This window comes from Pseudomonas sp. UC 17F4 (genome assembly GCF_900101695.1).
Classification (GTDB): domain Bacteria; phylum Pseudomonadota; class Gammaproteobacteria; order Pseudomonadales; family Pseudomonadaceae; genus Aquipseudomonas.
The window spans coordinates 2,473,823-2,588,137 of sequence record NZ_FNKV01000001.1 but is presented as its reverse complement, the minus strand read 5'-3'; the positions used below and the strand labels follow the sequence as shown (position 1 = coordinate 2,588,137).

99 protein-coding genes, 1 tRNA gene and 1 pseudogene (1 of these 101 running past the window's edge) are annotated in these 114,315 nt (G+C 62.9%); 48 read left to right on the top strand and 53 right to left on the bottom strand.

Translation table 11 applies throughout. The annotated features are described in order from the left end of the window. A protein-coding gene (gene rssB, locus BLR26_RS12015; protein WP_045194857.1) for a two-component system response regulator RssB crosses the window boundary here: on the bottom strand, positions 1-189 show its start. It extends 996 nt beyond the left edge of the window; only the first 189 of its 1,185 coding nucleotides appear in the window; it begins with the start codon at positions 187-189; the stop codon falls past the left edge of the window. Positions 190-451: 262 nt separating this feature from the next. Here rssB and BLR26_RS12010 point away from each other — a divergent pair, with 262 nt between their 5' ends. Beyond that, positions 452-751 (top strand): PilZ domain-containing protein, encoded by a 300-nt coding sequence (locus tag BLR26_RS12010; protein ID WP_093380792.1) that lies wholly within the window; start codon positions 452-454, stop codon positions 749-751. A gap of 53 nt (positions 752-804) precedes the next feature. Here the strand turns inward: BLR26_RS12010 and BLR26_RS12005 are convergent, their stop codons facing one another. Continuing rightward, complete coding sequence (locus BLR26_RS12005) at positions 805-1,506, bottom strand: MlaA family lipoprotein (RefSeq protein ID WP_045194864.1); 702 nt, start codon at positions 1,504-1,506, stop codon at positions 805-807. A 190-nt stretch (positions 1,507-1,696) separates the two neighbouring features. Here BLR26_RS12005 and BLR26_RS12000 point away from each other — a divergent pair, with 190 nt between their 5' ends. Together BLR26_RS12000 and BLR26_RS11995 are read left to right on the top strand one after the other, a co-directional pair. Beyond that, entirely contained in the window at positions 1,697-2,257 is a 561-nt protein-coding gene (locus BLR26_RS12000; protein ID WP_093380790.1) for an HAD superfamily inactivated hydrolase PcrP, read from the top strand. Positions 2,258-2,381: 124 nt separating this feature from the next. Continuing rightward, entirely contained in the window at positions 2,382-2,645 is a 264-nt protein-coding gene (locus tag BLR26_RS11995) for a DUF4404 family protein (RefSeq protein ID WP_093380787.1), read from the top strand. 44 nt (positions 2,646-2,689) lie between these two features. Here the strand turns inward: BLR26_RS11995 and queF are convergent, their stop codons facing one another. Continuing rightward, the gene (queF, locus tag BLR26_RS11990) at positions 2,690-3,520 is read right to left on the bottom strand and encodes an NADPH-dependent 7-cyano-7-deazaguanine reductase QueF (RefSeq protein WP_093380784.1); all 831 of its coding nucleotides are present in this window, start codon (positions 3,518-3,520) and stop codon (positions 2,690-2,692) included. A 68-nt stretch (positions 3,521-3,588) separates the two neighbouring features. Then, complete coding sequence (locus BLR26_RS11985) at positions 3,589-4,080, bottom strand: cupredoxin domain-containing protein (protein ID WP_093380782.1); 492 nt, start codon at positions 4,078-4,080, stop codon at positions 3,589-3,591. Positions 4,081-4,236: 156 nt separating this feature from the next. Between BLR26_RS11985 and BLR26_RS11980 the strand changes: the two genes are divergently transcribed. Both BLR26_RS11980 and BLR26_RS11975 read left to right on the top strand, forming a co-directional pair. Continuing rightward, complete coding sequence (locus BLR26_RS11980) at positions 4,237-4,917, top strand: heavy metal response regulator transcription factor (protein ID WP_045194874.1); 681 nt, start codon at positions 4,237-4,239, stop codon at positions 4,915-4,917. Beyond that, complete coding sequence (locus BLR26_RS11975; protein WP_093380780.1) at positions 4,914-6,263, top strand: heavy metal sensor histidine kinase; 1,350 nt, start codon at positions 4,914-4,916, stop codon at positions 6,261-6,263. The genes BLR26_RS11980 and BLR26_RS11975 overlap by 4 nt, the downstream gene beginning before the upstream one ends. Positions 6,264-6,329: 66 nt before the next feature. Here BLR26_RS11975 and BLR26_RS11970 read toward each other — a convergent pair whose 3' ends face one another. The 3 genes from BLR26_RS11970 to BLR26_RS11960 form a co-directional block, all read right to left on the bottom strand. Then, positions 6,330-7,574, bottom strand: a complete 1,245-nt coding sequence (locus tag BLR26_RS11970) for a lipoprotein-releasing ABC transporter permease subunit (RefSeq protein ID WP_093387417.1) — start codon at positions 7,572-7,574, stop codon at positions 6,330-6,332. A 72-nt stretch (positions 7,575-7,646) separates the two neighbouring features. Continuing rightward, positions 7,647-8,330 carry a lipoprotein-releasing ABC transporter ATP-binding protein LolD gene (gene lolD, locus BLR26_RS11965; protein WP_176794235.1) on the bottom strand — a complete coding sequence of 228 codons (684 nt, stop codon included), beginning with the start codon at positions 8,328-8,330 and terminating at the stop codon, positions 7,647-7,649. Positions 8,331-8,337: 7 nt separating this feature from the next. Continuing rightward, on the bottom strand, positions 8,338-9,588 hold the full coding sequence (locus BLR26_RS11960) for a lipoprotein-releasing ABC transporter permease subunit (protein WP_045194878.1): 1,251 nt from the start codon (positions 9,586-9,588) through the stop codon (positions 8,338-8,340). A gap of 94 nt (positions 9,589-9,682) precedes the next feature. Here BLR26_RS11960 and BLR26_RS11955 point away from each other — a divergent pair, with 94 nt between their 5' ends. Together BLR26_RS11955 and BLR26_RS11950 are read left to right on the top strand one after the other, a co-directional pair. Next, positions 9,683-10,270, top strand: coding sequence for a PilZ domain-containing protein (locus tag BLR26_RS11955; RefSeq protein WP_093380777.1), 588 nt, complete (start codon positions 9,683-9,685; stop codon positions 10,268-10,270). Positions 10,271-10,298: 28 nt separating this feature from the next. Continuing rightward, positions 10,299-11,021, top strand: coding sequence for a glycerophosphodiester phosphodiesterase (locus BLR26_RS11950; RefSeq protein ID WP_045194882.1), 723 nt, complete (start codon positions 10,299-10,301; stop codon positions 11,019-11,021). A 42-nt stretch (positions 11,022-11,063) separates the two neighbouring features. On the opposite strand, the gene sthA is transcribed toward BLR26_RS11950, so the two are convergent. From sthA to BLR26_RS11935, 3 genes are all read right to left on the bottom strand, one after another. After that, positions 11,064-12,458 (bottom strand): Si-specific NAD(P)(+) transhydrogenase, encoded by a 1,395-nt coding sequence (sthA, locus tag BLR26_RS11945; protein ID WP_038994353.1) that lies wholly within the window; start codon positions 12,456-12,458, stop codon positions 11,064-11,066. A 171-nt stretch (positions 12,459-12,629) separates the two neighbouring features. Next, positions 12,630-13,628 carry an FAD:protein FMN transferase gene (locus BLR26_RS11940; protein WP_045194886.1) on the bottom strand — a complete coding sequence of 333 codons (999 nt, stop codon included), beginning with the start codon at positions 13,626-13,628 and terminating at the stop codon, positions 12,630-12,632. Between the two features lie 73 nt (positions 13,629-13,701). After that, positions 13,702-15,165 carry a glyceraldehyde-3-phosphate dehydrogenase gene (locus BLR26_RS11935; protein ID WP_045194887.1) on the bottom strand — a complete coding sequence of 488 codons (1,464 nt, stop codon included), beginning with the start codon at positions 15,163-15,165 and terminating at the stop codon, positions 13,702-13,704. A gap of 169 nt (positions 15,166-15,334) precedes the next feature. On the opposite strand from BLR26_RS11935, the gene mfd reads away from it, so the two are divergent. The 3 genes from mfd to BLR26_RS11920 are packed head-to-tail and all read left to right on the top strand — an operon-like array spanning position 15,335 to position 21,675. After that, complete coding sequence (gene mfd, locus BLR26_RS11930; RefSeq protein WP_045194889.1) at positions 15,335-18,784, top strand: transcription-repair coupling factor; 3,450 nt, start codon at positions 15,335-15,337, stop codon at positions 18,782-18,784. Positions 18,785-18,794: 10 nt separating this feature from the next. Further along, complete coding sequence (locus tag BLR26_RS11925) at positions 18,795-19,355, top strand: CsiV family protein (RefSeq protein WP_045194890.1); 561 nt, start codon at positions 18,795-18,797, stop codon at positions 19,353-19,355. A 4-nt stretch (positions 19,356-19,359) separates the two neighbouring features. Further along, complete coding sequence (locus tag BLR26_RS11920; protein WP_093380774.1) at positions 19,360-21,675, top strand: DEAD/DEAH box helicase; 2,316 nt, start codon at positions 19,360-19,362, stop codon at positions 21,673-21,675. Between the two features lie 75 nt (positions 21,676-21,750). Here BLR26_RS11920 and nagZ read toward each other — a convergent pair whose 3' ends face one another. From nagZ to BLR26_RS11905, 3 genes are read right to left on the bottom strand one after another with little or no spacing between them, the layout of a single operon-like run. Further along, entirely contained in the window at positions 21,751-22,749 is a 999-nt protein-coding gene (nagZ, locus tag BLR26_RS11915; RefSeq protein ID WP_176794328.1) for a beta-N-acetylhexosaminidase, read from the bottom strand. A 22-nt stretch (positions 22,750-22,771) separates the two neighbouring features. Continuing rightward, on the bottom strand, positions 22,772-23,296 hold the full coding sequence (locus BLR26_RS11910; protein WP_045194898.1) for a L,D-transpeptidase: 525 nt from the start codon (positions 23,294-23,296) through the stop codon (positions 22,772-22,774). A gap of 46 nt (positions 23,297-23,342) precedes the next feature. Then, a complete protein-coding gene (locus tag BLR26_RS11905) occupies positions 23,343-24,056 on the bottom strand; it encodes a TetR/AcrR family transcriptional regulator (protein WP_093380768.1) in 714 nt (237 codons plus the stop codon). 230 nt (positions 24,057-24,286) lie between these two features. Here BLR26_RS11905 and lexA point away from each other — a divergent pair, with 230 nt between their 5' ends. Both lexA and sulA read left to right on the top strand, forming a co-directional pair. Continuing rightward, a complete protein-coding gene (gene lexA / locus BLR26_RS11900) occupies positions 24,287-24,895 on the top strand; it encodes a transcriptional repressor LexA (RefSeq protein WP_045194902.1) in 609 nt (202 codons plus the stop codon). A gap of 10 nt (positions 24,896-24,905) precedes the next feature. Beyond that, complete coding sequence (sulA, locus tag BLR26_RS11895) at positions 24,906-25,400, top strand: SOS-induced cell division inhibitor SulA (RefSeq protein ID WP_093380765.1); 495 nt, start codon at positions 24,906-24,908, stop codon at positions 25,398-25,400. Between the two features lie 66 nt (positions 25,401-25,466). On the opposite strand, the gene BLR26_RS11890 is transcribed toward sulA, so the two are convergent. From BLR26_RS11890 to BLR26_RS11855, 7 genes are all read right to left on the bottom strand, one after another. Beyond that, on the bottom strand, positions 25,467-25,700 hold the full coding sequence (locus BLR26_RS11890; protein WP_045194907.1) for a hypothetical protein: 234 nt from the start codon (positions 25,698-25,700) through the stop codon (positions 25,467-25,469). A 50-nt stretch (positions 25,701-25,750) separates the two neighbouring features. After that, positions 25,751-26,272 (bottom strand): DUF6586 family protein, encoded by a 522-nt coding sequence (locus BLR26_RS11885; RefSeq protein ID WP_093380759.1) that lies wholly within the window; start codon positions 26,270-26,272, stop codon positions 25,751-25,753. Positions 26,273-26,407: 135 nt separating this feature from the next. Then, on the bottom strand, positions 26,408-29,020 hold the full coding sequence (topA, locus tag BLR26_RS11880; protein ID WP_010226976.1) for a type I DNA topoisomerase: 2,613 nt from the start codon (positions 29,018-29,020) through the stop codon (positions 26,408-26,410). 100 nt (positions 29,021-29,120) lie between these two features. Continuing rightward, the gene (locus BLR26_RS11875; protein ID WP_045194911.1) at positions 29,121-29,372 is read right to left on the bottom strand and encodes a DUF1653 domain-containing protein; all 252 of its coding nucleotides are present in this window, start codon (positions 29,370-29,372) and stop codon (positions 29,121-29,123) included. Positions 29,373-29,451: 79 nt separating this feature from the next. Then, positions 29,452-30,627: an acetyl-CoA C-acyltransferase FadA gene (gene fadA / locus BLR26_RS11870; RefSeq protein WP_045194913.1), complete on the bottom strand. Its 1,176-nt coding sequence runs from the start codon at positions 30,625-30,627 to the stop codon at positions 29,452-29,454. A 31-nt stretch (positions 30,628-30,658) separates the two neighbouring features. After that, on the bottom strand, positions 30,659-32,806 hold the full coding sequence (gene fadB, locus BLR26_RS11865; protein ID WP_045194915.1) for a fatty acid oxidation complex subunit alpha FadB: 2,148 nt from the start codon (positions 32,804-32,806) through the stop codon (positions 30,659-30,661). Between the two features lie 480 nt (positions 32,807-33,286). Then, the gene (locus BLR26_RS11855; protein ID WP_045194916.1) at positions 33,287-33,724 is read right to left on the bottom strand and encodes a hypothetical protein; all 438 of its coding nucleotides are present in this window, start codon (positions 33,722-33,724) and stop codon (positions 33,287-33,289) included. Positions 33,725-33,833: 109 nt separating this feature from the next. Here BLR26_RS11855 and BLR26_RS11850 point away from each other — a divergent pair, with 109 nt between their 5' ends. Further along, positions 33,834-34,277 carry a universal stress protein gene (locus BLR26_RS11850; RefSeq protein ID WP_045194918.1) on the top strand — a complete coding sequence of 148 codons (444 nt, stop codon included), beginning with the start codon at positions 33,834-33,836 and terminating at the stop codon, positions 34,275-34,277. A gap of 42 nt (positions 34,278-34,319) precedes the next feature. Here the strand turns inward: BLR26_RS11850 and BLR26_RS11845 are convergent, their stop codons facing one another. Beyond that, positions 34,320-36,242 carry an ATP-binding cassette domain-containing protein gene (locus BLR26_RS11845; RefSeq protein ID WP_045194920.1) on the bottom strand — a complete coding sequence of 641 codons (1,923 nt, stop codon included), beginning with the start codon at positions 36,240-36,242 and terminating at the stop codon, positions 34,320-34,322. 221 nt (positions 36,243-36,463) lie between these two features. Here BLR26_RS11845 and BLR26_RS11840 point away from each other — a divergent pair, with 221 nt between their 5' ends. Continuing rightward, a complete protein-coding gene (locus tag BLR26_RS11840) occupies positions 36,464-38,392 on the top strand; it encodes a transglycosylase SLT domain-containing protein (RefSeq protein ID WP_093380758.1) in 1,929 nt (642 codons plus the stop codon). 58 nt (positions 38,393-38,450) lie between these two features. Here the strand turns inward: BLR26_RS11840 and BLR26_RS11835 are convergent, their stop codons facing one another. Both BLR26_RS11835 and BLR26_RS11830 read right to left on the bottom strand, forming a co-directional pair. After that, the gene (locus BLR26_RS11835; RefSeq protein ID WP_093380756.1) at positions 38,451-39,257 is read right to left on the bottom strand and encodes an MOSC domain-containing protein; all 807 of its coding nucleotides are present in this window, start codon (positions 39,255-39,257) and stop codon (positions 38,451-38,453) included. A 40-nt stretch (positions 39,258-39,297) separates the two neighbouring features. Further along, complete coding sequence (locus BLR26_RS11830; RefSeq protein WP_038994319.1) at positions 39,298-40,233, bottom strand: chemotaxis protein CheV; 936 nt, start codon at positions 40,231-40,233, stop codon at positions 39,298-39,300. Between the two features lie 347 nt (positions 40,234-40,580). On the opposite strand from BLR26_RS11830, the gene BLR26_RS11825 reads away from it, so the two are divergent. The 3 genes from BLR26_RS11825 to BLR26_RS11815 all read left to right on the top strand — a co-directional run bounded on the left by BLR26_RS11825 (position 40,581) and on the right by BLR26_RS11815 (position 43,089). Further along, on the top strand, positions 40,581-41,105 hold the full coding sequence (locus BLR26_RS11825; RefSeq protein ID WP_093380753.1) for a histidine kinase: 525 nt from the start codon (positions 40,581-40,583) through the stop codon (positions 41,103-41,105). A 488-nt stretch (positions 41,106-41,593) separates the two neighbouring features. Continuing rightward, on the top strand, positions 41,594-42,433 hold the full coding sequence (locus BLR26_RS11820; RefSeq protein WP_371128641.1) for a sensor histidine kinase: 840 nt from the start codon (positions 41,594-41,596) through the stop codon (positions 42,431-42,433). Beyond that, entirely contained in the window at positions 42,430-43,089 is a 660-nt protein-coding gene (locus BLR26_RS11815) for a response regulator (RefSeq protein ID WP_045194934.1), read from the top strand. The genes BLR26_RS11820 and BLR26_RS11815 overlap by 4 nt, the downstream gene beginning before the upstream one ends. Here the strand turns inward: BLR26_RS11815 and yegS are convergent. Beyond that, on the bottom strand, positions 43,073-43,972 hold the full coding sequence (yegS, locus tag BLR26_RS11810; protein WP_093380750.1) for a lipid kinase YegS: 900 nt from the start codon (positions 43,970-43,972) through the stop codon (positions 43,073-43,075). The genes BLR26_RS11815 and yegS overlap by 17 nt on opposite strands. Positions 43,973-44,252: 280 nt before the next feature. Between yegS and BLR26_RS11805 the strand changes: the two genes are divergently transcribed. Together BLR26_RS11805 and BLR26_RS11800 are read left to right on the top strand one after the other, a co-directional pair. Next, positions 44,253-45,707, top strand: a complete 1,455-nt coding sequence (locus tag BLR26_RS11805; RefSeq protein WP_093380747.1) for a mannose-1-phosphate guanylyltransferase/mannose-6-phosphate isomerase — start codon at positions 44,253-44,255, stop codon at positions 45,705-45,707. 64 nt (positions 45,708-45,771) lie between these two features. Beyond that, positions 45,772-47,019 (top strand): glycosyltransferase family 4 protein, encoded by a 1,248-nt coding sequence (locus tag BLR26_RS11800; RefSeq protein ID WP_045194940.1) that lies wholly within the window; start codon positions 45,772-45,774, stop codon positions 47,017-47,019. On the opposite strand, the gene glp is transcribed toward BLR26_RS11800, so the two are convergent. After that, the gene (gene glp / locus BLR26_RS11795; protein ID WP_093380744.1) at positions 47,008-48,210 is read right to left on the bottom strand and encodes a molybdopterin molybdotransferase MoeA; all 1,203 of its coding nucleotides are present in this window, start codon (positions 48,208-48,210) and stop codon (positions 47,008-47,010) included. The genes BLR26_RS11800 and glp overlap by 12 nt on opposite strands. A 7-nt stretch (positions 48,211-48,217) precedes the next feature. Further along, positions 48,218-48,757 (bottom strand): molybdenum cofactor biosynthesis protein B, encoded by a 540-nt coding sequence (gene moaB, locus BLR26_RS11790; protein ID WP_045194944.1) that lies wholly within the window; start codon positions 48,755-48,757, stop codon positions 48,218-48,220. Positions 48,758-48,954: 197 nt separating this feature from the next. On the opposite strand from moaB, the gene BLR26_RS11785 reads away from it, so the two are divergent. The 3 genes from BLR26_RS11785 to BLR26_RS11775 all read left to right on the top strand — a co-directional run bounded on the left by BLR26_RS11785 (position 48,955) and on the right by BLR26_RS11775 (position 49,823). Next, on the top strand, positions 48,955-49,176 hold the full coding sequence (locus BLR26_RS11785) for a YgdI/YgdR family lipoprotein (protein ID WP_010223359.1): 222 nt from the start codon (positions 48,955-48,957) through the stop codon (positions 49,174-49,176). Positions 49,177-49,239: 63 nt separating this feature from the next. After that, positions 49,240-49,316, top strand: a tRNA-Pro gene (locus BLR26_RS11780). Positions 49,317-49,448: 132 nt separating this feature from the next. Beyond that, positions 49,449-49,823, top strand: coding sequence for a bacteriocin (locus BLR26_RS11775; RefSeq protein ID WP_038994310.1), 375 nt, complete (start codon positions 49,449-49,451; stop codon positions 49,821-49,823). A gap of 91 nt (positions 49,824-49,914) precedes the next feature. Here the strand turns inward: BLR26_RS11775 and mqo are convergent, their stop codons facing one another. The 4 genes and pseudogenes from mqo to BLR26_RS11760 all read right to left on the bottom strand — a co-directional run bounded on the left by mqo (position 49,915) and on the right by BLR26_RS11760 (position 55,484). After that, positions 49,915-51,513 (bottom strand): malate dehydrogenase (quinone), encoded by a 1,599-nt coding sequence (gene mqo / locus BLR26_RS11770; RefSeq protein WP_045194946.1) that lies wholly within the window; start codon positions 51,511-51,513, stop codon positions 49,915-49,917. A gap of 374 nt (positions 51,514-51,887) precedes the next feature. Continuing rightward, the gene (locus tag BLR26_RS27695; protein ID WP_371128672.1) at positions 51,888-52,592 is read right to left on the bottom strand and encodes a methyl-accepting chemotaxis protein; all 705 of its coding nucleotides are present in this window, start codon (positions 52,590-52,592) and stop codon (positions 51,888-51,890) included. Positions 52,593-52,820: 228 nt separating this feature from the next. Continuing rightward, positions 52,821-52,931 (bottom strand): annotated as a pseudogene (locus tag BLR26_RS27690) (hypothetical protein); the annotation flags it as partial. A 783-nt stretch (positions 52,932-53,714) separates the two neighbouring features. Beyond that, entirely contained in the window at positions 53,715-55,484 is a 1,770-nt protein-coding gene (locus BLR26_RS11760) for an ABC transporter transmembrane domain-containing protein (protein ID WP_093380741.1), read from the bottom strand. 277 nt (positions 55,485-55,761) lie between these two features. Here BLR26_RS11760 and BLR26_RS27310 point away from each other — a divergent pair, with 277 nt between their 5' ends. Further along, complete coding sequence (locus tag BLR26_RS27310; protein ID WP_176794234.1) at positions 55,762-55,938, top strand: PA1571 family protein; 177 nt, start codon at positions 55,762-55,764, stop codon at positions 55,936-55,938. 53 nt (positions 55,939-55,991) lie between these two features. On the opposite strand, the gene pdxB is transcribed toward BLR26_RS27310, so the two are convergent. After that, positions 55,992-57,134: a 4-phosphoerythronate dehydrogenase PdxB gene (gene pdxB, locus BLR26_RS11755; protein WP_093380738.1), complete on the bottom strand. Its 1,143-nt coding sequence runs from the start codon at positions 57,132-57,134 to the stop codon at positions 55,992-55,994. 142 nt (positions 57,135-57,276) lie between these two features. Between pdxB and BLR26_RS11750 the strand changes: the two genes are divergently transcribed. After that, positions 57,277-58,674, top strand: coding sequence for an MATE family efflux transporter (locus BLR26_RS11750; RefSeq protein WP_045194955.1), 1,398 nt, complete (start codon positions 57,277-57,279; stop codon positions 58,672-58,674). Here the strand turns inward: BLR26_RS11750 and tusA are convergent. Both tusA and rlmM read right to left on the bottom strand, forming a co-directional pair. Next, the gene (gene tusA / locus BLR26_RS11745) at positions 58,671-58,913 is read right to left on the bottom strand and encodes a sulfurtransferase TusA (RefSeq protein WP_093380735.1); all 243 of its coding nucleotides are present in this window, start codon (positions 58,911-58,913) and stop codon (positions 58,671-58,673) included. The genes BLR26_RS11750 and tusA overlap by 4 nt on opposite strands. 51 nt (positions 58,914-58,964) lie before the next feature. Continuing rightward, positions 58,965-60,029, bottom strand: a complete 1,065-nt coding sequence (rlmM, locus tag BLR26_RS11740; RefSeq protein ID WP_093380732.1) for a 23S rRNA (cytidine(2498)-2'-O)-methyltransferase RlmM — start codon at positions 60,027-60,029, stop codon at positions 58,965-58,967. A gap of 253 nt (positions 60,030-60,282) precedes the next feature. Here rlmM and acnA point away from each other — a divergent pair, with 253 nt between their 5' ends. From acnA to BLR26_RS11725, 3 genes are all read left to right on the top strand, one after another. After that, entirely contained in the window at positions 60,283-63,024 is a 2,742-nt protein-coding gene (gene acnA / locus BLR26_RS11735; protein ID WP_093380729.1) for an aconitate hydratase AcnA, read from the top strand. A 151-nt stretch (positions 63,025-63,175) separates the two neighbouring features. Further along, positions 63,176-63,952 carry a CPBP family intramembrane glutamic endopeptidase gene (locus BLR26_RS11730; protein WP_045194963.1) on the top strand — a complete coding sequence of 259 codons (777 nt, stop codon included), beginning with the start codon at positions 63,176-63,178 and terminating at the stop codon, positions 63,950-63,952. Positions 63,953-64,142: 190 nt separating this feature from the next. Beyond that, positions 64,143-65,708: a methyl-accepting chemotaxis protein gene (locus BLR26_RS11725; RefSeq protein ID WP_093380726.1), complete on the top strand. Its 1,566-nt coding sequence runs from the start codon at positions 64,143-64,145 to the stop codon at positions 65,706-65,708. 42 nt (positions 65,709-65,750) lie between these two features. Here BLR26_RS11725 and BLR26_RS11720 read toward each other — a convergent pair whose 3' ends face one another. The 4 genes from BLR26_RS11720 to BLR26_RS11705 form a co-directional block, all read right to left on the bottom strand. Next, on the bottom strand, positions 65,751-66,638 hold the full coding sequence (locus tag BLR26_RS11720; RefSeq protein WP_093380723.1) for a pseudouridine synthase: 888 nt from the start codon (positions 66,636-66,638) through the stop codon (positions 65,751-65,753). A 50-nt stretch (positions 66,639-66,688) separates the two neighbouring features. Next, positions 66,689-67,000 (bottom strand): hypothetical protein, encoded by a 312-nt coding sequence (locus BLR26_RS11715; RefSeq protein ID WP_045194969.1) that lies wholly within the window; start codon positions 66,998-67,000, stop codon positions 66,689-66,691. Between the two features lie 92 nt (positions 67,001-67,092). Beyond that, complete coding sequence (locus tag BLR26_RS11710; protein ID WP_093380720.1) at positions 67,093-67,524, bottom strand: D-Ala-D-Ala carboxypeptidase family metallohydrolase; 432 nt, start codon at positions 67,522-67,524, stop codon at positions 67,093-67,095. A 93-nt stretch (positions 67,525-67,617) separates the two neighbouring features. Continuing rightward, a complete protein-coding gene (locus BLR26_RS11705; protein ID WP_093380717.1) occupies positions 67,618-67,854 on the bottom strand; it encodes a glutaredoxin family protein in 237 nt (78 codons plus the stop codon). A 178-nt stretch (positions 67,855-68,032) separates the two neighbouring features. On the opposite strand from BLR26_RS11705, the gene BLR26_RS11700 reads away from it, so the two are divergent. Continuing rightward, complete coding sequence (locus BLR26_RS11700) at positions 68,033-69,991, top strand: monovalent cation:proton antiporter family protein (protein ID WP_093380714.1); 1,959 nt, start codon at positions 68,033-68,035, stop codon at positions 69,989-69,991. A gap of 5 nt (positions 69,992-69,996) precedes the next feature. On the opposite strand, the gene BLR26_RS11695 is transcribed toward BLR26_RS11700, so the two are convergent. Beyond that, a complete protein-coding gene (locus tag BLR26_RS11695) occupies positions 69,997-71,205 on the bottom strand; it encodes an ammonium transporter (protein WP_045194978.1) in 1,209 nt (402 codons plus the stop codon). A gap of 302 nt (positions 71,206-71,507) precedes the next feature. Here BLR26_RS11695 and BLR26_RS11690 point away from each other — a divergent pair, with 302 nt between their 5' ends. The 8 genes from BLR26_RS11690 (at position 71,508) to BLR26_RS11660 (ending at position 80,180) form a co-directional block, all read left to right on the top strand. Beyond that, the gene (locus BLR26_RS11690) at positions 71,508-71,822 is read left to right on the top strand and encodes an ElaB/YgaM/YqjD family protein (RefSeq protein ID WP_045194981.1); all 315 of its coding nucleotides are present in this window, start codon (positions 71,508-71,510) and stop codon (positions 71,820-71,822) included. Positions 71,823-71,831: 9 nt separating this feature from the next. Further along, positions 71,832-72,209 (top strand): phage holin family protein, encoded by a 378-nt coding sequence (locus BLR26_RS11685; protein WP_093380711.1) that lies wholly within the window; start codon positions 71,832-71,834, stop codon positions 72,207-72,209. After that, complete coding sequence (locus BLR26_RS11680) at positions 72,206-72,538, top strand: hypothetical protein (RefSeq protein WP_045194984.1); 333 nt, start codon at positions 72,206-72,208, stop codon at positions 72,536-72,538. Before BLR26_RS11685 ends, BLR26_RS11680 begins: the two co-directional genes overlap by 4 nt. A 113-nt stretch (positions 72,539-72,651) precedes the next feature. Continuing rightward, positions 72,652-72,960, top strand: coding sequence for a transposase (locus tag BLR26_RS27465; protein WP_256326695.1), 309 nt, complete (start codon positions 72,652-72,654; stop codon positions 72,958-72,960). After that, a complete protein-coding gene (locus tag BLR26_RS11675) occupies positions 72,957-73,799 on the top strand; it encodes an IS3 family transposase (protein WP_371128671.1) in 843 nt (280 codons plus the stop codon). The genes BLR26_RS27465 and BLR26_RS11675 overlap by 4 nt, the downstream gene beginning before the upstream one ends. Before the next feature lie 466 nt (positions 73,800-74,265). Beyond that, positions 74,266-75,597, top strand: coding sequence for a deoxyguanosinetriphosphate triphosphohydrolase (locus tag BLR26_RS11670; protein ID WP_093387412.1), 1,332 nt, complete (start codon positions 74,266-74,268; stop codon positions 75,595-75,597). 291 nt (positions 75,598-75,888) lie between these two features. Continuing rightward, positions 75,889-76,515 carry a response regulator transcription factor gene (locus tag BLR26_RS11665; protein ID WP_045194987.1) on the top strand — a complete coding sequence of 209 codons (627 nt, stop codon included), beginning with the start codon at positions 75,889-75,891 and terminating at the stop codon, positions 76,513-76,515. An 8-nt stretch (positions 76,516-76,523) separates the two neighbouring features. Then, positions 76,524-80,180: a transporter substrate-binding domain-containing protein gene (locus BLR26_RS11660; RefSeq protein WP_093380708.1), complete on the top strand. Its 3,657-nt coding sequence runs from the start codon at positions 76,524-76,526 to the stop codon at positions 80,178-80,180. 60 nt (positions 80,181-80,240) lie between these two features. Here BLR26_RS11660 and BLR26_RS11655 read toward each other — a convergent pair whose 3' ends face one another. Next, positions 80,241-80,585 (bottom strand): YggL family protein, encoded by a 345-nt coding sequence (locus BLR26_RS11655; protein WP_093380705.1) that lies wholly within the window; start codon positions 80,583-80,585, stop codon positions 80,241-80,243. 214 nt (positions 80,586-80,799) lie between these two features. On the opposite strand from BLR26_RS11655, the gene dacB reads away from it, so the two are divergent. Next, positions 80,800-82,263 carry a D-alanyl-D-alanine carboxypeptidase/D-alanyl-D-alanine endopeptidase gene (gene dacB, locus BLR26_RS11650; protein WP_093380702.1) on the top strand — a complete coding sequence of 488 codons (1,464 nt, stop codon included), beginning with the start codon at positions 80,800-80,802 and terminating at the stop codon, positions 82,261-82,263. Positions 82,264-82,270: 7 nt separating this feature from the next. On the opposite strand, the gene BLR26_RS11645 is transcribed toward dacB, so the two are convergent. Both BLR26_RS11645 and rlmKL read right to left on the bottom strand, forming a co-directional pair. Beyond that, positions 82,271-84,664 (bottom strand): sensor domain-containing diguanylate cyclase, encoded by a 2,394-nt coding sequence (locus BLR26_RS11645; RefSeq protein WP_093380699.1) that lies wholly within the window; start codon positions 84,662-84,664, stop codon positions 82,271-82,273. Between the two features lie 102 nt (positions 84,665-84,766). Further along, positions 84,767-86,965, bottom strand: coding sequence for a bifunctional 23S rRNA (guanine(2069)-N(7))-methyltransferase RlmK/23S rRNA (guanine(2445)-N(2))-methyltransferase RlmL (gene rlmKL / locus BLR26_RS11640; protein WP_093380696.1), 2,199 nt, complete (start codon positions 86,963-86,965; stop codon positions 84,767-84,769). 540 nt (positions 86,966-87,505) lie between these two features. Between rlmKL and rmf the strand changes: the two genes are divergently transcribed. Beyond that, positions 87,506-87,721, top strand: coding sequence for a ribosome modulation factor (gene rmf, locus BLR26_RS11635; RefSeq protein ID WP_010223328.1), 216 nt, complete (start codon positions 87,506-87,508; stop codon positions 87,719-87,721). Between the two features lie 96 nt (positions 87,722-87,817). Here the strand turns inward: rmf and BLR26_RS11630 are convergent, their stop codons facing one another. After that, the gene (locus BLR26_RS11630; RefSeq protein ID WP_045195001.1) at positions 87,818-88,840 is read right to left on the bottom strand and encodes a quinone-dependent dihydroorotate dehydrogenase; all 1,023 of its coding nucleotides are present in this window, start codon (positions 88,838-88,840) and stop codon (positions 87,818-87,820) included. 152 nt (positions 88,841-88,992) lie between these two features. Here BLR26_RS11630 and BLR26_RS11625 point away from each other — a divergent pair, with 152 nt between their 5' ends. From BLR26_RS11625 to cobA, 5 genes are all read left to right on the top strand, one after another. After that, positions 88,993-90,207, top strand: a complete 1,215-nt coding sequence (locus BLR26_RS11625) for a CmpA/NrtA family ABC transporter substrate-binding protein (RefSeq protein WP_093380693.1) — start codon at positions 88,993-88,995, stop codon at positions 90,205-90,207. 14 nt (positions 90,208-90,221) lie between these two features. Further along, positions 90,222-90,797, top strand: coding sequence for an ANTAR domain-containing response regulator (locus BLR26_RS11620; protein ID WP_010223325.1), 576 nt, complete (start codon positions 90,222-90,224; stop codon positions 90,795-90,797). Between the two features lie 150 nt (positions 90,798-90,947). Continuing rightward, positions 90,948-92,159 carry a nitrate/nitrite transporter gene (locus BLR26_RS11615; protein WP_093380690.1) on the top strand — a complete coding sequence of 404 codons (1,212 nt, stop codon included), beginning with the start codon at positions 90,948-90,950 and terminating at the stop codon, positions 92,157-92,159. Positions 92,160-92,169: 10 nt separating this feature from the next. Then, the gene (locus tag BLR26_RS11610; protein ID WP_093380688.1) at positions 92,170-93,840 is read left to right on the top strand and encodes a bifunctional protein-serine/threonine kinase/phosphatase; all 1,671 of its coding nucleotides are present in this window, start codon (positions 92,170-92,172) and stop codon (positions 93,838-93,840) included. 28 nt (positions 93,841-93,868) lie between these two features. After that, on the top strand, positions 93,869-94,606 hold the full coding sequence (gene cobA / locus BLR26_RS11605) for a uroporphyrinogen-III C-methyltransferase (RefSeq protein ID WP_045195011.1): 738 nt from the start codon (positions 93,869-93,871) through the stop codon (positions 94,604-94,606). Positions 94,607-94,663: 57 nt separating this feature from the next. Here the strand turns inward: cobA and BLR26_RS11600 are convergent, their stop codons facing one another. The 8 genes from BLR26_RS11600 to ppsA all read right to left on the bottom strand — a co-directional run bounded on the left by BLR26_RS11600 (position 94,664) and on the right by ppsA (position 102,849). Further along, positions 94,664-95,701, bottom strand: a complete 1,038-nt coding sequence (locus BLR26_RS11600) for an OmpA family protein (protein ID WP_045195013.1) — start codon at positions 95,699-95,701, stop codon at positions 94,664-94,666. A gap of 110 nt (positions 95,702-95,811) precedes the next feature. After that, positions 95,812-96,378: an RNA polymerase sigma factor SigX gene (gene sigX, locus BLR26_RS11595; protein ID WP_036990388.1), complete on the bottom strand. Its 567-nt coding sequence runs from the start codon at positions 96,376-96,378 to the stop codon at positions 95,812-95,814. Between the two features lie 114 nt (positions 96,379-96,492). After that, the gene (locus BLR26_RS11590; RefSeq protein ID WP_038994250.1) at positions 96,493-97,317 is read right to left on the bottom strand and encodes a mechanosensitive ion channel family protein; all 825 of its coding nucleotides are present in this window, start codon (positions 97,315-97,317) and stop codon (positions 96,493-96,495) included. A 2-nt stretch (positions 97,318-97,319) separates the two neighbouring features. Further along, positions 97,320-97,574: a CrfX protein gene (locus tag BLR26_RS11585; protein WP_371128640.1), complete on the bottom strand. Its 255-nt coding sequence runs from the start codon at positions 97,572-97,574 to the stop codon at positions 97,320-97,322. Positions 97,575-97,667: 93 nt separating this feature from the next. Beyond that, positions 97,668-98,663, bottom strand: a complete 996-nt coding sequence (locus BLR26_RS11580) for a zinc transporter ZntB (protein WP_045195019.1) — start codon at positions 98,661-98,663, stop codon at positions 97,668-97,670. A gap of 28 nt (positions 98,664-98,691) precedes the next feature. Continuing rightward, entirely contained in the window at positions 98,692-99,180 is a 489-nt protein-coding gene (rraA, locus tag BLR26_RS11575) for a ribonuclease E activity regulator RraA (RefSeq protein ID WP_038994247.1), read from the bottom strand. 196 nt (positions 99,181-99,376) lie between these two features. After that, positions 99,377-100,366 (bottom strand): alpha/beta fold hydrolase, encoded by a 990-nt coding sequence (locus BLR26_RS11570; protein ID WP_093380685.1) that lies wholly within the window; start codon positions 100,364-100,366, stop codon positions 99,377-99,379. Positions 100,367-100,473: 107 nt separating this feature from the next. After that, positions 100,474-102,849 (bottom strand): phosphoenolpyruvate synthase, encoded by a 2,376-nt coding sequence (gene ppsA / locus BLR26_RS11565; protein ID WP_045195023.1) that lies wholly within the window; start codon positions 102,847-102,849, stop codon positions 100,474-100,476. 176 nt (positions 102,850-103,025) lie between these two features. Between ppsA and BLR26_RS11560 the strand changes: the two genes are divergently transcribed. Next, positions 103,026-103,844: a posphoenolpyruvate synthetase regulatory kinase/phosphorylase PpsR gene (locus BLR26_RS11560; RefSeq protein ID WP_045195025.1), complete on the top strand. Its 819-nt coding sequence runs from the start codon at positions 103,026-103,028 to the stop codon at positions 103,842-103,844. 66 nt (positions 103,845-103,910) lie between these two features. On the opposite strand, the gene BLR26_RS11555 is transcribed toward BLR26_RS11560, so the two are convergent. The 3 genes from BLR26_RS11555 to BLR26_RS11550 form a co-directional block, all read right to left on the bottom strand. Continuing rightward, on the bottom strand, positions 103,911-104,741 hold the full coding sequence (locus BLR26_RS11555) for an IS3 family transposase (protein WP_256326767.1): 831 nt from the start codon (positions 104,739-104,741) through the stop codon (positions 103,911-103,913). Between the two features lie 8 nt (positions 104,742-104,749). Continuing rightward, complete coding sequence (locus BLR26_RS27460) at positions 104,750-105,058, bottom strand: transposase (protein ID WP_256326695.1); 309 nt, start codon at positions 105,056-105,058, stop codon at positions 104,750-104,752. A 186-nt stretch (positions 105,059-105,244) separates the two neighbouring features. Continuing rightward, positions 105,245-110,110 (bottom strand): NAD-glutamate dehydrogenase, encoded by a 4,866-nt coding sequence (locus tag BLR26_RS11550; protein ID WP_093380682.1) that lies wholly within the window; start codon positions 110,108-110,110, stop codon positions 105,245-105,247. 347 nt (positions 110,111-110,457) lie between these two features. Here BLR26_RS11550 and BLR26_RS11545 point away from each other — a divergent pair, with 347 nt between their 5' ends. The 4 genes from BLR26_RS11545 to BLR26_RS11530 all read left to right on the top strand — a co-directional run bounded on the left by BLR26_RS11545 (position 110,458) and on the right by BLR26_RS11530 (position 114,274). After that, complete coding sequence (locus tag BLR26_RS11545; RefSeq protein ID WP_045195029.1) at positions 110,458-110,811, top strand: hypothetical protein; 354 nt, start codon at positions 110,458-110,460, stop codon at positions 110,809-110,811. 74 nt (positions 110,812-110,885) lie between these two features. Further along, positions 110,886-111,596 carry a FadR/GntR family transcriptional regulator gene (locus BLR26_RS11540; protein WP_045195031.1) on the top strand — a complete coding sequence of 237 codons (711 nt, stop codon included), beginning with the start codon at positions 110,886-110,888 and terminating at the stop codon, positions 111,594-111,596. A 109-nt stretch (positions 111,597-111,705) separates the two neighbouring features. Continuing rightward, positions 111,706-112,899 (top strand): L-2-hydroxyglutarate oxidase, encoded by a 1,194-nt coding sequence (lhgO, locus tag BLR26_RS11535; protein WP_093380679.1) that lies wholly within the window; start codon positions 111,706-111,708, stop codon positions 112,897-112,899. A gap of 46 nt (positions 112,900-112,945) precedes the next feature. Further along, complete coding sequence (locus BLR26_RS11530) at positions 112,946-114,274, top strand: MFS transporter (RefSeq protein WP_045195035.1); 1,329 nt, start codon at positions 112,946-112,948, stop codon at positions 114,272-114,274. Positions 114,275-114,315: the final 41 nt, after the last annotated feature.

The following is a 114,315-nucleotide window of genomic DNA, read 5'->3' as shown; positions in this document are numbered from 1 at the left end:
GCCCATTTGCGGCATGCGCAGATCGCAGATCACCAGATCAGGATGTTCCTGTTCGAAGACCTGCAGGCCCTGCTGGCCATTGGCTGCCTGCAGGACGCTGAAACCGCTGTCTTCCAGGTAGGCGGCAAGACTCGCACGTACGACGTCGTCGTCATCGATTATCAGCAGCGTTGCACTGGTTTTCTGCATGTGGGCAAACGGCGCCAGGAATAGGTTGGGCGTAGGTGAGCATCGGCCCACGTACTGGATTCACTTCGAGCTACTCTTCTATGAGTTGTAGGACATCAAAACCTGTCCGGCAAATAGCAGAGGTGCCTTGTAAGGCGCAGACGGTACTCCCATCCGCCGGGCGTTTCAAGGGCACACCGATGGTCGCCGATGCTCTTTACAGCCGAAAGCACCGGGAGTTATAAAAACCCCTCCAACCGCAACGCAATGAAAGGATGCCGAGATGAGCTCAGGGCCCATGGACTACAGCGAGAAGCGCGATTTCATTCGCATGCGGGTGGAAGCAGATATAAGCCTGATCCACCAGGGGCAGGTCATCGCCGCCGTCTGCCTCGACCTCTCCAGCAGTGGCATGCAGGTCCAGGCGCCGCGGCCGTTCACGGTTGGCGATCAACTCGAGGTGCGTATCGACTCCGACCATCCGGCACTCAAGGGCCTGGAAGCGAGCACAGAGGTGGTGTGGATTGCCGACCAGCAAGACGGCAAGCAGAAACTCGGCCTGCGCATCCTCAGCATGAAATAATTGCAGACACAAAAAAGGCGACCTGAAGGTCGCCTTTTGTTTACCCGCTCGGATCAGAAGTCGTCGACGACGGCGCCATCCTTGACCTTGAATTCGCGATTTTGCAGGTATGCATTGCGAATGAAGATGTATTTGTCGCCATTGATCAGCTTTTCAGCCGACAGCAGGCTCGCGCGGGTGTCGACCACATCGACGGCGGCGGCGGTGTTGCGGGTCGGCACGTGGTCGATGTAGCGGTAGGGTTCGGTGTAGGTGTCCGGGTACTTGCCGATGGCATCGCGCACGGTGCTCGGGCCGAGCAACGGCAGCATTACGTACGGGCCGCTGCTCACGCCCCAGTAGCCGAGGGTCTGGCCAAAGTCTTCGTCATTGCGCTGCAGGCCCATCTTGGTGCCGACATCGAAGAACCCGCCAATACCGAAGGTGGTGTTGACGATCAGCCGCGCAGTATCAACCCCGGCGGCGTGCGGCTTGAGCTGCAGCACGTTGTTGGCCAGGTTGGTGACGTCGCCCAGGTTGCGGAACATGTTGTGGATGCCGTCTTCGAGGAACTGCGGGGTGACCGCCTGGTACCCCTGTGCCAGCGGCTTGAGCGCGTAGGTGTCGAGCGTGTCGTTGAAGCGGAAGATCGGCCGGTTGATGCTTTCCCAGGGATCTTCTTCAGTGGCCGCCTGGGCCGCGACGACAGGCGCCAACAGTAGGCCGGCACAGACACAAGCCCGGGTCATCCGATCGATCAGGCCGATCCTACGCATAGTGTTACTCCTCGAACTAGGCAGACGCCGCGCGTCCTACGCCAAAAAATGAAGCAAGTATAAAGGCTCTGCTGCCGTTAAGCAGCTTGGCATAAACAACGTCGCAAAAATGTGAACAACTGTGTATCGGCAGCGTCACCAAAAAGTAACAACCCAAGCGTAGCCTGCAAAGTATTTCAGGGACGTTGCCATGCCAGACTCCCCCGCCATCACTGCCCTGCTGTTCGGCTTGCGCGGCTGCCTTGTCGAAGTGAACCCGGGCTCTGATGCCCAGGCACCCTGCCCCACTCCGGGCGCGCTGCCCACCCTTGACTGGCTGTATCAGCAAAAGGTTCCCTGTGCCTGGCTCGATGAGCTGCCGGCTGCAGACGGCAAACAAATGGCCAGCCCCTTGCCGGCCTGGCTCAATGCCTTCCCGGCCTGCAAGACCCCCTGGCCGGCACCGGATGCCTGCTGGCAGGCACTGATGAGCCTCAGGGCGGGCAAACTCGACGGTTGCGTGCTGGTCAGTGGCGAACCACGCCTGCTGCAGTCGGGCCTCAACGCCGGGTTGTGGACCATCGGCCTGGCCGCCTGCGGGCCCAGCAGCCAGTGGCAAGCCCTTGGCGCCAAAGAGCAGGAACGCCAGCGTGGCCAGGCCACCTTGCAGTTGTTTGCCCTGGGCGTGCACTCGGTGATCGACCACCTCGAAGCCCTGGCCGACTGCCTGGCAGAGATCGGCCAGCGCCGGCGCAAAGGTGAAAAACCCTGAAACAGCACCTTTGATCAGGGTCATGCAAAGCGCCAGCCGGTGGATTACTCTAGTAGACAGGGCATGGACCTTTCACCCGCTAACGGGGTCCATGACTGTGCCTATTCATAGAGGGAGAACACCCATGCCTGCCCGCGAACTGCAAGAGCAACTTGACGCCCTGCGCGAGCAACTGGAGCAAAATCCACCGCTCACCGAAGAAGAGCGAGCCGATCTGCATGTATTGATGCAACAAATTGAGGCGAAGATAGAACTGGAAGCCAAGACCCCGGACAACAACCTGGTCGATGGCGTCAACCTCGCCGTGGAGCGCTTTGAAGTCGAGCACCCGGGCCTGACCGCCACCTTGCGCAATATCGTTCAGAGCCTGCAAAGCATGGGCATCTAAGCCCGCCGGAATAAAAAAGCCCCGTCATCGAACGGGGCTTTTCGTTACTGGCGAACCAGTCGCAGGTTCTCCAGGGTCACCTGGGAAGTACTGCGGTACGGGTTGATGTCCAGGCCGCCGCGGCGCACGTAACGGGCATAAACCGTCAGGTGTTCGGGGTTGAGCAGGCGCTTGAGGTCAAGGTAGATGCGCTCGACGCACTGCTCATGGAAGTCGGCATGCTGGCGGAAGCTGATCAGGTAGGTCAGCAGGCTGGCATGCTCCAGCGCCGCGCCACGGTAGTGCACGGTGACGCTGCCCCAGTCCGGCTGGCCGGTGACCGGGCAGTTGGACTTGAGCAAATGGCTGTGCAGGGTTTCTTCAACAATGTTGGCGCTGTCGCAACGCAGCAACTCCGGCTGCGGTTGCTCATAGTTGCTGATGCTGACATCCAGCTCATCGATGCACACGCCCGGCAAGCCGACCACGCCCTGCCCTTCGACCTCGGCCAGGCTGCGGACCTGCACGCCCACCGGCTTGCCGGCGGCAGCCGAGAGGTCCTTGACCAGGCATGCCTGCAGGGCAGCGGGCGATTCGAACACGGTCTGGTTCAGCGAGTTGAGGTACAGCTTGAACGACTTCGACTCGATGATGTTCGGCGAGTCGGCCGGGATGGCGAACTCACCGATGGCCACCACCGGCTTGCCCGACGCCAGCAACCAGGACAGCTCGAAGCAGTTCCAGAAATCGACGCCCTGCCATGGCAGGGTCTGGGCGCTGACGCCCAGCTCGGCCCATTTTGCCGCCCGCGGGATCGGGAACAGCAGCGAGGGTGTGTAGGTGGAGACGTATTCGCTGGATTTACCCAGCGGAGAATGTTCGGCGGCAGGATGCATGGCTAAAACCTGTAGGAGCAAATGCGCCTAGTTTATCGGTTTTAGGCCATGCTTTGGGCAATCGGCTGTTATTGGCCGATGGTCAGCTTGCCGACCATGCCTGCTTGATAATGGCCGGGCACGTTGCAGGCGAACTCGATTGGCGCCGACTGGCTAAAGGTCCAGGTCAGTTCAGCGCTTTTGCCAGGTTCGACCATCACCGTGTTCGGATCGTCGTGCTGCATGCTGGCGTGATTCATGTTGCCGTGGCCCATGGCCGAATGGTCCATCTGGCCCTGCATGGCGAGCATTTCTTTCTGGTGCCTGGCGTGCATCACAGCATCGCCGAGGCTGAACTCATGGACTACCGCGCCCTTGTTGATTAGCACGAAGCGCACGGTCTCCCCGGCCTTGACCTCAAGGCTGCGCGGCGCGTAATACATGTCGCCCATCACCACCTCGACGCTGCGGGTGGCCTTGCTCGCAGGCGCAGGCTGGCCGAAGGTGTAGGAATGCGCGGGCGACGCCAAGGCTGGAAGGCTGAACAGCGCCAGTGCGCCAATGATAAAAAGGTGTTTCATTTCAAGCCCACTCCAGGGTTGCGACGGTTCAGGCTTCACTGTAGAAAATCGCCGCTGGCAGTCACCTGACAAAAACATTACAACTTTGTCAGCTTGGCCACCCGCCACGCCCGCCGCGGTATAACCCTGCGGCAATCCACGTAAAAGAGCCAGCCGATGAAACTGTTGATCGTCGAAGACCAGACCAAGACCGGCCAGTACTTGTGCCAGGGCCTCAGTGAAGCGGGCTTTGCCACCGAGCTTGCCAGCGACGGCAATACCGGCCAGCACCTGGCCCTGACCGGCGACTATGACTTGCTGATCCTCGACGTCATGCTGCCGGGCCGCGATGGCTGGCAGATCCTTCAGGCGGTGCGCGCCGCCGGCCTGGAAATCCCGGTGCTGTTCCTCACCGCCCGCGACGCCGTCGAAGACCGCGTGCACGGCCTGGAACTGGGCGCCGACGATTACCTGGTCAAGCCGTTCGCCTTCTCTGAACTGCTGGCACGGGTGCGCAGCCTGCTGCGCCGCGGCAGCAGCCCGGCACAGGAAACCAGCCTGGGCCTGGCCGACCTGCGCCTGGACCTGATCCGCCGCCGGGTCGAACGCACAGGCCAGCGCATCGACTTGACCGCCAAGGAGTTCGCCCTGCTCGAACTGCTGCTGCGCCGCCAGGGCGAAGTGCTGCCCAAATCGCTGATCGCCTCGCAGGTGTGGGACATGAACTTTGACAGCGACACCAACGTCATTGAAGTGGCGATCCGCCGCCTGCGCCTGAAGATCGACGATGCCCACGACAACAAGCTGATCCATACCGTGCGCGGCATGGGTTATGTGCTTGAAGAGCGCAGCGCCTGATGCGCCGCCTGTCCCTCGGTAGTCGCCTGGCACTGCTGTTTGCCGCCTGCACGGCAGTGGTGTCGCTGACTGCCGGTATCCTTTTTAGCCGCGCCAGCGCCACCCACTTCATCGAGCTCGACCAGCAACTGCTCAACAGCCGCCTGTCACTGCTGCGCCAGATGCTCGAAGGCGTGGACGACCCGGCCAGCCTCGCCCCGCGCCTGCCTGCCCTGCAAACCGAACTCAGCCACCAGGCCGACCTTGCCGTGCGCATTCGCGGCCGGGACGGGCGCATCTGGTTCGACAGCCAGGCCGGCCTGCCCGAGTCGCCGCAAGTGCTCGGCCTGAGCACCCTGCACAGCAGCGGCGTCGACTTTCGCAGCCTGTGTGTCAACCTCAACGACGGCGACGCGCAGCTGACGCTGTTTCTCGACATCACCCACCATCAGCATTTCCTCCAGCGCATGCAGCAACTGATCTGGCTGACTGTCGGCCTTTCGGCGCTGGCGACCGCGTTGCTCGGCGCCTGGGCCGCGCGCAGCGGGCTGCGGCCACTGCGGCAGATGGGCGAAGTGGCCTCCGGGGTGTCGGCACGCTCGCTGACCACACGCCTACCCGAAGGGCAAATGCCGGTGGAGCTGGCAGAACTGGCGCAGACCGTCAACGCCATGCTCGAACGCCTGGACGATGCCTTTCAGCGCCTCTCTGCGTTCTCTGCCGACATTGCCCACGAGCTGCGCACGCCGCTGTCCAACCTGCTGACCCACACCCAGGTAACCCTGACCCGGCCGCGCAGCCTAGATGAATACCGCGAGGCGCTGCACAGCAACCTCGAAGAGCTGCAATGGATGGCGCAACTGGTCAACGACATGCTCTACCTGGCCAAGGCTGACCACGGCTTGCTGATGCCCAGCCGCCAGCAACTGGCGCTGGAGGACGAGGCCGATGCCTTGCTCGAATACTACGCACCGCTGGCTGAAGATGCCGAGGTAAGCCTGAGCCGTGAGGGCCAGGCGCCGCTTGCCGGCGACCGGCATATGCTGCGCCGGGCGCTGTCCAATTTGCTCGACAACGCCCTGCGCTTTACCCCGGCCGGCGGCGAGATACGTGTGACCATCGAGCGACACCAAGACGGAGTAAGGCTGCAGGTGGCCAACTGCGGTGAGCCGATTGACCCGGCGTTGCTGCCGAAGTTGTTTGATCGTTTCTACCGGGCAGACCCGGCACGGCGCGAAGGCAGCAGTGAGCATGCGGGGTTGGGGCTGGCGATTACCCGTTCGATCGTGCAGGCGCACGGCGGGTGTATTCGCGGGGAGTCAGCTGGGGGCTGGACGCGGTTCGTGATCGACTTGCCGACGGTGTGAATACCATCGCGGGGCAAGCCCGCTCCTACAGCCGGTGTAGGAGCGGGCTTGCCCCGCGATCAGCCATCACTCGTAACGCAAGGCGTACGCCGGCTCTACCTGCGAAGCCCGCCAGGCCGGGTACAGGGTGGCCAGGAAGCTCATGATCAGGCCGGCGCTACAGATCAGCGCCACGTCGCCCCATTGCAGTTCCGACGGCAAGGTACTGATGAAGTACACGTCCGAGGTGAAGATGTGCTGGCCGCTGACCCGCTCCAGCCAGCCGACGATCTGGCTGACGTTGAGCGCGGCAATCACCCCCAGCACGCCGCCGATCAAGGTACCGACGATACCGATCAGGCTGCCCTGGACCATGAAGGTGCCCATGATCTGCGCCGGCGTTGCGCCGATGGTGCGCAGGATGGCGATGTCGGCGCCCTTGTCGTTGACCACCATGATCAGCGTGGCAATGATGTTGAACGCCGCCACGGCGATGATCAGCAGCAGCAACAGGCCGATCATGGTCTTTTCCATCTTCATGGCACTGAACAGGCTGCCCTGGGTGTGGGTCCAGTCATCGGCGCGGTATTGCTCGCCAAGGCTTGTGGTAATCGCCTTGGACACCTGCGGCGCCGCGTACAGGTCCTTGACCTTGAGGCGCACGCCCTGCACCTGGTTCGGCGCCCAGCGCTGCATCTGCGCGGCGTCGGCCATGTGCATCAGGCCCAGCGAGCCGTCGAGCTCGGCGCCAACCTTGAATACCCCGACCACGTTCAGGCGCTGCATGCGCGGGGTGATGCCACCCGGCGCGCTGCTGACTTCGGGCACGATCAGGGTCAGTTTGTCGCCGACATTGAGGCGAAAGCGGCGCGCGGTGATTTCACCGATGACCACGCCGAACTCACCCGGCTTGAGGTCTTCAAGGCTGCCCTGGACGATATGCTGGGCGACGATCGAGACCTTGCCCTCCTCGGCCGGGTCGATGCCGCTGACCTGGATCGGCTGCATCGAGCCCTTGTAAGAGAGCATGCCTTCCATCTCGGTCAGTGGTGCGGCGGCGATCACTTCAGGGTTTTTCAAGGCTTGCGCCGCCACCGGCCGCCAGTCGTCCAGCGGCTGGGCACCGAGCACGCTGGCGTGCGGCACCATGCCGAGGATGCGCGAGCTCATTTCGCGCTGGAAGCCGTTCATCACCGACAGCACCACGATCATCGCCAGCACGCCCAGGGACAGGCCGATCATCGAGGTCATGGAAATGAACGAGATGAAATGGTTGCGGCGCTTGGCGCGGGTGTAGCGCGCGCCGATGAAAATAGACAAGGGTCTGAACATGAACGAAAGCACCCGGGTAAAGAAAAGGAACCAGGTGCCCGCCTGACAGCGGCGGGCACGTTGCGCGGGCAATCAGATCGGTACCAGGTGCCCGTCTTCCAGGCGCAGTACGCGGTCCATCTGGCGCGCCAGGTTGAGATCGTGGGTCACCACCAGGAAGGCCGTCTGCGAAGAGCTGCTGAGCTCCTGCATCAAGTCCTGGATACCCTGGGCGGTGTGATGGTCGAGGTTGCCGGTAGGCTCGTCGAGCATCACCAGCCCCGGACGGTTGACCAGCGCCCGGGCGATGGCCACGCGCTGGCGTTCGCCACCGGACAGCTCGGCCGGCTTGTGGCTCAGGCGATGGCCCAGGCCGACGCGCTTGAGCAGCGCTTCGGCGCGCTCGCGGGCTTCGGGGATGGCGGTGCGACCGATCAGCAGCGGCATGCACACGTTCTCCAGCGCCGTGAACTCCGGCAGCAGGTGGTGGAACTGGTAGACGAAGCCCAGGGCGCGGTTGCGCAGCAGGCCACGGGCGCGTTCGCCCAATGCCGAGAGCTCTTCGCCGGCCAGCCAGACGCTGCCTTCGGTCGGGGTATCGAGGCCGCCGAGCAGGTTGAGCAAAGTACTCTTGCCTGAACCGGAGCTACCGACGATAGCCACCCGCTCGCCCGGGTGCAGCTCCAGCTGCAGGCCGGACAACACCTGGACTTTCTCCGGGCCTTCCTCGTAGGACTTGCCCAGGTTGCGGCAACTCAGCACTGCTTTATCACTCATGCCCAACTCACTCATAACGTAGCGCCTCCGCAGGCTGGGTGCGTGCCGCACGCCAGGCCGGATACAGGGTGGCGAGGAAACTCAGGACCAATGCCGCGCCGCAGACCATCCACACGTCCTCGGCCATGATCTGCGATGGCAGGTAGTCGATGAAGTAGACGTCGGCATTGAGGAACTTGTGCCCGATCAGGGTCTCGATGCCGGCAATCGCGGCGCTGACATTGAGCGCGGCGAAAATGCCCACCAGCGCGCCGATCAGGGTGCCGACCACGCCGATCACCGTGCCCTGGACCATGAAGATGGCCATGATCTGCCCCGGCGTCGAGCCCAGGGTGCGCAAGATGGCGATGTCGCCCTTCTTGTCGTTGACCACCATCACCAGGGTGGAAATGATGTTGAACGCGGCCACCGCGACAATCAGCAGCAACAGCAGGCCGATCATGGCTTTTTCCATGCGGATCGCCTGGTACAGGTTGCCGTGGCTACGGGTCCAGTCGCGGGCGTAGAACTCCTGCTCGCCCAGCTTCTGGGCGATGTCCCAGGCAACCCGGGGGGCCTGGAACAGGTCGTCGAACTTCAGGCGCAGGCCCTGCACCTGGTCGGCTTTCCAGCGGTGCAGGCGCGACAGGTCCGACAGGTTGGTCAGGCCCAGGTAGCCGTCGATTTCACCGGCGCCGACATGGAAGATGCCGACCACGGTAAAGCGCTTCATGCGCGGGAACATGCCGGCCGGAGTGACGGTGACCTCGGGGGCGACGAAGGTCAGTTTGTCACCGATGCCGACGCCCAGCTTGGCCGCCGCCTTGTCGCCGATCATGATGCCGAAGCCGCCAGGGGCCAGGTCATCGAGCTTACCCTCGCGGATAAAGTCGTCGATGATCGAGACCTTGCGCTCCTGGGCCGGGTCGATGCCGTTGAGCAGCACCTTCTGCACCTTGCCGTCATGGGTCAGCAGGCCCTGCATCTGGGTGAAGGGCGCCACCGCCAGAACCTGCGGGTTCTGCTTTACTTGACTGGCAAGGGCGGGCCAGTCGTTGATCGGCTGGCCGGTTTCCAGTGTGGCGTGGGGCACCATGCCCAACACCCGGGTGCGCATCTCGTGATCGAAGCCATTCATGACCGACAACACCACGATCATCACGACAACGCCCAGGGCGAGGCCGATCATCGAGGTCAGGGAAATGAACGAGACGAAGTGGTTGCGACGCTTGGCACGGGTATAACGCGTGCCGATGAATACGAAGAGAGGTCTGAACATGTCGGGGCTTGTTCGGATGAAAGAGGAACGTCCTTGTGGCGGGGCTTGATTAGCAGCTTTACACTCAGACCACCGCCGCTACCATGGGTTCGCCATGTCGACATTAGATGAAGAAGATCGCCGCGAATACTACCGTATCGAGGATCGGATCGCACTGGAAATTAGCCCGTTGAGCGCCGCCGAAGCGCTTGGCACAGACTTGTTGCAAGATACTTCACCGCTGTTCAACCTGCTCAGTGAACTGCACCTGAGCGAGTTCGAGTCCCAGCACCTGCTGCGCCAGCTCAGTGACAAGGACCGCACCCTGGCGGCCTTTCTCAAGGCCCAGAACAAACGCATCGACCTGCTCAGTGCCGTGGTTGCGCAGACCCTGCTCGGGCAATTGAGCGCGCCGCAGGCGGTAGTGCTGTCCGAGGGCGGCATCGAGTTCAACCGCGCCGAGCCGCTGGCGGCCGGCGAGCGCGTGGCCGTGAAGATGGTGTTGATGCCCCAGGCCCTGGGCCTGCTGCTGCGCGCCAAGGTCACCCATTGCGACCACCAGGCCGACGGCCAGTACGAGATCGGCACCGAGTTCGTCGACACCACCGACGCCCAGCGCCAGCTGCTGGCCCGCTACATCCTGCAACGCCAAGCGCAACAACGACGCCAGGCCCTGGAGCAGAACGACCCAAGCGCCTCCTGAGTTTCACTTATTTGTTGAAGGAACAGACGTGACCACGATTTACGGCCACCGCGGCGCCAAGGGCGAAGCCCCCGAAAACACCCTCACCAGCTTCCAGCAGTGCCTCAAGCATGGCGTGCGCCGCTGCGAGCTCGACCTGCACCTGTCGGCTGACAACCAGCTGATGGTGATTCACGACCCCAGCCTCAAGCGCACCACCGGCCGGCGCGGCAAGGTGGTTGAACATAGCGCCGCCGACCTTGCCACCTACGACGCGCGCAAGGGTGGCCCGGGCTGGGTCTCGCCCTGCCCGATCCCGCGACTTGAGGAGCTGTTTGAAAAGTGCGATTTCGAGCACTGGCAGCTTGAGGTCAAGAGCGCCTCGCGCACCCGCGCCGCCACCACTGTGCTGGCGATCCGCGAAATGGCCCAGCAGTTCGGCCTTCTCGACAAGATCACCATCACCTCAAGCTCACGGGAAGTGCTGGGCGCAGCGCTGGAGCTGACTCCGGATATTTCCAGGGGACTGGTGGCCGAGTACGCCTGGCTCGACCCGCTGAAGGTCGCCCAGAACTACGGCTGCAACTTGCTGGCGTTGAACTGGACACTGTGCACCCCCGAGCGCCTGATCAAGGCCCAGCGCCAGGGTTTGCACGTGTCGGTGTGGACAGTCAACGAGCCGGCGCTGATGCGCAGGCTCGCCGACTTCGGCGTAGACAGCCTGATTACAGACTTTCCCGGTTTGGCCAGCGCCACCCTCGAGAATCGCTGAAATCGGTCTCCCCGGCCGGCTCAGGCCACCGGCCGGAGCCGCTCAAAAAAGCCGGTTGAGGCCGTCGTAAGCCGCTACCCGATAGGCTTCGGCCATGGTCGGGTAGTTGAAGGTGGTGTTGACGAAGTACTTCAGGGTATTGCGCTCACCCGGCTGGTCCATGATCGCCTGACCAATGTGAACGATCTCCGAGGCCTGGTAGCCGAAGCAGTGCACGCCGAGGATTTCCAGGGTTTCGCGGTGGAACAGGATCTTCAGCATGCCTTGTGGCTCACCGGCAATCTGCGCCCGGGCCATGCTCTTGAAGAAGGCCTTGCCGACTTCGTAAGGCACCTTGGCCTGGGTCAGCTCCTGCTCGTTCTTGCCGATCGAGCTGATCTCCGGAATGGTGTAGATGCCGGTCGGCACATCGTTGACGAAGCGCCAGCTGCCATTGTCGACGATGCTGCCAGCAGCCGAGCGGCCCTGGTCGTGGGCGGCACTGGCCAGGCTCGGCCAGCCGATCACGTCACCGGCACCGTAAATGTTCGCCACGTGGGTGCGGTAGTTTTCGTCGACTTCGATCTGGCCACGGCTATTGACCTTGATGCCGATGTTTTCCAGGCCCAGCTTGTCGGTGTTGCCGGTACGGCCGTTGCACCAGAGCAAGGCATCGGCCTTGATCTTCTTGCCGGATTTCAGGTGCAGGATCACCCCGTTGTCCAGGCCTTCGACACGCTCGTACTCTTCGTTGTGGCGCACGGTGATGTTGTTGTTGCTGAAGTGGTAGCTCAACGCCTGGGAGATTTCCGAGTCGAGGAAGCTCAGCAACTGGCCGCGGTTGTCTACCAGCTCTACCAGCACACCCAGGCCGCTGAAGATCGAGGCGTACTCGCAGCCGATCACGCCGGCGCCGTAGACGATCAGTTTGCGCGGGGTGTGGCCGAGGCTGAGGATGGTGTCGCTATCGTAGATTCGCGGGTGGTGGAAATCGATATCGGCCGGGCGATACGGGCGCGAACCGGTGGCGATGATGATGTGCTTGGCCACCAGCTTCTCGACCACGCCGTTGGCGCAGACCACTTCGATGGTCTGCTCGTCGGCGAAGCTGCCGGTGCCGAAGAACACGTCGACGCGGTTGCGGGCGTAGTAGCCGGTGCGCGAGGCCACCTGCTTGGAGATCACCTTCTCGGCGCTTTTCAGCACGTCGGGGAACGAGAACCAGCGCGGCTCACCAATGGCCCGGAACATCGGGTTGGTGTTGAACTGCATGATCTGGCGCACCGAGTGACGCAGGGCCTTGGACGGAATGGTACCCAGGTGGGTGCAGTTGCCGCCGACCTGGCGACGGCTATCGACCATCGCCACCTTGCGTCCTGCTTTGGCAGCATTCATTGCCGCCCCTTCTCCTGCGGGGCCGGAACCCAGCACCACTACGTCGTAGTTGTAGACAGCCATGCGTACTCCTTCAGAACAGGCCCACGCGCCACATCGGCGGGCGGGGCTACCTCATGCCGCCAGCGGCGCCATGCAAAAATTCGGGTGCAGTCTAATCAAGCTTGAACGCCGCGCACATTAACCCTTGGTCGCGTCGTAGGCTATTTTTCTCTGCACTACATGTATTCATTGTCAGTTCACCAGCACCTGGGCAAACGCCGGCGTACTGCGGGAGACGAAACCATCGGCAACCCGGGTCACGAACACTGCGCCAATCCCGTGTCGAAGGGCAAACTCCCAGCCGCGCTCAGGCCCGAGAATCAGCAGCAAGGTCGAATAACCATCAGCCATCAGCGTCGAGCGGTCAAACACCGTCACCGAGGCCAGCTCGTGTTTCACGGGTTTTCCCTGGCGCGCATCGAAGGTGTGTGAATAGCGCTGGCCATTCTCCTCGAAATAATTGCGATAGTCACCGGAGGTCGATACACCAAACCCGTCCACGTCCAGCACTTGCTGGGCTATCTGGCGGTCAGCGCGGGGCAGTTCCAGCGCCACTTTCCACGGGCTGCCGTCGGCCTTGCGCCCGATCGCCTTGAGTTCACCTGTCGCCTCGACCAGCAAATTCGCGACCCCCAGGGCTTTTAGCCGCTCCACCAGCAGGTCTACGGCATGCCCGGCGGCGATGCTGTTGAAGTCCACTTCCACCGGCGCATCCTTGCACAGCTGCTCGCCAACTATGCGCAAATGCCCATGCCCGACCCGCTGGCGAGTGGCAGCCAGGGCCTGGGCATCCGGTACTTTTTCCATCCGCGACTGCGGGCCAAAGCCCCACAGGTCGAGTAAGGGCTCCACGGTCAGGTCAAAAGCGCCGTCACTTTGCTGCGCCAGTTGCTCGCCGACCCGCACCAGTTGCAGTACATCGGCCGGCATCGACTGACAGCTATTGGCCGGCAGCCTGTTGAAAGCTTCGGTCAAAGAATCACTACGGTAGGTGGAAAAACGCCTGTCGACACCCTCGAGAATCCGCTCGACCTCGCGCTTGACCAGCTCCGGTGCCGGCCCCTGGGGCGTACGCACATACTGCACGGTGTAGCTGCTGCCCATGGTCGGGCCACTGATGCGCTCCAGGGTGTTGCCCTGCCCGCACCCGGCCAGGCCCAGCATCGCACCGATCAACACTGCCTTGCGCATCCAGCCTCCAGGGAAAATTCAGGCAAAAAAAACGGGAACCCTGAGGTTCCCGTCTTTCACGATCAAGCCAAGCTTAGCGTGGGAACGCAGGCGGATTGACGCCAGCCATGTCTTCCATCACGCGCACTACCTGGCAGCTGTAACCGAATTCGTTGTCGTACCAGACGTACAGGACAACACGGTTATCGTTGCAGATGGTGGCTTCGGCATCGACCACACCGGCGTGGCGCGAACCGACGAAGTCGGTGGAGACCACTTCCTGGGAGCTCACGTAGTCGATCTGCTTGTGCAGGTCCGAGTGCATGGCCATCTGGCGCAGGTACTCGTTGATCTCTTCGCGATTGGTGGCTTTTTCCAGGTTCAGGTTGAGGATGGCCATCGACACGTTCGGCGTTGGTACGCGGATCGCATTGCCGGTCAGCTTGCCCTTGAGCACTGGCAGTGCCTTGGCGGCTGCAGTGGCGGCACCGGTCTCGGTGATAACCATGTTCAGCGGCGCGGCGCGGCCACGACGGCTGCCCTTGTGGAAGTTGTCGATCAGGTTCTGGTCGTTGGTGAACGAGTGAACGGTTTCAACGTGGCCGTTGACGATACCGAACTTGTCGTTGACCGCTTTGAGCACAGGAACGATGGCGTTGGTGGTGCAGGAAGCCGCGGAGATGATCTTGTCATCAGCGCTGATTTCGCCATGGTTGATGCCGTGCACGATGTTCTTCAGCGCGCCCTTGCCAGGTGCGGTGAGGATCACGCGGGCCGCGCCCGGGCAGGCCAGGTGCTGGCCCAGGCCGTCGGCGTCGCGCCATACACCGGTGTTGTCGACGATCAGGGCATTCTCGATGCCGTACTGGGTGTAGTCGACTTCACTCGGGTTCTTGGCGTAGATAACCTGGATCAGGTTGCCGTTGGCGGTGATGGTGTTGTTGGCTTCGTCGATGGTGATGGTGCCATCGAACGGGCCGTGCACCGAGTCACGACGCAGCAGGCTGGCACGCTTGACCAGATCGTTCTCGGCGCCTTTGCGCACGACGATGGCGCGCAGACGCAGGCCGTCGCCACCACCGGTTTTCTCGATCAGGATGCGCGCCAGCAGGCGGCCGATACGACCGAAGCCGTACAGCACGACGTCGGTGCCTTTGCGTGCCGAAGCGTTTTGCTGGCCAACCACGTCAGCCATTTCTTCACGCACGAACTGCTCGGCAGTACGGCCGTTGCCTTCTTGCTTGAACTTGTTGGCCAGCTTGCCCAGGTCGACCGAGGCGGCGCCCAGTTTCAGCTCGCTCATGGCTTTGAGCAGCGGGAATGTCTCGTGTACAGACAGTTCGGTTTCGTCGGTCTGGCGATGACGGGCAAAGCGGTGTGCTTTGAGGATCGAGATCACCGAGCGGTTGATCAGGCTACGGCCATAGATCGAGCTCACCACATTGTTATTGCGGTAGAGCTGACCGATAAGCGGGATCATCGCTTCTGCAAGCGCTTCACGATCAATCCACTCACCAAGACACTGGTCGGGCTTCTGAGTCACGGGAACCTTCCACATGTAGGGACAGAAAAAAGGGGCTACATTATGACGCCCCGCAGCCCATCGGGCAATGAGCGCCTGTCGCCAGCATCGCACTACATGCTTTTAGCCTGCACAAACCTGACAGCGCGGGCCTGCGCCCGGTACAATTGGCGTCTTTGTCGCAACGCTTGGAGCTCGACCTCCCGTGCCTGTTCTGCGTCTACCGCACCTGCCGGCCACTGCCGGCAAACAAACCTGGGGCAACCTGCCGGGCGCCGCCCTGAGCCTGGCCATTGCCGAAGCGGCCAGCGCCGCCAAACGCTTCACCCTGCTGCTGACCGCCGACAGCCAGAGCGCTGACCGCCTCGAGCAGGAGCTGCGCTTTTTTGCGCCCGAGCTGCCGGTGCTGCCGTTCCCCGACTGGGAAACCCTGCCCTACGACCTGTTCTCGCCGCACCAGGACATCATCTCCCAGCGCATCTCCAGCCTGTACCGGCTGCCGGAGCTCGATCACGGCATTCTCGTGGTGCCGATCACCACCGCCCTGCACCGCCTGGCGCCGACGCGCTTCTTGCTCGGCAGCAGCCTGGTGCTGGACATCGGCCAGAAGCTCGATGTCGAGCAGATGCGCACGCGCCTTGAAGCCAGCGGCTACCGCTGTGTCGACACGGTCTACGAGCACGGCGAATTTGCCGTGCGCGGCGCCTTGATCGACCTGTTCCCGATGGGCAGCAAGCTGCCGTACCGCATCGACCTGTTCGATGACGAAATCGAGACCTTGCGCACCTTCGACCCGGAAACCCAGCGCTCGATCGACAAGGTCGAGTCGGTGCGGCTGCTGCCGGCCCGCGAGTTCCCGCTGCAAAAAGATGCGGTGACGCGTTTCAAGGCGCGCTTTCGCGAGCGCTTCGACGTTGATTTTCGCCGCTGCCCGATCTTCCAGGACCTTTCCAGCGGCATCACTCCGGCCGGCATCGAGTACTACCTGCCGCTGTTCTTCGACGACACCTCGACCCTGTTCGACTACCTGCCCCAGGACACCCAGGTGTTCTCCCTGCCCGGTGTCGAGCAGGCCGCCGAACACTTCTGGAGCGATGTACGCAACCGTTATGAGGAGCGCCGCATCGACCCGGCGCGGCCGCTGCTGCCGCCGGCCGAGCTGTTCATGCCGGTGGAAGACTGCTTCGCCCGGCTCAAAAGCTGGCCGCGGGTGGTGGTCAGCCAGGATGACCTCGACAGCGGGGTCGGCCGCGAACGCTTCCCGGCCCAGGTCCTGCCCAACCTTGCCATCGAAGCCAAGGCCAACCAGCCATTGGCGGCGCTGTCGGGGTTTCTCGAGACGTTCCCTGGCCGCGTGCTGTTCACTGCCGAATCGGCGGGGCGCCGCGAAGTATTGCTGGAACTGCTCGAACGCCTGAAGCTGCGCCCGCAGACCGTCGACAGCTGGAGCGCTTTCGTCGCTGGCAAGGCGCGCCTGGCGATCACCATCGCCCCGCTGGACGAAGGCCTGCTGCTGGACGACCCGGCCATTGCCCTGGTCGCCGAGAGCCCGCTGTTCGGCCAGCGGGTGATGCAGCGCCGGCGCCGCGACAAGCGCAGCGACGCCAACAACGATGCGGTGATCAAAAACCTCACCGAGCTGCGCGAAGGCGCGCCGGTGGTGCATATCGACCATGGCGTGGGCCGCTACCTGGGCCTGGCGACCCTGGAAATCGACAACCAGGCCGCCGAGTTCCTCACCCTCGAATACGCCGAGGGCGCCAAGCTCTATGTGCCGGTAGCCAACCTGCACCTGATCGCCCGCTACACCGGCAGCGACGACGCCCTGGCGCCGCTGCACCGGCTCGGCTCCGAAGCCTGGCAGAAAGCCAAGCGCAAGGCTGCCGAACAGGTGCGCGACGTGGCCGCCGAACTGCTCGACATCTATGCCCGCCGCGCCGCGCGCAAGGGCTATGCCTTCGCCGACCCGTCGGTGGACTACGCCACCTTCAGCGCAGGCTTCCCCTTCGAGGAAACCCCCGACCAGCAGAGCGCTATCGAGGCGGTGCGCGAGGACATGCTCGCGGCCAAGCCGATGGACCGCCTGGTGTGCGGCGACGTCGGCTTCGGCAAGACCGAAGTGGCCATGCGCGCAGCCTTCATTGCCGTGCATGGCGGTCGCCAGGTGGCGATCCTGGTGCCCACCACCCTGCTCGCCCAGCAGCACTACAACAGTTTTCGCGACCGCTTTGCCGACTGGCCGGTAACGGTTGAAGTGATGAGCCGCTTCAAGTCGCCCAAGGAAGTCGCTGCCGCGGTGGCGGACCTGGCCGAAGGCAAGATCGACATCGTCATTGGCACCCACAAGCTGTTGCAGGACGACGTCAAGATCAAAGACCTGGGCCTGGTGATCATCGACGAAGAACACCGCTTCGGTGTGCGCCAGAAAGAACAGCTCAAGGCCCTGCGCAGCGAGGTGGACATCCTCACCCTGACCGCCACGCCAATCCCGCGCACCCTGAACATGGCCGTGGCCGGCATGCGCGACCTGTCGATCATCGCCACGCCGCCGGCACGCCGGCTGTCGGTACGCACCTTCGTCATGGAGCAGAACAAGAGCACGGTCAAAGAGGCGTTGCTGCGTGAACTGCTGCGCGGTGGCCAGGTGTACTACCTGCACAACGATGTGAAGAGCATCGAAAAATGCGCCGCCGACCTCGCCGAACTGGTGCCGGAGGCCCGCATCGGCATCGGCCACGGGCAAATGCGCGAACGCGAACTCGAACAGGTGATGAGCGACTTCTACCACAAGCGCTTCAACGTGCTGATCGCCTCGACCATCATCGAGACCGGCATCGACGTGCCGAGCGCCAACACCATCATCATCGAGCGCGCCGACAAGTTCGGCCTGGCCCAGTTGCACCAGTTGCGCGGCCGGGTCGGGCGCAGCCACCACCAGGCCTACGCCTACCTGCTCACCCCGCCGCGCCAGCAGATCACTCCGGACGCCGAGAAGCGCCTGGAAGCCATCGCCAACACCCAGGACCTGGGCGCAGGTTTCGTCCTGGCTACCAACGACCTGGAAATCCGCGGCGCCGGCGAGCTGCTCGGCGAAGGCCAGAGCGGGCAGATCCAGGCAGTCGGCTTCACCCTGTACATGGAAATGCTCGAGCGCGCGGTCAAGGCCATCCGCAAGGGCGCCCAGCCGAACCTCGACCAGCCGCTGGGCGGCGGCCCGGAAATCAACCTGCGCCTGCCGGCGCTGATTCCCGAGGACTACCTGCCGGATGTCCATGCGCGGCTGATCCTCTACAAGCGCATCGCCTCGGCGGTGGATGAAGACGGCCTCAAGGACCTGCAAGTGGAGATGATCGACCGCTTCGGCCTGCTGCCGGAGCCGACCAAGAACCTGGTGCGCCTGACCCTGCTCAAGCTGCAGGCGGAAAAACTCGGGATCAAGAAAGTCGATGCCGGGCCCAATGGCGGCAAGATCGAGTTCGAATCGGAAACCCCGGTCGATCCGCTGGTGCTGATCAAGCTGATCCAGAGCCAGCCAAAACGCTACAAGTTCGAAGGCGCCACCCAGTTCAAGTTCCTGGTGCCGATGGAGCGTCCGGAAGAACGCTTCAACAACCTTGAGGCGCTGTTCGAGCGCCTGACCCCACAATCTGCGTGAAGGAAGTTCCATGCGTGTAATGCGTAGCCTGACCCTGCTGCTGGCGCTGATCGCCCCGGCAGCCTTTGCCGATGGCACTTTTCAGGTCGAAATGATCCTGGTACGGCAAAACGCCGTGCCGGCGATCACCATCAAGTCGGCTCCGGAAGACTGGCGCAACGGCGCCCAGGCCATCCAGGAAGGTGACCTGCGCCAACCGGCGCTCAATGACGAAGCAGCCAAGCTTGCCGCCGACCCGCAGTACACCGTGCTGCTGCACAAGGCCTGGAAACAGGACGCAGGCACAGTGGCGATCAGCGACGGCGAAGAACACTTCGGCCAGTTCCCCATCGCCGGCAACCTGAGCATCAAGGAAGAGCGCTTCATCGCCGCAGAAGCCAACTTCTGGGTCAACCAGTTCGACGGCAACGGCAGCGTGCTGCAGAGCGAAGCATTCAAGCAGAGCAACAGCAACATGAAAAATGGCGAGTTGACCTTCCTCGATGGCGGACACCTGGCCGTGCTGCTGAAAGTTACTACCCACCGCCCAGTCAGCGCCCCCGCTGCGCCTGCGGAGATGATGGAGCAGTAACCCGATGCCTAACGATGGTCTTGCCCCCACACCTCACCTGATCCTGGGCAGCCACGAGTTCAGCGCCTACGTGCCACAAACCGGCCGGATGCAGCGCCAGCACCAGCACCGGGCGGCGCTGTCGTTCAACTATGACGGCATTCGTGCCAGCGGCAGGCAAGGCAAGGAAGCCGGCCGCCTGGACGTCAGCAGCCAACGCATACAGCGCCACGCCGAAGCCGAAAGTCAGATCCGCCAAACCCTTCAACGCCTGGGCTTCAAGGTGGCCACCCGGCAAAGCAAAGCCTTGCCGGAGAGTGCCGGCGACCTGCTGGAGCTGGCTTCCGAAGCGGCCTGGCTGCGTTTCATGCTCAACGATCTGCCCAGCCTGCGCGAGCAAGGCTGGGAGATCGAGTACACCGAGGACTTCGCCTTCAACCTCGCCGAGGTTGACGACTGGTATGCGCACATCGACGAAGCCAGCGGCCGCGACTGGTTCGACCTGGAGCTGGGTATCGAGGTCAATGGCCAGCGCCTGAGCCTGTTGCCGATTCTGCTCAATGTGCTACGCAGCCACCCGGAGCTGCTTAACCCGGCGCAACTGCACAAGCGTCGCGACGACGAGCAGTTGCTGGTGCAGATCCCCGCCCCCGCCGGTGAAGCACGGCGCAATCTGCAAGTGGCCTTGCCCTACGGCCGCCTCAAGCCGGTGCTGGCCACCCTGGGTGACTTTTACCTGCGCGAACCCGGCGAAACCAGCGTGCGCCTGCCAACCCTGGACGCCACCCGCCTCAACGACCTGGAAGACCTGCCGTTGAGCTGGCAAGGTGGCGAACAGGTGCGCAGCCTGGGCGAACGGCTGCGCGATATTCGCTTACAGCCGGCACAAACCCCGGATGGCCTGAACGCAACCCTGCGCCCCTATCAGCTCGAAGGCCTGAGCTGGATGCAGGCCCTGCGCGAGCTGCAGGTTGGCGGCATCCTCGCCGACGACATGGGCCTGGGCAAAACCCTGCAGACCCTCGCCCACCTGCTCTGCGAAAAGAACGCCGGACGCCTGACCCGCCCGGCGATGGTGGTGATGCCTACCAGCCTGATCCCCAACTGGCAGGACGAAGCTGCGCGCTTCGCCCCTGGCTTGCGCGTACTGGCCCTGCAGGGCATTGGCCGGCGCAAGCATTTCGACAACCTGCAGGACTACGACCTGCTGCTGACCACCTACGCCCTGCTGCCCAAGGACCTGGAGCACTTCAAGGGCCTGATGCTGGATGTGCTGATCCTCGACGAAGCGCAGTACATCAAGAGCCCGAACAGCAAGGCGGCCCAGGCGGCGCGCCAGCTCGACGCACGCCAGCGCCTGTGCCTGAGCGGCACGCCGCTGGAAAACCACCTGGGCGAGCTGTGGTCGCTGTTTCACTTCCTGCTACCTGGCTGGCTGGGCGATGCCAAGGCCTTCAATCGCGACTACCGCGTGCCGATAGAGCGCCAGGGCAACGATGAACGCCTGCAGTACCTGAATGCGCGAATCAAGCCCTTCCTGCTCAGGCGCACCAAGGAGCAGGTGGCCACCGAACTGCCGGCCAAGACCGAAATGATCCACTGGGTCGAGCTAAGCGATGCCCAGCGTGACGTGTACGAAACCATGCGCCTGGCCATGGACCAGAAAGTGCGCGCCGAAATCACCCGCAAGGGCGTGGCGCGCAGCCAGATCATCATTCTCGAAGCACTGCTCAAGTTGCGCCAGGTGTGCTGCGATTTGCGCCTGATCAACAGCGAAGCCTCGACCGCGCGCGGCGCCCACTCCGGCAAACTCACCAGCCTGATGGAAATGCTCGAAGAACTGCTGGCCGAAGGGCGACGCGTCCTGCTGTTCTCGCAGTTCACCAGCATGCTGCGGCTGATCGAGGCCGAACTGCAGCACCGCGGTATCGCCTATGCCCTGCTGACCGGCGAGACCCGCGATCGCCGCTCGCCGGTGCAGGACTTCCAGAGCGGGCAATTGCAGATCTTCCTGATCAGCCTCAAGGCCGGTGGTGTGGGCTTGAACCTGACCGCTGCGGACACCGTGATCCACTACGATCCGTGGTGGAACCCGGCCGCAGAAAACCAGGCCACCGACCGTGCCTATCGCATCGGCCAGGAGAAGCCGGTGTTCGTCTACAAGCTGATTACCCGGGGCACGGTGGAAGAAAAGATCCAGCAGTTGCAACTGGAGAAATCGGCGTTGGCGGCGGGTGTGCTGGATGGGCGTCAGGCGGGGGACTGGCGTTTGGCGGCGGAGGATATCGATGCGTTGTTTGCGCCGTTGCCGGGGAAGCGGCACGGCACAAGATCCGGTTGAATTCATCGCGGGTCAAGCCCGCTCCCACCCTGTGGGAGCGGCGGTACGGCGACCCGACTTGACCCGCGATTGCCATCAATCGACCAGTTGCGCTTCCTTGAGCGCCCCCAGGGCCTCCAGCCAGCGCGGCTGCTGGCGATAGTCGGTACGGGCAAAGCCCTGCCCACGCATCTGCGCAATCCGCGGCGAAGGCTTGACCTTCAGGCGCTGGGCCGCGCTCAGGGCAAGTTCCGCCGCCGCACGGTCATTGCACACCAGGCCCATGTCGCAGCCGGCACTCAGCGCCGCTTCGATGCGGCTGGCCGCATCGCCGACCACGTGGGCGCCAGCCATGGACAGGTCATCACTGAAGATCACCCCGTTGAAACCCAGCTCGCCACGCAGGATGTCCTGCAACCAGCGGCGGGAGAAACCGGCCGGCTGGTTGTCGACCTGCGGGTAGATCACGTGGGCCGGCATTACTGCCGCCATTTGCCCGCTCAAGCGGGTGAACGGCACCAGGTCGGCTGCGCGGATCTGCTCCAGGCTGCGCTCGTCGGTAGGGATCGCCACATGGGAATCGGCCTCGGCCCAGCCATGACCGGGGAAATGCTTGCCGCAAGCGGCCATGCCCGCAGCGTTCATGCCGCGGATAAAAGCACCGGCAAGCAACGTGGCGCGCTGTGGATCGCCTTCAAAGGCACGGCTGCCGACCACCGCGCTGCGCTGGTGATCGAGGTCCAGCACTGGCGCAAAGCTCAGGTCCAGGCCCACCGCCAGCACCTCGGTGGCCATCAGCCAACCGCACTGTTCGGCCAGATAGTCGGCGTTGTCGTTGTCGGCAATCGCGCGCATCGCCGGCAGGCGCACAAAGCCCTGGCGCAGGCGCTGGACCCGACCGCCCTCCTGGTCCACCGCCAGGATCAGTTCCGGGCGAATGGCGCGAATCGAGGCACACAGCTCACGCACCTGGCGCGGGCTTTCAATGTTGCGGGCAAAGATGATCAGGCCGGCCACTTCGGGCTGGCGCAAAAGCTGGCGGTCCTCGGCGGTCAGCCAGGTACCGGCGATGTCGACCATCAGGGAGCCTTGCAGGCTGGCACTCATAATTGATCCTTCAGTTGACGCTGATGTGAGCCCATTGGGGGCACGCGGCTTCGTCGATCTGCACCGGGCAATGCACCGGCACCTGGTCGAACAGGCTCAGCAGGTCGGCGTTGCGCAAGCGCACGCAGCCATGGGACAACGGCACACCCATAGGTTCGCTATCGGGCGTGCCATGCAGGTAGATGTAACGACGAAAGGTGTCGACCGACCCCAGGCGATTGACGCCCGGCTCGCAACCGCTGAGCCAGAGAATGCGCGTAAGGATCCAGTCGCGACCGGGAAATTGTTCATGCAGCTCGGCCGACCAGGTCTCGCCAGTCCAGCGCCGCCCGCGCAGCACCGCGCCTTGCGGCAGGCCGGCGCCGATCTTGGCACGCACCTGGTGGCGCCCTCGCGGCGTGCAACCTGAACCATTGAGCTCGCCCGCGCCATTGCGCGCGGTGGAGATCTCGAGGCGCAGGCGCAACTGCCCCTGGGCGAACCCATAGAGGCATTGATCAGCAAGGGAAATATGCAGGAAATCGAGACTGGCCATGGGGCGCTAGCTTAGCCGATGCGGCCCGCCGCGCCCAGCCGTGGCATCAGACCTTGGCGGCGACCGGAGCGCTGGAGGACTTGCTGCGCGGGCGCAGCTGCGCGGCAGCCATGGCCTCGTCGGTGACGCCGCTGTCGGCGCGCATGCCGGCGGCCAGGAACGGCACCATCAGGCGCATGACCTGCTCGATCGAGGTATTGATGCCGAAATCGGTTTCGGCAATGGCGCGCAGGGCCTTGATCCCGGACATGCTGAACGCCGCAGCGCCGAGCATGAAGTGCACGCGCCAGAACAGCTCGATTGGCGGAATGCGCGGCGCGGCTTCGTTGACCAGCAGCATGTAGCGGCGGAATACCTTGCCGTACATGTCTTCAAGGTAGCGGCGCAGGTGACCCTGGCTCTGGCTGAAGGCCAGGCCCAGCAGGCGCATGAAGATCGACAGGTCGTTGCCACTGCGTGGCTGTACCACCAGGGCCTGTTCGACCAGCATCTCCAGCAGCTCTTCAAGGGTGGGCTTTTGCTCGGGGCGAGCCTGGCGACGCTCCAGCTCGCGCTCAAGGCTTGCGCAGAACGGCCCGAGGAAACGCGAGAAAACCGCCTGGATCAGGGCCTTCTTCGAACCGAAATGGTAGTTCACCGCCGCCAGGTTGACGCCGGCCTTGCTGGTGATCAGCCGTAATGAGGTTTCGGCAAAACCTTTTTCCGCGAACAGCTGCTCGGCAGCATCGAGAATGCGCTCTACGGTTTCCGACTGGGCCATGACTTCTCCGCCTGACAAACACTTGTTTGAAACATACGTTTCAAAGTGGTGATTTGTCAAGTCCGCGCAGCCGTTTTGCGGCCATATGGTCACGTATTAAACCATAGCTGCAAGCCACAAGCTGCAAGCTGCAAGAACGCCCCTGTGCCGTTTCTTGAAGCTTGGCGCTTGCAGCTTGCCACCCACTGTATATAATCCCAGTCACTGTATAAAAAGACAGAGCGATCGACATGCTAAAACTGACGCCACGCCAAGCTGAGATTCTGGCTTTTATCAAACGCTGCCTGGAAGACAACGGCTTCCCGCCGACCCGCGCAGAGATCGCCCAGGAGCTGGGCTTCAAATCGCCCAACGCCGCCGAGGAGCACCTCAAGGCCCTGGCCCGCAAGGGTGCGATCGAAATGACCCCCGGGGCGTCACGGGGCATTCGCATCCCGGGCTTCGAAGCCAAGCCCGACGACAGCGGCCTGCCGATCATCGGCCGGGTAGCAGCCGGTGCGCCGATCCTCGCCCAGCAACACATCGAGGAGTCCTGCAACATCAACCCGGGGTTCTTCCATCCGCGTGCCGACTACCTGCTGCGCGTTCACGGCATGAGCATGAAGGATGTCGGCATCGTCGACGGCGACCTGCTGGCGGTACACACCTGCCGCGAAGCCCGTAACGGCCAGATCGTCGTCGCCCGCATCGGCGATGAAGTCACGGTCAAGCGCTTCAAGCGCGAAGGCAGCAAGGTCTGGCTGATTGCCGAGAACCCCGAATTCGCCCCTATCGAAGTCAACCTGAAAGACCAGGAACTGGTGATCGAGGGCTTGAGTGTCGGCGTCATACGCCGGTAAAGGAGGCATCATGCAGTTCCCCCCTGCGTCACAGAACGTACCGCTGCAAGCACAATTGCCACTGTTCGAAGCATTCCTGGCCCAGCCGGTACTGCCCGGACTGAAAAACTCCAGGCCTGCACCCCACCCCGGCGCGGCCCAGGTTTTCAGCGAGCTGTCCTTGCGTGGCGCACTGGGTAGCTGCCAGAGCCTGCTGGCACCGATGCTGCGTGAACTGAGCGAGTTGAGCGAAGAACATGACGCCCGCTGGCTGACCCTGATCGCTCCACCCGCCAGCCTGACCCAGGCCTGGCTGCGCGAGGCCGGGCTGAACCGCGAGCGCATCCTGCTGCTGCAACCGCGCGGCAACCAGAGCGCCTTGCAACTGGCCTGCGAAGCCCTGCGCCTGGGCCGCAGCCACACTGTGGTCAGCTGGCTCAATACCGTCAGCAGCAGCGCCCGTCAGCAACTGAGCAATGCCGCCCGTGCAGGAGACGCACAAAGCCTGAACATCCGCCTCGGCTGATATTCAGGTCTGTTTCAAATGTTGATTTCGCCAGGCTTCCTCAGGACGAGGAAGCCATGCAGGCGATCAGTGCAGAACCCGCGGCCCGTCGTCGCGCTCGATCTCGCCTTCCACCAGCTTGCCAGCCATCTGCACGCCAACACTGAGCATGGCCTTGGCCACTTCGACGTGCTGACCCTGCAAAAAGGCTTTGGCGTCCTCGGAGAAATCCAGGGTTACCAACGAACCCTCGTCCTCGGCACGGCGCAGCTCGATCCGGCCATCAGGCAACTCGACAATTTCTAGAAAGGACGTTGGCATAAGGGGCTGTTCTCCACGAAAGGCCGGCATTGTACCAGCCGTTGCCCCAATCAGCACTCACTCAAACCCTCGCGAAAACGAACCGTAAGGCGCTTGAGATTCTGCCGCCAGCTTTCCAGCTCTTCGCGCGACAGCGCTGGCGCCTCGGGTTCGTCGAGGCTCACCGCCTGGATCAGCGGCTGGGTGACGTCGGTTTTTGCTGCTTTTTTCGCGACCGGCGGTCGGAACAAATCGGCATAAGCGTCAAGCAGTTGCGCCAGCCAGGTTTCGCGCTGTTCAGCCAGTTCGACCAGTTCGGCCATCTCTGGAATAGCAATGGCATCAAGCACTTCACGGGTCAGCAGCAGCTCGGCGCGGGGTGCGCCGGCCTGGGGCAAACGATAGAACCCGGCAATCTCGTGACACAAGCCCAGCAACGCGCCGTACAGGTGGAACAGCGCCGATTCGCGCTCGGCCTGGATCAGCGCCTGGGCGTTCATGGCCCGGCTCTCCTGCGCCTTGCCAAGGGCTTCGAGGGCCAGGCCTGCGAAGTAAATCTTCTGGTTGGTGCGGGTGTAGAGTTCCTGGGCCATCTGGGTGCCCTCCGAAAGGCTGCAAGGCGGTCTATCAATCTACACTAGTGCAGGCCTGAAAAGCATCGCGGGGCAAGCCCGCTCCTACAGACTGTAGGAGCGGGCTTGCCCCGCGATTTTTACCTGACCTGGCGATCAGCGCTTGTCTTCGACCTTCCAGGCATTGCCGTCGTAGAACGCACGCCAGCCAGTCGGCTTGCCGTCAACCTCGGTCTGCACGTACTGCTCCTTGGTCTTGCGGCTGTAGCGAATGACTGCCGGGCGACCGTCCGGGTCCTTCTTCGGCGCTTCGCAGAGGAAGTGGTACTTCGGATCGATCTCGTCCTTGTGCGGGATGATTTCGATCACCAGCGGTGCGCGGGTCTCGCGGTTTTTCGGGAACTGGCTGGCAGCCAGGAACAACCCCGAAGCGCCGTCACGCAGCACGTAGGTGTCGTTGACCTTCTCGCACTTGAGCTCCGGCATCTTCACCGCGTCCATCTTCGGCGGCGCCGCCTCGCCGCTCTTGAGCAGCTTGCGGGTGTTCTTGCATTCGGCGTTGGTGCAACCGAAGAACTTGCCGAAACGGCCGGTCTTGAGCTGCATCTCGCTGCCGCACTTGTCGCACTCAAGGCTCGGCCCTTCGTAGCCCTTGATGCGGTAGTTGCCTTCTTCGATTTCGTAGCCGGTGCAATCCGGGTTGTTACCGCAGATGTGCAGCTTGCGCTTCTCATCGAGCAGGTAGGCATCCATGGCAGTCGAGCAGATCGGGCAGCGGTGCTTGTTGAGCAGCACGCGCGACTCCGATTCACCCTCGTCATCGGCGGCGATCTCATCGCCAGGGACCAGGTTGACGGTGGCCTTGCAGCGCTCTTTCGGTGGCAGGCTGTAGCCCGAGCAGCCGAGGAACACGCCGGTGGAGGCGGTGCGGATCATCATTGGCCGGCCACATTCCTTGCAGGCAATGTTGGTCAGGGTCGGCTGGTTGGCACGCATGCCCTTCTCGCCGTCCTCGGCCAGCTTGAGCTTGTTGCTGAAGTCGCCGTAGAACTCGTCGAGCACGTTTTTCCAGTCGCGCTCGCCCTGGGCCACGTCATCGAGGTTCTCTTCCATGCCGGCGGTAAAGCCGTAGTCCATGAGGTTGGAGAAGCTCTCGGACAGGCGCTCGGTGACGATGTCGCCCATCTTCTCGGAGTAGAAGCGGCGGTTGTGCAGGGTCACGTAACCGCGATCCTGGATGGTCGAGATGATCGCCGCGTAGGTCGAAGGACGACCGATGCCGCGTTTTTCCATCTCCTTGACCAGGCTGGCTTCGGAGTAGCGCGCCGGCGGCTTGGTGAAGTGCTGGCTCGGGTCGAGCTGGATCAGCTTGAGCACTTCGCCCTGGTTCATTTCCGGCAGCACATCGTCATCGCCCGGCTTGCTCTGCTGCGGCAGTACCCGGGTGTAGCCGTCGAACTTGAGGATACGGCCCTTGGCGCGCAGTTCGAAGTTGCCGGCGGTGACGCTGACGGTGGTCGACAGGTACTGCGCAGGCGGCATCTGGCAGGCCAGGAACTGGCGCCAGATCAGCTCGTACAGACGCTCGGCGTCACGCTCCATGCCGCTGAGCTTGGTCGGATGGGTGTTAACATCGGACGGACGAATCGCTTCGTGCGCCTCCTGGGCACCCTCTTTGCTGCCGTAGACGATCGGCGCTTCGGGCAGGTACTTCTTGCCGAACTCGCTTTCGATGTAGCTGCGGGCCATTTCCACCGCATCGACCGAAAGGTTGGTCGAGTCGGTACGCATGTAGGTGATGTAGCCGGCTTCGTACAGACGCTGGGCCATCATCATGGTTTTCTTCACGCCGAAGCCCAGGCGGTTGCTCGCGGCCTGCTGCAGGGTCGAGGTGATGAACGGCGCCGACGGCTTGCTGCTGGTCGGGCGGTCTTCACGCTTGGCCACGGTGTAGCTGGACGACTTGAGCTGCGCAAGCGCTGCCATGGCCTGGGCTTCGTTCAGCGGCTTGAAGGCTTCGCCGTTCTCGCGGGCCACTTCGAAACGCACCTTGGCGTCCTTGGCGGTACCCAGGTCGGCGTGCACTTCCCAGTATTCTTCAGGGATGAAGGCGCGGATTTCGCGCTCGCGCTCGACCACCAGTTTCACCGCCACCGATTGCACCCGGCCGGCAGACAGGCCGCGGGCGATCTTGGCCCACAGCAGTGGCGAAACCATGTAGCCCACCACGCGGTCGAGGAAGCGCCGCGCCTGCTGGGCGTTGACCCGGTCGATATCCAGCTCGCCAGGCTGCGAGAACGCCTCCTGGATGGCTTTCTTGGTGATTTCGTTGAACACCACGCGCTTGTAGCGGCTGTCGTCCCCACCGATGGCTTCGCGCAGGTGCCAGGCGATGGCTTCCCCCTCGCGATCCAAGTCGGTTGCGAGATAGATGGTGTCGGCATCCTTGGCCAGGCGACGCAGCTCGTCGATGACCTTCTCCTTGCCCGGGAGAATCTCGTACTTGGCCTTCCAGCCGTGGTCAGGGTCGACGCCCATGCGCGCAACCAGCTGCTTGCGCGCCTTCTCTTTCGGCGACAGGGCCGGCGCTTCGCCCGCGGCGGCCTTGCCGCGCTTGGCGGCAGGCTCCTTGCTGGCGCTGGCCGAACCGCTGGTGGGCAGGTCTCGGATATGGCCGATACTCGACTTCACCACGTACTGGCTGCCCAGGTACTTGTTGATGGTCTTGGCCTTAGCCGGGGATTCCACAATGACCAGCGATTTGCCCATGGATCGGAAAATTCCTGAATACTGAAAATAAAAACACGGCAGGTACCTGACGCGGCACCGCTATATATAGTGGCAACAGAGTGAGGTCAAGCGCGGGGCTTTAGCCACCCTCGGCATCGGAGCGGGAAAACAGCTCGGTTTCAGCCTTGACCAAAGCAAAGCGCGGCACTTGCTCGCCGTCAACCTCGACCGACTCCAGAAACATCGAAAGCGGTCGCACCCACAGGCCGAATTCGCCGTACAGGGCTTGGTAGAACACCACCCACTCCTCGGTTTCGGAATGGCGCGCGGTGCCGAACACACGATACTCAGGCCCCTTGTAATGCCGGTATACGCCTGGTTGTATCTGCATGTTGCTCACCCTCTTGAAAAAAATTTGCTGCAAAAACAAAAACCGGGGCACCAGGCCCCGGTTTCCGTCCAGCGAAGCGTTAAACGCGTTCGAAGACGGTGGTGATGCCTTGGCCCAGGCCGACGCACATGGTCGAAACGCCGAAGGTCCCGCCATTCTGCTTCATGACGTTGAGCAGAGTGCCGGAAATCCGCGCACCGGAGCAACCGAAAGGATGGCCCAGGGCGATGGCGCCGCCGTGCAGGTTAACCTTCTCATCCATCTTGTCGAGCACTTTCAGATCCTTCAGCACTGGCAGGGCCTGTGCGGCGAAGGCTTCGTTGAGCTCGAAGAAGTCGATATCGGCGATCGACAGGCCCGCGCGCTTGAGCGCTTTCTGGGTTGCCGGAACCGGACCGTAGCCCATGATTGCCGGGTCGACACCGGCCACGGCCATGGAACGGATCACCGCCAGAGGCTGGATACCGAGGTCCTGGGCACGCTGGGCCGACATGACGATCATGCACGAGGCACCGTCGGTGATCTGCGACGAAGTACCGGCAGTCACGGTACCACCTTTGGGGTTGAAAGCCGGCTTGAGGGCCGCCAGGCTTTCCAGGGTGGTGTCCGGGCGAATGGTTTCGTCGTAGTCGAAGACCTTGAGGAAGCCGTTCTCGTCGTAGCCCTGCATCGGGATGATCTCATCCTTGAACTTGCCTTCGACCGTCGCCTTGTGGGCGAGCTGGTGCGAACGCAGGCCGAACAGGTCCTGCTGCTCACGGCTGATGCCGTGCATCTTGCCGAGCATTTCGGCGGTCAGGCCCATCATGCCCGAGGCCTTGGCGGCGTACAGCGACATGTGCGGGTTCGGGTCGACGCCGTGCATCATGCTGACGTGGCCCATGTGCTCGACACCACCGACGACGAAGACATCACCGTTGCCGGTCATGATCGCCTGGGCGGCAGTGTGCAGCGCGCTCATCGACGAGCCGCACAGGCGGCTGACGGTCTGGCCGGCAGCGGTGTGCGGGATCTGGGTCATCAGGGAGGCCATGCGGGCGATGTTCCAGCCCTGCTCCAGGGTCTGGTTGACGCAGCCCCAGATGACGTCTTCGACTTCGCTCGGATCGACCTTGGTGTTGCGCTCCAGCACCTTGCTGATCAGGTGCGCGGACATGTCTTCGGCGCGGGTATTGCGATGCATGCCACCCTTGGAGCGGCCCATCGGGGTGCGACCGAAGTCGACAATCACCACGTCTCTTGGATTCAGGCTCATATATTCACTCTCGCTCTATATCGTTGGGCGCTTAACCGAAGAAGCTCTGGCCGTTCTTGGCCATTTCACGCAGCTTCGCGGTGGGGTGATACAGCGGACCCAGATCGGCGTATTTGTCGGCCAGGGCAACGAATTCGGCTACACCGATCGAGTCGATGTAACGCAGCGCGCCGCCACGGAAGGGAGGGAAACCGATACCGTAGACCAGGCCCATGTCGGCCTCGGCCGCGGTGTCGACGATGCCGTCTTCCAGGCAGCGAACGGTTTCAAGGCACAGCGGGATCATCATCCAGTTGATGATGTCTTCGTCGCTGACTTCACGCTGCTCGTAGACGATCGGCTTGAGCACTTCGAGGACTGCCGCGTCAGCGACCTTCTTCGGCTTGCCGCGCTTGTCGGTCTCGTAGGCGTAGAAGCCCTTGCCGTTCTTCTGGCCCAGGCGCTTGGCTTCGTAGAGCACATCGACGGCCGAACGACGGTCGTCCTTCATGCGGTCCGGGAAGCCCTCGGCCATGACGTCACGGCCGTGGTGGCCGGTGTCGATGCCGACCACGTCCATCAGGTAGGCCGGGCCCATCGGCCAGCCGAATTTTTCCATGATCTTGTCGATGCGCACGAAGTCGACACCGGCACTGACCAGCTTGGCGAAGCCGCCAAAGTACGGGAACAGGACGCGGTTGACCAAGAAGCCCGGGCAGTCGTTGACCACGATCGGGTTCTTGCCCATCTTCTTGGCGTAGGCCACGGTAGTAGCGACGGCCACTTCGCTGGACTTCTCGCCACGGATGACTTCGACCAGCGGCATCATGTGCACCGGGTTGAAGAAGTGCATGCCGACGAAGTTTTCCGGACGCTTGAGGGCCTTGGCCAGCAGGTTGATGGAGATGGTCGAGGTGTTGGACGCAAGGATCGCGTCTTCCTTGACCTGGCCTTCCACTTCAGCCAGTACGGCCTGCTTGACCTTGGGGTTTTCGACCACGGCTTCGACGACGATGTCGACGTTGCCGAAGTCGCCGTAGGACAGGGTCGGGCGAATCGCGTTCAGCGCTTCGGCCATTTTCGCCGGGGTCAGGCGGCCTTTTTCAACGCGCTTGCCGAGCAGCTTGGAGGCTTCGTTCAAGCCCAGCTGAATGGCGGCTTCGTTGATGTCCTTCATCAGGATCGGGGTGCCCTTGACCGCCGACTGGTAGGCGATGCCGCCGCCCATGATGCCGGCGCCGAGTACGGCGGCCTGCTTCACGTCGTGAGCGATTTCGTCGTGGGCCTTGGCTTTGCGCTTGAGCTCCTGGTCGTTGAGGAACAGGCCGATCAGGCTCTCGGCAACCGAGGTCTTGGCCAGTTTGACGAAACCTGCGGCTTCGACTTCCAGGGCCTTGTCACGACCGAAGTTGGCGGCCTTCTGGATGCTCTTGATCGCTTCGACCGGCGCCGGGTAGTTCGGGCCAGCTTGACCGGCGACGAAACCCTTGGCGGTTTCGAACGACATCATCTGCTCGATGGCGTTGAGCTTGAGCTTTTCCAGTTTCGGCTGGCGCTTGGCCTTGTGGTCGAGCTCGCCGCTGATGGCGCGCTTGATCAGGTCCAGGGCCGCAGCCTGCAGCAGCTCGGGAACCACCACGGCATCGACGGCGCCGACCTTCAGCGCGTCTTCAGCACGGTTTTCCTTGCCGGCGGCAATCCACTCGATGGCGTTGTCGGCACCGATGATGCGCGGCAGGCGCACGGTACCGCCGAAGCCCGGGTAGATGCCCAGTTTGACTTCCGGCAGGCCGATCTTGGCGCTGCTGGCCATGACGCGGTAGTCCGCCGCCAGGCACATTTCCAGGCCGCCGCCCAGGGCGATGCCATTGATCGCGGCAACGGTCGGCACGGCCAGGTCTTCGAAATCGCTGAAAATCCGGTTGGCTTCCAGGTTGCCGGCGACCAGTTCGGCCTCGGGCAGCTTGAAGTTGTCGACAAACTCGGTGATGTCCGCGCCGACGATGAACACGTCCTTGCCACTGCTGACAATCACGCCCTTGATCGATGCGTCGGCTTTGATGGTGTCTACGGCCTGACGCAATTCGTTCAGGGTAAGACGGTTGAACTTGTTGACGGACTCACCCTTGAGGTCGAACTTCAGTTCGACGATGCCGCTTTCAAGAGCCTTAACCGTGATGGCTTTACCTTCGTAAATCATCAACTGATCTCCACGATATGGAAGCTGAACTGTACACGCCGATCGCTGGTGAAAGGTCCGGCCGGCCAATGGCCGTTGTTGCCGAACCCTTGCGCCAGGCACACCCGCCAGCGCGATAGTCGGGATTCTGTAAGAGCCGTCTGACAATACAAACGCTCAATTCATACGCCCGTTTGATTTGGGTATGCACACATTCAACGAAAAGATCGCCGTTGTCAAATACCCAAAAGCAGCGGCAAAACGCGACTTTCCGGTCATTTTCTGCTGAGCGCGGGTAAACCGCCGTGGCGGTGATGCTGAGCCATTCACTGGCGCGATAGTGTTCAACGGCTTACACGCCGTTACTATTGATCAACACGGAAAAAGTTGGGATTTGCAGCAGATAGCCGCGAGATGGCTACACTGGGAGAGATTGAACCTTAAGCCGGCCTGCCTGGCCTGTCCGCCCGATCTGTGAATCGGGCTTTTTATTGATGATGATCAGGCCAGCGCCTTGAGGACCTCGGCAATATCCTGCAATACAGCCGTTTCACCGCGCTCTCCCCAGTACAGGGCAACCATCTGCGGACCCGCCTCGACCTTGTAGACGCTTTCTGGCAAGCGTGCCAATTGACCGGCATGCACAGCATCGGTGCACGGCTCGCGCCACTGGTTGAGCCATACGCCAGGGGTGGTCTGCCAATAGCTCCAGCTGTCGCTGCGGCCCGGGCGCCGCGGTCGCAGGTACTGGGCACAGGGGCTTGGCGGCTCTTTGGGCAGCCAGTGCGGCCACTCCTGGGGCGCCAGTTGCATGGCCAGGCCCATGCGCCGGGCTTCCATGCGCAAGGCCATCTGGCCGCTCTGCTTGCGTGAAGGACGCAACCAGGCCAAAGGGCTGAGAATCAGCGCAAGGATTGACACCACTACCCAGACCGTCATATCTGTTGTTCCCATAAAGCTTTGCAAATGAGCTGGTTAGCCGTGGTTCGAAGCGATCAGCCTGAAACCGACCATACTTTAACTATCGCGACTGTCAGGAGAGCTTCTCATGCCCTACGAACACATACTGGTTGCCGTCGACCTGACCGAAGAATGCGACCCGGTCATCAAGCGCGCCATGAAGCTGGCTGAACCTACCCGCGCCAAGGTTTCCCTGGTGCATATCGTCGAACCCATGGCCATGGCCTTTGGCGGCGACGTGCCGATGGACCTGTCGCAGCTGCAACAGCAGCAGTTCGACCAGGCTAAGGAGCGCATGGAGCGCCTGTACAACAAGTACCCCGACATCAACCGCGGCGATTCGCACCTGACCTACGGCCAGCCGCGCCAAGAAATCCACCAGTTGGCCAAGGAGCAGAAATGCGACCTGATCGTGGTCGGCAGCCATGGCCGCCACGGCCTGGCCCTGCTGCTGGGCTCGACCGCCAATGACGTGCTGCATGGCGCACCGTGCGATGTGCTAGCGGTACGCCTGCAGAAAAAAGCCGAGTAAAAGCCTGGGCCCGGCGCACTTTCAAGCGCCGGGCCCTGCCCCTCAGCTGTCGAGCTCAGCCCAGCGCTCGACCAGCACGTCCAGTTCGCCCTGCATCTTCTCCAGGCTTGCCAGTACGGCGCTGGTCTGCTCGATCGGGCGCTGGTAGAAGGCCGGGGCAGCAATTTCTTCCTGCACCGCAGCCATCTTCTGCTCCAGTGCGTCGATCTGGCCCGGCAGGGCTTCGAGCTCGCGCTGCAGCTTGTAGCTAAGCTTTTTCTTCGGCGCGTCAACCGCTGCTGGTGCTGCTACCGGCGCAGGTGCCACGGCCTCGACCACTGCCGTGTTGAGCTCGGACTTGCCCGACTTGCTTTCGGTGACGCCGAGCAGCTTCGGCGAACCGCCCTGGCGGATCCAGTCCTGGTAACCGCCGACGTACTCGCGCACCTTGCCCTCGCCTTCGAACACCAGGGTGCTGGTGACCACGTTGTCGAGGAAGGCCCGGTCGTGGCTGACCATCAGCACGGTGCCCTTGAACGCCGACAGCACTTCTTCGAGCAGCTCGAGGGTCTCGACGTCGAGGTCGTTGGTCGGTTCGTCGAGCACCAGCAGGTTGGCCGGCTTGCTGAACAATTTGGCCAGCAGCAGGCGCGCACGCTCACCACCGGACAAGGCCTTGACCGGCGTGCGGGCACGCTGCGGGCTGAACAGGAAGTCGCCCAGGTAGCTCAGCACGTGACGGCTCTGGCCGTCGATGTCGATGAAATCGCGACCTTCGGCGAGGTTGTCGATCACGGTCTTTTCCAGGTCCAGCTGATGGCGCAGCTGGTCGAAATAGGCCACTTCCAGACGGGTGCCGGACTCGACCTTGCCGCTGGTGGGCTCAAGATCGCCGAGCATCAGCTTGAGCAGCGTAGTCTTGCCGGTGCCGTTGGCGCCGAGCAGGCCGATGCGGTCTTCGCGCTGCAGGACCATGGAGAAGTCCTTGACCAGCTGCGGGCCGTTGGGGTGGCTGAAGCTGACATTTTCCAGGACCATCACCTGCTTGCCGGATTTCTCCGCGACATCAAGCATGATGTTGGCCTTGCCCTGGCGCTCGCGGCGTTCGCTGCGCTCAACACGCAGGGCCTTGAGGGCGCGTACGCGACCTTCGTTGCGGGTACGCCGGGCCTTGATGCCCTGGCGGATCCACACTTCTTCCTGGGCCAGCTTCTTGTCGAACAGGGCGTTGGCGGTTTCTTCGGCCGCCAGCGCCGCCTCCTTGTGCACCAGGAAGCTTGCGTAGTCGCCGTTCCAGTCGATCAGGCCGCCGCGGTCCAGCTCGAGGATGCGCGTGGCCAGGTTCTGCAGGAAGGAACGGTCGTGGGTGATGAACAGCACGGCGCCGCCGAAACCACTGAGGGCATCTTCAAGCCAGGCAATGGCGCCGATGTCCAGGTGGTTGGTCGGTTCGTCGAGCAGCAGCAGGTCAGGCTCGGACACCAGCGCCTGGGCCAGCAGCACGCGGCGGCGCCAGCCACCGGAGAGCTCGGCCAGGGTCTTGTCGGCCGGCAATTGCAGGCGGCTCAGGGTGCTGTCAACCAGTTGCTGCAGGCGCCAGCCATCGCGCGACTCAAGGTCGTGCTGGACATGCATGAGCTTTTCCAGGTCGGCATCGCTATGGATGTTCTGGCTCAGGTGGTGGTATTCGGCCAGCAAGGCGCCGACGCCATCGAGACCTTCGGCTACCACGTCGAACACGGTACGGCCGTCAGCCACCGGCAACTCTTGCGGCAGCTCGCCGATCTTCAGGCCCGGGGCACGCCAGACGTCGCCTTCATCAGGCTTCTGATCGCCCTTGACCAGGCGCAGCATGCTCGACTTGCCAGTGCCGTTGCGGCCGATGATGCACACCCGCTCACCACGGGCGATCTGCCAGGACACCTTGTCCAACAACGGCGTGGCGCCGAACGCAAGGGACACATCGCTTAATTTGAGCAGGGTCATGATCTTCTCCAAAAACCGGGCGCGCATTCTACCCGACTTGGGCCGGCTTCACATTAAGCAGCGCGTCCTACTGTACCTTCCGACGACGGGCCGCTTCTTTACAACCAGATACAAGCACAATGCTTTCATCCGCCTGTTGCAACCGGCTAAGCTAAGGCAATGCAACTCCAACAGTGCTGGCTTCGCCGTCACTTTTCATGGTCAAACTGCCCGGAAGTCTCATGCGCAGCCGCCTGTTCTGCCTCGTATCCAGCCTGCTTCTCACTGCCTCGGCAGTGGGTGTCGCCCAGGCCACCGACATCACCCAGCAACGTCAATACTACGATGAAGCCAAACGCGCCCTGGCCAAGGGCGACAAGGGCCCGTACCTGCGTTACGCCGATGCCCTGCGCGATTATCCGTTGACGCCTTACCTGGCCTACGACGAACTCACCGCCCGGCTTAAAACTGCCAGCAACGACGAAATCGAGAAATTCCTCGCCGCCCACGGCGACCTGCCCCAGGCTAACTGGATGAAGCTGCGCTGGTTGCGCTGGCTGGCCGAGCGCGGCGACTGGGCGACCTTCACCAAGTACTACGATCCAAAGCTCAATTTCACCGAGCTGGACTGCCTCAACGGCCAGTACCAGCTCAGCCACGGCCTGCGCGCCGAAGGCTTCGCCAGCGCCGAGAAACTCTGGCTGGTCGGCAAGTCGCAACCGGCTGCCTGCGATGCCCTGTTCGAACGCTGGGCCGCCGAAGGCCAGTTGACCGAGCAAAAACGCTGGGAGCGCGCCAAGCTGGCGGCCCAAACCCGCAACTATGCGCTAGCCAACACCCTGGTCAAGAGCCTCAACACCCTGGCGCCGCAGGGCCGCCTGCTGATCGACGTGGCGCAAAAGCCCGAGTTGCTCAACCAGCCTGGGCGCTTCACTCCGGTCAACGAGGCGATGTCCGACGTGGTCAGCCTCGGCCTGCGCCGCTTGGCCCGCCAGGACCCGGAGCGGGCCATGAGCCTGCTCGATGACTACGCCAACCGCATGCATTTCTCCCGCGACGAAAAGGTCGCCATCGCCCGCGAAATCGGCCTGACCCTGGCCCGCCGCTACGACCCGCGGGCGCTGGATCTGATGACCCGCTACGACCCGGAGCTGCGTGACAACACCGTCACCGAATGGCGCCTGCGCCTGCTGCTGCGCCTGGGCCGCTGGGAAGATGCCTACGAGCTGACCAAGCGCCTGCCCCAGGACCTGGCCAGCAGCAACCGCTGGCGCTACTGGCAGGCGCGCAGCCTGGAGCTGGCGCAGCCGAAGAACCCGCAGATCCCGCTGCTGTACAAAACCGTGGCCCGTGAGCGCGACTTCTACGGCTTCCTCGCCGCCGACCGCGCGCAAACCCCCTACCAGTTGAACAACAAGCCGCTGGTACTCAGCCAGCAGCTCATCAACAAGGTTCGCAACACCCCTGGGGTCAAACGTGCACTGGAGTTCCATGCCCGCGGGCAGATCGTCGACGGTCGCCGCGAGTGGTATCACGTCAGCCGGCATTTCAACCGTGACGAGATGGTCGCCCAGGCCAAGCTGGCCTATGACATGCGCTGGTACTTCCCGGCCATTCGCACCATCAGCCAGGCCAAGTACTGGGACGATCTGGACATCCGCTTCCCGATGGCCCACCGCGACACCCTGGTGCGCGAGGCCAAGGTGCGCGGCCTGCACTCTAGCTGGGTGTTTGCCATCACCCGCCAGGAAAGCGCGTTCATGGACGATGCCCGCTCAAGCGTTGGCGCCAGTGGCCTGATGCAACTGATGCCGGCCACCGCCAAAGAGACCGCGCGCAAGTTCAGCATCCCGCTGGCCTCGCCGGCGCAGGTGTTTAACCCGGACAAGAACATCCAGCTCGGCGCTGCCTACCTGAGCCAGGTGCACAGCCAGTTCAACGGCAACCGCGTGCTCGCCTCGGCCGCCTACAACGCCGGGCCAGGCCGGGTACGCCAGTGGCTGCGTGGCGCCGACCACCTGAGCTTTGACGTTTGGGTCGAGTCGATCCCGTTCGACGAGACACGCCAGTACGTGCAGAACGTGCTGTCGTATTCGGTGATCTACGGGCAAAAGCTCAATTCGCCGCAGCCGCTGGTGGACTGGCATGAGCGGTATTTTGACGATCAGTGATTGATGCCATCGCGGGGCAACGCCTCGACTTGCCCCGCGATAGAAGTCCACAGCCGAACTACTCCAGCACCGTCACTGCCATCCCCACCTCAAGCCTTCCTACCCCATCGGCCACCAGGTTCTGGCCAAACAGCACATCGCCTTCCTTCTGCCGGTAGGTTTGCAAGGTCGCCAGTGGTTCACGGTCCGGGCTGCGTTCGCCGGTCTGCGGGTCGATGGTGGTCATGATGCAGCGCTCGCAGGGCTTGAGCACCCGGAATTCGACCTCGCCGATACGGATGCGCTTCCAGCCATCCTCGGCAAAGGCAGCACTGCCCTCCACCACCAGGTTGGGACGAAAGCGCAGCATCTGCAGCGGCCGCCCGACCTTCGCTACTAGGTCATCCAGCGATGCCTGGCCAATCAGCAGCAAGGGAAAACCATCGGCGAACGCCACACGGTCGCTGTTCAGGCCATACCCACTGGGCAGGAAGCGTGCACGTTGATCGGGCACGTAAACCAGGCGCACGTCCTTGCCGATGAATGCACTAATCCACTGCGCGGCCGCATCGCCGGCATCGGGTACGCGAAAGGTGTCGCGCCAGATAGTGATACCGCGCAGGTCGTTTTCGGGCTCGGGTACGGCCACGTGCAGCGTGGGATGGCCCGGCGCCTCAAGGGTGAGGCTGCCATCGGCGTTGTGCAGCGCGGCCAGCTGGGTCATCTGCGGGTACATGCGCTGGGTCAGGAAGCGCCCGTTGGCGCGCTCCACGAGCAGCCAGCGGCGGTCCCCGCTCAACCCCAGAAGGTCCAGCGAGGAAGTCTGCAGCGCCTCACCGCGCGCTGATTTGAGCGGGTATCGGTACAACGCACTGAGGCGCATCATGACCTGCCTTGTGTCGGTTAAAGCCCTAGCTTATACCGACTCAGGCCGTGGCTTCATCCAGCATCAGCCGCTGGCGCACGACATCGACCAGCTTGTCGGGCTGGAACTTGGAAAGGAAGTTGTCGCAGCCGACCTTCTTCACCATCGATTCGTTGAAGCTGCCCGACAGCGACGTGTGCAGCACCACGTACAACGAACGCAGGCGCGGGTCGTTGCGGATTTCAGTGGTCAGGCGGTAGCCGTCCATTTCCGGCATTTCGGCATCGGTGAAGACCATCAGCAGCTTCTCGCAAACATCCTCGCCGGCATCGGCCCAGCCCTTGAGCATGCGCAGCGCCTTGAGGCCATCGCTGGCCACATGCATTTTCACTCCCAGTTGCGACAAGGTGTCGCGCAACTGCGCCAGGGCCACGGTAGAGTCGTCGACCAGCAGTACTTCGCGGCCGCGGGCACGGGCCAGCACCGGGTCTTCGAGTTTGTCGCGCGAGACCTTGGCGCTGTACGGGACGATTTCCGCCAGAACCTTCTCGACGTCGATGATTTCCACCAGTTGCTCGTCGACCTTGCTGATCGCCGTCAGGTAGTGCTGGCGACCGGCGCTGGTCGGCGGCGGCATGATGGCTTCCCAGTTCATGTTGACGATACGGTCGACGCCGCCGACCAGGAAGGCCTGCACCGAGCGGTTGTATTCGGTGACGATGATGGTGCTGCCCGGGCCTGGCTCCAGCGGGCGCATGCCGATGGCCTGGGACAGGTCGATCACCGGCAGGGTCTGGCCGCGCAGGTTGACCACGCCGCAGACGTACGCATGGCGCTGCGGCATCAGGGTCAGCTTGGGCATCTGCAGCACTTCCTGGACCTTGAACACGTTGATCGCGAACAGTTGCCGGCCAGCCAGGCGGAACATCAGGATTTCCAGGCGGTTCTCGCCCACCAGCTGCGTTCTTTGGTCTACCGTGTCGAGAATGCCAGCCATCGAAGAGCCCCCAAGGTGTGTCGAAAATGATCCCAATGGCCCTGTATCGGCCGTTTGCCGCAGAGCTTGACCCTGTGAAGAAAATGCTCCGCAGCCCATTGATGTCATTTTACCATCATGCTTTACTGCGCTCACCTCTCCGCTGTCGCAAACACCCGCAAAGGGTCGTATCGAAAACACCGCATCAGGGAATCCCCTAGTGACAATCGGGTGAGACCTGATGTTCGCAATATCCATTAGCCATTAATGTGACGCCATTCTCATTGCATGAACGGAGTCAGGCTTTTGTCAGCGATCGCCTCATGGTGGCTAGCCCCTGCTCCAGCCTTACGCGCTGGAGCCAAATGATGGCTAACGACGCACTGCACAACAGCGCCCTGCAGGATTTCCTGATCGACGCCCAGGTGCTGCTGACCAAGGCAGAGGAATGCCTGCTGCACCTGCAACTGATCGACAACGATCCGGATGCCTGTCACTGCCTCAACGATACCCTGGCCACCCTGGTAGAACGCGCACAGGCCCTTGGCCTGGTCGAGGTCGCAAGCTACAGCCAACATCTGCAGGCACTGCTGGAACCCGCACAGGCGCAACCGGCATTGCAAGGTGAAGCCCTGCAAGCCCTGGAAAGCTGCCTGACCCTGCTGGCCTGGCAGCTGGAGTTGATCGATCCGCACACCGGCCGCCTGAGCCTGGATACCGAGGAACAGGTGCAGTTGCTCGACACCCTGGCCACCGCTCTGAGCCCGCAGGAGGCTCTGGCCTGCGACTCTTGCATCGAAACCCGGCACACTTGCGAACACCCCGCCCCTTCAATGGCTGCGCCCACCAGCGCGAACGCCACTGCATTTTCTTCGCCAACCAGGGGCAACTAAGGGACATAACAATACTGCCCCGGCGAGATTAACCAAGCCTGTGACGAGTGCACACTAAGACCCAACTTAGTGTATTTCCAGGTCTCTCTAATTATCTGCAACAGACATTTCGTTTAATTGATTTCGGGCAAAATCCCAGCCCCGCAAACTGATGGCAAAATGCTAGATTCGAAGACAATCGGAACCGTCGTACCAGCCCGTAAAATCTGGCTATTCAGTCAGTTATCAGAGTTCGCGACCAATTGTATTTGAAGTGATACCATGCGCGCTGATGGACACATGCACCTTACCCGGATCTCCCCAGACACCGCGTGCAGACTTTCATCGCGGTTACCCCGGCGCCGGCATTTAAACGTTATTGAAGGCAATTCGACAAACGCCTCTAGTTCGACCTTTGCAAGGCTTTCAACAGCGATATTTCAGTGGCTTCAATTTCTATGTTCTCAAGCCTCAAGACACTCAAGCGCTGGCACCCCGGAGCCTCTCTGTTGCGCTGGGCAACCGCCCTGCTGTGCCTGGCTTCGGTTGCCGTCAACCTGGCCTTGTACCTGCTTGAGCAACCGCTGCCAGGCATCGCCCTGGCCCTGCAACTGGTTGCCCTGTCGAGCATTGCCTGGCAACTGCGCCAGTGGGCGCGCTCGATTGCCCTGCGCCCGGCGGAACTGGCCGACCGCCTGCTCAAAGTGCAGGAAAGCGAACGCCAGCGCCTGAGCCGCGAACTGCACGACGATATCGGCCAGTTGCTAACCGCCGCCAAACTCCAGGCCGACTGGCTCGCGCGCCGCGCCCCGAGCGAGCTGCAGGAGCACTGCAAAACCTTGCGCAGCACCCTGGACGACACCCTGGCCAGCGTGCGCGATGTTTCGGCCATCCTCAACCCAAGACAACTGTCCAGCCTGGGCCTGGAAGCCAGCCTGCGCGCGCACCTGCTGCGCGCCCTGGAAAACACCGAGGTGCACTGGAGCCTGGAATGCCGCCAGCGCCTGGGCGGCCTCCCGGAAGATATGGCCATCGCCGCCTTTCGCATTACCCAAGAGGCGGTGACCAACATCCTGCGTCACGCCAAGGCAAAGAACCTGGTGGTGCGCATTCAGCGCCAGCCCGAAGGCCTGGCGTTGTCGATCAGCGATGACGGCCTGGGCTTTTCGCCCGCCAGCAGCCCAGCCGATGAAGGCCAGCGCGGCATGGCCGGAATGCTCGAGCGCGTCGGCCTGCTCAATGGCACACTGTCGGTCAACAGCCAGCCCGGCCTGGGCACCCAGATCGACGCCCTGTTCCCCTGGCCTGCGCGCACCCTCGAACGCGCCAAGACAAGTAACGTCCCATGACCTGTACATTGCTGTTGGTCGATGACCATTCACTGATTCGCGCAGGTGTGCGCGCGCTGGTGTCCGACATTCCCGGCTATGCCGTGATCGGCGAAGCCAACGACGGCAGCCAGGTGCCGGAACTGGTCATGCAACTGGACCCGGACATTGTCCTGCTGGATATCTCCATGCGCTGCACCAGCGGCCTGGATGCCCTGACCCGCCTGCGCGCCCTGGGCTGTCGCAGCAAGGTGCTGATCCTCTCCATGCACACCGACCCGGAGCTGATCATGCAGGCCCTGGAAAGCGGCGCCCATGGCTACCTGCTCAAAGACACCACCGCCACCGAGCTTGAACAGGCACTGGCAGCACTGCGCGGCAACGAGCGCTACCTGAGCCCGGCGATTGCCCACACGGTAATCAACCAGGCCCTGCTGCGCGCCCAGTCGGGCAAGCCGGAGACAGCGGAAAAGCACAACCTCACCGCCCGCCAACTGGAAATCCTGCGCCTGATCGTGCGCGGCAAGTCGACCCGGGAAATCGCCCAGGGCCTGGGCTTAAGCATCAAGACCGTGGAAACCCACCGCTCGCAGATCATGAAACGCCTGCAGATCTACGACGTTGCTGGCCTGGTGCTGTTTGCCGTGCGCGAGCAAATCATCAGCCTCGACGACTGAGCAGCGGCGAGTCGACCGGCAGGTGCACGCGCAAGGCTGCGGGCAGCACTTCAAAACGCAGGTTGTCGCCCTGCAGGGGCTCACCATCGAGGTTGATGTCCAGGCCTTGCGAGCTTCTGATCTCGACCCATGGCAAACGCGCACGGACAAACATGCTGTCCAGCCCCAGGCCATCGCTGAGCAGGCCGCGCAAGGTGCCGACCACTTCCTGGGGTGCCGGCAGGATGCTGATGTCGAGCAAGCCATCATCAACCTGCGCCTGGGGGCACAGCGCATGCCCGCCGCCGGCCTGCCGCCCGTTGCCGATGCCCAGCGCCAGCAACTCACCCTGCCACTGGAAATCCGGGCCGTGCAGTTCGACCGACGCCGCGCGCAGCTCGCTGAAGCGCGACAGGCCGGTGAACAGGTAGGCTGCCGCACCCAATACCTTTTTCAGGTCTTCGGAGGTATTGGCGGTAACCTGGCTGCCGAAGCCACCGGTGGCCATGTTCAGGAATACCTGCCCACCCACCTCGCCCAGGTCAATGGCCCGGGCCGGCACTTCCAGCAAGGCCAAAGCTTGCGCCGGCTCCAGCGGCACGCCGGCAGCCTTGGCAAAATCGTTGGCGGTGCCCAGCGCCAGCAACACCAGGCTGGCGTCAGCGTCGGCACGCACCATGGCCTCGGCGACATCGCGCAGGGTGCCATCGCCACCCGCGGCCACCAGGTGCGGGTAGCCGGCGGCCAGCGCTTCTTCGACCAGGCGCTGGGCGTCGCCCCCCTCCCAGGTCAGGCGCACGTCCAACTGCCAGCCGCGCTCACGCATGCCGGTCACCGCAGCACGCACCTCTTCGTTCATGGCCTGCTTGCCATGCAGGATCATCAATGCCTTTTGCTGCGCCATGTGTGCGTTCCCCGATGAATTGAGCGTCGAGTATCTCGACCGTTTCCGGCGTCCCTTTACTGCATTGCAGGTAACGTTTCAGCAGAGTTTCGCATGCCATTCACACAAATATCATTGAAAGCTTCGTCGCCGAGGGGCATCATTCGACAAATATTTGGCCTTCATGGACGATGCCAGTGGTAAAAGTCATTTTATTGACTCATTGCGCAAAAGCCTGCCAGGTTGCTCTGTTTACTTTTGCTGCACTGCCCAGGCAGTGCCCCTGACTCGAGGCTGTGAGATGAGTGTTCTGATCCCCTGCATCATCGCTGGCGGCGCCGGCACCCGCCTGTGGCCGGTATCGCGCGAAACCATGCCCAAGCCGTTCATGCGCCTGCCCGACGGCCAGAGCCTGCTGCAGAAGACCTTCGCCCGCGCCAGCCGCCTGGCCGATGTCGAACGGATCCTGACGGTGACCAACCGCGAGGTGTTCTTCCGCACCCAGGATGAATTCCGCCTGCTGAACAAGGCCAGCCTGGCCCTGGACTACATCCTCGAACCCTTTGGCCGCAATACCGCCGCCGCCATTGCCGCTGCCGCCTTGCACTGCGCCCGGCTGTACGGTGAGGATGCGCAACTGCTGGTACTGCCGGCCGATCACCTGATCAACGACCTCAGCGCCTTCGACCAGGCCGTCAGCCAGGCCCGCTTGCTGGCTGCCCAGGGCTGGCTGACCACCTTCGGCCTGCTGCCGACCCGGGCTGAAACCGGTTTTGGCTACATCGAAAAAGGCCAGGCCCTGGATGCCAACGGCTTCAGGGTTGCCCGCTTTGTCGAAAAGCCCGACGCCGACACCGCCCAGCAGTACCTCGATGGCGGCCAGCACCTGTGGAATGCCGGGATGTTCTGCATGCGTGTCGACGCCATCCTGCATGAGCTGGAACAGCACGCCCCGCAACTGCTGGCGGCGGTCAATCACTGCCTGGCCCTGAGCCCGTGCAAGGAAGGCGCCCGCGAGTGTCAGGTGGAACTGGACCCGGACAGCTTCGCCCTGGTGCCAGACATTTCCATCGACTATGCCGTGATGGAGACCTCGCAACAGGTCGCGGTACTGCCCAGCCAGCTGGGCTGGAGCGATATCGGCAGCTGGGAGGCGGTGCGTGAGCTCAAGGCCGGTGATCATCAGGGCAATCGCTGCACCGGCGAAACCGTGCTGCACGATGTGCACAATTGCTATATCGACTCGCCACGGCGCCTGGTCGGCGCGGTGGGCCTGGACAACCTGATCATCATCGATACCCCCGATGCCCTGCTGATTGCCGATGCCGCGCGCAGCCAGGAGGTCAAGGTGATTGCCCAGCAGCTCAAGCGCCAGGGCCACGACGCGTTCCGCCTGCACCGCACGGTCAACCGCCCGTGGGGCACCTACACGGTGCTCGAGGAAGGCCCGCGGTTCAAGATCAAGCGCATCATGGTCCGCCCCGAGGCTTCGCTGTCGCTGCAGATGCATCATCACCGCAGCGAGCACTGGATCGTGGTCAGCGGCATGGCCTGTGTGACCAATGGTGAAGAGGAATTTCTGCTCGATACCAACGAATCGACCTTCATCAAACCCGGCCGGGTACACCGTCTGACCAACCCCGGGGTGATCGATCTGGTAATGATTGAAGTACAAAGTGGCGAATACCTGGGCGAGGATGACATCGTGCGCTTTACTGATATCTATGGACGCGCCCCGGAGCCAGCCGCAAGCTGATTCCCCCGGCGCGTCCATTTTTATCTGCATGCCGTTACCCGCCTGAACACAGAGGAAAGGGGTCATGCGCGTACTCTGGACACTACCCTACCTGCCCTGGCCCACCACCAGCGGCGGTAAAACACGGCAATACCACCTGCTGCGCAGCCTGGCGCAGCGGGGTCACCGCATCACCCTGCTGGTGCAATCGAAAATCCCGCCCAGCGACGCGGCCCGACAGGCCTTGGAACCTTTGCTCGAACGCCTGATCGTGCTACCCAGGCGCCCCTTCCACAGCCCCCTGAACCTGCTGGCGGCGATCTACCCCAGCTATCCGATGCGCGCCAGCATCAATGGCCTGGCGCCGCACCTGCGCCACTGCTTCGAGCAATTGCTGGAAGAGCCCTGGGATGTCATCCAGATCGAGCACAGCTACAGCTTCCAGCCGTTCGAAAAGGCCCTGCAGGCTCGCGGGCTGCCGTTCGTGCTCAGCGAGCACAACATCGAATCGGTCAATGGCGCCGCTTGCCACGACCGCTTGCCACTGTGGCTGCGACCGTTCAATGCCTTTGATCGCTGGCGTTACCGGCGCTGGGAAAACCGCGTGCTCAGCCAGGCCCATGAAGTGGTAGCGGTCAGCCCAACCGACGCCGAACACATCAGCCAGGCGACCGGCGCTGCGGTGTCGGTGGTGATCAATGGCGTGGATTGCGCGCATTACCAGGATATCCAGCCGTCGCTGTGCAGCCAGCGCCTGCTGTTCGTCGGCAATTTCGAATACGGCGCGAACCTTGAAGCCATCGAATGGGCGCTGGAAGACATTCTGCCGCAAGTCTGGTTGAGCAACCCCGCGGTACGCCTGGCCGTGGTTGGCCACGCCTTGCCGCCCAGCTGGAAACTGCGCTGGAGCGACCCGCGAATCGAATGGATTGGTTACCTGCCTGACCTGCGCGAACTGCAACGCAACTCGGCGATCTTCTTTGCGCCGCTACGTTATGGCGGCGGCTCGAAGATCAAGATACTGGAAGCCATGGCCGCCGGGCTGCCGGTGGTAACCACAGCCAAAGGCGTGTCAGGCCTGCAGGTGACCCATGGCGAGCACTACCTGGCCAGTGACGACGGCGACCAGCTGGCGTTGATGATTAACCAACTGCTCAATCAGCCCTGGCGCCTGCGCCAGCTGTCGCAAGCGGCGCGGGAGTTTGTCTGCAGCCGCCACGACTGGAGCATCGCCGCTGCCCAGCTGGAAAGCGTGCATGCGCGCCCCAGCCTGCGCGCGCCGAGCGGTGCCACCCTGGTGGGCGACACCCTGCTCAGCCGTTCAACCAAGTAGCTCGCTCAAGGGAATGAACTGCACGATATCGCCCTTGCCCGGGGTCTGGCCCTCACGGACTTCGACCAGGCCCTCGGCCCAGGCGGCGCTGCGCAGCACGCCCGAGCTCTGGTTCTTGTAGATCAATGCACTGCCCTGCTCCAGTCGCCCGCGCAGGTATTCGCGGCGAGTGCCAGCCTTGGGCCAGTCAAACCCGGCCGGCACCGCGAACTGCAGCGGCGTGACCTCGGTAACACCCTGGCGGCGCAACAGGTAGGGGCGGGTCAGCAGGCCGAAGGTCACCAGGGTCGAAGCCGGGTTACCCGGCAAGCCAATGACCGGCACGCCCTTGTAATGACCGAAGGTCAGCGGCTTGCCCGGCTTGATTGCCAGCTTCCACAGCGACAGTTCGCCCTCTTCACGCAGGGCGATGCCCAGGTAATCGGCCTCGCCCACCGAAACACCGCCAGTGGAAAGAATCAGGTCGACGCCCTGCAGGGCAGCCAGGCAGTTGCGGGTTTTCTCCAGGTCATCGGCCAGAATGCCAGCGTCGATCACTTCACAGCCCAGGCGTTGCAGCCAGCTGCCGAGCAGCCGCCGGTTGCTGTTGTAGATCTGCCCGGGCCCCAGGGGCAAGCCGGGCTCGACCAGTTCGTCGCCGGTCGACAGCACAGCGACCTTGACCCGCCGCACGACGCTCAGCTCGGCGCACCCCAAGGAAGCCGCCAGGCCCAGCTCGATCGGCCCCAGGCGCGTACCCGCGGCCAAAACCGCCTCGCCAGCGCGGGTTTCCTGCCCTTGCGGGCGAATGTTCTGACCGACGCGCAGCGCCTCGGTAAAGCGCACGCGCTGATCGTCCAGGACGTCGGCGTTTTCCTGCATCTCAACGCAATCCGCCCCCACCGGCACCGGCGCCCCGGTAAAGATCCGCGCACAGGTACCCGGCTGCAACGGCTCGGGTGAATGCCCGGCAAATACCCGCTGGCTGACCGTCAAGGGCTCGCCCGTCCAGTCGGCCAGGCGCAGCGCGTAGCCGTCCATGGCGCTGTTGGGCCAGGGCGGCAGGTCGAGGCTCGAGACCAGCTCATGTGCCAGCACGCGGCCCTCGGCGTCGGCCAGGGCGACCTGCTCGGTAGCGGTGATAGGCGCGGCTTCGGCCAGCGCCAGCAGTTTTGCCAGGGCGTCTTCGACCGGCATCAGTTGAGTGTGCATGGGCGCCTCAACCACGGCTTTCGCAGGGCGCGGCCTGCTTGAGGTGGGTGACGAAGTTGCACGGGCGATGACGGGCGTCGAGCTGCTCGGCAAGGATGCCGTCCCAGCCGGTGCGCACGGCGTTGGTCGAGCCCGGCAGGCAGCACACCAGGGTGCCATTGGCCAGCCCGGCCAGGGCCCGGGACTGCACGGTGGAGGTACCGATATCGGCCAGGGAGATATGCCGGAACAGCTCGCCAAAGCCATCGACCTGCTTGTCCAGCAGGCAGGCCACGGCTTCCGGGGTGCTATCGCGCCCGGTAAAGCCGGTACCGCCGGTGATCAGCACCACCTGCACCTGCTCATCGGCGATCCAGGTGGCGACCTGGGCGCGAATCTTGTACAGATCGTCCTTGAGCAGCACCCGCGCCGCCAGAGCGTGGCCGGCCTCGCTCAGGCGGTCGACGAACACCTGGCCGGAGGTGTCGGTTTCCAGGGTGCGGGTATCGCTGACCGTCAGGACGGCAATGTTCAGCGGCACGAAAGGTACATCTGCCTTGGCTTTCATGGGACCTTGAATCCATTGATAGGAACGAATGAGCGGTGTTATATCACAGCCCTGCCTGCCTCGCGCCCGCCAGCGGCCCAGGCATTGTTGCCGGTCAATAATGCTAGATTGCCGCTATGCTGAAATCTGCATGGAACTTGCGCAGGCGCCATGCGTCTCAAGAAACATTACGCACCATCCTTTACTGGAGAAACACAATGATTCAACGGACTCTTCCCGCTTTCCTGCTCGCCCTGGGTCTTGGCACTCTGGCTGGCTGCGCTTCGCCGACCGTCATTACCCTGAACGACGGCCGCGAAATCCAGGCGGTCGATACTCCGCAATACGACGAAGACTCGGGCTTCTACGAATTCGAACAACTGGACGGCAAACGCACCCGCATCAACAAGGACCAGGTCCGTACCGTCAAGGACCTGTGAGCTGATCGACAGGCCGCCTTTGGGGCTTGTCGAGGAGAAGATTTTGAGTAATATTTTCTCCATCGGAGTGTAGCGCAGCCAGGTAGCGCGTCTCGTTCGGGACGAGAAGGCCGCAGGTTCGAATCCTGTCTCTCCGACCACTTTACTCAGCAAAAAGCCCGCCCTCGCGCGGGCTTTTTCGTGCCTGGCAGACGAGCAGCAGTGGCCAGCATTGCGCGGCGGCGACGCTGCCAGCAGAATGCGCGCCTTTTTGAACATTAAGGTTGATTCACATGCGTAAGACTCTTGCCGCCCTGACCCTGGGCCTTTTGTGCGCACAAGGCGCCATGGCCGGTGATGGCCAGACCGCTGTAGGCGGTGGCCTGGGTGGTGTTCTGGGTAACGTGGTCGGGCAGAAGCTTGGCGGCAGCACCGGTGCGGCCATTGGTGCCGGCGTCGGCGGCGCGGCAGGCAGTGCCATGGGCGCGAAAAAAGGCAACAAGACCAAGGCGGCCATTGGTGGCGGCCTGGGTTCGGCCGGTGGCTCGCTGGTCGGCGGCAAGCTCGGTGGCAGCACCGGCTCGGCAATTGGCGCAGGCCTGGGCGGCGCGGCTGGTGGTGCGTTGGGTAACAACCTGGCGGACAGTCATCGCAAGAAACGCCACTGATCCGCAACCGAGTAGCCGGCGATATTTTTGCCAGGCCAGAAACAAACAAGCCCCTGAACTGGGGCTTGTTTGTTTCTGGCAAAGCGAAAGCTTACAGCGCAGGCTCAGCCTGTACCGCAGCCGCTTCTTCCGGCAGCACCGGAACGTACAGCAGGTTCAGACGCGAACTGCTCCACTCACGGGTCTTGTTGGTCAGCTCAAGGTTGTTGTTGAGCTTCTGGCCGTAGGTCGGCACGATTTCCTTCAGCTTGGCCTGCCACTCAGGAGTCTTGATGCGATCCTTGAAGGTCTTTTCCAGCACGCTCAGCATGATCGGCGCAGCGGTCGAAGCACCTGGCGAGGCACCCAGCAGTGCGGCGATGGTGCCATCCTGGGCAGCAACGACTTCAGTACCGAACTGCAGGATGCCGCCGTGCTCAGGGTCCTTCTTGATCACCTGGACGCGTTGACCGGCCTGCAGCAGTTTCCAGTCTTCGTTCTTGGCGTTCGGGAAGTACTCGCGCAGGGCCGCCATGCGGTCATCGAAGCTCAGCATCAACTGACCCATCAGGTAGGTGCTCAGGTCGATGTTGTCGATACCGGCGTGGGTCATCGGCATGATGTTGTGGGTGGTCAGCGCAGCGAACATGTCCAGCAGCGAGCCGTTCTTCAGGAACTTGGTCGAGAAGGTGGCGAACGGGCCGAACAGCAGCACTTCCTTGCCGTCGATCACGCGGGTGTCCAGGTGCGGAACCGACATTGGCGGCGCACCAACCGAAGCCTTGCCGTACAGCTTGGCTTTGTGACGGGCAACGATGTCCTGGTTGTCGGTCATCAGGAACTGGCCACCGACCGGGAAGCCGGCATAGCCGTCAGCTTCAGGGATGCCCGATTTCTGCAGCAGCTTCAGCGCGCCACCACCAGCACCGATGAAGACGAACTTGGCCTTGATGCTGCTCTCGACGCCCTTGTTGGCCAGGTCAGCGACGACCACGGTCCAGGTGTTGTCGGCGTTACGGACGATGTCACGGACTTCGTGCTGGACGTGCAGCTTGACGTTGTCGTGCTTGGTCAGCGAGGCGAACAGCTGGCGGGTGATCTCGCCGAAGTTGACGTCGGTGCCGATCGGCATGCGGGTGGCGGCGATCTTCTGGTCGGCAGCGCGGCCTTCCATCACGATCGGTACCCACTTCTTGATCTGCTCGTGGTCTTCGGAGTACTCCATGCCACGGAACAGCGAGCTGTGCTGCAGGGCTTCATGACGTTTCTTGAGGAACTCGACGTTCTTGTCGCCCCAGACGAAGCTCATGTGCGGCACGTTATTGATGAACGAGGTCGGGTTGCTCAGCACTTTCTGCTCGACCTGGTAGGCCCAGAACTGCTTGGAGATCTCGAACTGCTCGTTGACGCCAACGGCCTTGCTGATGTCGATCTTGCCGTCGGCACCTTCGCTGGTGTAGTTCAGCTCGCAGAACGCGGAGTGACCGGTACCGGCGTTGTTCCAGGCGTTGGAGCTTTCTTCGGCGACCTTGTCCAGGCGCTCGTAGATGTCGATCGACCAACCGGGCTCCAGCTCATTGAGGTAGGTACCCAGGCTTGCACTCATGATGCCGCCGCCGATCAGCAGCACGTCTACGGTTTTCTCGGGCTCACTGGGCTTGGAGCAACCGATGACACTCAGGCACAGGAGCGTCAGCAGGATTTTTTTCATAGTTCAATCCAATTGAAGTGAAGTAATTGGCAATGACCGCAGGTCCCGTAGTGCACGCCCGGATTCTTGTTGTTGCTCGCGCAGTCCAAGGCTTAGCGTAGCTGGTGCTCGGGCAATCGGCCCGGACACCCGCGCACTGGATGGCGGCTGGGGTTGTTCGATGGATCGGGAACGGTCGTCACGCCAGACGCGGGGCATGGCCGCCGCTGTCAGGGTGGGTCGCCTTAAAGCAGGAAGCGGGCCAACTTTTACAAGACCAACGGCTAATAGCTAGGACGTGTCGTCGCACCCCAACTTTAACGGTTTAGCTGGCGACAATCCGCCACATTGCCAGGCCTTTACCGCTGGATGTGGCGGATTTCCCCCGCTTTTGCTCAAGCACTCAGGCGCGCAGTGACCTCCCCCAACTGCCCGGACAAGCCGTGCAAGTGCTGCCCGGCCTGCTCGGTCTGCTGCACCGCCTGCTGGTTGGTGGTGGCAATCCGGGTGATTTCCACCAGGTTGCGCGAGATGTCCTCGGCAACACTGGTCTGTTCTTCCGCCGCCGTGGCGATCTGCCGGTTCATGTCGCGGATAGCCTCGACGGCAACGGTGATGCGCTGCAGCATCTGCCCGGCCTGCTGCACCTGCTCGGCGCCCTCCTCGCTGCGCTGCTGGCCGCTCTCGATGGCTTTTACCGCCGCCACGGCGCCGGACTGCACGGCGCTGATGATCTGGTTGATCTCGGCAATCGACGCGGCCGTACGCTGGGCCAGGCTGCGCACCTCATCGGCGACCACGGCAAAGCCGCGTCCCGCCTCACCGGCCCGTGCCGCCTCGATGGCGGCGTTGAGCGCCAGCAGGTTGGTCTGCTCGGCAATCGCGCGGATCACTTCCAGCACCTTGCCGATACGGTCGCTGTCGGCTTCCAGATGGCGAATCACCTTGGCGGTGTCGGCAATTTCCTGGTTGACCCCGGCAATGGTGGCAATGGTTGCCTGCATCACCTGCTCGCCGGCCTGGGCGCTGTGGTCGGCTTCATCGGCGGCGCGCGCGGCGTCGGCGGCATGGCGGGCGACTTCCTGGGCGGTCGCCGACATTTCATGCATGGCCGTAGCGACCTGGTCGGTACGCTGGAACTGGTCGTCGGTGCCGCGGGCCATGTTGCCGGCAATGCCGCGCAGCTCGCCGCTGGCGCTTTCCAGCTCACCGGCATTGCGCTGCAGGCGGCTGAAGGTGTCGGCAAGAAAGTCGCGCAGAGTATTGGCCGCCACCGCCAGCCGCCCCAGCTCATCCTGGCGATCGCTGGCGACCCGCGCGGCGAAGCGCCCCTGGCTCAACTGCGCGACATAATCGATCAAGCCACGGATCGGCTCGATCAGGCTGCGGTTGACCAGCCACAGACTGAACAGCCCGACCAGCAACGCCGAGCCGAACATCACCAGCAGCCCCAGCCAGACCGTACGCTCTGCCGACTGGTTGATGGTCTGGGCACGCGCCTGGGCATCGCTGCGCAACTGGCTGACCAACTCACTCATTTGCTCGCTGGCAGCGCGGTCAACACCTTTGACTGCCTGATCGCCTACAACAGGATCAGCGCCCGCCGCCAGAAACGCCTGACGCCCCTGTGCGTAAGCCTGACCCAACTGTCGGTGGCTGGCCTTGAGTTGCTCGGCACGGCCCTTGAGCGGCTGCTCGCTGCGGGCGATCAACTGGTCAAGGATGCCCTGCACCTGCTGCTCACGGGCCAGGAACTGCTGCCAGTACTTGTCCAGCTCAGCGGGCTGCTTGCCGCGCAGCAGCACGTTCTTCCACTCCTGGACCTGGACCTTGAACTGCAGGTTGGCTTCATCGATCAACTGCGACGCCTGCAATGGCCCGTCGATCAGCTGGCCGTAGCCGCGCACGCTGGAGGACAGCAACTGAAAGCACACCAGGGCGATCAGCAGGATCGCCGCCAGGCTGCCGCCGAGCAGGGCGAGAATTTGCACTCTGAGGGATTTACGCAACATCGAAAGAAGTCCCGGAACAAGGAATAAGGGAGCGGCGCCACTCGGCGCCAACCAGGCAAAGACGTCCCTGTCCTCGTTCGCTGGCCACTGACGGCAGGCCAAAAAAAAGCTGCCATCGATCGATAGCAGCCAGGTTCGAGCATTACGCAACAGCTGGAACAGATAGTCTCAAGGGATTGCTACAGAAATGTGACAGTCTGTAGGACGCTGTCACATTTCCGTCACGTTATTGAACTGCAACGCCGCCAGCCGCGCATACAAGGGGCTCTGGGCAATCAACTGGCGATGCGTGCCGATGGCCACCAGCCGGCCCTGATCAATCACCGCAATGCGGTCGGCATGCTGCACCGTGGCCAGGCGATGGGCGATCACCAGGGTGGTGCGCCCGCTCATCAGGGTCGGCAGCGCCTGCTGGATCAAATGCTCGCTCTGCGCGTCGAGGGCGCTGGTGGCTTCGTCCAGCAACAGAATCGGTGCATCCACCAGCAAGGCCCGGGCAATCGCCAGGCGCTGGCGTTGACCGCCCGAGAGGCCAAGGCCGGCGTCACCCAAGTGAGTCTGATAGCCCTTGGGCAACTGCAAGATGAACTCATGGGCATGGGCGCTGCGGGCAGCAGCCTCGACCTGTTCGGCCGTGGCATCGGCGCGCCCGTAGCGGATGTTGTCCTCCACCGTGCCAAAGAACAGCGCCGGGTTCTGCGCTACCAGGGCGAAGTGGCGGCGCAGGTCCTGCGGATCGAGGCACCTGATGTCCTGACCATCAAGCAGGATGCGCCCTTGCTGCGGGTCGTAAAAACGCAGTAACAGGTCGAACAGGGTCGACTTGCCCGCCCCCGACGGCCCGACCAGGGCCAGGGTTTCGCCGGGCTCGACGGTAAGCTTCAGGTCATCGATGGCCGGCGGTGTTGGCCGTGATGGATAAGCAAAACGGATGTCCTGCAACTCGACCCGGCCACTGACCCGCGGCGCCGAGCGCTGCAGGTCAGCAGGCGCGACTATCTCGCTGCGCGCTGCCAGCAGCTCGGCAATCCGCTCGCCGGCACCGGCAGCGCGCTGCAGCTCGCCAATCACTTCGCTGAGGGTGCCGAAGGCGCTGCCGACGATCAGGCTGTAGAACACGAAGGCGGCCAGCTCACCGCCGGAAATACGCCCGGCGATCACGTCCATGCCACCGACCCAGAGCATTACCCCGACCGCCCCGAGCACCAGCACGATCACCAGGGTGATCAGCCAGGCGCGCTGGAGGATGCGTTTGCGCGCCACCTCAAAGGCCGCCTCGACCGTGGCGCCGAAGCGCTGCTGGTCGCTGGACTGGTGGTTGTAGGCCTGCACGGTCTTGATCTGGCCGAGGGTCTCGGCCACATAGCTGCCGACGTCGGCGACCCGGTCCTGGCTCTGCCGCGACAGGTTGCGCACCCGGCGGCCGAAAATCAGGATCGGTGCCAGCACCAGCGGCAAGGCCAGCACCACGATGCTGGTGAGCTTGGGGTTGGTGACAAACAGCAGGACGATGCCGCCCAGCACCATCAGCGCGTTGCGCAGGAACAGCGACAGCGACGAGCCGATCACCGATTGCAACAAGGTTGTGTCGGCGGTCAGCCGCGACTGGATCTCCGAACTGCGGTTACTTTCGAAAAAACCCGGGTGCAGGTAGATCAGATGATCGAACACCTGCTGGCGGATATCGGCCACACAGCGTTCGCCAATCCACGACACCAGATAGAAGCGGCTGAAGGTACCGATCGCCAGGGCCATCACCAACAGCAGGAACAGGCCGATGGACTGGTTGAGCAGGTGCGGCGACTGGGTCATGAAGCCCTGGTCCACCAGCAGGCGAATACCCTGACCCATGGACAGGGTAATCGCTGCGGTAACGATGAGTGCCAGCAAGGCCAGCAGCGCCTGCGTGCGGTAAGGACGGATAAAACGCCAGCCCAGGCGCAGGGCCTGGCGCTGGCGTGAAGAAAACCGGTTGAGCATGGAGTACGCCGTTTGTCCGCTATTTACAGCAGCCTACACCGGACCGTTGATCAAGCGCCAAGGAACTGCGGGCAATGATTGGGCGTCGGAACCAGAACCTGGGCATATAAGACCCAGGCCACAGCCGGCTAGACCGTTTCGGTCTAAAGTACTACTGGAGGTTTACTCGGCTTTCTGATGGACTGGACACGTCGCACAGTGATAACCGAAGGAGCTGTCACAGGCCGGTCACGAGGCGATTCTAGTCTGAGCTTGCAACCTGATGAGGAGACAGGAAATGAGCTTGCAACATCAAGGCAACACCCAGGAAAAACCCGCGCCTAACCCGCAGGCATCGGTAGGCGGCACGATCATCGACAAGGATGGCAATGAGATCACCATCACCGAGGAGATGATCCAGCAGGCCTGCGAGAAGCTGGAAAAAAGCCGGGTAGAACTCGCCAAGAAAGACTGACCCACCCGAATTCTTCAACCCGGCGCACGCGCCGGGTTTTTATTGCCCGCTATTTACACCAGCACGCCGCCCAAGGCGCGGACCAGCTGTGCCAGTTGCGGCGCTTCACCGTGCAGGCGCACGGCCAGGCCTTCGATTTCACGGCGCGGTGGGTAGTGCTTGCGCAAGTTGTCGAAGGCGGCCTTCTGCTGCGCCGGGTCGCGGCTCAAGCTGCGGCGAAAATCGGCATCGTCACGGCGCGGGTCATACACCGCACGGCACAGGGTCGCGAGGGCCCAGGCCGGATCGGTCTCGGCCTGCAAGGCGATTTCGGCCAGCCACGGCTGTGGCAGCAGGTCGCTCAGTTGCACCTCGGCAGGTTCGCCACGCCAGGCGCAATACGCCTGGTAGATCTGCGCCGTACCGCGCTGCTTGCCGTCCAGGCTGTAGCCGGCAATATGCGGGGTGGCGATCACGCAGAGGTCGGCCAGGGCCAGGTCGACCTGGGGCTCGCCCTCCCAGACGTCGAGCACCGCCTGGATATCGTCGCGCTCGCGCAGCAGCTGGCGCAGGGCCTGGTTGTCGACCACCGGGCCGCGGCTGGCATTGATCAGCCAGGCGCCGGGGCGCAGGCGGGCCAGTTGCGCCTGGCCCAGCAGGTGCCAGGTCGGCAGCTCGCCGCTACGGGTCAGCGGGGTGTGCAGGCTAATGACGTCGCACTGCTCAATGATCTGCTCCAGGCTCACATAATCGCCACCCTCGCGCGCCTGGCGCGGCGGGTCGCACACCAGCACCTGCCAGCCAAGGCCGCGCAGCACCTCGACCAGACGCCCACCAACTTCCCCGGCGCCGACCACCCCATAGGTGCGCGCAGGCAAGCTGGCGCCGTCGAGCTCGGCCAGGGTCAGCAGGCTGCCGAGCACATAGTCGACCACCCCGCGGGCGTTGCAGCCTGGCGCGCTGGACCAGTGAATACCAGCCTCGGCGAAATAATCCAGGGCCAGGTGATCGGTGCCGATGGTGCAGGTGCCGACAAACTTCACCTGGCTGCCTTCGAGCAAAGTGCGATCGACCTTGGTCACTGAACGCACCAGCAGCACATCGGCATCCTTGACGCAGGCGGCATCGATCGCTCGCCCGGGGTAGCGGCGGATTTCGCCAAAACCGGCAAAGAAGGCATCGAGCAGCGGGATATTCTCGTCAGCAACAATCAGCATGGCGCTCTCCTATCGGGGTGCGCAGTGTAGGCCGATACGGGTGGGGCGATCCACAGGCAGGCGAGGTTCCTGACTGCCGCGTCAAGGCGTAGACTAGCCGGCTTTGCCCATCTTTCCTGTGGACGCCTGCCTTGTGACACCGATGACCGCCGAGACCCAAACCCCCGCCCTGTCGCGCCCGACGCGGATCCGCAGCGAGCTGCGCGGCCTGCTGATGCTGGCCACGCCAATCATCATTGCCCAGTTGGCGACCACCGCCATGGGTTTTGTCGATGCGGTGATGGCCGGCCGGGTCAGCCCCCGCGACCTGGCAGCCGTGGCGCTGGGTAACTCGATCTGGATTCCGGTGTACCTGCTGATGACCGGCATCCTGCTGGCGACCACGCCCAAGGTTGCCCAGCGCTATGGCGCCGGCCAGCATGCCGAGATCGGCCCGCTGGTGCGCCAGGCATTGTGGCTGGCACTGTGCGTCGGCCTGATCGCCAGTGGCCTGCTGCTCAGCGCCGAACCGATCTTGCAGGTGATGAAAGTCGACCCGCAACTGGTGGCGCCGAGCATGGGCTATTTGCAGGGCATTGCCTTCGGCTTCCCCGGTGTCGCCCTTTATTACGTGTTGCGCTGCTACAGCGATGCCCTGGGCCGGACCCGGCCGAGCATGGTTATCGGCTTGTCCGGGCTGCTGCTGAACATTCCACTCAACTACGTGCTGATCTATGGCCACTTCGGCATGCCGGCTCTGGGCGGCGTCGGTTGCGGCTGGGCCAGCGGCATCGTCATGTGGTTCATGGCCTTGAGCATGGCCGCCTGGACCCACTGGGCCCCGGCCTATGCCCGCCAGCGCGTGCTGGTGCGCCTGGACAAGCCGCAATGGCCGGTGATCAAGCGCCTGGTCGGCGTCGGCCTGCCGATCGGCATCGCGGTATTCGCCGAGTCGAGCATCTTCGCAGTGATTGCCCTGCTGATCGGCAGCCTCGGCCCGACCGTGGTGGCCGGGCACCAGATTGCCCTGAACATTAGCTCGCTGCTGTTCATGATTCCGTATTCGCTGGGGATGGCGGTGACCGTGCGGGTTGGCCAGGCGATCGGCGCCGGGCTACCGCGCCAGGCGCGCTTCGCCGCCCTGGTGGGCCTGGGTGCGGCGCTGGTGTTTGCCTGCTTTTCGGCCAGCCTGATCCTGCTGATGCGCGAGCCCATCGCCTCGATCTACACCCCGGACACGGCGGTGATCCAGATTGCCGCGATGCTGATCGTGTATGCCGCGCTGTATCAGTTCTCCGACGCCATCCAGGTGATTGCCGCCGGCGCCCTGCGCGGTTACCAGGACACCCGGGTGACCATGATCCTGACCCTGTTCGCCTACTGGGGCATCGGCTTGCCGGTGGGTTACGTGCTCGGCCTGACCGACCTGTTCGGCCCGGCAAGCGGCCCTAACGGCCTGTGGGAAGGCCTGATTGCCGGCCTCACCTGCGCGGCGCTGATGCTGGCGATTCGCTTGGCGCGCAGCAGCGCCAAGCACATTCGCCGCGCTGAAAAGCGTTAACCGAGCTTCTTGCGGATCCAGTACAGGTAAGTGCCCGCCTCTTCCTGCTGCCGGACCAGTTCATGGTCGAGGAACACGCAGAACTTGGGGATATCGCGACGGGTCGAGGGATCGGTGGCGATCACCTTGAGCAGGCCGCCGGGGGCCAGGTCGCGAATGTACTGGTGCAGCATCATCACCGGCTCCGGGCAGTTCAGGCCGGTGGCGTCGAGGATGGCATCTGGGGTGAAGTCAGTCATGTAGAACTCCGGAAACAATCAGCTATTGTCGCTCAAGCCGCTCCCACAGCCTCAGCGCGGTTTCAGATCCAGGCGCCGCAGGTGGCAGGTCACTTCTTCGCGGTCGTGATACAGCTGCTTGCAGCCAATCGAGACCTTGACCTTGCGCGCCTTGAAGCCCTCTTCGATGCGCTCGAGCAGGCGCCGCACTTCGGCGTAACGCTGCTTCATCGGCAGCTTGAGGTTGACCACCGCCTCGCGGCACAAGCCCTCGCCGAGCCAGGTTTCCAGCAAGGCGGCACTGCGCGCCGGCTTCTCGACGATGTCACAGACCATCCAGTCCACGGTCTGCCTGGGCTTGTAGGTAAAGCCGTCGGCCATCAGGTGCTGGACCAGGCCGGTGTCCATCAGGCTCTCAGCCATCGGCCCGTTGTCGATGGCGGTCACCAGCATGCCGCGCTTGACCAGTTGATAAGTCCAGCCGCCCGGCGCAGCGCCCAGGTCTACCCCGGTCATGTCGTCGGACAGGCGCGCATCCCACTGATCGCGAGGGATGAAGTGGTGCCAGGCCTCTTCCAGCTTGAGGGTTGAACGGCTCGGCGCTTCGCGGGGGAACTTCAGGCGCGGAATACCCATCGGCCACATCGCCGAGTTATCCGCCGCCGCCAGGCCGACAAACACCCGCCGGCCGCTGACGAAGGTCAGCAGCAATCGTGGTTTGTGCGCATCCTCAACCAGGCGCCCGGCCTTGCTCAGGGCCTTGCGCAACGGCACTTCGAACTTGCGACAGAAGGTCGACAGTTCTTTGCCATCGTTGGTGTCCATCACTTCCAGCCACAGGCTGCCACACTGCGGGTAATCGGCCAGGGCCTCGAGCAGAACGCTGATGCGCTCGGTTTCCGGCAGCTCGATGAACGCGCCGCGGGCCCATTGCCGGGGGAAGATCAGCTGGGCAAAACGCAGCTCGCGCATCAGTTGCTCGGCACCTTCGGCGTCGTTGCAGATGAACTCGGCGCAGGCGCTCTGCGGCTTGGCCTTGGCATAGCCGGCGACATTCAGGCGCGCGGCGTGCTCGGCGATTTCGGCACAGACTTCGCTCTCGAAACCGGGCCGGCAATGCATAAACAGGGTATTCATCTTCACTCCAGGACGGCTGACGGCCATTACCGCCAACCCTGACCGGGCGCAATACGCAGCGCCGGTAAATCGGCGAATGATAAAGGAAGATCGGAACCTGCGACACTTCCGGCCGGTCCAGTACATGGTCAGGTCCGCCAAACAGGGCTACCCTGACCGTTCAGCCAGGTCCGTGCCGTGCGGACTGTCACAGAGGCGGTGAACCGGCGACAGCAGGGAAGATTGCCGATCACCGGCGCAGAAGGAGTTGGTAATGCCCTCGCTCGATAGCCTGAAAACCCTCAAGACCCTGACGGTCGATGATCGTCTCTACCACTATTACAGCCTGCCCGACGCTGCCCACAGCCTCGGCGACCTGCAGCGCCTGCCGATGTCGCTGAAAGTGCTGCTGGAAAACCTGCTGCGCTGGGAAGACGGCAAGACCGTCACCAGCGGCGACCTTTCGGCGCTGGCCAACTGGCTCAAGGAGCGGCGTTCCGACCGCGAAATCCAGTACCGCCCGGCGCGGGTGCTGATGCAGGACTTTACCGGCGTACCGGCGGTGGTCGACCTAGCCGCCATGCGCGCGGCCATGGCCAAGGCCGGCGGCGACCCGCAGCGGATCAACCCGTTGTCGCCGGTGGACCTGGTCATCGATCACTCGGTGATGGTCGACCGCTACGCCAGCCAGCAGGCCTTTGCCCAGAACGTCGACATCGAAATGCAGCGCAACGGCGAACGCTACGCCTTCCTGCGCTGGGGCCAGAATGCTTTCGACAACTTCAGCGTGGTGCCGCCGGGCACCGGTATCTGCCACCAGGTCAACCTCGAGTACCTGGGGCGCACCGTCTGGACCCGTGAAGAAGACGGGCGCACCTACGCCTTCCCCGACACCCTGGTCGGCACCGACTCGCACACCACCATGATCAACGGCCTGGGCGTGCTCGGCTGGGGCGTCGGCGGTATCGAGGCGGAGGCTGCAATGCTCGGCCAGCCGGTGTCGATGCTGATCCCGGAAGTGATCGGTTTCAAGCTGACCGGCAAGCTGCGCGAAGGCATCACCGCCACCGACCTGGTGCTGACCGTCACGCAGATGCTGCGTAAAAAGGGCGTGGTCGGCAAATTCGTCGAGTTCTACGGCGACGGCCTGGCCGACCTGCCCCTGGCTGACCGCGCCACCATCGCCAATATGGCACCGGAGTATGGCGCCACCTGCGGCTTCTTCCCGGTCGACCAGATCACCCTCGATTACCTGCGCCTGTCGGGCCGTCCTGAAGCCACGGTGAAACTGGTCGAGGCTTACTGCAAAGTCCAGGGCCTGTGGCGCCTGCCCGGCCAGGAGCCGGTGTTCAGCGACGCCCTGGCCCTGGACATGAACGAAGTCGAAGCGAGCCTGGCCGGGCCCAAGCGCCCGCAAGACCGTGTCGCCCTGGGCAATGTCAGCCAGGCCTTCGATGACTTCATCGGCCTGCAACTCAAGCCCTCGAGCAAGGAAGAAGGTCGCCTTGAAAGCGAAGGCGGTGGCGGCGTGGCGGTGGGCAATGCCGACCAGGCCGGTGAAGTCAGCTATGAATACCAGGGCCAGCAACACCTGCTCAGAAACGGCGCGGTGGTGATCGCGGCGATCACCTCCTGCACCAACACCTCCAACCCCAGCGTGATGATGGCAGCCGGGCTGGTGGCGAAAAAGGCAGTGGAAAAAGGCCTGCAGCGCAAGCCCTGGGTCAAGAGCTCGCTGGCCCCCGGCTCCAAGGTGGTTACCGACTACTACAAGGCCGCCGGCCTGACCCAATACCTCGACGCCTTGGGCTTCGACCTGGTGGGCTATGGCTGCACCACCTGCATCGGCAACTCCGGCCCGCTGGACGACGCCATCGAAAAAGCCATCACCAGCGCCGACCTCACCGTCGCCTCGGTGCTCTCGGGCAACCGCAACTTCGAGGGCCGCGTGCACCCGCTGGTGAAAACCAACTGGCTGGCCTCGCCACCGCTGGTGGTCGCCTATGCCCTGGCCGGCAGCGTGCGCGTGGATATCAGCCGCGAACCGCTGGGCGTCGGCAAGGATGGCCAGCCGGTGTACCTGCGCGACATCTGGCCCAGCCAGAAAGAAATTGCCGACGCCGTGGCCAGCGTCGATACCGCGATGTTCCACAAGGAGTACGCCGAGGTGTTTGCCGGCGACGCCCAATGGCAAGCCATCGAAGTACCGCAGGCGGCCACCTATGTCTGGCAGGACGATTCCACCTACATCCAGCATCCGCCGTTCTTTGACGACATTACCGGGCCGCTGCCGGTCATCGAGGATATTCACGGCGCCAGGGTCCTGGCCCTGCTGGGCGATTCGGTGACCACCGACCACATTTCCCCGGCCGGCAACATCAAGGCAGACAGCCCGGCCGGACGTTACCTGCGGGAAAAAGGCGTCGAGCCGCGCGACTTCAACTCCTACGGCTCACGCCGGGGCAACCATGAAGTGATGATGCGCGGCACCTTCGCCAATATCCGCATTCGCAACGAGATGCTCGGCGGTGAAGAAGGCGGCAACACTCTCTATGTGCCCACCGGCGAGAAGATGGCGATCTACGACGCGGCCATGCGCTACCAGGCCGATCGCACGCCACTGGTGGTGATTGCCGGCCAGGAATACGGCACCGGCTCCAGCCGCGACTGGGCCGCCAAGGGCACCAACCTGCTGGGGGTCAAGGCGGTGCTGGCGGAGAGCTTCGAACGCATCCACCGCTCCAACCTGGTGGGCATGGGCGTGTTGCCGTTGCAATTCAAGCCCGGGCAGAACCGCAAGAGCCTGGCCCTGGACGGCCGCGAGCGTATCGACATTCTTGGCCTGAGCCATGCAAAGGTGCAGCCGCACATGACCCTGAACCTGAAGATCACCCGCGAGGACGGTCGCCAGGAGCAGATCGAAGTGCTGTGCCGCATCGATACCCTCAATGAAGTGGAGTACTTCAAGGCCGGCGGGATTCTTCACTATGTACTGCGGCAATTGATCGCAGCCTGAAGTAACGGCCCGGTCCCTGTGACCGGGCCTTTGCCTGATGGAGCAGACCACGTACGATAAGCAGTAATGGCCAAAGGATGGCCGAGTGGCGTGTCCTCGATTGTAAAAGCGCAGTCGAAGGTTTCACGTTTTGCTTTTCAAAGGATGTCTCATGCTTGCCCCGCAATGGATCGGCCTGGCGCTGCTCGGCCTCGGTTACCTCTTCGCCCTGCTCAAGGGCAACCTCGGCCTGCTGGCCCTGCCCACCCTGATTGCCCTGCTGTGTGCAGGCTTGCTGGTACGCCGCGCGAGCCTCTGGCAAAAGCTGGTCGGCCATGCCCTGTTCGTGCTCCTGGCCTTTGCCCTGGCCCTGCACATGCTGCCCGGTTTCAGCGGCGCCAAGGTCATCGACAAGGTGCGTTTTAGCAGCGAAGCCCTGCCCTTCTCCATGTACCTGAACCTCGACAAGCCGCTGATCGGCTTCTGGCTGCTGCTGGCGTGCCCCTGGGTGCTGGCCCTGAAGAACAAGCGCCCACTGGCGAGCCTGGCCTGGACCTTGCCATTGGTCATCGCGGTCTGCCTGGGCGGCGCCTGGCTGCTGGCAATGATCGCCTGGGCGCCGAAGTGGCCTGAACAGGCGTGGATCTGGGCCATGAACAACCTGCTGCTGGTGTGCCTGACCGAAGAGCTGCTGTTTCGCGGCTACATCCAGGGCGGCCTGCAACGCCTGCTGAAAAACCAGAACCTGGCCCTGCTGCTGGCCGCCAGCCTGTTCGGCCTGGCCCATCTTGGTGGCGGCTGGCAATGGGTGCTGCTGGCTGGGCTTGCCGGTGTCGGCTACGGCCTGGCATACCGTCATGGCGGCATTTTCGCCGCAGTACTCTGCCATTTCGGCCTGAACCTGGCGCATTTCGCCGGTTTCAGTTACCCGATGCTGGCGCCGTTGTGAACTTGCGGTCATTAGCTGACTTTTGTGTCAAAAACATGAAAGAATGCAGCTAATTTGTTGAACTTTGCACGAGTGACTTAGCGCAGGTCAGATCAGGACTCATTGATCGAAATCAAGCCCTGCAAATATTCATTCAACAAAACCCCCGGCGTGCCGATACCTCTCGAAAGCCTTGCGGATTGAACAGCTAATGCGTAACAACCAGCCGATTACCCAGCGCGAACGGACTTTCCCAGCTCATCAACGGTTGATTTCGACCACTGATGCCAAGGGCGTTATCACTTACTGCAACGACGCCTTCGTCGAAATCAGCGGCTTCTCCCGCGAGGAGCTGATGCGCGCACCGCACAACCTGGTCCGCCACCCGGATGTGCCGCCTGCTGTGTTTGCGCATATGTGGACCACGCTCAAGCAAGGCCTGCCATGGATGGGCATCGTCAAGAACCGCTGCAAGTCGGGTGACCATTACTGGGTCAACGCCTATGTTACGCCGGTGTTCGAGAGCAACCAGGTGGTGGGCTTCGAATCGGTGCGGGTCAAGCCCACCGCCGAACAGGTACGCCGCGCCGAAGCGCTGTACCAGCGCATCAACCAGGGCAAGCCGGCCATTCCGCGCCGCGACAAGTGGCTGCCGGTGGTGCAGGACTGGCTGCCGTTCATCCTCATCAGCCAGATCGGCTTCCTGATCGGCAACTGGCTCGGCCATTCCTGGGGCTTTGCCCTGGCCGCCGGCCTTTCGGTGCCGCTCGGCCTGCTTGGCCTGAGCTGGCAGCAACGCGGCCTCAAGCGCCTGCTGCGCCTGGCCGAACAAGCCACTTCCGACCCGCTGATCGCGCAGATGTACACCGACAGCCGCGGCGTGCAGGCGCGCCTGGAAATGGCCATGCTCAGCCAGGATGCGCGGATGAAAACCTGCCTGACCCGCCTGCAGGATACCGCCGAGCACCTCAACGAGCAGGCGCGCCAGTCCGACACCCTGGCCCACAACAGCTCCTCGGGCCTGGAACGCCAGCGCGTGGAAACCGAACAGGTTGCCGCCGCCGTCAACCAGATGGCCGCCACCACCCAGGAAGTGGCCAACCACGTCCAGCGCACGGCCGATGCCACTCAGGAAGCCAATCGCCTGACCGGGCGCGGCCGTGACATCGCCGGGGAAACCCGCGAAGCCATCCAGCGCCTGTCGGCTGCCGTCGGCGAGACCGGCCTGACCGTGACTCAGCTGGCTCGCGACAGCGACGAAATCGGTGGCGTGGTCGATGTGATCAAGGGCATTGCCGACCAGACCAACCTGCTGGCCCTGAACGCCGCCATCGAAGCGGCCCGGGCCGGTGAGATGGGCCGCGGCTTTGCCGTAGTGGCCGACGAAGTGCGCCAGCTGGCGCAACGCACCGCCGAATCCACCGGGCAGATCCACGGCCTGATCGCCAAACTGCAACAGACTGCCAACAGCGCCGTGCAGACCATGGAAAGCGGTCATCGCCAGGCTGAAGAAGGCGTTGCACGGGTGATGGAAGCCGACCAGGCATTGGTCGGCATCAGCGAAGCGGTAGCCAACATCACCGACATGGCCACGCAAATTGCTGCTGCCACTGAAGAGCAGACTGCGGTGGCCGACGAGATCAGCCGCAACATCAGCACCATCGCCCAGCTGGCCGACCAGACCTCGGAACAGGCCCAGCACTCGGCGCTGCTCAGCGAAGAACTGACCCGCACCGCCACCAGCCAGTACTCGCTGGTGGAACGCTTCAACCGCTAAGCCCGGCCGCGCATCGCCATTGGCGGTGCGCGGCTTCCCGCCTTACCAGTCGAGCGTCAGCCGGCTTTCAAAGTATCGCTCTGCACCGCTCAACGGGTCATTGAAACGCAGGCTGTGCGCCAGCAGTTTCAGCGGCTTGCTGTAGTCGTCCGGCCCCTGAACGATGTCCGGATAGAACGGATCGTTGCAGATACTCGCGCCCAGGGCGGTCATGTGCACGCGCAGCTGGTGCGTCTTGCCGGTCACCGGCGACAGTCCGTAGCGCCACAGCTCGCCATTCTTCTCCAGCACCTGGGCGAGGGTTTCGCTGTTGCTCACCCCTTCCACTTCCTGCATGCGGAAGAACGGCTCGCCATTGACCAGGCGACTTTTGTGCACCAGTGGAAAATCACGCTCGGGCAAGGCGCGGGCGATGGCCTGGTAGCGCTTGTCGATCTGCCGGTTGGGAAACAGCGACTGATAGGCCGAACGGCTCTGCGGGTTGGCCGAGAACAGCACCAGCCCGGCGGTGTGCCGGTCGATGCGGTGCAAAGGCACCAGGTGGGGATTGTCCAGGCGGCGGATCAGCCGGCGCAGCAAGGTCTGCTCGACATATTCGCCGGTCGGGGTGACTGGCAGGAAATGCGGCTTGTCGGCAACCACCAGGTGCTCATCGATGTGCAGGATGGCCTCTTCGACCGGGATCGGTTTTTCGTTCGGCACTTCACGAAAGTAGTGAATGCGCAGGCCCGGACGGTAGGCAAGCGCGGCATTGATCGGCGCACCCTGGGCATCGAGCACCCGGCCGCGGGCGATACGATCGAGCCACTGCTCGCGACCGATGGCCTTGAAGTGCTCGCTCAGGCAATCGACCACCGTCGCCCAGTTGCCGGGCGGCAGGCAGACAGTACTGGCTTGATGCTGTGCCGGATCGAAGGGAGGCGTGGCCATGGGAACACTCAGGACGAAAGGACCGGGCATTATCGCCCATGCCCGCCCGCTCAGCCAGCTTCGGTGGCTGCAGCCTCGGTGAACTCCTTGAGCCAGCGCAGCACCTCGACCGCCTCCCAGCGGCCGGGGTCGTAAAGGGCGTACAACAACCCCTGGTAACCGACCACATCCAGCGGCCGGTGGTAACCCGCGCGCTGGAACAGCGCCTCGATCTCGGCGAAGCAGGTATTGAAATGCACTTTATTGAACGGCGTCTTGCCTTCCAGCACCAGGCCGTCAAGGCGCAACTCGAGCACCGCTTCACTCACGACCTCGACAGCCATGCGATTGACGGAGTATTTCAGTTGTTCGACATTGACCATTGATCCGGACCCTCGACGCAAGCGCCATCCCTTTACTGTATTTATATACAGCATATTCAGAGAAGTCGCCTGCGTCAATCAGACGACAGCTGTCAGACCAGACCCGGCAGGTAGCCACTACCGCGGCGAATGGTCAGCACCTGACGGCGTGGCACTTGCGTGCTGAGGCCAAAGTGCACCCACTGGTCGTATTCGAGGATCAACTGATCGAACATCACCTCACTGTCCTTGATTCGCCTGGCCAGTTCGCTCGGCGCCAGCCCGGTCACATTGATATCCACCGCCAGGCCGAGGGTATGCGCACTCCTGGGCGAGCCACCGATTGCCTTGTTGAGGGCCTGCGAACGGTAGCCGCTGCTGACTCTAATCGGCCGGCCGACCAGGCGGCGAACCTCTTCAAGCACAGTGCACAGTCGTTGCAGGTTACTGATGACCTGCGCTTCGGGGTTATTGTCGATACCACGACGAGCGGCAGTCTCCGAGGTAATCATCTCGGCGAGGGAAAAATGTGCGGACAGCTGCATGGGACCATTCCTTGGCATTGTGTATTCGCCAGGGATTGTCCTCGCACCATTGAATCAACGCACGACAGGAAGCCGCTCCCCGCGCCCCCTGCTTTACTGCAAGAAGGTCACCACCTGTTCAGGGTCAAACGGCCAGTTCAACTCTGCACCGGTATCACATCTACGCAGCACCGGAATGCGCAGGCCATAGGTGTCGATCATCCCCTCGTGCTCGGCGATATCGACCAGTTCGACCATCAGGCCATGCTCGACAAACGGCATCAGCAGCGCCTCGGCCACTTCGCACAGGTGACAGCCCAAGGTGCCGAACAATTGGCATTCAGGAGGCATTTATGGGTACCAGCATCTGTAGGAACGGATCATTATTCTAGGTCTGCAATCGGGGCCAGTCGAGCGCCGCCCCTGAAGCCGGCCAACGGCAATGAAGTGCTGATGTACATCAACGGCCAAATCGCGTAAGTCGTTCAGACTTAATGGTTTTTTCGCTGTTTTCGCAAGGGAGTGTTTTGTGTTTGCCAACCTGTTGATCATCCTGGCCTCATCGCTGGTCGTCATCGCGTTCTTCCGGCGCCTGAAGTTGCCACCGGTACTTGGCTATTTGTGTGTCGGCCTGTTCGTCGGCCCTACCGCCCTGGACTGGGTCAACGAAAGCGAAGAGCTGCCGGACCTGGCTGAAATGGGTGTGGTGTTTTTGCTGTTTTCCCTGGGACTGGAATTTTCCCTGTCGAAAATGCTCGCCTTGCGCAAGGTGGTGTTTGGCCTCGGCAGCCTGCAGGTGATCTGCACCAGCATCCTCCTCGCCGGCCTGCTGGTGCTGCTCGGTATGCAACCCAACGTCGCCCTGATGCTCGGCGCAGGCCTGGCGCTGTCGTCGACGGCGATCGTCAGCAAGGAGCTGACCAGCCTTGGCGAAATCTTCAGCAGCCATGGCCAGAATGCCATCGGCGTGCTGCTGTTCCAGGACGTGGTGGCGGTGCTGCTGCTGACCCTGGTCCCGGTGTTTGCCGGTCAAGGCGGCCAGGCCTGGTACTGGGCTTTGCCGCTGACCCTGGGCAAGACCGTGATCCTCTTCTTCGGCCTGCTGCTGGCCAGCCGCTGGCTGCTGCCGCGGCTGTTCCATGAGGTGGCCAGCTCGCACTCAGCTGAGCTGTTCGTCTTGCTGGCGCTAGTGATCGTGCTGTTGACCGCCTGGCTGACCCACCTGCTGGGGTTGTCCCCGGCCCTGGGCGCGTTTCTCGCTGGCATGTTGCTGGGTGAAAGCAATTATCGCCATCAGATCGAAGCCGATATCCGCCCGTTCCGCGACATTCTGCTCGGGCTGTTCTTCGTCAGTATCGGCATGCTCATCGACCTGCAGTTGTTCGCCAGCCACGGCTGGCAACTGCTTGCCCTGACCCTCGCCCTGCTGCTGATCAAAGGTGTGGTGGTGGCCGCCCTGGTGCGCTTGCGCGGCAGTGATGCCGAGACCGCCTGGCGCAGCGGCCTGGCCCTGGCCCAGGGTGGCGAGTTCTGTTTCGCCCTGATGGCGCAGATGCAACAGACCCGCCTGCTGCCAGAAGAGCTGGGCAACCTGCTGCTGGCCGCGACCTTCTGCTCGATGCTGGTCACCCCGCTACTGCTGCGCGCAGCGCCGAGCATCGCCGCCCGCCTGCACCGCAAGCCCAACCAGGAGATCCACCTGGAAGAGATCGAAGCGCAAAGCGCGGCAATGAATGGCCACGTGCTGATCTGCGGCTACGGCCGCGTCGGCCAATCGATCGGGCGATTCCTGCGGCGCGAGAACATCGCCTTCATTGCCCTGGATGACGACCCGGTGCGCGTTCAGGAAGCTGCCGCCGGGGAAAACTGCGTGCATTACGGCGACTCGCGGCGCGGCGAACTGCTCACCGCCATCGGCCTTGAACGCGCGCGCCTGCTGGTGATTGCCGTGGACAAGACCGACATTGCCCTGAGCGTGTTGAAAGCCGCCCGCGAGCGGCACGCCCAGGTGCAGATCCTGGTGCGCACCCGTGATGACAGCCAGCGTGAAGAACTGCGCGCCGCCGGCGCCACGGCGGTGGTCCCGGAGCTGCTTGAATCCAGCCTGATGCTGGCCTCCCACGCCCTGGTCATGCTCGGCCTGCCGCAAGAGCAGGTGCAGCAGCGTGTCGATGAAGTGCGCAAAACCCGCTACCGCTTGCTGCATGCCTTCTACCATGGCGCCCAGACCAGCCCGGTCGACAGCGAGGGCCTGCCCAAGGCGATGATGCACGCAGTCAACCTCGGCGCCGAAGCCTACGCCTGCGGTCGTCCCTTGAGCGAGCTGGGCCTGGAGCAACTGGGCGTTGAGTTGCAGGCGGTACAGCGCCAAGGCGAGGAGCTGAATGTCGACACCGGCACCTGCCTGCACGCCGGCGATGCCGTATTGGTCAGCGGCCCATTGAGCGCGGTAGAAGCCTGCGAGGCGCGCTTGCTCGCCGGGCGCTGAGCCGTTCAGTCCTGACTGGTGGCGCCGATCTTGTGAATCGACAGGTCGGCGCCGTAGTACTCCTGCTCCTGACTCAGGCGCAAGCCGTGCAGCAACTTGATGCTGCCATATACGGCAAAGCCACCGAGCAACGCCACCAGCACCCCGGCCAGGCTGCCGATCAGCTGGCTGGCCAGGCTCACCCCACCCAAACCACCCAGCGCGCTCTGACCGAAGATTCCACAGGCGATCCCGCCCCATACCCCGCACAAACCATGCAGCGGCCACACGCCCAGTACGTCGTCGATCTTCCAGGTGTTCTGCGCGGCAATAAAACACCAGACAAACAAGGCCCCGGCAATCGCCCCGGTGGCCAGCGCCCCCACCGGGTGCATCAGGTCAGAACCTGCGCACACCGCTACCAGCCCGGCCAGCGGGCCGTTATGCAGGAAGCCCGGGTCGTTACGCCCGACCAGCAAGGCGGCGACAGTACCGCCGACCATGGCCATCAAGGAATTGACCGCCACCAGGCCACTAACCCCTTGCAGGGTTTGCGCGCTCATGACGTTGAAGCCGAACCAGCCGACAATCAGAATCCACGAACCCAGGGCAAGAAACGGAATATTCGACGGCGCAAAGGCCACCAGCTTGCCGTCGCGATAGCGGCCGTTGCGCGGCCCCAGCAACAATACCGCCGCCAGCGCCAGCCAGCCGCCCATGGCATGCACCACCACGGAGCCGGCAAAGTCATGAAAGCCTGCGCCAAAGCGTGCCGTCAGCCAGGCTTGCAGGCCGAAGTTGCCATTCCAGACGATGCCTTCGAAAAACGGATAGACGAAGGCAACGATCAGCACCGTGGCGCACAATTGCGGGGCAAAGCGCGCCCGCTCGGCAATGCCACCGGAGATAATCGCCGGAATGGCTGCGGCAAAGGTCAACAGGAAGAAGAACTTCACCAGGCTATAGCCATGCTCCTGGCTCAATACCTGGGCCGGCTGGAGAAAACTCACGCCATAGGAAATCCAGTAGCCGACAAAAAAGTACGCCAGGGTCGAGACGGCAAAGTCGCTGAGAATCTTCGACAAGGCATTGACCTGGTTCTTGTGCCGCACCGTGCCCACCTCGAGGAAGGCGAAGCCTGCGTGCATGGCCAGGACCATCACCGCCCCCAGCAGGATGAACAGCGTGTTGGAACCGTGGACCAGGGTGTCCACCGCGCTTTGCAAATTTTCCATGGAGTCGGCAGGCCTGCAAAAAAAAGCACCAAGACAGCCCAGAAGTACTCCTTGGTGCACCAGCCTGGATCGTTGTGACGGCCACCTCCCTGGCCGATCCGGGTGATACGGGAGTTTTTCCTTGGGTTTGTCGTGGATTGGGTTAAGGTTTACAGGTCCGGTAAGGGCCCGCGCCCACAATCGGCGCGGGCACCGGTCCTGGCGCACCAAGGCAAAGCAAAAGCTGTACCAGCCAATTGCACTTGAACCTTCGCCCGCGCCCACGACTCGAAATAGCCACACACACTGTTAGGGAGAGCCCCATGGCCAGCAAATCGGCAAAGACTGCTCAAGACATATTGATGGCTGACTTCCAGGCCCTGGTACGCGATACCGAGAAGCTGCTGGAACACACTGCAACCCTGGCCGGCGATCAGGCCGACGACCTGCGCGAGCAGATCCACGACAGCCTGCTGCGCGCCCGGGAAACCCTGCAACTGACCCAGGACTCGGTCCGCGAGCGCGGCCAGGCGGCCCTGAGCGCCACCGAAGACTACGTGCAGAGCAACCCCTGGCAGTCGATCGGCATTGCCGCCGGCGTAGGGTTTCTGATCGGCCTGTTGGCCACCCGCCGCTGAGGACCGAGCATGGAAAGCGAACCACTGGCCGGTGCCGGCCTCTCCAGCAAGCGCCTGGGCGCGGCAGTACTGGGCCTGTTGCATGGGCATGTCGAATTGTTCGGCATCGAGCTGCAGGAGCAGAAAGCCCGAACCCTGAGCCTGCTGCTGTTCGCCGGGCTGGCCCTGGTGTTTGCCCTGCTGCTGTTGACCGCCCTCTCCGGCCTGGTGCTGGTGATGCTCTGGGACAGCTACCGCCTGGCCGGCATCATCGGCCTGTGCGTGTTTTACGGGCTTGCCGCAGTGTTCTGCGGCCTGCGCCTGAAGGCAGCGGTGTTCGATGAATCGTCGCCGTTCAGCTCGACCCTCGAAGAACTTGCCAAGGACCGGGAGCGCCTGTTGCCATGAGCCTGCCAGAACTGCCGCAAACCACCAACCGCCGCGAATTGCGCAAGGCCCTGGTACGCCTGCGCCTGGAGATGCACCGCCAGGAAATTCGCCACGAATCCGGGCAACTGCTCAACCCCCTGACCCGCTTGCGCGCCATGGGCGATTCGCTGCAAGGCGGCCTGGGCATCAAGCACGCGCCGCTGTGGGGTATTGGCGCCGTGGTGCTGCTGGGTTTCCTGACCGGCAAAGGCGCCCGCAGCGGCAGCGTCAGCCGCCTGGTGCGCCTGGGGACCAGCTTGATTCCATTGTTGAAGCTGGCCATGCAAGGGGCTGGTAGCAAGCGTTAAGTGCAGCGCCTGAACTACGACCGCTGCGCGCTCGATCGCGGGTCAAGCTGAACTGGCCTAATGATCCCGGACACCTCTTAAGGGCGATATGATTCGCCCAACCAGGAGGTTCCATGCAAGAACGAAAGACTTATACCCGCGAGTTCAAGCAACGTGCTGCAAGCATGGTTCTTGACGACAACTGCTCGGTTCCCGACGTCTGCGCATCAATGGACGTCGGCCCCACAGCTCTGCGCCGCTGGGTAGACCAGGTTCGTAAAGAGCGTCAGAAAGGGCAACCAGTGCCAGGCACCAAGGCAATTAGCGATGAGCAGCGGGAGCTCCAGCAGTTACGCGCCAAGATCAAGCGTTTAGAGACCGAGGCCGAAATCCTAAAAAAGGCTACCGCTCTCTTGATGTCGGATCCCGATCGTTTTTCCTGATCGAGGAGCTGAGAGAGTCAGGCTCGTATCCGACCAGCCAGCTTTGCAGCGCTCTGGGCGTTTCCCGCAGTGCGTTTTATGACTGGCTTGATCGCCGCTCGGTACCCAATACCGAGCGTGATGTGCTCAGGGCAAAGGTCGTGCAACTACATGCTGAAAGCAGGGGAAGTGCCGGTGCGAGAATGATTTCTCAGTATTTGAAGGCCCAGCAGCTAAAGGTTGGAAGGTATCTAGCTGGAAGACTTATGGCGGAGGCGAACCTGACCAGCAGGCAGCGCCGTCGCCACCAGTATCGCTCCAGAGGTGTAGAGGCATTTGTGGCCAAGAATGTCCTTGAACGTAACTTCCAGCCCACGGCAACCAATCAGGTGTGGTGCGGTGACGTAACCAGCCTGATGATTGGGAAGCGCTGGTATCACTTGGCCGTGGTCATTGACCTGTTCGCCCGTCGGGTCATTGGCTGGGCATTTTCTCTGATCAATGATGCCCATCTGGTCAGCAAGGCCTTGGGCATGGCGGTAGAAGTACGAGGCAAATATGCGGGCTTGATGTTTCATTCGGATCAAGGCTGCCAATACACCAGCCAACGCTTCCAATCCGAACTGCTTGAGCATGGCATAACCCAAAGCATGAGCCGCAGAGGCCAATGCTGGGACAACGCACCAACGGAGCGCTTATTTGGCACGCTCAAATCAGAATGGGTGCCCGCCAAGGGCTATGCAACGATCGAAGAAGCCAGACAGGATATGACCAGCTTCTTCTTGCGCTACAACCAAATCAGGCTCCATAGCTACAACAACTATCTGTCGCCAATAGCAATGGAGCGGTTGGCAGCTTGATCACCGTAATCGGTGTCCGGTAAAACTTGACCAGAACAAGCCCGCTCCCACAGAAGTACACGCTTAGCAAGAGCGAAGCGAATTGTGCTCTTGATCTTGATCTGCTTTTGATCTTGATCCACCGGCCCCGTTAACCAGAAGGGCCGAGTGCAGGTGTTGCGAAGGGGCGAGTGCGCAGCACCTTCGGCGTTAGCCGAAGTTGCGAAACGTAGAGTTGCTTGCAACTCGTAGTTCGCAATGCCCCGTAGCGACGCCGGAGCGAGGGAACCCGAAGCGCAGCGCAGGGCCCACTGGTGGGGCGAGAATTTTTGCTTACTTTTTTTTCGACTGAAAAAAGTAAGCCGCCGTAAGGGCGGAAGGGGCCCGCAGATCCCCCACCCCAAACGGATAAGCCCACCAAGCCACTTGCACCCCCAGCGCCAAACCCCGAAGCTACCCCCCTGCCCCCCGCACCGGAGAAATGGCCTTGGATTGGCACACCCTGCTCACCCGCGAACGCCTCGGCAAACCCCTGCACAGCCCCGAAGAACTCGGCCGCAGCCCGTTCCACAAAGACCACGACCGGATCATCTTCTCTGGCGCCTTCCGCCGCCTGGGGCGCAAAACCCAGGTTCATCCGGTGTCCAGCAACGACCACATCCACACCCGCCTGACCCACTCCCTGGAAGTCAGCTGCGTCGGCCGCTCATTGGGCATGCGCGTCGGCGAAACCCTGCGCGCCAGCCTGCCGCAATGGTGCGAACCCAGCGACCTGGGCATGGTCGTGCAGTCCGCCTGCCTGGCCCATGACATCGGCAACCCGCCGTTCGGCCACTCCGGCGAAGACGCCATCCGCCACTGGTTCCAGCAGGCCGCCGGGCGTGGCTGGCTCGACGCCATGAGCGAGGCCGAACGCGCCGACTTCCTCAACTTCGAAGGCAACGCCCAGGGCTTTCGCGTGCTTACCCAGCTCGAATACCACCAGTTCGACGGCGGCACCCGGCTGACCTATGCCACCCTCGGCACCTACCTCAAGTACCCCTGGACCGCCCGCCATGCCGACGCCCTGGGCTACAAGAAGCACAAGTTCGGTTGCTACCAGAGCGAACTGGCGCTGCTTGAACAGATCGCCCGCAAGCTCGGTCTGCCGCAGCTTGAAGAGCAACGCTGGGCGCGTCATCCGCTGGTGTACCTGATGGAGGCCGCCGATGACATCTGCTATGCGCTGATCGACCTCGAGGACGGCCTGGAAATGGACCTGCTCGACTATGCCGAGGTCGAGTCGCTGTTGCTCAGCCTGGTGGGCGACGACCTGCCGGAAACCTATCGCCAGCTGGGCCCCGACGATTCGCGCCGACGCAAACTGGCGATCCTGCGTGGCAAGGCCATCGAACATCTGACCAACGCCGCCGCGCGTGCCTTTGTCGAGCAACAGGACGCCCTGCTGGCCGGCACCCTAGGCGGCGATCTGGTCGAACACATGCACGGCCCGGCCAAACGCTGCGTGCTGCAGGCCAAGGACATTGCGCGCAAGAAAATCTTCCAGGATAAACGCAAGACCCTGCACGAAATTGGCGCCTACACCACCCTGGAGATTTTGCTCAACTCGTTCTGTGGGGCGGCCCTTGAGCAACATGGCGGACGCACGCCGTCGTTCAAGAGCCGGCGCATCCTCGACCTGCTCGGCAAGAACGCACCCGACCCTGACGCCTCGCTGCACAGCTCGTTCCTGCGCATGATCGACTTCATCGCCGGGATGACCGACAGCTATGCCAGCGAAATGGCCCGCGAAATGACCGGCCGCTCAAGCCCGACCTGATCGCGACCACAGCGTACTGCCCGGCATTCGGGCAGTACGATTTCGCCGATAAGATGTGAGAAACCACCTACACACTGCAAACAACAATAAACTCACCTTATCCTTCGCAACATCAACTTACTATCAACACTATTGACACTGCCACCATACAGAAACCCCTGTAATCCTACATTTCAAAACCAGTAGGACTTTTCCTATATATCATTTAACTCCCCTTGAGTTCATGTGCGACCTGTTCTATCTGCGCTAAGGTGCCGTTTCTCCCTCTGGCACCTTTATGGAAACTTCACCATGTACTCTGTATTCATCGTCGACGATCACCCGGTCATCCGCCTGGCGGTGCGCATGCTTCTGGAGAATGAGGGCTATCGCGTCGTCGGCGAATCGGACAACGGCGTAGACGCCATGCAAATGGTCCGCGAATGCCTGCCGGACCTGATCATCCTCGACATCAGCATCCCCCGGCTCGATGGGCTGGAAGTGCTCTCACGCTTTCATGCCATGGGCATCCCGCTGAAAATCCTGATATTGACCGCACAATCGCCGGCACTCTTTGCCATTCGCTGCATGCACTCCGGTGCTGCCGGCTATGTGTGCAAACAGGAAGATCTCAGTGAACTGCTCAGTGCGATAAAAGCGGTGCTTTCCGGTTATAACTACTTCCCCAGCCAAGCGATCAATCCGCCACGCAAACACGAAGATTGCGCCTCGGAACTGGACCTTTTCAAACAGGTCAATGACCGCGAGTTAATGGTGCTGCAACTATTTGCCCAAGGCCGAAGCAATAAGGAAATTGCCCAGGGCATGTTTCTCAGCAACAAAACTGTCAGCACCTACAAGAAACGGCTGATGCAAAAGCTCAAGGCCAGCTCGCTGGTCGAACTGATTGAAATGGCCAAACGCAATGCACTGGTGTGAGGCCACTCATGCTTAGGCAGCGCCTGACCCTGTTGTTGTGCGGCGTATTGGCCTGCCTGAGCCATGTCACGCAGGCAGACGAAGTCGCCGCCAGCCCGTTCACCCTGTTCAGCCGGGCCGGGCCGATTGCCATGCAACTGTCGCTGACCCCGGCCCAGCGCCTGTGGATCAAGGGCAAGGGCCAGCTGGTGCTGGGTACTTCAGCGCCGGACTACCCGCCGTTCGACATGACCGCCAGCGGCCGTGACTACGAAGGCCTGACCGCCGATTTCGCCGGGTTGATTGGCTCAGCCCTGGACCTGCCCATCCAGGTAAAGCGCTTCGCCACCCGCCAGGATGCGGTCAAGGCCCTGGCCCAAGGGCAGATCGACCTGCTGGGCAGCACCAACGGCTACGAGGCGGCAACTCCCGGCATTGCCCTGTCCAAGCCCTACGCGGTCGACCAGCCGGTGCTGGTCACTCGCGAGAACGAGGCGCGCCCGCTCGACATGGGCCTGGCCGGCCTGCGCCTGAGCATGGTCTATCACTACCTGCCGATGGACGAGGTACTGGCCAGTTACCCGGACGCCACCATCCAGTCCTACCCCTCCTACCAGAACGCCCTCAACGCCGTGGCCTTCGATCAGGCCGATGTGTTTCTCGGTGACACCATCTCGACCCATTACCTGATCAACCAGGGCCATTTGCAGAACATCAAGATGGCCAATTTCGGCAAGCACGAACCGGTCGGTTTCAGCTTTGCCGTGCAGCGCAACAACCAGCCTTTGCTGGAACTGATCAACGCCACCCTCGACAGCGTCTCCAGCAGCACCCGCGAAAGCATCTTCAAACGCTGGAGCGCCGGCAGCGACGTGCTGCTCACCGACCGCAAGCTGCAGCTGTCGCAACGCGAAGAGCGCTGGCTCAGCGGCCACCCGGTGGTGCGCGTGGTGGTCAACGAAACCGCCGCGCCGCTGACTTTTTTTGACAGCGCCGGCAATTTTCGCGGCATCGCCGCCGATCTGCTGGAGCTGATCCGCCTGCGCACCGGGTTGCGTTTCGAGGTACAACGGGCCAGCGGCATCAGTGACATGATCGACCGCCTCAACCATGACCAGGCCGATGTCATTGCGGCAATTTCCCCCAGCCCGCGGCGCGCGGGCACCCTGGCGATCAGCCGCCCCTACCTGGAAAACTCCTACGTCCTACTGACACGCAAAGGCAGCGACCAGCCGGACTCGCTGGAGCAGATGAACGGCCGGCGCCTGGCCCTGACCCGCGACAGCCCGCTGTTCGAAGACTTGCGCCAGCGTTTTCCCGGCATCCAGCTGATCGAAACGGAAAGCACCTTCTTCTCAACCTCGCTGCTGGCCAGCGGGCATGTCGATGCGGCCATCACCGCGCTGATCAACGCCAACTTCAGCCTGGCCTCCCAGCGCGACCTGACGATCCGCGCCTCGGTCGGCGCCGAGCCTGCGACCTTCGCCATGGCCACGGCGCGAGGCGCCCAGGAGCTGGCGTCAATCCTCGACAAGGCGTTGCTGAGCATCGCCCCGGAAGAGCTGGGCATCATCAACAGCCGCTGGCGTGGCTACAGTACCGAAACCGACGCCTATTGGCAGAAGTACCAGCGCCTGATCCTCCAGGTTGTACTGGGCACCAGCCTGCTGTTGCTGCTGTCGCTGGCCTGGAACGCCTGGATGCGCCGCCAGATCAAGCAGCGCGAGGCCGCCGAGCGCGCCCTCAACGACCAGCTCGAGTTCATGCGCGCACTGCTCAACGGTACCCCCCACCCGATGTACGTTCGCGATCGTGCCGGGTTGCTGCAAAGCTGCAACGACAGTTACCTGGAAGCGGTGCAGGCGCGCCTTGAGGACGTCCTCGGCAAGCGCATCCAGGACAGCACCCTGGGCGACAGCTGCTATGCCAGCCAGATCCAGGCCGATTACCAGAAGGTCATGCGCGAAGGCATTCCGCTGATCGTTGACCGGCCCCTGCTGCTCAGGGAACGGGAACTGACCATCTACCACTGGATCCTGCCTTACCGCGACTCGCTTGGCGAAGTACAGGGCATCATTGGCGGCTGGATCGACATCAGCGAGCGCCGCCAGCTGATCCAGGACCTGCGCCTGGCCAAGCAACGCGCCGACGATGCCAATCGCGCCAAAAGCGTGTTCCTGGCGACCATCAGCCACGAAATCCGCACGCCGATGAACGCCATCATCGGCATGCTCGAACTGACCCTCAAACGGGGCGACCAGAGGCATATCGACCGACCGGCCATCGAAGTGGCCTACAACTCGGCGAGAGAACTGCTGGCCTTGATCGGCGACATTCTCGACATGGCCCGTATCGAGTCCGGCCACCTGAGCCTGGCACCAGAGCCCGTTAACCTGGCCGAGCTGGTCGAGTCGGTCGGGCGCGTGTTCGATGGCGTGGCCCGCCAGAAAGACCTGCGCCTGAACCTGGACATCGCCACGCAAGCACGCTGCGAAGTATTGCTCGACCCGCTGCGGTTCAAGCAGATTCTTTCCAACCTGGTCAGCAATGCGATCAAGTTCACCGAACAGGGTCAGGTCACCGTGCACCTGGTTCTGGAGCCCGGCCCGCAAGCGGATCACCCGACCCTGAAGATAACGGTCGAGGACAGCGGCATCGGCATTCGCCCGCAAGACCAGCAGCGCCTGTTCCTGCCCTTCGCCCAGGCCGATCCGGACAGCAACCTGGCCCGCAGCGGCACCGGCCTGGGCCTGGCCATCAGCCGCGACCTGTGCCAGTCGATGGGCGGCAACCTGAGCTTGCACAGCGTGTTCGGCCAGGGCACCCGTGCGTGCATCAACATGCCCCTGACCCTGCTGGCTGAAACGGCCAAGTCGGACTCCCCCGTAGCGGTGCCCTGTGCGGTGCTGCCAGCGCTGCGGATCCTGGTGATCGATGACCATACGGCAAACCTGCTGCTGATCGCCCAGCAGTTGAACTTTCTCGGGCTCGAACACGCCAGTGCCGACAATGGTTTCAGCGGCCTCAACGCCTGGCGTCAGGCGCACTTCGATGTGGTAATCGTCGACTGCAACATGCCGCAAATGAACGGCTACCAGTTCACCCAGGCGTTGCGCGACCACGAGCGACAGTACCAATGGTCACCCTGCACCATTCTCGGCTACACCGCCAATGCCCAGCCGGAAGTGCGCGAACGTTGTCGCCAGGTCGGCATGGATGATTGTTTGCTCAAGCCTATCAGCCTCAACGCCTTGGGCCAGCGCCTGGCCCGGGCGCCACTGATGAGCGCCCGGCCGGCGCCCCCTGCGCAGTTGCCGTTCGATCTGCAAGGGCTGGAGCCTGTGGTCGGCAACAGCATCAACGACCTGCGCCAGTTGCTTGAAGAACTGCTGCGCAGCTTCAAGCGCGACGGCGCCCAACTCAAGGCGCTCGACCCTGGCCGCGATGTAGCGCAAATGATGAGCCAGGCGCACAAGATTCTCGGCCCGGCGCGGATCATTCAGGCCAACGGCCTGATCCACGCCTGCGAACAGCTCGAGGCCGATTGCCAGGCCAACCTGGCGCCGGCCATGCTGGAGCGTCGGCAACGGCAGATCCTGCACATCCTCTCGGTGCTTGAGCAGGCATTACAGGGGTATTTGCACGAACACTTGCCGGAGCAGCGCTGTTCCAGCGGCACCACCTGAACAGGCGGCGGGGGAGCAGAAACGAAAACGGCGGCCACTGGGGCCGCCGTTTCAGCAGGATCAGGAAGCCGGGGTGACCGGTTTTTCCGGATACCAGGCGTCCAGCAACGGGCTGACTTCAATCTTGGTCAGTTCGCTGCGGCCCTTGAGCCAGGCTTCAACAGCAGCGCGCTGCTCTTCAGTGACCGAACCACGGCTGGCCTTGCAGACCAGACCGAAGTCGTCGCCGCCAACATAGTCCAGACCATTGGCATCCATGGCGTCAGCCAGGAATGCATCGAGGAAGGCGTCAATGGCTTCGTCGGACAGATCTTCCTTGAAATCCAGGTTCAGCTCAAAACCCAGCTCCTGGAATTCATCCACGCAGAGTTTTTTGCGCAGACGGCGGGAACGGTTAGTGGCCATGAAACAATCCTCTTGAGTATTAACGCGCGGCACTTTATCAGTTTCACCGCGCGATTGCCGGAATAAAAGCCGATAAGCTGTTGTTTGATCCTGTATTCACAGGCCCATGGGCGTTCTGCTTGGGGCATAATGCGCGCTATATTTTTCCGTATCGGGGCCTTCACCTTTTTTCGCTCCGTTTTTTTCACCCCTCGCTCGCAGGGTTTTATCGCACATGATCAGATCTCTTCGCCCTCTTCTGCTTGCCGGCCTGCTGATGCCCCTGGCGCTTTCCAGCCACGCCGCCGCGGTCAACACCACGCTTTCGCCAAAAGTGCAGCAGGCGCTGAAAACCAACAAATTGCAGGACTCGGCCCTGTCGCTGGTCATGCTGCCGCTCAACGGCCCGGGCACACCGACCGTGTTCAATGCCGATGTCTCGGTCAACCCGGCCTCGACCATGAAGCTGGTCACCACCTACGCCGCCCTGGAAATGCTCGGCCCCACCCACCAGTGGAAAACCGAGTTCTACAGCGACGGCCCGCTGCGCAACGGCGTGCTGCAGGGCAACCTGTACCTCAAGGGCGGCGGCGACCCGAAGCTGAACATGGAAAAGCTCTGGCTGCTGATGCGCGACCTGCGCGCCAATGGCGTACAGACCATCAGCGGTGACCTGGTGCTCGACCGCAGCCACTTCATCCAGCCACAACTGCCGCAGTTCAACGATGATGGTGGCGACGAAAACAAACCCTTCCTGGTCAAGCCCGACTCGCTGCTGATCAACCTCAAGGCGCTGCGCTTCGTCGCCCGCAACGATGGGGGCAAGGTGCTGGTGTCAGTCGAGCCGCCGATTGCCAACATCCGCATCGACAACCAGGTCAAGGCGGTCAACACCAAGCAGTGCAGCGGCGACGTGCGCTACAACCCGGTGGTGCAAGCTGACGGCGTCAGCGTCGTGGTCAGCGGCCAGCTGGGTGATGGCTGCAACTCGCAGACCTACCTGTCGCTGCTCGATCACCCGACCTACGCCGCCGGCGCCGTGCGCGCCATCTGGAACGAACTGGGGGGTAGCATCCAGGGCCGTGACCGGGTCGACAACGTGCCGAAAAGCGCGCGTCTGCTGGCCCGTGCCTACTCCCCGGACCTGGTGGAAATCATCCGCGACATTAACAAATACAGTAACAACACCATGGCCCAGCAGCTGTTCCTGAGCCTGGGCGCGCAGTTCCGTACCGACGCCGACGGCGACGACGCCCGCGCCGCCCAACGCGTGGTGCGCCAGTGGCTGGCGAAAAAGGGCATCACCGCGCCGCACCTGATCATGGAAAACGGCTCGGGCCTGTCCCGCGCCGAACGGGTCAGCACCCGGGAAATGGCCGCCCTGCTGCAAGCGGCCTGGAACAGCCCGTACGCTGCCGAGTTCATCAGCTCGATGCCGCTGGTGGGCTTGGACGGCACCATGCGCAAGCGCCTCAAGCGCACCGCCATGACCGGTGAGGCGCACATCAAGACCGGCACCCTGAACACCGTGCGCGCCATCGCCGGCTTCAGCCGCGACAGCAACGGCAACACCTGGGCGGTCGCGGCAATCCTCAACGACCCCAAACCCTGGGGGGCTTCTGCCGTGCTCGACCAGGTCCTGCTCGACCTGTACCGCCAGCCGAAACTGGTCAACAGCACCGCCGCCGTTCAGCCCTGAGCCTGACTCAGGGCAGTTCGCCCTCGACCCGGTCGCGGCCAGCCTGCTTGGCCGCGTAGACCCCCGAGTCGGCGCGTAGCAGCAAGGCATCGGCGCCCTCCCCCGGGCGCCAGCCGGCCACGCCGAAACTCGCCGTGACCATCCCCACCCCGTCCACCGGCACGCTACGCAGGCCCTGCCAGAGCTCCATGGCCAGGCTGTAGGCCTGCTCGGCATTGCTGCCCGGGCACAACACCATGAATTCCTCGCCACCCAGGCGGCAGAACACATCGGTACGGCGCAGGCGGTGATTGATGCGCTGGCACAGGCTGCGCAGCACATGATCGCCCACGGCATGGCCGTACAAGTCGTTGATGCGCTTGAAGTGGTCGATATCGAGCATGATCACCGCCAGGTCCTGGCTGTCGCGCTGGGCCCGCTCAAGCTCGGCCTTGAGCCGCTCCTGAAAGTAGCGGCGGTTGTGAATGCCGGTCAGTGAGTCGGTTACCGACAACGCCCGCAGCTCCTCCTCGACGCGCTTCAGATCGGAGATATCAGTCAGGTAGCCGTGCCACAGAGTACCGCCCTGCTCGGCCGGCTCCGGCGTGGCTTCGCCGCGGATCCAGCGCATCCCGGCCACCGGCAGCAGCACCCGGTACTCTTCGCGCCAGGGCGTGAGGTGATCAGCGGAATAGCGGATCGAGGCGCGCACCCGTTCCAGGTCATCGGGGTGGATACGCTCGAACACGGCCGTGGCGTCCTCGCGCAGGCGCTGCGGTTCGATCTCGTAGATATCGCGCAAGCCCTCGCTGGCATAGCTGAAGCACGAGCTGCCGTCGGGGTCGAGGCGAAACTGGTAAATGCCGCCGGGCACCTCGGCGCTGAGCTTTTCCAGCAACCGGTCGCGGGCCGCCAGGGCCTCATGCACGCGCTTGCGCTCGGTAACGTCGATGCAGATGGCCAGGTGGCCGACCCACAGGCCGTGCTCATCGAGCACCGCGCTGACCATCATGTTGGCCAGCAGGTGGCTGCCATCCTTGCGCAACAGGGTCCACTCACCAGGCTCGCTCTCACCCTCCTGGACGGTCTCGGCGAACATCGCCTGGGCCGGGCTGACCTCGCGCCCATAACGCTGGCTCAAGGCGCGGGCCCGGGCCTGCAGCTCCTCTGGCGAGACCAGCTCTTCCAGGGTCAGGCGGCCGATGACTTCAGCGCTGTGGTAACCGAGCATGCGTTCGGCGCCGGCGTTAAAGGTACTGATCACCCCGCGCAGGCTGGTGGCAATGATCGCCACCTGGGTGGCGGCATCGAGCACGCTGCGCAGCTGGTTGTGGGTATCGCGCAGCGACTGCTCGCTGACGCGCAACTCGGCGGTGCGCTGCTCGACCAGGGTCAGGGCACGCTGGCGCTGGCCGAACAGGCTGAACAGCAAGGCGCTGAGCAACAGGCTGAGCAGGCCGCCAAGCAGCACCACGGCAACGACCGCCGAGGAGCGATTGGCGTCCATGAAGGCAAGGCTGGGCTGGATATCCAGTTGATAGTCGTGATCGGCCAGGCGCAACAGATGGGTGGCGGTCAGATCGGTGTCGGCCCCCTGGTTGCCGGATTGGAACAACACCTCATGCTGGCCCTGCCCGGACAGGTCAAGAATGCGCACCACCAGGTTGTCCTCGCTCGGGTTGGGCAGCCCCTCGGCCATCAGCTGCTGCAGGCTGATCACCGCCAGTACGTAGCCATCTGGTGGGGCGGCGGCGCTGCCCGGGGCAAAAACGGGCGCCACCATCAATACCCCGCGGGCGAAGGCCGGGTCGACATGGGTCAGGTTCAAGGGTGCCGACACCGCCATGCTGCCGGGCTGGCGGGCACGGTCGAGGGCCGCCTGGCGCAGCGGCTGGGAGAGCATGTCCAGGCCCAGGGGCTGGACCTGGTGGCTGGAGGCCTGGGTGTACAACAGTGGGTAATAGAGCGCACGCTCAGCCGCTACCTGCAGGCTGCCAGCGTCATTCAGTTCGTGGATGGCAAAGGGCTTGCCGAGGAGTTGCGCGGCGCTGCGCTCAAACGCTTGACGCTCATCGCCCGCTACCCGCGGCGCCCAGGCGTAGGCCTGGGTCCGGTACAACAGGGGCTTGGCGTAGCCGTTGAACTCGGCGAGAGTGACGCTTTCGGAGAACACGAAGAAGCGGCGCAGGCCATCGAGACGCTGCACCTGGTCCTCGAAACGCTCTTCGATACGGCTGTAACGCTCACTGGCAAGCAGTTCGAAGCGTTGACGCAACTGCTGGCGGTACAGGTCATGGGTGGCCAGCGCCAGCAGCGCAGTCAACAGGCCGCCGGCGACAAATGCCACGCCGGCCACCAGCCAGGCGGACACTTCCTCGCTGACAAAGCCGAGCATCTTCGGACGAGCGGCGTGCATCGACATAGAAAGCACTCAAAACGCCAGCGTCCAGCGGATCGCGGGCTCTGATTGAGTTATAGCCATTAGCCATTAACGTAGCAATCATCACCCGCGACAATCAGCCAATCAGCGCGCCTGAATTTTCCAGGCCCGGTGAATCTTGCTGTTACGGGCAAAGTCCGGGTCCAGGGTCTGGGCACTGATCTCTTCCACCGCGTAGCGCTCAGCCAGGTTTTCGTCGAGCTGGAACTTGCGGAAGTTGTTCGAGAAGTACAGCACACCGCCCGGCGCCAGGCGCGCCACGGCCAGGTCAAGCAACTCGACATGATCGCGCTGCACGTCAAACACGCCTTCCATACGCTTGGAGTTGGAGAAGGTCGGCGGATCGATGAAGATCAGCTCGTATTCCTCGCGACAGGCTTGCAGCCAGGCCATGACATCGCCCTGCTCCAGGCGATTCTTGTCCGAGAAGCCATTGAGCGACAGGTTGCGCCGCGCCCAGTCCAGATAAGTCTTGGACAGGTCAACACTGGTGGTGCTGCGCGCGCCGCCCTTGGCCGCATGCACACTGGCGGTGGCGGTGTAGCAGAACAGGTTGAGGAAGCGCTTGCCGGCAGCCTCGCGCTGAATGCGCAGGCGCATCGGGCGGTGGTCGAGGAACAGCCCGGTGTCGAGGTAATCGGTGAGGTTGACCAGCAGCTTGACGCCGCCTTCCTGCACTTCGAGGAACTGCCCCTGGGCGCTCTGGCGCTCGTACTGGCGGGTACCGCTCTGACGCTCGCGACGCTTGACCACCACGCGGCTCTGGTCGATGCCCAGGGCCTGAGGGATCGCTGCCAGGGCGTCGAACAGACGCGCCTGGGCCTTTTCCGGGTCGATCGAGCGCGGGGCGGCGTATTCCTGCACGTGCACCCAGTCCTGGTACAGGTCGATGGCCAGGGCGTACTCGGGCATGTCGGCATCGTACAGGCGGTAGCAACTGACGTTCTCGCGCTTGGCCCACTTGCCCAGTTGCTTGAGGTTCTTCTGCAGGCGGTTGGCGAACATCTGCCCGCCCTCGCTCAGGCGTGCCGGCTCACTGGCCACGGCGGCCGGGGTACGCGGTTCGGCTGCTTCGCCATTGCGCTCGGGCTGACGGCGCTCGCCGGTGACGAACTGGTCGGGCTGAACCTTGATCAGCAGCAGCTTGCACGGCAAGGCGCCGTTCCAGAAGGCATATTGCTTGTGGCTGCGGATGCCCATGCGCTTGCCCAGGTCCGGGGCGCCGGTGAACACCGCCGCTTCCCAGTTCAGGCAGGCCTGACGCAGGCGCTCGCCGAGGTTCTGGTAGAGGTACAGCAGGCTCGCTTCGTCGCCCAGGCGCTCGCCGTACGGCGGGTTGCAGATCACCAGGCCTTTCTGGTTCTGGTCCGGGCGCGGCTCGAAACTGCCGACTTCGCCCTGGTAGATCTTCACCCAGTCGCTCAGACCAGCGCGCTCGACGTTGTTACGCCCCGGCTGGATCAGCCGCGGGTCGGCCTCATAGCCGCGAATCCACAGCGGCGGGCGGGCCAGGCCGGCTTCGGCACGGGCCAGCGCCTCATCATGGAGTTTGCGCCAGAGGGCCGGCACGTGGCCGAGCCAGGCGCTGAAGCCCCAACGCTCGCGGCGCAGGTTCGGTGCGATATCGGCGGCGATCATTGCGGCTTCGACCAGGAAAGTCCCCACACCACACATCGGGTCGGCCAGGGCGCCGCCCTCGGCAGCGATGCGTGGCCAGCCAGCGCGGATCAACACCGCGGCCGCGAGGTTTTCCTTGAGCGGCGCCGCACCTTGCTGCAGGCGGTAGCCGCGCTGGTGCAGGCTGTGGCCGGACAGGTCCAGGGACAGGATCGCCTCGCCACGCTCCAGGCGCAGGTGCACGCGCAGGTCCGGGTTGAGCTTGTCGACCGACGGGCGCTCGCCGCTGCTGGTCCGCAGTTTGTCGACGATCGCATCCTTGACCTTCAAGGCGCCGAAGTGGGTGTTGTCGATACCCGAGCCGTGGCCGCTGAATTCCACCGCCAGCGAGCCGCTGGCCTCCAGGTGATCCTGCCACTCGACTTCGTTGACGCCGTCGTAGAGGTCGTCGGCGTTCTTCATGTTGAAGCGCTTGAGCACCAGCAGTACGCGGTTGCCCAGGCGCGACCACAGGCACAGCCGGTAGGCGGTTTCCATGTCGGCCGTGCCGCGGATCGCCGAAGTGTGCTCGCGCACTTCTTCAAGGCCGAGGCCGCGGGCTTCTTCGGCAAGCAGGCCTTCAAGGCCTTTGGGACAGGTGAGGTAAAGTTCGAAACGGTCCGACATGGGGTATCCAGAGCCTTGAGCAATAAAGTGGAGAGGCAAGCGCATCGCCCTTCCGATGTTTAATCGAACGCCTTTCCACAGCGTTCGAGTGGCGCTTTATCTCGCGCCGGGCCGCCCGCCAATCCGACTTTTGCCGAGGGCTGAAAAGTCTTTGATTGGCGGGCAGAACGAAAAATTCAGGCAAAAAACCGGGAAAAATGACCCTTCGTCGTTTTGCCGCTGTTGTTACAAATTATCACACAGCGATGGCCAGATGACTTTGCAGCAGGTCAAACCCTGATCATAGCGGGCTTTGCGCCAGATCCTAATCAGACGCATTTATTTACTTATCCTGTGACCCTATGAAAGGTTACGTCCTTATGACAAAACGATCATTCACACTGTGTCCTGCATTGGTTAGAACTGGTCTCAGGTTGTCACCGCAACGGGGCAACACATCCGCTCGCGACGCCGGCAGCGAGCGCAAACCGGCAGAACGATTCTGCCCGACCTTCTAGAGGTCGACGGGACATTACAGTCAACAAGTGAGGGCAACACCCTATGAGAAGACTTAAGCGTGATCCGTTGGAACGAGCTTTTTCACGTGGCTACCAATATGGGGTCACCGGCAAATCCCGCGAGCTTTGCCCCTTTACTCTACCGTCTGTACGCCAGGCATGGATCAATGGCTGGCGCGAAGGACGCGGCGACAACTGGGACGGTATGACCGGCACTGCGGGTATCCATAGACTCAACGAACTTCACGCCGTTGGCTGAACGAGGAACTGAATCCGATTACCATGCGCGCCCTATCCGGGCGGCGGGCTGAGGCCCAGGGGCCCCTTGAGGGGGCCCTTTTTTATGCCTGCGGTTTCAGCGCCCCATGGCGGCGATGGCGTCCACTGCCTCGCGGATCAGGGCCGGGCCCTTGTAGATGAACCCCGAGTAGATCTGTACCAGGCTGGCACCGGCAGCAATCTTCTGCGCCGCATGCTTGCCTTCGGTAATCCCGCCTGCGGCGATGATCGGCAATTTGCCGCCCAGCTCGCCAGCCAGCACCTTGACGATGTGGGTGCTTTTTTCCAGCACCGGCGCGCCCGACAGGCCGCCTGCTTCGTCACCATGCTGCAGGCCTTCGACGCCTTCACGGCCGAGGGTGGTGTTGGTGGCGATCACCGCGTCCATACCCGACTCGACCAGGGCTGCGGCGACCAGCGCGGTTTCTTCGTCGCTCATGTCCGGGGCGATCTTGATCGCCAGCGGCACATGCTTGCCGCGTTCGGTCACCAGTTGCGAGCGGCGCTCGGCCAGGGCGTCGAGCAGTTGCTTGAGCGAATCGCCGAACTGCAGGCTGCGCAGGCCCGGGGTGTTCGGCGAGCTGACGTTGACGGTGATGTAGCTGGCCTGGTCGTAGACCTTGTCGAGGCAGATCAGGTAATCGTCGACCGCGCGCTCGACCGGAGTGTCGAAGTTCTTGCCGATATTGATGCCGAGGATGCCGCTGTATTTGGCGGCGCGCACACGGTTGAGCAGGTTGTCGACACCCAGGTTGTTGAAGCCCATGCGGTTGATGATCGCTTCGGCTTCCGGCAGGCGGAACAGGCGCGGCTTGGGGTTGCCCGGCTGTGGACGCGGGGTGACGGTGCCGATCTCGACAAAACCGAAACCGAGCTGGGCAAAACCGTCGATGGCCGCGCCGTTCTTGTCCAGACCCGCCGCCAGCCCGACCGGGTTGGCGAAGTTCAGGCCCATGACAGTGACCGGCAAGGAAGCCGGCGCCTTGGTCAGCAAGCCGTTGAGGCCCAGACGGCCACCGGCGCCGATCAGGTCCAGGGACAGGTCATGGGAGGTCTCCGGGGAGAGCTTGAACAGCAGCTGGCGGGCCAGGGTATACATGGGCGGGTTTAGCTCGACGTGAGTGAGGGGGCGATTATAGCGGTGGCGTCGCCCGGGGGACAGGGCCGCCTTGGCATATGCGTTGCTTGCACCCTGATCAAACGCCTGCCACGCGAGCGGTACGGCCTGACCTTCGACACAGGCGCAATGACGTGACCAACCCTATTCCCGCAACCTCGCTGGCCTGGGTCAACGGCAGCGATGCCCCGGAAAAGCCCTGCCTGAATCTCGGTTTCATGGCCCTGAGCGATTGTGCCTCGGTGGTGGTGGCCGCGACCCAGGGTTTCGCCCAAACCTACGGCCTGACCCTGAATTTGCAGCGCCAGAGCTCCTGGGCCGGCCTGCGCGACAAGCTGGCCAGCGGCGAGCTGGATGCCGCGCATAGCCTGTACGGCCTGATCTACGCGCTGCAACTGGGCATCGGCGGTAGTCCGGCCGCCGACATGGCGGTGCTGATGGGCCTGAACCAGAACGGCCAGGGCATCAATCTGTCCGCTGCGCTGCAACGTCAGGGCGTGACCAGTCCCGAGGCATTGGAGCGCTTCGTGCACCAAAGCAGGACAAAACTGACCTTTGCACAGACTTTTCCTACCGGCACCCATGCCATGTGGCTGTATTACTGGCTGGCCAGCCAGGGCATCCACCCCTTGCATGACGTCAACAGCGTGGTGGTGCCGCCAGGCCAGATGCTCGCACACCTGCAAGCCGGACGCATCGACGGATTTTGCGTCGGCGAACCCTGGTCGGCGGGCGCCATCGAACAGGGCCAGGGCTTCACCCTGGCCACCAGCCAATCAATCTGGCCGGATCACCCGGAAAAAGTCCTGGGTTGCACCCGGGCCTTTGTCGAACAGTATCCGAACAGTGCGCGGGCCCTGGTGATGGCGGTGCTGACCGCCAGCCGCTTTATCGAGCAGAGCCGCGAAAACCGCCGCAGCACCGCGCAACTGCTCAGCAGCAAGGCCTACCTGGATGCGCCGTTGTCGAGCATCGAGCCGCGCCTGCTCGGCCACTACCAGGACGGCCTGGGCAACCAGTGGCAGGATCGCCACGCCTTGCGCCTGTATGACCAGGGCCGGGCCAACTTGCCGTACCTGTCCGATGGCCTGTGGTTCATGACCCAATTCCGCCGCTGGGGCCTGCTGCGTGAAGACCCCGATTACCTCGCCGTAGCCCGCCAGGTGCAGCAACTGGCGCTGTACCGCGACGCCGCCACGGCGGTCGGCGTGCCCTGCGCAGGTTCCGACATGCGTAGCAGCCAGCTGATCGATGGCAGCCGCTGGGATGGCAGCGACCCGCACGGCTACGCCCGCAGCTTTCGTCTGCACGCGCTGGCCGAGCCGCCCGCCGCCCTCGCCCGACGCTGAACGGAGACGCTCTCATGCTGCGAATCCTGCTAATCGACGACACCGCGAAAAAAGTCGGTCGGCTAAAGGCTGCGCTGGTCCAGGCCGGCTTCGAGGTGATCGAAGAGTCGGGCCTGACCATCGACCTGCCGGCACGCGTCGAAACGGTGCATCCGGACGTGGTGCTGATCGATACCGAGTCACCGGGCCGTGATGTCATGGAGCAAGTGGTGCTGGTCAGCCGCGACCGGCCGCGACCGATCGTCATGTTCACCGACGAGCACGACCCCGGGGTGATGCGCCAGGCGATCCAGGCCGGGGTCAGCGCCTACATTGTCGAAGGCATCCAGGCTACGCGCTTGCAGCCGATCCTCGATGTGGCCATGGCCCGCTTTGAAAGCGACCAGGCGCTCAAGGCCCAACTGCAGGCCCGCGACCAGCAACTGGCGGAGCGCAAGCGCATCGAACTGGCCAAGGGCCTGTTGATGAAAATGAAGGACTGCAACGAAGAACAGGCCTACACCCTGATGCGCCGCCAGGCCATGAGCAAGCAGCAGAAGCTGATCCAGGTGGCCGAACAGATCATTGCCATGAGCGACCTGCTCGGCTGAAGCACTCTGGCCCGGCTCTTGCTATCACCACAGCACAGGTAGCCAACGGCGGTTGCCCCCTTCACGACAAAGACGTCGCACCCCCACTCGCGCCAGCGGGTCGGGTGGCGACGTCTTTTTCGTTTCCGTCCCTGTTCAACGAGGTGTTCGATGAAGACGAGTTTCTGGAAGTCCGGGCATGCCCCCACCCTGTTCGCCGCCTTTTTGTATTTCGACCTGAGCTTCATGGTCTGGTACCTGCTCGGCCCGCTGGCGGTGCAAATTGCCGCCGACTTGCAACTGACCACCCAGCAGCGCGGGCTGATGGTGGCCACGCCGATCCTGGCCGGGGCGATCCTGCGCTTTGTCATGGGCCTGCTGGTGGACCGCCTGTCGCCCAAGACCGCCGGGCTGATCGGCCAGGTAATTGTCATCGTCGCGCTGTTCTGCGCCTGGCGCCTGGGCATTCACAGTTATGAGCAAGCCTTGTTGCTCGGGGTGTTCCTCGGCGTTGCCGGCGCCTCGTTTGCCGTATCGCTGCCGCTGGCCTCGCAGTGGTACCCGGCGCAGCACCAGGGCAAGGCCATGGGCATCGCCGGTGCCGGCAACTCCGGCACGGTGTTCGCCGCCCTGCTGGCCCCGGCCCTGGCCGCAGGCTTTGGCTGGAACAACGTGTTCGGTTTTGCCGTGATCCCGCTGCTGCTGACCCTGGTGCTGTTCAGCCTGCTGGCGCGCAACGCCCCCGAACGGCCCAAACCGAAAGCTGCGGCCGACTACCTCAAGGCCCTGGGCGATCGCGACAGCTGGTGGTTCATGTTCTTCTATAGCGTCACCTTCGGTGGCTTTATCGGCCTGGCCAGTGCCCTGCCCGGCTACTTCAACGACCAGTACGGCCTGAGCCCGGTGACCGCTGGCTACTACACCGCCGCCTGCGTCTTTGCCGGCAGCCTGATGCGCCCGTTGGGCGGCGCCCTGGCCGATCGCTTCGGCGGCATCCGCACCCTGCTGGCGATGTACAGCGTTGCCGCCATCTGCATTGCCGCCGTCGGCTTCAACCTGCCCAGCGCAGTGGCTGCCCTGGCCCTGTTCGTCAGCGCCATGCTCGGCCTGGGTGCCGGCAACGGCGCGGTGTTCCAACTGGTGCCGCAACGCTTTCGCCAGGAAATCGGCGTGATGACCGGGCTGATCGGCATGGCCGGCGGCATCGGCGGCTTTCTGCTCGCTGCGGGCCTGGGGGCGATCAAACAGCACAGCGGCGACTATCAGCTGGGCCTGTGGCTGTTCGCCAGCCTGGGCATTCTTGCCTGGTTCGGCCTGCACGGCGTCAAGCAGCGCTGGCGCACCACCTGGGGCTCGGCAGCGGTGACTGCGGCGCGGGTTTGAGGATGACAACATGAGCCTGCAACTGAGCTTTGCCCAGGCCAGCGCCAGCGGCCCCCGGGAGGAAAACCAGGACGCCCTGCGCCTGGTCACCCCCAACCCGGAACTGGCCGCCAGCAAAGGCTACCTGTTCGCCCTCGCCGACGGCGTCAGCCAGTGCGCCGATGGCGGCCTGGCGGCGCGGGCCAGCCTGCAGGCGCTGGCCCTGGACTATTACGCCACGCCGGCCACCTGGGGCGTGGCCCAGGCCCTGGACCGCCTGCTACTGGCGCAGAACCGCTGGCTGCGTGCCAATGGCGGCGGCCAGCCGCTGCTGACCACGCTGAGCGCACTGGTGCTGCGTGGTCGGCGTTTTACCCTGGCGCATGTCGGTGATTGCCGGATCTACCGCTGGGCCGCCGGGCAACTGCAGCGCATCAGCGAAGACCACGTCTGGGACCAACCCGGCATGCAGCACGTGCTCAAGCGCGCCCTGGGCCTGGACCAGCACCTGCAGGTCGACTACCTGGAGGGCGAGCTGCAGGCCGGTGAGTGTTTCGTACTGCTCAGCGACGGCGTCTGGGCCAGCCTCAGCGAAGCGCAGATTCGCGCGGTGCTGCGCGAGCAGATCGACCTGCAGGACGCCGCCCAGACCCTGGTCAGCTCGGCTCACTACAGCGGCAGCCAGGACAATGCCAGCGCCCTGCTGGTGCGGGTCGAACAACTGGGTGCGAGCAACCTCGGTGATTCGCTGGCGCAATTGCAGCAATGGCCACTGCCGCCCGCCTTGCGCAGCGGGCAGACAATCGACGGCTGGCAGGTCGAGCGGGCGCTTGGCCACAGCCGCCAATCCTTGCTGTATCGCGTGCGCGACCCGCAGCAACAGGCATGGCTGCTGAAAACCCTGCCGGCCGAACGCAAAGATGAACCCGGCGCGCAGCAAGGCCTGCTGCTTGAAGAGTGGTTCCTGCGCCGGGTGGCCGGGCGCTACTTCCCCGAAGTGCACCCGGCCAGCCAGCGCCAGCACCTGTATTACCTGATGCGCGAGTACTCCGGGCAAACCCTGGCGCAACGGTTCGCCGCCAGCGGCCCCCTGCCGTTGGCGCAATGGCAGGCGCTGGCCCGGCAACTGTTGCAGGCGGTAGGCGCGCTGCACCGACGCAACATCCTCCATCGCGACATCAAGCCCGAGAACCTGCTCCTGGGCGATGACGGCCAGCTGCGCCTGCTGGATTTCGGCCTGGCGTTCTGCCCGGGGCTTTCCGAGGACCGCGCCCATGAACTGCCGGGCACGCCCTCGTTTATTGCGCCGGAAGCCTTCGACGCCGAGCCGCCCAGCCCGCAACAGGACCTCTACAGCGTGGCGGTAACGCTGTACTACCTGCTCACCGGACATTACCCCTATGGCGAAATCGAAGCCTTCCAGCGCCCGCGCTTCACCCAGGCGATCAGCGCCGCCCGCTATCGCCCGGACCTGCCCGAATGGCTCGAGCACAACCTCGCTCAGGCACTGCTCGCCGACCCACGGCAACGCTTTGAAACCGCCGAGCAATGGCTGTTGCTGCTTGAACAGGGCGACCGCCAGGCGCTCAGCGTGCGCCCGCGGCCGCTGCTTGAGCGCGAGCCGCTGAAAGTCTGGCGCACCCTGGCGCTGCTGTCCCTGCTGCTTAACCTGATCCTGCTGATCAGCCTGCTAAAAGGCTGACAGCCCCTATGCCGATGAGGAAAACCCGATGCATGCGAAAGTCTGGCTGATTGGTGCAGGCCCCGGTGATCCGGAGCTGCTGACCCTCAAGGCGGTACGCGCCCTGGGGGAAGCCGAAGTGGTGCTGATCGACGACCTGGTCAACCCGCACATTCTTCAACACTGCCCGCAGGCGCGGGTGGTTGCCGTGGGTAAGCGCGGCGGATGCCGCTCCACGCCGCAAGCCTTCATTCAGCGCCTGATGTTGCGCTATGCCCGTCAGGGCCGCTGCGTGGCGCGGCTCAAGGGCGGTGACCCGTGCATCTTTGGCCGCGGCGGCGAAGAGGCGGCCTGGTTGCAGGCTCATGGCGTCGAAACCGAGCTGGTCAATGGCATTACCGCAGGCTTGGCCGGCGCGACCCAATGCGGTATCTCGCTGACCTTGCGCGGCGTCAGCCGTGGCGTGACCCTGGTCACCGCCCACACTCAGGACGACAGCCCGTTGAACTGGCAGGCGCTGGCCCAGGGCGGAACTACCCTGGTGGTGTACATGGGCGTGAGCAAGCTGGAGGACGTGCAGCAGGGCTTGCTGGCAGGTGGCCTGGCGGCGCAGACGCCGGTGGCCATGATCGAGAATGCCTCGCTGCCTCAGCAGCGCGAGCAACGCAGCACGCTGGCGCAGCTGTGCCAGGACGCCGCCCGCTTCAAGCTGTGCAGCCCGGCGATTGTGGTGATCGGCGAGGTGGCAGCAGCGCACAGCGCAGTGCTGCAGCAACTGACAGCCTGAATCGCAGGCAAAGAAAAGCCCGGCCTAGGCCGGGCTTTTCAGTAGCGCCTGGACCAATTACTTGGCTTGGGCTTCTACTTGTGCTTCTACGCGACGGTTAACAGCGCGACCAGCGTCGGTGGCGTTGTCAGCAACCGGACGGGTTTCACCGTAGCCAACCGACTCAACGCGGTTCGACTCAACACCGTACTGGTTGGTCAGAACTTGCTTAACGGCGTTTGCACGACGCTCAGACAGTTTCTGGTTGTAAGCGTCAGGACCGACGGAGTCAGTGTGACCTTCAACAGTGGTGGTGGTCTGTGGGTACTGCTTCATGAAGTCAGCCAGGTTCTTGATGTCGCCGTAGCTGTTTGGCTTGACGACCGACTTGTCGAAGTCGAACTTGACGTCCAGCTCAACACGGACGACTTCAGCAACAGCTGGGCAGCCATCAGCGTCAACGGTAACGTTGGCTGGGGTGTCAGGGCACTTGTCGACGTTGTCGCAGACGCCATCGTTGTCGCTGTCGGAGCAGACTTCAGCGACTGGAGCAGGAGCGGCTTCAACCTTGCCACCGCTACCACCGAAGTTCAGACCCAGACCAACGGTCGGACCCCACTCGGTGTTGCCGTTGTCGATGTTGTACATGGCTTCAACGCCAGCACGGGCGAAGAACATGTCGGTGATGTACCACTTGGCGCCAGCGCCAACGTTGGCGAAGGTGGAGTGGTCACGGCCGTTACGGGTAGCTTGACCCAGGCTTTCGTGAGCGAAACCAGCCGAAACGTATGGACGCAGAGCGTCGCCGACGGTACCGAAGTGGTAGGTAGCGTCCAGCTTGGCCTTGGAACCTTTGATGTCTTTGTTGAAGACTTCGCCACGAGCGTTGTGAGTCTCGTTGTAGCCCAGGTCCAGGGACAGGTCGTCGGTCAGGAAGTAACCGAGGCGAACACCAGGATTGGTGCCGTCGTTCTTGAAGTTACGTTCGCTGTCGTAGTACTGCTTGGTGACGTTGCCTTCAATTTCGACTGCGCCTTGGCCTTGTGCCAGAGCGCCGAAGGAAGTTGCGGCTACAAGAGAACCAATGGCCAAGCCCAAGGTGTTTTTCAATTTCATCCGTTAAATCCCCATCTGGTGATAGTTAAGCAGTCCCACCAACATCCGGGGGACAACTCGACGGCAAGTCTAGCAGAACTTGCCGGTACGTTAGAGATATTTGCGCGCTACTAAGTTTCAGCAAGGCCCGCAAATTTCTCACGTAGCTTGTCAAGCGCACGCTTGTACCGCATTTTCGTTGCGCTCAGGCCCATGTGCATGATATCGGCGATTTCCTGAAATTCCAGTTCTGCGACAAATCGAAGCACCAGAATCTCGCGGTCAATCGGATTGACATGCACTAGCCATTTGTCCAGCCCGCCTTTCTCTTCCGGTTTTGGCGCCTTCTCTTCCGAGGCCTCCTCGAGTGGATCAAGACTCAAGGCATCCATCAGTCGACGTTTGCGCCGCTCCTTGCGGTACTGGGTGATGCATTCGTTGTAGGTGATGCTGTAGAGCCATGTCTTGAACTTCGATTTGCCCTCGAAGTTCTTCAGCCCATAGAGCACCTTGAGCATCACCTCCTGACAGACATCGTCAGCATCCCGATCGTTCCCTAAATAACGTGCACAGACGTTAAAAAGGGTCCGTTGGTAGCGGCGCATGAGCTCCTCATACGCGCGAGTAACATGAAACAGCTCCTCATGCGAACGCGCCACCAACTCCTCATCAGTGAGCTCGCGGGGGTCGTAACGCATGGGCAGCGAGTGAACTTTATTCAAAACGGATCTGGCCGACAGTCAGGTCAATGTCGCCGCATACCCCTGCCTGGGGCATTTTTGCGGCGGCATACATTAGCAGGATTTGCCCGGTTAGCGGCTATTGACTCGCTGCTCAAGCAGAATCCGGTTGGACAACGACACTAGTTCGCCATCATCGGTCAGCAGGGTCGTCTTGACCGTGCCGATCTCTTCGATCTGCCCTTCGACCTCGCCAATCCGCACTTGTTGGCCCACTTGATACAGTTCACGCACGTAAATTCCGGCCAGGATCTGCCCGGCGATTTCCCGGCTGCCCAGGCCCATGGCCAGCGCTACGGCCAGACCAACGGTAATCAAACCGATGACGATCACATGGTTGAGCAGGTCGGTCTTGACCTCAAGCTGGCTGATTGCCACCGAGATACTGATGATAATCACCAGGCCCTGGGCGATGCGCCCGACGCCTGCGGCATATTCCAGGCCGATGCCTTCGGCGGCGCCGCGTACCAGGCCGTTGACCAGTTGCGCCAGCAACACACCGGCCAGCAGTACCAGCGCCGCACCGAACACCTTCGGCAGGTACAGGGCGAGCATGTCGAGGGTCGCCGAGACGCGCTCAAGGCCCAGGGATTCAGCGGCCGAAACCAGGAAAATCAGCAGCACGAACCAGTAGACGATCTTGCCGATCAGGGTCGAGATCGGCACCTGGATGCCGACCCGGCTGAGCATCTTGGTCAGGCCGGTGCCGCCCATCAGGCGATCCAGGCCGAGCTTGGCCAGCAATTTCGACAACAGGGTGTCGAGCAGCTTGGCCACGACGAAACCGAGCAGCACCACAACCAGGGCGCCGAACAGGTTGGGGATGAAGTTCGCCACTTTGGTCCACAGCGCTGTCATCGCGGTGACCAGGCTCTGGGTCCAGAGATCAAGTTCCATATTCAATCGGCCTTATCAGCTTTACGGGCGGTAGCGTTACGGCGCACCGGCGCGACATGCGCCGAGCCATTGTTCACGGCAATCATCAGCGCCTGGCTCCAGCGGCCCAGCAGGCTGAACAGATCGCCCGCGCCAACCTGGCGGTTGGCGGTTTTCAGGACCCGGCCCAGGCAGGCGTCGTCGTCGCGGTCCTGACCGGACGGCGATGCCTTGAGCAGGTCTCGCAGGGATTCTTCAAACGGATCGTGCATAGGCACCTCGCGCAATATCTGTCAAAGACGAGGTCGCCAGACAACGGGTCACATGAACCGCCCAGGCAGTTTGTGACTGCATGTTCACAGATTTCATCTTCACACCCAGCGCAGGCGGCGGAACAGCCACCATTGCCCCAACGCCAGGGCCAGTACCAGCAGGCTGGCGAACAGAAAGCCGTAGGGGCTGTCGGAGCCGGGAATGCCGCCGACGTTGATGCCCAGAAGCCCGGTGACGAAACTCATGGGCAGGAAGATGCAGGTGATGATACCGAAGCGGTACATGGTCCGGTTCATCCGCTCGCTGCGGCGCCGGTCCTCGCTCTCGAGCACCAGGGCGGCGCGCTCACGGGTGAGATCCAGCTCTTCGAGGTAGCGGGTCAGGCTGTTGTTGAGCTCGTTCCAGTAGTCGGCATCGTCGGCGGCGAACCAGCTCCACTTGTTGCGCGCCAGTTGTGCGTAGATTTCCCGCTGCGGGTTGAGAAAGCGCCGCAGCCCCGCCGCACGCCGGCGGATCTGCTGCAGGCTGCCCTGGTCCGGGGCATAGCGCTTGTCGGCTTCAAGCTGCTCTTCTTCGCCGTCAACCACTTCCGAGAGGTCGCTGATCAGCGCCTGGACCTTTTCGGTCAGCAGTTGGGCCATGCTCAGCAGCAGCTCGGAGGCGGTCTTCGGCCCACGATTTTCGGCCAGTTGCTGGAGCAGCTCGTCACTGGCGCGCAACGGCCGCAGGCGCAGCGAGATCACCCGCTGGGCCTCGGCGAAGATGCGCACCGAGACCATGTCTTCGGGTTCAGCGCCGGGGTTTAAGTTGACCCCGCGCAAAAACAGCAGCATCTGCGCATCCGGCAGGGGCAGCAGGCGTGGACGGGTGTTTTCTTCCAGCAACAGGTCGCAGGCAAACTCGTTCAGGCCGCTGTCGTGGCGCAACCAGGTGCGGGTCTGCGGGTGGCTGCGGTCCCAGTGCAGCCACAGGCTTTCCTGGGGCTGCAACGCAAGGGCGTCCAGTTCAGTTCGGGCGATCGCACGGGCACCGCCTTTTCCATCCAGCACCAGGGCATGCACCAGCCCCCATTGCGCGTTTTCTTCCTCGAACATCCCTACCCCACTGACCGGTTTCAGAGCTTTACTCAGGCATTTTCAACGGGCTTGGCGAGACGATCACGCCATTGTTGTCGGCGTAGATGTATTCGCCCGGACGGAAGGTCACGCCGGCAAAGGTCACGGGGATGTTGAGTTCGCCAACACCGCGGCGTACCGATTTGAGCGGGTGGCTGGCCAGGGCCTGGACGCCGACGTCGGTCTGCGCCAGGACATCGACATCACGCACGCATCCGTAGATCACCAGGCCTTGCCAGTGATTCTTCGCCGCCTTTTCGGCGAGCATGTCGCCGAGCAGGGCATGGCGCAGCGAACCACCGCCATCGACCACCAGGACCTTGCCGGTGCCATCGAGCTCGACCTGCTCTTTTACCCGCGAGTTGTCCTCGAAGCACTTGATGGTGACGATCTCACCCCCGAAGGAGTCGCGGCCGCCGAAGTTGCTGAACATCGGCTCCAGCACCTGCACCAGTTCCGGGTAGGCGTCGCACAGATCGGGGGTGATGTAATGCATGGGAAACTCCTGTCGATTATCGAGACGATGAATGTCGCAGTTTCACTCAGTGAACGAGGCCCGGCGATGCGGCTTTAGGCCCAAGGCTACACGTCACTGCCGTTGCGGTCACCTTGGGCAAGGAGTCAGCGAACAGATGTTCGCTGAAAAACCCAAAAATGACCAAAACCTTCACAATCGTCATATCTTAACGGCATCAGCTCGCCGGCGAAACGGCCTGCGCCGCCTCCGGCAGCAACGCCGCCAGCGGATCCTGCAACCAACGCTCGACCAACGGCCAGACCTGCGCCTGCGCCGGCTTGCTGACCAGCATGTCGACATGACCAAAGTTGTCGAAGCCCTCCTCACGGCCCAGGCGGACAAACTGCTTGTGCTCGCTGCCCAGTTGCTCGAACAGCTTGCGACAGGCCCACACCGGGTCCTGGTGATCACCCGCGCCGGCCACCGCCAGCACTGGCACATCAACTTCGGCCAGCCCCGCCCACCAGTCGCGATCCTTGTCGCCAAAGCGGCCAAACAGACCGAACCAGCGCATGCTTTCCAGCGCCAGGCCAATCGGCTCGTCTTCCGGGCCGCGCTTGAGCCGCGAGCCGGAAATCTGCGCAAAGCGCTTGAGCAACAGGCGCCCGCCCCACTCCACCGGCGGCAGCTTCAGTGGCCAGTAGGTTCGGCTGACCTGGGTACCGAAGAACGCCACGCTGGCCACCTGCTCGGCGCCCAGGTACTGGCCACCGAGGGCCGCCGCCAGGGTGGTACCGCCCAGCGAGTGACCGATCCAGTGCGCAGGCCTGCCGGCCTGCTCGCAGACGAACGCGGCAATTACCGGCAGGTCGTAACGGGCATAGTCAGCCACGCGGTTGTTGCGATAGCCATGGTTGCGCGGCGACAGGCCGTGGCCACGCATCTCCGGGATCCACACATCGAAACCGGCGCGCGCCAGGTAGGCGCCCAGGCCAATGCCCCGGGGCGAATACCAGAAGCGCCGGTTGGAAAAGCTGCCGTGCAGCAGAATGACCGGGGTGCCACGCACCTCGGCTTGATCGGCCATGCCCAGGCGGGTGAGCGCCAGCTCGACGCTGCGATCCGGGCTGTTACCGGCTTTGATCCGGTACACGTCCTCGCTCAGGTCGCCACGGCGCTCGGCACTGAGCAAGGCCACGGGAAAAAGGGTACTGCTGCTTTGCATAGGGTTCTTGCACAAAAAAGGGCGAGATCCATCACTGGAACACGCCCTGGAATACGGTCGGAACCCTCACCGGCGTAACCGCCAGGTGAAGGCTCCGGTTCAGCGCATCAGTTCGCGGCCTGGCCTTCAGCCAGGAAGAACCAGGTCTCGAGGACCGAGTCCGGGTTCAGCGAGACGCTTTCGATGCCCTGCTCCATCAGCCATTTGGCCAGGTCCGGGTGGTCGGATGGGCCCTGGCCGCAGATGCCGATGTACTTGCCAGCCTTGTTACAGGCCTGGATGGCATTGGCCAGCAGCTTCTTGACGGCAGGGTTACGCTCGTCGAACAGGTGCGCAATGATCCCCGAGTCGCGGTCCAGGCCCAGGGTCAGCTGAGTCAGGTCGTTGGAGCCGATGGAGAAACCATCGAAATACTCGAGGAACTCTTCGGCGAGGATGGCGTTGGACGGCAGTTCGCACATCATGATCACGCGCAGGCCGTTGTCACCTCGGGCCAGGCCGTTTTCGGCGAGCAGGTCGACAACCTGGCTGGCCTCGCCCAGGGTGCGCACGAACGGCACCATGATCTCGACGTTGGTCAGGCCCATCTCGTTGCGCACGCGCTTGAGGGCGCGGCATTCGAGCTCGAAGCAGTCACGGAAGGTTTCGCTGATGTAGCGCGAAGCACCGCGGAAACCCAGCATCGGGTTTTCTTCTTCCGGCTCGTAGAGCTTGCCGCCGATCAGGTTGGCGTATTCGTTGGACTTGAAGTCCGACAGGCGCACGATGACCTTCTTCGGCCAGAACGCCGCCGCCAGGGTGCTGATGCCCTCGACCAGTTTCTCGACGTAGAAGCCGACCGGGTCGTTGTAGCCGGCAATACGCTTGTCGACGCTCTCTTTGAGCTCGGCAGGCAGGCCTGCGTAGTTGAGCAGCGCCTTGGGGTGCACGCCGATCATGCGGTTGATGATGAATTCCAGGCGCGCCAGGCCGACACCGGCGTTGGGCAGCTGGGCAAAATCAAAGGCGCGGTCCGGGTTGCCGACGTTCATCATGATCTTGAACGGCAGCTCCGGCATGGCGTCGACGGAGTTCTTGCGCACGTCAAAGCCCAGCTCACCTTCGAAGATGAAACCGGTATCGCCTTCGGCGCACGACACGGTCACGCCCTGGCCATCCTTGAGCAGCTGGGTGGCGTTGCCGCAACCAACCACCGCCGGAATACCCAGTTCACGGGCAATGATCGCCGCGTGGCAGGTACGCCCGCCACGGTTGGTGACGATGGCGCTGGCGCGCTTCATCACCGGCTCCCAGTCCGGGTCGGTCATGTCCGAAACCAGTACGTCGCCGGGCTGGACCTTGTCCATCTCCGAGACGTCCTTGATGATCCGCACCTTGCCGGCGCCGATGCGCTGGCCGATGGCGCGGCCTTCGACCAGCACGGTGCCGGTCTCTTTGAGCAGGTAACGCTCCATGACGTTGGCCTGGGCGCGGCTTTTCACGGTTTCAGGGCGGGCCTGAACGATGTACAGCTTGCCGTCGTCACCGTCCTTGGCCCATTCGATGTCCATCGGGCACTTGTAGTGCTTCTCGATGATCATCGCCTGCTTGGCCAGCTCGCTGACTTCGGCGTCGCTCAGGCAGAAACGGGTGCGGTCGGCCTTGTCGACATCGACGGTCTTGACCGAACGACCGGCCTTGGCTTCTTCGCCATAGACCATCTTGATCGCCTTGCTGCCCAGGTTGCGGCGCAGGATCGCCGGGCGGCCGGCTTCCAGGGTGCCTTTGTGCACGTAGAATTCGTCGGGGTTGACTGCACCCTGAACGACGGTTTCACCCAGGCCGTAGGCGCCGGTGATGAACACCACGTCACGAAAGCCCGACTCGGTGTCGAGGGTGAACATTACGCCGGCAGTGCCGGTTTCCGAGCGGACCATGCGCTGCACGCCGGCCGACAGGGCCACCAGCTTGTGGTCGAAGCCCTGGTGCACGCGGTAGGAAATGGCACGGTCGTTGAACAGCGAGGCGAACACTTCCTTGGCGGCGCGGATGACGTTGTCGACGCCGCGGATGTTCAGGAAGGTTTCCTGCTGGCCGGCGAACGAGGCGTCCGGCAGGTCTTCGGCAGTGGCCGAGGAGCGCACGGCCACGGCCATGTTCGGGTTGCCCTGGGACATTTCGGCGAAGGCAGTGCGGATTTCGGCGTTCAGGCGCTCGGGGAACTCGGCCTCCATGATCCACTGGCGGATCTGCGCACCGGTCTTGGCCAGGGCGTTGACGTCGTCAACGTCCAGCGCGTCGAGGGCAGCGTGGATCTGGGCGTTCAGGCCGCTCTGCTCGAGAAAGTCACGATACGCCTGAGCCGTAGTGGCAAAGCCGCCGGGGACCGAGACACCGGCGCCCGCGAGGTTACTGATCATCTCGCCGAGGGATGCGTTCTTGCCCCCCACATGCTCTACATCATGGACGCCGAGCTTATCGAGGGAAACTACGTACTCTACCAAGGTGATCTCTCCACTAACTGTGTTGGAAAAGCTCAGGTCGCCCGCCTGCCAGCTCTGGCTTGGCCGGGCGCTTGTGGCCTGGACCTGGAAAATAAGTGAGAATGCCGAACGCAGTGTTCGGTAAACCGAACCTATCATATCCAAGATTCGTCACCAGCTTAAGGCCCAAGGCGCAAATGAAACGATCTGCTTTCTTTATCTCCGATGGCACCGGCATTACCGCCGAGACGCTGGGACAGAGTCTTCTAGCGCAGTTCGATACCATTCCGTTCAATAAATTCACGCGTCCGTACATCGACAGCGTAGAAAAAGCGCGGGTGATGGTACAACAAATCAATAGCGCCGCTGAGAAAGACGGTGTCCGTCCGATCATCTTCGACACCATCGTCAACCAGGATATACGCGAGGTCCTCGCCACCTCCAACGGCTTCATGATCGACATCTTCTCGACCTTCCTGGCCCCGCTGGAACAGGAACTGACCGCCCATTCGTCCTATTCGGTGGGCAAATCCCACTCGATCGGCGGCAATTCCAACTATATGGAACGCATCGAGGCGGTCAACTTCGCTCTCGACAACGACGACGGCGCGCGCACCCACTACTACGACAAGGCCGACTTGATCCTGGTAGGCGTGTCGCGTTGCGGCAAGACCCCGACCTGCCTGTACATGGCCATGCAATTCGGCATCCGCGCGGCCAACTACCCGCTGACCGAAGATGACATGGAGCGCCTGCAACTGCCCCAGGCCCTGAAAAACCACCAGCACAAGCTGTTCGGCCTGACCATCGACCCCGACCGCCTGACCGCCATCCGCCACGAGCGCAAGCCCAACAGCCGCTACGCAAGCTTTGCCCAGTGCGAGTTCGAGGTACGTGAAGTGGAGAACCTGTTCCGCCGCGAGAACATTGCGCACATCAACTCCACGCATTTCTCCGTGGAAGAGATTGCGGCGAAGATTCTGGTCGAGAAAGGTGTAGAGCGAAGGTTCAAATAAAATTCACCGGCCTCATCGCGGGTCAAGCTGTTCTGGTCAAGTTTTACCGGACACCGATTACGGTGATCAAGCTGCCAACCGCTCCATTGCTATTGGCGACAGATAGTTGTTGTAGCTATGGAGCCTGATTTGGTTGTAGCGCAAGAAGAAGCTGGTCATATCCTGTCTGGCTTCTTCGATCGTTGCATAGCCCTTGGCGGGCACCCATTCTGATTTGAGCGTGCCAAATAAGCGCTCCGTTGGTGCGTTGTCCCAGCATTGGCCTCTGCGGCTCATGCTTTGGGTTATGCCATGCTCAAGCAGTTCGGATTGGAAGCGTTGGCTGGTGTATTGGCAGCCTTGATCCGAATGAAACATCAAGCCCGCATATTTGCCTCGTACTTCTACCGCCATGCCCAAGGCCTTGCTGACCAGATGGGCATCATTGATCAGAGAAAATGCCCAGCCAATGACCCGACGGGCGAACAGGTCAATGACCACGGCCAAGTGATACCAGCGCTTCCCAATCATCAGGCTGGTTACGTCACCGCACCACACCTGATTGGTTGCCGTGGGCTGGAAGTTACGTTCAAGGACATTCTTGGCCACAAATGCCTCTACACCTCTGGAGCGATACTGGTGGCGACGGCGCTGCCTGCTGGTCAGGTTCGCCTCCGCCATAAGTCTTCCAGCTAGATACCTTCCAACCTTTAGCTGCTGGGCCTTCAAATACTGAGAAATCATTCTCGCACCGGCACTTCCCCTGCTTTCAGCATGTAGTTGCACGACCTTTGCCCTGAGCACATCACGCTCGGTATTGGGTACCGAGCGGCGATCAAGCCAGTCATAAAACGCACTGCGGGAAACGCCCAGAGCGCTGCAAAGCTGGCTGGTCGGATACGAGCCTGACTCTCTCAGCTCCTCGATCAGGAAAAACGATCGGGATCCGACATCAAGAGAGCGGTAGCCTTTTTTAGGATTTCGGCCTCGGTCTCTAAACGCTTGATCTTGGCGCGTAACTGCTGGAGCTCCCGCTGCTCATCGCTAATTGCCTTGGTGCCTGGCACTGGTTGCCCTTTCTGACGCTCTTTACGAACCTGGTCTACCCAGCGGCGCAGAGCTGTGGGGCCGACGTCCATTGATGCGCAGACGTCGGGAACCGAGCAGTTGTCGTCAAGAACCATGCTTGCAGCACGTTGCTTGAACTCGCGGGTATAAGTCTTTCGTTCTTGCATGGAACCTCCTGGTTGGGCGAATCATATCGCCCTTAAGAGGTGTCCGGGATCATTAGGCCAGTTCAAGCCCGCTCCCACAGGTACAGCACGATCCACCCTGTGGGAGCGGGCTTGACCCGCGATGAGGCCGGGACAGGCACAAAAAAAGCCCCGGCAATGCCGGGGCTTTTTCATTTCAGCTCACGCTCAGGACGGCACCACCATCGCCTGGCCACTCAGGGCCAGGTCCACCAGTTCGCGGTTGGCCACCGCGTACATGGCGTAGTCGGTGCCGGTAGCGGCACGCAGCTCGTCGAGCATGGCGCGCCAGCGCTCGACCATGACCCGGTGCTGATCCAGCCACAGGGCCACGCGGGCGTCCATGTCCTCGGGTGCGTCGATCATCTGCAGCACCGAGATGGTGATCGCCCGTTGCTGCAGGTCGATATCATCGCGGAAGGCTTCACGGGCCAGGGCCTGCCAGTTGTTTTCCACCGGCAGGTTGCTGATTTCCTGCAGGTACCAGGTCAGGTCCAGGGCGCTGCCAACGGCGAAGAAGGCCTTGGCCACTTCGGCCGGGTCCTGGCCGGTGACGTCGGAAGCCTCGATGATCGGCAACAGGGTGTACAGGTGCGTAGTGCCGGCCACCATGCGTGCCAGCAGCTCCGGCACGCCGGCTTCGACAAAGCCCTGGTAACGGGTCATCCAGCGCTCGCGGGTCGGCCCTTCCAGCAGTTCGTCAAGCTTGAGCCCCAAAGCAGCGATCTTCGGCCCGAAGTGCGCCACGTCACGCCCGGCATCCTGCTCGTTGCGACGGCTGCGCAGGAACCAGCGGGTCGCACGGCGGCCCAGACGCATCAGCTCGTCCATCAGGGTCAACTGGATTTCAGCCGGGACCTGGTAGTCCAGCGCCTCGATCTGACGGAACCAGTGCGGCAGGTGGAAGATGTCGCGCACGATCACGTAGGCGCCAGCGACGTTCGCCGGGCTCATGCCGGTGGACTCTTTCAGGCGCTGAACGAAGGTGATGCCCATGTTGTTGACCAGATCGTTGGCGATCTGGGTGCTGACGATCTCGCGTTTCAGGCGATGGCGGCGCATGGCCTCGGCGAACTTGCTCACCAGCGACGGCGGGAACGCGGTTTCCATGTCGCGGGTCAGGTAGTCATCGTCCGGCACCAGCGACTTGAGCAGCTGCTCCTTGAGGTCGATCTTGCTGTACGAGATCAGCACCGACAGCTCGGCACGGGTCAGGCCCTGGCCGGCGGCCAGGCGCTCGGCCAGTTGCTCTTCGGTCGGCAGGAACTCGATGGCGCGGTCCAGCTTGCCACGGCCTTCAAGGTCGGCCATCAGGCGCTTGTATTCAGCGATGCGCTCCTTGGCCCGACGCGCAGCCAGCGACAACGCCTGGGTCTGCTTGTAGTTGTTGCCCAGCACCAGGCCGGCCACTTCGTCGGTCATGCTGCCCAGCAGCTGGTTGCGCTGCTTCTCGGTCATGTCGCCAGCCTGCACCACTTCGTTGAGCAGGATCTTGATGTTGACCTCGTGGTCGGAGCAGTCCACGCCACCGGCGTTGTCGATGAAGTCGGTGTTGGTGGCGCCGCCGTTCAAGCCGAACTCGACCCGGCCCAGCTGGGTCATGCCGAGGTTGCCGCCCTCGCCCACCACCTTGCAGCGCAGCTCGTTGCCGTCCACGCGCAGGGCGTCGTTGGCCTTGTCGCCGACGTCAGCGTGGCTTTCCTCACTGGACTTGACGTAGGTGCCGATACCGCCGTTCCACAGCAGGTCGACCGGCGCCTTGAGCAGTGCGTTGAGCAGCTCGGTCGGGGTCAGCTTGTCGGCTTCGATGGCGAAGCGCTCTTTCATCTGCGCGGTGATCGCGATGCTTTTCGCACTGCGCGGGAAGATCCCGCCACCTTCGGACATGATGCTGGTGTCGTAGTCGCTCCAGGCCGAACGCGGCAGGTCGAACAGGCGCTGGCGCTCGGCGAAGCTGCTGGCCGGCTCCGGGTTCGGGTCGATGAAGATGTGCAGGTGGTTGAACGCCGCCACCAGTTGCAGCTTGTCGGACATCAGCAGGCCGTTGCCGAACACGTCACCGGCCATGTCGCCGACGCCGACCACGGTGATCGGGTCTTCCTGGACGTTGATGCCGCGCTCGCGGAAGTGACGCTGCACGCCAACCCAGGCGCCACGGGCGGTAATGCCCATTTTCTTGTGGTCGTAACCGGCCGAGCCACCGGAGGCGAACGCATCGCCGAGCCAGAAGCCGTAGTCGATGGCAATGCCGTTGGCGATATCGGAGAAGGTCGCGGTGCCTTTGTCGGCAGCCACCACCAGGTACGGGTCATCGTCGTCATGCCGGACGACGTTGGCCGGCGGCACCAGGGCGCCGTCCTTGAGGTTGTCGGTGATGTCCAGCAGGCCGGAAATGAAGATCCGGTAGCAGGCGATGCCTTCGGCCTGGATATCGTCGCGGCTGCCGCCCAGCGGCAGGCGACGCGGCAGGAAACCGCCCTTGGCGCCGACCGGCACGATCACCGAGTTCTTCACCTGCTGGGCTTTTACCAGGCCCAGCACTTCGGTGCGGAAGTCTTCTTCACGGTCCGACCAGCGCAGGCCGCCGCGGGCGACGTTGCCAAAGCGCAGGTGCACACCCTCGACCCGTGGCGAGTAGACGAAGATCTCGAACTTCGGCACCGGCTTGGGCAGCTCGGGGATCAGCTTGGGGTTGAACTTGAAGCTGAAGTACGACTTGTTATGGCCCTGGGCATCGGTCTGGTAGAAGTTGGTGCGCAGGGTGGCCTTGATCAGGTCCAGGTAGCGACGCAGGATGCGGTCTTCGTTGAGCACCTGGACGTCATCCAGGGCGGTGAGGATCGCCTGTTCCAGACGCTGCTGCTTGTCGTCGAGGTCTTCGCTGGTGAGCTTGCGCGCCAGGTAGAAGCGGGTCTTGAACAACCGGGTCAGCTCGCGGGCGATGTCGGTGTGGTTGTTCAGGGTGCTGGCGATGTAACCGAGGTCGAAGCCCAGGCGGATCTGCTTGAGGTAGCGGGCGTAGGCACGCAGCAGCGCCACGTCGCGCCATGGCAGGCCGGCGGTCAGCACCAGGCGGTTGAAGGCGTCGTTCTCGGCATCGCCATTGACGATGTGCACGAATGCATCCTGCAGGGTGTCGTTGAGCTGCTGGATGTCGAGGTTCAGGCCTTCGGCGGCGGTGAAGGCAAAGTCATGAATCCAGTACTCGCGGCCATTGGCGTGGCGCAGGCGGTAGGGGAACTCGCCGAGCACGCGCAGGCCGAGGTTTTCCAGGATCGGCAGCACATCTGAAAGCGCCAGCGGTGTATCGGCGTGGTACAGCTTGCAGTGCAGCTGCTGTTTGCCGGCCTGGGTCAGCGGCTGGTAGAAGCTCATGACCAGCGGCTTGCGCTCGGACAGGGTCAGCAGGTGCTGCATGTCGACCACCGCCGAATGGGCGGCGAAACGCTCGCGGTAACCGGCCGGGAAGCCTTTCGGGAAATCGGCCAGGACGTTGGTGCCCTGGGCTTCGCCGAAGCTTTCGACGGTCAGGCTGGCGTAGTCGTCCTGCCACGAACGGCAGGCCTGGATCACTTCGTTTTCCAGTTGCTGCGGGTCGATGTCGATGCGGTTTTTCGGGTCGACGCGCAGAATCAGCTGCACGCGGGCCAGTACCGACTCGGAGAAGAAGGTCCAGAACTCGCAGTCGCTGGCCTTGAGGCGCTCCATCAGCACCTGCTGGATCTTCTGCCGCACTTCGGTGGAGTAGATATCACGCGGCACGTAGGCCAGGCAGTAGCAGAAGCGGCCGTACGGGTCCTTGCGCAGGAACACGCGGATCTTGTTGCGCTCCTGGATCTGCACGATCGACATGACGGTGCTGAACAGCTCGTCGACCGGGGTCTGGAACAGGTCGTCGCGCGGCAGCACTTCCAGGACCTGCGCCAGCTCCTTGCCCAGGTGGGCCTTGGGGTCGAAGTGCGAGCGGCGCTCGACTTCGGCGACCTTGCCACGGATGTAGGGGATCGCGCGCACGCTCTCGCCATACACCGAGGAGGTGTACAGGCCCATGAAGCGGCATTCCTTGATGACCTTGCCGTCGGCGTCCAGCTGGCGGATCGACACGTAGTCCGGGTAGGCCGGACGGTGCACGCGGCTTGGGTGCGCGGCCTTGGCGAAGGACAGCAGCAGCGGCTCTTGCAGGTAATTGACGGCGTAGTCTTCGATGCGCAGGTCTTCGGCGGTGAGACCGACGCGCAGCATGCGGGTCAGGCCGAGGAACGACTGCTCGTCGTATTGCAGCTGGCCGCCCTGGGCGTCGCCATGGACAACGAACTCTTCGTAGCCGAGGAAGGTGAAGTGGTTGCCCAACAGCCACTCGAGGAACGCCTTGACCTCGGCCTTTTCATTTTGTGCCGGGGCGTAGGCGGTTTGTTCAACCAGCGCCACGACCTCGCGCAGCTTGGCTTTCATCGGCTCGAAATCGGCGACGGCGACACGCACTTCAGCCAGCACCTGCTCAAGCTCGCGGGTCAGCAGGTTGAGTTCGGCGGTGTTGGCGCAGCGGTCGATTTCCAGGTACATCAGCGATTCTTGCAGCACGCCTTCGCCCTGGGTGCCCTTGGGCAGGATTTCCAGCAGCTCGCCTTTCGGCCCGCGACGCACACTCAGTACGGTGGTCTGCAGGGTATGGATGCTGTAGCCGCGGCGGTTGAGCTCGGTGCGCACCGAGTCGACCAGAAACGGCAGGTCATGGTGCAGGACTTCGACCGCGGTGTGGGTCGACTGCCAGCCATGACGCTCGTAATCGGGGTTGTAGACGCGAACCTGAGGCTGGGAGTGATCGAAACGCTCGATGATGCGCCAGGCAGAGAGGGTGCAACCGGCCAGGTCCGACATACGGCGCTGGGTGAGTTCGTCCAGAGAGATGATGCCGAAGAACTGCTCGGCGAACAGCGCCACTTGTGGCAGTGCCTGTTCGCTGATGTGCTGCGCCAGGGCCGCTTGCAGTTGATGCTGGAAGTCGGCTTTGCTGGCTGCGGTGAAAAACGCCATCTGTGGTACTCCGCTTGGGCTTTATTATTGAGTGAAGCGTCGCGCGCGTCCGCCGTTTACGGATCAACGATAGCCAACCCGTAGCAGGAGGACGGTAAAACCATAGAAACAGGCGCTCAAGGTGACCCGCAAGTCACATCTTCCCGCTCCACGGATGGGCATCTGCAAAAACGACTGCCAGCGCGGCTGTGTCTTTACGGGTGTCCATCGACAGCGCAGCTTAACGAGTGCCCGCCCGCCCCTGCTTGCGGTGCTGCGACATATTCGGTCATTGAGGTGCAACCGTACGTTTATCCACAGGCCGAACACTGGCAGAATCGTGTTTCAACTTATTGATCGAGCCGCTCATGCAATTCAAGACCGCCCTGCTCTTCGCCACCCCCTGCGATGATGAAGAAGACAACATGGCCACCCTGTGCTGCCACAGCGACAAGGGCCAGATGTTCCTCATGACGCGCTATCCGGACGAAGACACGGTGGACATCACCCTGGATGACGAGCCAAGCACCCTCGACGGCCTCAAAGTGACCTTCAGTGCCAAACGCTTGATGATCGAAGTGGCAGCGGGCGATACCGATGCGCTCAATGGCGACGACTTTCTGGAAATCCTGCTTACCGCCGACGGCACCGACCTCGCCGAAGTCGAAGAAACCCTGCAGAACATCCTCAAGGGCACCGGCACCTACGTCAGCGAGCTGTAATCGCCCACGCGGTTTCTTGACAAGGAACCGCTGCAAAAGGCATTGTCTGACAACCTGATTAATGAGCCACCCTCATGCTTGAGCTTCAGCGCCCCGACACCCTGGTCGAACGGGTTGTCGGCGCCATCCGCGCCGAAATCGATTCCGGTCGCCTGGCGGCCGAATCGCGCCTGCCCACCGAACAGCAACTGGCCGAGCAATTGAACGTCAGCCGCTCGGTGGTACGCGAGGCAGTGGCCCAGCTCAAGGCGGACGGGGTGCTGATCGCCCGCCGCGGCCTGGGTTCGTACATTTCGCAAACCCCGACCGGCACGGTCTTCCGCTTCCCTGCTGCGCAAGGCCGCAGCCCGGACCTGGTGCAGATGTTCGAAGTGCGCCTGTGGATCGAGACCCAGGCCGCCTCGGTAGCCGCCCAGCGCCGCGACGCCGCTGACCTGGCGCGCATGGGCAAGGCCCTGCAGGAGATGCTCGACAAGCGCAGCGAGTTTGCCGTAGCTGCCGCCGCTGACGTGGAGTTCCACCGGGCCATCGCCGAGGCCAGCAAGAACGATTATTTCGTCGCTTTCCATGATTTTCTGCGTGGCCAGCTGGCCGCAGCCCGTCGCACCGCCTGGGAAAACTCGGCGGCGCATTCGGTCGGCGGTTCGGCCGATGCCCATCGCGAGCACCAGGCGCTGTACCAGGCCATCGCCGATGGCGACCGGCTTGGCGCCGCAGCCTGCGCCGAAGCGCACCTGCGGGCCTCGGCCAAACGCCTGAAACTGGACCTGCCGAGTATCGACTGAACACCCTATAGAACGGGCGCTGCGGCATGGCGCCCTTTTGTTTGACCTACTTAGTCTGACAACCTGATAAGCAGACTCTCTGACAAGAACAAGCCAAGGTGACACCTGCATGATCTACGACTACTGCATCATCGGCGGCGGCATCGTCGGCCTCGCCACCGCCATGGCGCTGCTGGAACGCCAACCGGGCGCCTCCTTGCTGATCCTGGAAAAGGAAAGCAGCCTGGCCAAGCACCAGACCGGGCATAACAGCGGCGTGATTCACGCAGGCATCTATTACGCGCCGGGCAGCCTCAAGGCCGACCTGTGCAAGCGCGGCGCCCAGGCCACCAAAGCGTTCTGCAGCGAGCACCAGATCAAGTTCGAAGTCTGCGGCAAGTTGCTGGTGGCCTCGACGCCGCTGGAAGTCGAGCGCATGCACGCCCTGTACGAGCGCTCGCAGCAGAACGGCCTGAAGGTCGAACAGCTGGATGCCAAGGAACTGCAACGCCGCGAGCCGAATATCGTCGGCCTCGGCGGCCTGTTCCTCGATGCCACCGGCATTGTCGACTACCAGCAGGTCTGCGAAGCCATGGCCCGGGTCATCCAGCGATTCGGCGGCGAAGTGCAGCTGCAAACCACCGTGCGCGCTATTGTCGAAACCGCCGACAAGGTCACCATCAGCAGCGACGACAAGGTCTGGAGCGCCCGCCAGCTGGTGGCCTGTGCCGGCCTGCAATCGGACCGCCTGGCAACCATGGCCGGGGTCAAGATCGACCACCAGATCATCCCCTTCCGCGGCGAATACTTCCGCCTGCCTGCGGCCAAGAACGACATCGTCAACCACCTGATCTACCCGATTCCCGACCCGGAGCTGCCGTTTCTTGGCGTGCACCTGACGCGGATGATCGACGGCAGCGTTACCGTCGGGCCGAACGCGGTACTGGGGCTGGGCCGGGAAAACTACCGCAAGTTCTCGGTGAACTGGCGCGACGTTGCCGAATACGCGCGTTTTCCGGGGTTCTGGAAAACCATCTGGAACCACCTTGGTTCCGGCACCGCCGAGATGAAGAACTCACTGTTCAAAGGCGGCTATCTGGAGCAATGCCGCAAATACTGCCCGTCGCTGAATGTCGAAGACCTGCTGCCCTATGAGGCCGGGATCCGCGCCCAGGCGGTGATGCGCGACGGCACCCTGGTGCACGACTTCCTGTTCGCCGAGACGCCGCGCATGGTGCACGTCTGCAACGCGCCCTCGCCGGCGGCCACCTCGGCCATCCCGATCGGCCAGATGATCGCCGAAAGGATCTTCAAGGCCCGCTGAATCCTGCTGCACACCTAACTACAAAGACAAAAAAGGAACACCCCACATGTCGGTACATGAGGCGGCTGCGGCCGCGAGCGAAACCCCGGAACAAAAACGCAAACGCCTGCGCAAGGTCGCCGCCGCGACCATCTTCGGCTCGATGCTGGAGTGGTACGACTTCTACCTGTACGCGACCATGGCGGCGATCGTCTTCTCGAAGATCTTCTTCGACCCGAGCAACCCCGCGGTGGCGTCGCTGCTGGCGTTCTCCACCTTCGCCATCGGCTTTATCGCCCGCCCCTTCGGCGGCGTACTGTTCGGCTACCTGGGCGACCGCTTCGGGCGCAAGCAGGTACTGGTCATCACCTTTTGCATGATGGGCGTGTGCACTACCCTGATCGGCCTGATCCCCAGCTACGCCTCGATCGGTATCTGGGCGCCGATCATCCTCGTACTGGTACGCATCATCCAGGGCCTGGGTGCCGGTGCAGAGTTGTCTGGCGCGGCGGTGACCTCTTATGAACACGCCAGCGAAGGCAAGCGCGGCAGCCAGGGCGCCTGGCCGGCGCTGGGCCTGAACCTGGGCCTGCTGCTGTCGTCGCTGACCGTCTACCTGCTGACCATGAACGGCAACGAGTTCCTGCTCGCCGGCGGCTGGCGCATCCCGTTCATCTGCAGCATCGTGCTGGTCGGCGTCGGCCTGTGGGTGCGTAAAAGCATCCCGGAAACCCCGGACTTCAAAGAGCTCGACAAAACCCCGGCCAAGGACCAGGTATCGCCGCTCAAACTGCTGTTTCGCAACGACCTCAAAGGCCTGGCCGTGGTGTTCTTCGTGGCCATCGGCTACAACGCCCTGAGCTACATCTTCAAGACCTTCTCGCTGGCCTACCTGACCCAGTACAAAGGCGTCGAAGCCCATGTCACCTCGCTGTCGGTGACCATCGCCAGCCTGGTGGCGATTATCGCCGTGCCGTTCTTCGGCTGGCTGTGCGACAAATGGAGCAGCAAGACCGTGCTAATGCTTGGCGGGCTGTTCTCGGTGCTGTTCGCCTACCCGTTCCTGAGCCTGCTCAACACCGGCGAGCCGATGATGATCTACCTGGCGATTGCCATCGGTACCGGCATCCTCGCACCGATGATGTTTGCCCCGCAGGGCTCGTTCCTCAGCCGCCAGTTCCCGACCCAGACCCGCTCTTCGGGCTTTGGCACCGGGCGCGAGATCGGCACCGCCGTGGCCGGCGGCCTGGCACCGCTGGGCGGCCTGGCGCTGGTGGCCAACTCGGCGACCCACTCCACCGACGGCGTGGCGCTGATTCTGGTGGTGGCGGCGGTGTTCGTGGTGGTGTTTGCCCTGTGCGACCAGGGCCGCAAGCATTCCAGCTTCAAGAACTGACACCCCGGCTCCCACAGGGTCAGCGCGATCCCTGTGGGAGT

Excerpts from the sequence above, each read along its gene's own strand:
- BLR26_RS11910 (WP_045194898.1), bottom strand. The coding sequence starts at position 23,296 with ATGGCCAGTCTCGATTTCCTGCATATTTCCCTTGCTGATCAATGCCTC.
- BLR26_RS11570 (WP_093380685.1), bottom strand. The coding sequence starts at position 100,366 with ATGCAAAGCAGCAGTACCCTTTTTCCCGTGGCCTTGCTCAGTGCCGAG.
- topA (WP_010226976.1), bottom strand. The coding sequence starts at position 29,020 with ATGGGCAAATCGCTGGTCATTGTGGAATCCCCGGCTAAGGCCAAGACC.
- BLR26_RS11705 (WP_093380717.1), bottom strand. The coding sequence starts at position 67,854 with ATGCCTCCTGAATGCCAATTGTTCGGCACCTTGGGCTGTCACCTGTGC.
- BLR26_RS11540 (WP_045195031.1), top strand. The coding sequence starts at position 110,886 with ATGCTTGAGCTTCAGCGCCCCGACACCCTGGTCGAACGGGTTGTCGGC.
- BLR26_RS11550 (WP_093380682.1), bottom strand. The coding sequence starts at position 110,110 with ATGGCGTTTTTCACCGCAGCCAGCAAAGCCGACTTCCAGCATCAACTG.
- BLR26_RS11955 (WP_093380777.1), top strand. The coding sequence starts at position 9,683 with ATGTCGACATTAGATGAAGAAGATCGCCGCGAATACTACCGTATCGAG.
- BLR26_RS11610 (WP_093380688.1), top strand. The coding sequence starts at position 92,170 with ATGAGCCTGCAACTGAGCTTTGCCCAGGCCAGCGCCAGCGGCCCCCGG.
- BLR26_RS11710 (WP_093380720.1), bottom strand. The coding sequence starts at position 67,524 with ATGCAGCTGTCCGCACATTTTTCCCTCGCCGAGATGATTACCTCGGAG.
- BLR26_RS27310 (WP_176794234.1), top strand. The coding sequence starts at position 55,762 with ATGAGCTTGCAACATCAAGGCAACACCCAGGAAAAACCCGCGCCTAAC.
- BLR26_RS11720 (WP_093380723.1), bottom strand. The coding sequence starts at position 66,638 with ATGGCCACGCCTCCCTTCGATCCGGCACAGCATCAAGCCAGTACTGTC.
- BLR26_RS11560 (WP_045195025.1), top strand. The coding sequence starts at position 103,026 with ATGAAACGATCTGCTTTCTTTATCTCCGATGGCACCGGCATTACCGCC.
- BLR26_RS11590 (WP_038994250.1), bottom strand. The coding sequence starts at position 97,317 with ATGGAACTTGATCTCTGGACCCAGAGCCTGGTCACCGCGATGACAGCG.
- lolD (WP_176794235.1), bottom strand. The coding sequence starts at position 8,330 with ATGAGTGATAAAGCAGTGCTGAGTTGCCGCAACCTGGGCAAGTCCTAC.
- BLR26_RS11800 (WP_045194940.1), top strand. The coding sequence starts at position 45,772 with ATGCGCGTACTCTGGACACTACCCTACCTGCCCTGGCCCACCACCAGC.
- BLR26_RS11850 (WP_045194918.1), top strand. The coding sequence starts at position 33,834 with ATGCCCTACGAACACATACTGGTTGCCGTCGACCTGACCGAAGAATGC.
- BLR26_RS11785 (WP_010223359.1), top strand. The coding sequence starts at position 48,955 with ATGATTCAACGGACTCTTCCCGCTTTCCTGCTCGCCCTGGGTCTTGGC.
- BLR26_RS11805 (WP_093380747.1), top strand. The coding sequence starts at position 44,253 with ATGAGTGTTCTGATCCCCTGCATCATCGCTGGCGGCGCCGGCACCCGC.
- BLR26_RS11885 (WP_093380759.1), bottom strand. The coding sequence starts at position 26,272 with ATGGCCCAGGAACTCTACACCCGCACCAACCAGAAGATTTACTTCGCA.
- BLR26_RS11980 (WP_045194874.1), top strand. The coding sequence starts at position 4,237 with ATGAAACTGTTGATCGTCGAAGACCAGACCAAGACCGGCCAGTACTTG.
- BLR26_RS11890 (WP_045194907.1), bottom strand. The coding sequence starts at position 25,700 with ATGCCAACGTCCTTTCTAGAAATTGTCGAGTTGCCTGATGGCCGGATC.
- BLR26_RS11920 (WP_093380774.1), top strand. The coding sequence starts at position 19,360 with ATGCCTAACGATGGTCTTGCCCCCACACCTCACCTGATCCTGGGCAGC.
- BLR26_RS12010 (WP_093380792.1), top strand. The coding sequence starts at position 452 with ATGAGCTCAGGGCCCATGGACTACAGCGAGAAGCGCGATTTCATTCGC.
- BLR26_RS11530 (WP_045195035.1), top strand. The coding sequence starts at position 112,946 with ATGTCGGTACATGAGGCGGCTGCGGCCGCGAGCGAAACCCCGGAACAA.
- BLR26_RS11730 (WP_045194963.1), top strand. The coding sequence starts at position 63,176 with ATGCTTGCCCCGCAATGGATCGGCCTGGCGCTGCTCGGCCTCGGTTAC.
- BLR26_RS11660 (WP_093380708.1), top strand. The coding sequence starts at position 76,524 with ATGCTTAGGCAGCGCCTGACCCTGTTGTTGTGCGGCGTATTGGCCTGC.
- BLR26_RS11665 (WP_045194987.1), top strand. The coding sequence starts at position 75,889 with ATGTACTCTGTATTCATCGTCGACGATCACCCGGTCATCCGCCTGGCG.
- BLR26_RS11830 (WP_038994319.1), bottom strand. The coding sequence starts at position 40,233 with ATGGCTGGCATTCTCGACACGGTAGACCAAAGAACGCAGCTGGTGGGC.
- BLR26_RS27695 (WP_371128672.1), bottom strand. The coding sequence starts at position 52,592 with ATGTCGGCGACCGCCCAGGAAGTCGCCCGCCATGCCGCCGACGCCGCG.
- dacB (WP_093380702.1), top strand. The coding sequence starts at position 80,800 with ATGATCAGATCTCTTCGCCCTCTTCTGCTTGCCGGCCTGCTGATGCCC.
- tusA (WP_093380735.1), bottom strand. The coding sequence starts at position 58,913 with ATGACTGACTTCACCCCAGATGCCATCCTCGACGCCACCGGCCTGAAC.
- acnA (WP_093380729.1), top strand. The coding sequence starts at position 60,283 with ATGCCCTCGCTCGATAGCCTGAAAACCCTCAAGACCCTGACGGTCGAT.
- BLR26_RS11545 (WP_045195029.1), top strand. The coding sequence starts at position 110,458 with ATGCAATTCAAGACCGCCCTGCTCTTCGCCACCCCCTGCGATGATGAA.
- lhgO (WP_093380679.1), top strand. The coding sequence starts at position 111,706 with ATGATCTACGACTACTGCATCATCGGCGGCGGCATCGTCGGCCTCGCC.
- mqo (WP_045194946.1), bottom strand. The coding sequence starts at position 51,513 with ATGAAAAAAATCCTGCTGACGCTCCTGTGCCTGAGTGTCATCGGTTGC.
- BLR26_RS11960 (WP_045194878.1), bottom strand. The coding sequence starts at position 9,588 with ATGTTCAGACCTCTCTTCGTATTCATCGGCACGCGTTATACCCGTGCC.
- BLR26_RS11840 (WP_093380758.1), top strand. The coding sequence starts at position 36,464 with ATGCGCAGCCGCCTGTTCTGCCTCGTATCCAGCCTGCTTCTCACTGCC.
- BLR26_RS27465 (WP_256326695.1), top strand. The coding sequence starts at position 72,652 with ATGCAAGAACGAAAGACTTATACCCGCGAGTTCAAGCAACGTGCTGCA.
- BLR26_RS11905 (WP_093380768.1), bottom strand. The coding sequence starts at position 24,056 with ATGGCCCAGTCGGAAACCGTAGAGCGCATTCTCGATGCTGCCGAGCAG.
- BLR26_RS11760 (WP_093380741.1), bottom strand. The coding sequence starts at position 55,484 with ATGCTCAACCGGTTTTCTTCACGCCAGCGCCAGGCCCTGCGCCTGGGC.
- BLR26_RS11580 (WP_045195019.1), bottom strand. The coding sequence starts at position 98,663 with ATGTTCGAGGAAGAAAACGCGCAATGGGGGCTGGTGCATGCCCTGGTG.
- BLR26_RS11690 (WP_045194981.1), top strand. The coding sequence starts at position 71,508 with ATGGCCAGCAAATCGGCAAAGACTGCTCAAGACATATTGATGGCTGAC.
- rmf (WP_010223328.1), top strand. The coding sequence starts at position 87,506 with ATGAGAAGACTTAAGCGTGATCCGTTGGAACGAGCTTTTTCACGTGGC.
- rlmM (WP_093380732.1), bottom strand. The coding sequence starts at position 60,029 with ATGAATACCCTGTTTATGCATTGCCGGCCCGGTTTCGAGAGCGAAGTC.
- BLR26_RS11940 (WP_045194886.1), bottom strand. The coding sequence starts at position 13,628 with ATGCGCAAGGCAGTGTTGATCGGTGCGATGCTGGGCCTGGCCGGGTGC.
- BLR26_RS11995 (WP_093380787.1), top strand. The coding sequence starts at position 2,382 with ATGCCTGCCCGCGAACTGCAAGAGCAACTTGACGCCCTGCGCGAGCAA.
- BLR26_RS11715 (WP_045194969.1), bottom strand. The coding sequence starts at position 67,000 with ATGGTCAATGTCGAACAACTGAAATACTCCGTCAATCGCATGGCTGTC.
- BLR26_RS11845 (WP_045194920.1), bottom strand. The coding sequence starts at position 36,242 with ATGACCCTGCTCAAATTAAGCGATGTGTCCCTTGCGTTCGGCGCCACG.
- BLR26_RS11655 (WP_093380705.1), bottom strand. The coding sequence starts at position 80,585 with ATGGCCACTAACCGTTCCCGCCGTCTGCGCAAAAAACTCTGCGTGGAT.
- yegS (WP_093380750.1), bottom strand. The coding sequence starts at position 43,972 with ATGGCGCAGCAAAAGGCATTGATGATCCTGCATGGCAAGCAGGCCATG.
- BLR26_RS11750 (WP_045194955.1), top strand. The coding sequence starts at position 57,277 with ATGACCGCCGAGACCCAAACCCCCGCCCTGTCGCGCCCGACGCGGATC.
- BLR26_RS27460 (WP_256326695.1), bottom strand. The coding sequence starts at position 105,058 with ATGCAAGAACGAAAGACTTATACCCGCGAGTTCAAGCAACGTGCTGCA.
- sthA (WP_038994353.1), bottom strand. The coding sequence starts at position 12,458 with ATGGCTGTCTACAACTACGACGTAGTGGTGCTGGGTTCCGGCCCCGCA.
- BLR26_RS11685 (WP_093380711.1), top strand. The coding sequence starts at position 71,832 with ATGGAAAGCGAACCACTGGCCGGTGCCGGCCTCTCCAGCAAGCGCCTG.
- fadB (WP_045194915.1), bottom strand. The coding sequence starts at position 32,806 with ATGATTTACGAAGGTAAAGCCATCACGGTTAAGGCTCTTGAAAGCGGC.
- BLR26_RS11925 (WP_045194890.1), top strand. The coding sequence starts at position 18,795 with ATGCGTGTAATGCGTAGCCTGACCCTGCTGCTGGCGCTGATCGCCCCG.
- rlmKL (WP_093380696.1), bottom strand. The coding sequence starts at position 86,965 with ATGTCGGACCGTTTCGAACTTTACCTCACCTGTCCCAAAGGCCTTGAA.
- cobA (WP_045195011.1), top strand. The coding sequence starts at position 93,869 with ATGCATGCGAAAGTCTGGCTGATTGGTGCAGGCCCCGGTGATCCGGAG.
- BLR26_RS11620 (WP_010223325.1), top strand. The coding sequence starts at position 90,222 with ATGCTGCGAATCCTGCTAATCGACGACACCGCGAAAAAAGTCGGTCGG.
- fadA (WP_045194913.1), bottom strand. The coding sequence starts at position 30,627 with ATGAGCCTGAATCCAAGAGACGTGGTGATTGTCGACTTCGGTCGCACC.
- rraA (WP_038994247.1), bottom strand. The coding sequence starts at position 99,180 with ATGCATTACATCACCCCCGATCTGTGCGACGCCTACCCGGAACTGGTG.
- BLR26_RS11600 (WP_045195013.1), bottom strand. The coding sequence starts at position 95,701 with ATGAAATTGAAAAACACCTTGGGCTTGGCCATTGGTTCTCTTGTAGCC.
- BLR26_RS11985 (WP_093380782.1), bottom strand. The coding sequence starts at position 4,080 with ATGAAACACCTTTTTATCATTGGCGCACTGGCGCTGTTCAGCCTTCCA.
- BLR26_RS11825 (WP_093380753.1), top strand. The coding sequence starts at position 40,581 with ATGGCTAACGACGCACTGCACAACAGCGCCCTGCAGGATTTCCTGATC.
- glp (WP_093380744.1), bottom strand. The coding sequence starts at position 48,210 with ATGCACACTCAACTGATGCCGGTCGAAGACGCCCTGGCAAAACTGCTG.
- BLR26_RS12005 (WP_045194864.1), bottom strand. The coding sequence starts at position 1,506 with ATGCGTAGGATCGGCCTGATCGATCGGATGACCCGGGCTTGTGTCTGT.
- lexA (WP_045194902.1), top strand. The coding sequence starts at position 24,287 with ATGCTAAAACTGACGCCACGCCAAGCTGAGATTCTGGCTTTTATCAAA.
- BLR26_RS11855 (WP_045194916.1), bottom strand. The coding sequence starts at position 33,724 with ATGACGGTCTGGGTAGTGGTGTCAATCCTTGCGCTGATTCTCAGCCCT.
- BLR26_RS11835 (WP_093380756.1), bottom strand. The coding sequence starts at position 39,257 with ATGATGCGCCTCAGTGCGTTGTACCGATACCCGCTCAAATCAGCGCGC.
- BLR26_RS11935 (WP_045194887.1), bottom strand. The coding sequence starts at position 15,165 with ATGTGGAAGGTTCCCGTGACTCAGAAGCCCGACCAGTGTCTTGGTGAG.
- BLR26_RS11970 (WP_093387417.1), bottom strand. The coding sequence starts at position 7,574 with ATGTTCAGACCCTTGTCTATTTTCATCGGCGCGCGCTACACCCGCGCC.
- queF (WP_093380784.1), bottom strand. The coding sequence starts at position 3,520 with ATGCATCCTGCCGCCGAACATTCTCCGCTGGGTAAATCCAGCGAATAC.
- BLR26_RS11695 (WP_045194978.1), bottom strand. The coding sequence starts at position 71,205 with ATGGAAAATTTGCAAAGCGCGGTGGACACCCTGGTCCACGGTTCCAAC.
- BLR26_RS11615 (WP_093380690.1), top strand. The coding sequence starts at position 90,948 with ATGAAGACGAGTTTCTGGAAGTCCGGGCATGCCCCCACCCTGTTCGCC.
- pdxB (WP_093380738.1), bottom strand. The coding sequence starts at position 57,134 with ATGCTGATTGTTGCTGACGAGAATATCCCGCTGCTCGATGCCTTCTTT.
- BLR26_RS12000 (WP_093380790.1), top strand. The coding sequence starts at position 1,697 with ATGCCAGACTCCCCCGCCATCACTGCCCTGCTGTTCGGCTTGCGCGGC.
- BLR26_RS11645 (WP_093380699.1), bottom strand. The coding sequence starts at position 84,664 with ATGTCGATGCACGCCGCTCGTCCGAAGATGCTCGGCTTTGTCAGCGAG.
- BLR26_RS11680 (WP_045194984.1), top strand. The coding sequence starts at position 72,206 with ATGAGCCTGCCAGAACTGCCGCAAACCACCAACCGCCGCGAATTGCGC.
- sigX (WP_036990388.1), bottom strand. The coding sequence starts at position 96,378 with ATGCGTTACGACCCCCGCGAGCTCACTGATGAGGAGTTGGTGGCGCGT.
- BLR26_RS11815 (WP_045194934.1), top strand. The coding sequence starts at position 42,430 with ATGACCTGTACATTGCTGTTGGTCGATGACCATTCACTGATTCGCGCA.
- BLR26_RS11875 (WP_045194911.1), bottom strand. The coding sequence starts at position 29,372 with ATGCAGATACAACCAGGCGTATACCGGCATTACAAGGGGCCTGAGTAT.
- BLR26_RS11725 (WP_093380726.1), top strand. The coding sequence starts at position 64,143 with ATGCGTAACAACCAGCCGATTACCCAGCGCGAACGGACTTTCCCAGCT.
- BLR26_RS11630 (WP_045195001.1), bottom strand. The coding sequence starts at position 88,840 with ATGTATACCCTGGCCCGCCAGCTGCTGTTCAAGCTCTCCCCGGAGACC.
- BLR26_RS11775 (WP_038994310.1), top strand. The coding sequence starts at position 49,449 with ATGCGTAAGACTCTTGCCGCCCTGACCCTGGGCCTTTTGTGCGCACAA.
- sulA (WP_093380765.1), top strand. The coding sequence starts at position 24,906 with ATGCAGTTCCCCCCTGCGTCACAGAACGTACCGCTGCAAGCACAATTG.
- moaB (WP_045194944.1), bottom strand. The coding sequence starts at position 48,757 with ATGAAAGCCAAGGCAGATGTACCTTTCGTGCCGCTGAACATTGCCGTC.